This is a genomic window from Erwinia persicina NBRC 102418 (assembly GCF_001571305.1).
Classification (GTDB): Bacteria; Pseudomonadota; Gammaproteobacteria; order Enterobacterales; family Enterobacteriaceae; genus Erwinia; species Erwinia persicina.
The window spans coordinates 1-114855 of record NZ_BCTN01000017.1; the positions used below are offsets into that span (position 1 = coordinate 1).

Here is a 114855-nt window from a genome sequence, read left to right on the forward strand (position 1 = left end):
TGCGTTATCGATCTGGTCGAATGCACGAGCAGAACCGCCGTAGGTTTTAGCCAGAACGGTGGTGATAGCTGCAGTCAGGGTAGTTTTACCGTGGTCAACGTGGCCGATAGTACCTACGTTGACGTGCGGTTTGGAACGTTCAAATTTCTCTTTAGCCACGACAATATTCCTTACTTTAATGCTCTCACCCTTTGGTGAGAGCATATGATCAATATTTAAACTGTAGCTTATTTGCTACGAGCTTCAATTACGGCCTGAGCGACGTTGTTCGGCGCATCATCATACTTCAGGAACTCCATGGAGTATGAAGCACGGCCTTTAGTCAGAGAACGCAACTGAGTCGCGTATCCGAACATTTCAGACAGCGGAACTTCAGCGTGAATCTGAACGCCAGTAGCGTTAGATTCCTGTCCTTTGAGCATACCACGACGACGGCTAAGGTCACCGATAACGTCACCGGTGTTCTCTTCCGGAGTCTCTACTTCAACCTTCATGATCGGCTCAAGCAGAACTGGTGTTGCTTTCTTAAAGCCGTCTTTGAACGCAATAGAAGCAGCCAGTTTAAACGCCAACTCTGAGGAGTCAACGTCATGGTAAGAACCGAAGTGCAGACGAACACCCAGGTCAACTACCGGATAACCAGCCAGCGGGCCTGACTTCAGCTGCTCCTGGATACCTTTATCAACTGCAGGGATGTATTCACCAGGAATCACGCCGCCTTTGATGTCGTTGACGAACTCATAACCTTTAGGGTTAACGCCCGGCTCCAGTGGGTACATGTCGATAACAACATGACCGTACTGACCACGACCACCAGACTGCTTGGCGTGTTTACCTTCGATATCGGTAACTTTCGCGCGAATCGCTTCACGGTAAGCAACCTGAGGTTTACCGACGTTGGCTTCAACGTTGAATTCACGCTTCATGCGGTCAACGATGATGTCCAGGTGCAGCTCACCCATACCGGCGATGATGGTCTGGTTAGTTTCTTCATCAGTCCATACGCGGAATGATGGGTCTTCTTTCGCCAGACGACCCAGAGCCAGACCCATTTTTTCCTGGTCAGCTTTGGTTTTTGGTTCAACAGCGATCGAGATAACCGGCTCTGGGAACTCCATGCGCTCCAGAATGATAACGTTGTCCGGGTCACACAGGGTGTCACCAGTGGTCACGTCTTTCAGACCGATAGCTGCAGCGATGTCGCCTGCACGAACTTCTTTGATCTCTTCACGCTTGTTGGCGTGCATCTGTACGATACGGCCCAGACGCTCACGCGCAGATTTAACCGGGTTAAACACGGTATCGCCTGAGTTAACCACGCCAGAGTACACGCGGAAGAAGGTCAGGTTACCCACGAATGGGTCGGTAGCGATTTTGAACGCCAGAGCAGCAAATGGCTCGTTGTCGTCTGAGTGACGAACAGCCGGAGTATCTTTGCCATCATCCAGCATACCGTTGATCGCGGTAACGTCAGTCGGTGCTGGCAGGTATTCAACAACCGCATCCAGCATCGCCTGAACACCTTTGTTCTTAAAGGCAGAACCACAGGTGACCAGGATGATATCGTTGTTCAGAACGCGCTTACGCAGAGATTCTTTAATCTCTTCTTCAGTCAGCTCTTCACCGCCGAAGAATTTCTCCATCAGCTCATCAGAACCTTCAGCTGCGGCTTCAACCAGCTTCGCACGCCATTCTTCAGCCTGTTCCTGCATATCAGCTGGAATATCTTCGTATACGAAGGTAACGCCCTGATCGGCATCGTTCCAGTTGATCGCTTTCATTTTCACCAGGTCAACAACACCGGTGAATTTCTCTTCTGCGCCAATAGCCAGCTGCAATGGCACCGGGTTTGCACCCAGGCGCGCTTTCATCTGCTCTACGACTTTCAGGAAGTTAGCACCCATGCGGTCCATTTTGTTAACGAACGCGATGCGTGGAACTTTATATTTGTTAGCCTGGCGCCATACGGTCTCAGACTGTGGCTGAACGCCACCAACCGCACAGTAAACCATTACTGCGCCATCAAGCACACGCATAGAACGCTCAACTTCGATTGTGAAGTCAACGTGTCCCGGGGTGTCGATGATGTTTACGTGGTGTGGCTCGAACTGCTTAGCCATACCAGACCAGAAACAGGTGGTCGCAGCGGAAGTGATGGTAATACCACGTTCCTGTTCCTGCTCCATCCAGTCCATGGTAGCCGCGCCGTCATGTACTTCACCGATTTTGTGGTTTACACCGGTGTAGAACAGAACACGTTCGGTAGTGGTCGTCTTACCGGCGTCGATGTGTGCGCTGATACCAATGTTACGGTAGCGCTCAATGGGTGTTTTACGAGCCATTTGATTCCTCTGATTCTTAGACGTTCTAAGTTAAAAAAGCCCAGCAGGTGAGTCACTGGGACGCCCGCTGGGTTTATAACAACTACAGAGCTGTTACCAGCGGTAGTGAGCGAACGCCTTGTTGGCTTCGGCCATACGGTGAACGTCTTCACGTTTCTTCACTGCAGTGCCTTTGTTTTCTGCAGCATCAGAAAGTTCGTTCGCCAGGCGCAGAGCCATAGATTTATCACCGCGTTTACGAGCAGCTTCTACGATCCAACGCATTGCCAGAGCATTACGACGAACCGGACGGACTTCAACTGGTACCTGATAAGTAGAACCACCAACGCGACGGGATTTAACTTCCACGGTTGGGCGGACGTTGTCCAGGGCTACTTCGAATGCTTCCAGCTCGTTTTTACCAGAACGCTGAGCCAGGGTCTCCAGCGCGTTATAAACGATAGTTTCAGCAGTAGATTTTTTACCATCTACCATCAGGATATTGACAAATTTGGCCAGCAATTCTGATCCGAACTTAGGATCTGGCAGGATTTTACGCTGACCAATGACGCGACGACGTGGCATGGAAATACTCCGTTGTTAATTCAGGATTGTCCAAAACTCTACGAGTTTATTATGACATTTAAGATAAAACGTTTGGCCTTACTTAACGGAGAACCATTAAGCCTTTGGCTTCTTCACGCCGTACTTGGAGCGAGCCTGCTTACGGTCTTTAACACCTGAGCAGTCCAGCGCGCCACGAACGGTGTGGTAACGCACACCTGGCAAGTCTTTTACACGACCGCCACGGATCAGGATCACGGAGTGTTCCTGCAGGTTATGACCTTCACCGCCGATGTAGGAGGTAACTTCAAAACCGTTGGTCAAACGAACACGACATACTTTACGCAGTGCGGAGTTCGGTTTTTTAGGGGTAGTAGTGTATACACGAGTACATACACCACGTTTCTGCGGGCAGGCTTCCAGCGCAGGCACGTTGCTCTTTGCAACTTTGCGTACGCGTGGTTTGCGAACCAGCTGATTAACTGTTGCCATTAAATAGCTCCTGGGATTTAGCTTTTGCTTCGTAAACACGTAATAAATCGCCTCGCGGAATCACGAGGCCGCAGAATTTTAGGGCTCGGCTAGAAAAGAGTCAAGAAATAACCAGGATTACCGTACTTACCAGGTCATTTGTTGTGGATGACTGACTGCCAGCTCAACGAAACCAGTATAGCCTACTACGGTCACTTTGGATGAAATTTGAGCAGCCAGCCCGCGCGCATCGAGATCTTCACGCAGCGCATACACTGAGATGGGGGCATTTAGCAGCGCTTCAAGTACCAGATTCCCTTCCAGGGCAGCAATGACCCCATCCTGAAGCAGTAGCACCGCGTCACCTTCGGCTAACAGACGCAGCAGCGCAGAAATATCCGTACGAAAGGGTGAGGTCATCAGAGTATGTAGCATGGAGGCCTCAAAAAGTAATGACGCGGTCGTAATCGTTTAGTCTGGCGCGCAGGACGTCCGGTGCCAGAACCTCTGTCGCCAGAACCCTGGCGGCACCCGCTGCTATCCCTCTTTCAGCCAGCGCGGCCGCACACACATAGCAGCGCTCAACATCATAGAGTGGTAGCACGCCAAAGGTAGCGATGTAGTTCCGCGCCAGAATATGCTGTGGCTGCTGGTCTGCGGTCAGTTGCAGTACGCCGTCGCTGACAAAGAACAGCGCAATCTCATCGCTCAGTGCTGATGTGGCCAGAACGGCATCCAGCCCTTCACGACCACTGGAAGAGCCATGCGGAGCCTGGGTAAAAACAAACGCTATACGTGCCATCAGAACTGCACCAGACGATCGCAGGTCAGTGCCGCTTCGGCCAGTGAGCCCAGGCCTGACAGTTGGAATCCCTCCGCAAGGTTAGCAACGGGCAGGCCAAGCTGAGTGGCTTCCTGACGGTCGGTAATTCCCCGACGCTGCGCGGCCGCCACGCAGATATTCAACTGAACACCCTGCTGTTCATGTAGCTGCTGCCAGCCACGCGTGAGGTCGAACTCATCGCTGGCGGGTGCGTTTAACAGGCTGGCATTGAGCACGCCTTCACGGTAGAAGAAGATACTGTCCAGCGTATGTCCCTCTTCCAGCAGGGCATTGGCAAACAACCAGGCGCTACTGGCCTGCTGTGTACCATAGGCCGGCCCGGTCACCATCAGACAAAAACGCATTACTTTTCCTGCCCGTGGAAATCGCCGTTTTTAAACTGCCGGATGTAGAGATACACGGTGTGCTTAGAGATATTAAGGCGGTCAGCTACCTGATTAATCGCATCTTTAATGTCAAAAATGCCCTTCTCATACATGTTGAGAACGATCTGGCGATTCTTGGCATTGTTGGACACGTTACGATCGGCACTGACCTCTTCGATAGTGAACTCCAGCGTCTGCATAACCAGATCTTCGACCGATGAGGCAAAGTTGACCGAGGAGGCGACTTCCTGCGTTTCAGGCGGCATAAACGTCGCCATTATCTGCGAGAACGGCACGTCGAGATTCATATTGATACACAGCAGCCCAATGACCCGCTGATCACGATTGCGGATAGCGATCGTAACGGACTTCATCAGTACGCCGCTTTTAGCCCGGGTAAAATAGGCTTTGGATACATTGCTGTCCGCCCCCCTCATGTCATGCAGCATACGCAGGGCGAGATCGGTAATCGGCGAACCGATTTTACGGCCAGTATGTTCACCGTTGGCAATACGTACCGCCGAGCATTTGAGGTCTTCAAGCGAGTGCAGGACGATCTCGCAGTGCGAGCCGATCAGCATGGCAAGCCCGTCAACAACAGCTTCGTAGGATTTTAGAATTTCGAAATCACCGGGGGTAAAGGGGTGCTGCTCCAGCAGCTCCGAATCCGCAACCTCACCGGCGAAAAGTGAATTAGACATGAACGACACCACCCTTTGACAAGAGCCTGTCACACGGCGCCAGGGCAGACTCATTCTTATTAAAATGCGCGCGGGATAGTCTAGCAAATATGGGAAAGGCGTGTCCTGCCCTTTGTCGTTAAATACAACATGGCGCAAAAAAGGTGTGAATACAGTGGGCTAAGGCAAAAAAAAAGCCACCCGGAGGTGGCGTTTATCAGCTTATTTTTTGGCTTTAGCGTCGCCAGCGGCCGGGGCGGCCTGCTCGGCGTTAGTATCCGCTTTCGCCGCGGGTTTGATGTCGAGCAGCTCAACATCAAAGACCAGCGTAGAGTTAGCCGGAATACCCGGAACGCCATTTTTGCCGTAAGCCAGGTTCGGTGGGATCACCAGCTTAATCTTGCCACCTTTTTTAACGTGCTTCAGACCTTCAGTCCAGCCCGGGATAACGCCATCCAGACGGAATGACAGCGGCTCACCGCGCGTGTAAGAGTTATCGAACTCCGTACCGTCAATCAGCGTACCTTTGTAGTTCACCACCACGGTATCGCTGTCTTTCGGCGTCTCACCGGTGCCTTCTTTCTCTACCTGATACAGCAGGCCAGATTCCGTTTTCTTCACGCCTTTTTCTTTAGCGAATTTAGTCGCAAAAGCGTCACCTTTAGCGGCGTTCTCTTTCGCGTCTTTTTCCACCTTGGCCTGGGCTGCGCCCTTCACACGACCTTCAAAAGCTTGCAGGGTTTGTTCAATTTCCTGATCGGAGAGTTTGCTTTTACCCGCAAACGCATCCTGAACACCGGCGATAAGCTGGTCTTTATCCAGTGCAATACCCAGTTTTTCCTGCTCCTTCAGGGAGTTTTCCATGTAGCGACCCAAAGAGGCACCCAGCGCATATGCCGACTGCTGGTCGTCATTTTTAAATGCGGCATTTTTTGGGGCCTGCTGCTGTGCAGTCGGCTTAACCGGAACGGCATCAGCAGCCATAACCAGAGGAGCGTTCAGTGCAACAGCCATTGTGGTTGCTAACAATGTAACTTTAAACAATGATTTCATCCATTTCTCCAAAACCGAAGCATCTCACCTCGGAAATCGTTTGCAGACCTGCGGTCTGTAATGTACCTGGTGGCGCGATGACAAAAACAATCACACCGTAAAAACACGAAGTTAACTTCCGACCGCGTGATTATCCGAAAGTTTCAACACCGGTGTGGTGACAATCCAGCGCCTTTTCAACCTCTGGCGGCCAATTTACGCCATAACTCTTACTTCTGCCTGCATTTTACCGTTAGAATCAGAAAATTCACGAGCTCTGAAGCGGGGCCGGTAGTAACAAGAGGAAACAAAATGCAACAGCACGCACTGGAACAACGGCTGGAGATGATGGAAAGCAAACTGGCGTTTCAGGAGCATACCATTGATGAGCTCAACCTGACGGTGGTACAGCATGAACTGGAGATGGCTCGTCTGCGCGATCAGATGCGACTGCTGACCGATAAGTTGAAGGCGGCCGCGCCCTCCATGCTGGCGGATCAGTCCGAAGAGACACCTCCCCCTCACTATTAATATCCCTGTGCAGAAAAGCAAAAAGGCCACCCGGAGGTGACCTTTTATTGCTGATATTCCACAGTATTTCGCGTTGTAGCAAGGCGACCAGGCTTAAAAACACCCGCAGCACAGATAACTATGTGACCAGGATTCAAACGTGAAGCCAACGCCGCCACGGCGCGAAAAAAGGCAGAATATTAGTGGCTGCAGCCACAGCCGCCCGTGCCACAACCACCCTGACCGTGGTCATGGTCGTGATCGTGGTCATGATGATGGCCGTCAGCGCCGTGAACGTGGCCATGAGCCAACTCTTCTTCCGTCGCTTCGCGAATTGCGATAACTTCGACGTTGAAGCTCAGATTCTGACCCGCCAGCATGTGGTTACCATCAACCACAACGTGCTCATCTTCCACTTCGGTGATTTCTACCGGTACCGGGCCCTGGTCGGTTTCTGCCAGGAAGCGCATGCCAACCTGTAATTCGTCAACGCCCATAAATACGTCTTTTGGTACGCGCTGTACCAGATTGTCGTCGTAGGCACCGTATGCGTCGTTTGACGCGATATTCACATCAAACTTATCGCCTACCACGTGATCTTCCAGCGCTTTTTCCAGCCCGGAGATCAGGGAACCATGACCGTGCAGGTAGTCCAGCGGTGCACTCACCGGAGACTCATCAACCAACACACCGTCTTCTGTACGTACCTGGTATGCCAGGCTGACCACGAGGTCTTTTGCTACTTTCATGATTACTCCTAACCGTTGAGAGCTTGAGCCCTGATTCATTGACTGTTATTCGCAGCCTGGTGCTCTAAGTGGCGACGATTGTATCGAATTTCAACGCGGCTGTAAGGAACAACTGAAAAAAAGCTGAACGGCCGACGTTACTCAGGGTGAAATATTCCAATGACCTGCTCATGGGTTCGCACCTGTTCACGCGCCTGCTTGTCGGCTTCGCGCATCTGGTGGCCGCACTTAACGCACTCCACCACATCGATATTATTTTCCCGCCACAGAGCGAGTGTATCTTTTGCCTGACACTTAGGACAGGTTGCACCAGCGATAAAACGTTTACGCATATTAATCACCCATAAATCTGAAGGGGATGACCTTTAGTTACGGTCAGCCCGTTATGCCGCAGGGTGCAGCCAGACAGGCACCGCGCCCTGCGGGCCAACTGATGTCATCAATCGGCCTCATCCCAGCCATCAAATTGCCGTTTCTCATGCTGCATTTCGGCCTGGAAGATGTCCTCCAGTTCGCGTCGGGCTTCTTTCACCCTTGAGATCTGCTGACTGTCGCTATGATTCGGCATCAGTTCACGCAGCATGCGCATATCCAGGCGACGGAAGTGCTGCTGTGCGCGAAATGCCTGATGTGGGTGCATGCCCAGCGTCATCAGCGTCTTTCGGCCCAGCTCCAGCGCGCTGCTAAAGGTTTCACGAGAAAACTGTGAGACTCCCGCCTGCAGCAGTTCGTGTGCCTCAACGCGGCCACGGGCACGGGCCAGGATTTGCAGATGCGGGAAGTGCTGCTGACAGAGATGAACAATCTCCATCGCATCTTCCGGGCCGTTACAGGTTATCACGATCGACTGGGCCGTTTCTGCCCCTGCGGCACGCAGAAGCTCCAGTTCAGTCGCATCACCGTAATACACTTTGTAACCATATTTACGCATCAGGCTGACCGCACTGATATCGCGTTCGAGGACCGTAATGCGTTTTTCGTTGGCCATCAGCAGGCGGGCAACAACCTGCCCGAAGCGGCCGAACCCAACCACAATGACCTGCGGTTTATCATCTTCAACAAACGGTTTTTCCTGGCTGTCATCCACCTCATTGAAACGCCGTGCGAGGATCTTATCCACCCCCTGCATCAGCAGCGGTGTGGTCATCATCGACAACGTCACCGTCACCAGCAGCAGGGGCATCTGATCGCCACTGAACAGTTTTGCGGAGGCCGCCGCCGAGAACAGGACGAAAGCAAACTCCCCGCCCTGACTGAGCACCCCGGCAAACTGCAATCGTTCAGAACTACGCAGGCCGTAAATGCGCGACAGCAGATAAAGCACGCCGGTTTTCACTGCCACCAGTGTGATAACACCGATGAGGATTTCAATGATATGGGTATAGAGCACGCCAAGGTTTAACGCCATCCCCACCGAAATAAAGAACAGGCCCAACAGCAGTCCTTTAAACGGATCGATAGCGATTTCCAGCTCGTGGCGATATTCACTTTCGGCCAGCAAGATACCGGCAATGAAGGTACCGAGCGCCATCGACAGCCCCAGTGCATCCATAAACAGGGCAGAACCCAGCACCAGCAACAGAGCGGCCGCAGTGAAGACTTCACGGACGCCGGAGGCGGCGATAAAGCGGAAGATTGGCCGCAGCAGATAACGACCCCCGACCAGCATGCCACCAAAGGCCAGCACCTTCATACCGACTTTCATCCAGTCGGTATGCCCGCTGTCACCGCCGGCGAGCAGGGGCACCAGCGCCAGCGCAGGAATAACCGCCAAATCCTGAAACAACAGCACGGAGAAGCCAAGTTGCCCGGACTCATTGCGGTTCATCGCTTTGTCGCGCATGAGCTGCAAGGCCATCGCGGTCGATGACATCGCCAGGCCTATGCCACCGACGATCGCTGCCTGCCAGGAGAAATCGGTCAGCCATAGTAACCCTCCCAGCACCAGCGCGCTGAGGATCACCTGGGCAGCACCGACGCCAAATATTGACCTTCGCAGTTCCCACAGCTTGGAGGGTTTCAGCTCCAGCCCGATGATAAACATCAGGAACACCACGCCCAGCTCCGAGAAGTGCAGGATTTCATCAACGTCGCTGATAAACCCGAGCCCCCAGGGGCCGATAGCAATCCCGGCCAGTAAATAGCCTAATACCGCGCCGATACCCAGACGCGCTGCAATCGGCACGGCAATCACCGCCGCAAACAGATACACCACGCCTGCGGTCAGAAGACTTTGACCTTCCATCTACACTCCTCCGTGTGGCAACGGGTTAGACAACCAGTCGCCATAGGCGCGGGCATAATTTTTCATGACATCAGCAGACTGGCGTCGTGCCCAGTAAATCACCATGGGCGTCATCCAGTGCATACTGCACATCTGTGCCGTGAGTTCGAACGGACGCATAATGTCCGACATCGGATAACGGTTCAGCCCTTCCTGATGGTAGGCCGCTTCGGGCTCACCGGTGGTGATCACGCTGCGCCAGTATTTTCCTTCCAGCATGTTACCGCCGGGGCCGCTGGCAAAACCCCGCGACAACACGCGGTCCAGCCACTCTTTCAGCAGCGCGGGGCAGCTGTAGGTGTAAAGAGGATGTTGGAAAACGATGACGTCGTGTTCCCGCAGTAGTTGCTGCTCGCGGTGAACATCAATAAAAAAATCAGGATAGTGTGCGTACAAATCGTGCACAGTCACATGCTCCAGATGATGCGCCGGCTGTAACAAAACGCGATTAGCAATCGAATCCTGAGACTCCGGATGGGCATACAACAGCAGGACTTTAGGCGGCTGCGACATCATTCCCCTCCAAATCGTCGTCATAGCCGGAGATTTCCGCTACCATGCTCGACGCAACGGAACTCTGTGATTCCGAAAACTGATTATGATGGTGTAATTTAACATACTCTGAACTTACGGCGCTTATGATTGTATTCTCCTCGTTACAAATTCGTCGCGGTGTCCGCGTACTGCTGGACAACGCAACAGCCACGATTAATCCCGGTCAGAAAGTGGGGCTGGTGGGCAAAAACGGCTGCGGCAAATCCACGCTGCTGGCCCTGCTGAAAAACGAGATAAGCGCCGATGCTGGCAGCTTCAGCTATCCGGGGACCTGGTCACTCGCGTGGGTGAATCAGGAAACGCCGGCGCTGGACATTCCCGCCATTGAGTATGTTATCGACGGTGACCGTGAATTTCGTCAGCTGGAGTCTGAATTAGCGCAGGCCAACGAGATCAACGACGGCCACGCTATCGCCACGCTGCATGGCAAGCTGGATGCGGTTCAGGCCTGGACCATTCAGTCTCGCGCGGCCAGCCTGCTTGACGGTCTTGGTTTCACCCAGGAACAGCTGCAGCGCCCGGTCAGCGATTTCTCCGGCGGCTGGCGTATGCGTCTTAACCTTGCGCAGGCGCTGATCTGCCGTTCTGATTTGCTGCTGCTGGATGAACCGACTAACCACCTCGATCTCGATGCGGTGATCTGGCTGGAACGCTGGCTGAAAAGCTACAGCGGCACGCTGGTGCTGATCTCACACGACCGTGACTTCCTTGATCCGGTCGTTGATAAAATCCTGCATATTGAACAACAGTCGATCTTTGAATATACCGGTAACTACAGCTCCTTCGAGATCCAGCGCGCCACCCGCCTTTCTCAGCAGCAGTCGATGTTCGAACATCAACAGCAGAAAGTGGCGCACCTGCAAAGTTTTATTGACCGCTTTAAGGCGAAAGCCAGTAAAGCGAAGCAGGCACAGAGCCGCATCAAAACGCTGGAGCGTATGGAGCTTATTGCACCGGCCCACGTCGACAACCCGTTTACCTTCAGCTTCCGCGAACCGGAAAGCCTGCCTAATCCCCTGCTGAAAATGGAAAAGGTCAGCGCGGGCTACGGTGACAGGAAGATCCTCAACTCCATAAAACTGAACCTGGTGCCCGGATCGCGCATTGGCCTGCTGGGGCGTAACGGAGCGGGTAAATCGACCCTGATCAAGCTGCTGGCAGGCGAACTGGCACCGCTGCAGGGCGATATCGGCCTGGCGAAGGGTATTAAGCTTGGCTACTTCGCCCAGCACCAGCTGGAGTTTCTGCGCGCCGATGAGTCTCCCCTTCAGCATCTGGTGCGTCTGGCCCCGAAGGTGCTGGAACAGCAGCTGCGTGACTACCTCGGCGGCTTTGGTTTCCAGGGTGATAAGGTCAGCGAGGAGACACGCCGTTTCTCCGGGGGCGAAAAAGCACGCCTGGTCCTGGCTCTGGTGGTCTGGCAGCGCCCGAATCTGCTGCTGCTGGATGAACCGACAAACCACCTTGATCTCGATATGCGCCAGGCCCTGACCGAAGCGCTGATTGATTTTGAAGGCGCACTGGTTGTCGTTTCGCATGACCGCCACCTGCTGCGCTCCACCACGGATGACCTGTATCTGGTGCACGATGGCAAAGTGGAAGCCTTTGAAGGGGATCTGGAAGATTATCAGCAGTGGCTGAGTGACCAGCAACGGCAGGCCAGTACTGATGCCACCCCGAAGGCCGACAGTGCGAACAGCGCTCAGGCGCGTAAAGATCAGAAGCGCCGGGATGCTGAACTGCGCACCCAGACTCAGCCACTGCGTAAGCAGATTGAGAAACTGGAAAAGCAGATGGAAAAGCATAATGCCCAGTTGGCTGATGCCGAAAATAAGCTGTCTGACAGCGCGATTTACGAGCAGAGCCGTAAAGCCGATCTGACCGCCGCGCTGCAGCAGCAGGCAACGGCGAAATCAGCGCTGGAAGCGTGCGAAATGGAATGGCTGGAAGCCCAGGAAGAGTTAGAGTCGATCATGAATGCCTGAATGACGCCGGGACGATGGTTCATCGTCCCGGCGCGCTCTTCTAAGGTTACTCCGCCGCCAGCCGCTGGCGCAGTGCGGTCAGGTCCTCAACATTGTGCAGCTTGCCATCCAGGAAGCGGATTTTCAGCTCTCCGCCCTGCTCCTGCTGCCAGCTCTGACTGTCCAGCAGACAATATTTCCCCTCATCATCTTTCTCCACCCGCAGCAGGCCCCGCGCAGAGTTTTTCATGCCGTTGTCCGTTTTCGGCTGTTTGAAAATCTCACGGCCCACCCCGTTCACTTCGCCGTAGGTCGCCTTCATCGCGAAGCCGAAAGTATCACGGGTATTGTACTGGTAGGTGTAAGACCCCACGCCAAACACCACATTACTGCTGGCAAAACCTTTTGCCTCCAGGCGGCTGAGGATCTGATCGGCGCGTTCCAGGGTAATCGAGTCGCCGTAGATCAGCCCAACATGCGGATCCAGCACTTTGTAACCTTTGGCATTGACCGTGCCGCCAAAAATCTCCCACAGCACTTCTACCGAGCCTTTCTGTTCAGCACTGCGTGAGGGATCGCGATCCGCGTCATCACCGCTGCCGCAGAGGATCGCCACCGGGTCCCCGCTGTCCGGACGGAAGACCAGACGGCCCTCACGCGCCATAATTTCCGGCTTCAGCTCACGGCTGTATTCCGTCAGTACCTTCCAGTAGTCCCAGGTGTCCGACACCACCGAGACAAACCCGGCCGGATACAACTCCGTCAGCAGGCGACGGAAGGTGGCGATCTCTCCCTGCTCTTCCCCCATGCACATCACGCTGTGTTCAGTGGCGGGGATACTCCCGGCGATAAACGTCCCTGCCGCCGGCGTGTAGTACTGCTGCGCATAGAGGATCGACGGCAGGCTGTCAGTACCAGTAAAACTCAGCAGGTGGCCAACACCGGACTGTGCGGCATCGTGCAGCCCGGACATGCCCCGAAACGAGAAGTCATGGCACTGAAAATCAATGTGTGCCATATCGTCACAGGTGCGGTCTGCCCACCGCTGACAGATCTGGCGATAGTGGTGTGCCACCGTGGCATTGGTGGACGACTTCCACAGTTCCGCCGACATCACGCTCTCCAGATAATTGACCAGCCAGAAGAACTCATCCACGGTATTGGTGATGGTCAGCACCGGGATCTTCATCGGCACCTTACTGCCTTCATCCAGGCTTTTAATCGCCAGCGGCAGGTAGCCAAGACGATGAAGGGCACGGATGTGCTCAACGCTGACGCTATCTTTCCCGAGGTAACTGTCCATCAGTTGCTGATACTCCCCGACCACCTGCTCTTCCGGCTGGGCAAAGAATTTGTCATTAAACAGGTCGACCATAAACCACTGTAAGAACCCCTGCAGGCCGAAGAACACCAGCGAATCATCCGGCAGCGGCGACTGAAAATAGCGATTTCCACGCGGTGTGAAGTTGGAGTAGACCCGGTTCGTCCCCTGAGGATACTGCTCACGGTGCGAGGTTTTGTAACCGTCGATAGCCAGAATCGGATTAATTTGCATGTGTTGCTCCTTCACTGCGGTAAATGGTTTCAATATCAATCAGCTCAACACGCGCCGAAGTCTGGCCGGTTCCGGCCAGCGAGGTGGTGGTCCAGATGCGGTCAATACCCTGACTCAGCAGGTGATCGACACCTTTGCTGAACAGTCCGTGCGTGACGTACAGGCTAACAGAACGTGCGCCAGCCGCCCGTAACACTGTGGCGGATCCGATAAAAGTGCCTCCGGCATCACACAGGTCGTCGGCAATCAGGACATCCCTTCCCGTCACGTCGCCTTTCAGCAGTTCAAAACCGCTCAGTGCGCCGCTGGCAATATCGCGATGTTTACCGAGAATGCCGTACTCTCTGGCACTGACCTGCTGTGCCAGAGAATGAATTTTTTTCAGTGCTCCGGCGTCCGGGGCAATCAGCATCATGCCCTGCTCCAGGGCTGAGCGCAGGCTGCGGCTGTGCACCAGGCAACGATGCTGGGGAATAGCGACCAGACGGTCAACCACCCCGGCGGCCACATCGCTGTGGGGATCCAGCACCACTACACGGTCAAAGCGCAGCTGATTAAGAAAACCGGCAAAGACCTTGAGGGCAAAGCTGTCCCCGTCACGCATGGTACGATCCTGGCGGGCATATGGCAGCCACGGCAGCTCCAGCGTGGCCTGACGCAGCAGGCAGCGCTGACGTACCGCATCCAGCACCTGCGCCACCAGCATTAAATCGTCCATCGTCTGCATACCGCTGGCACGCAGCGTCAGGAGTTCAGCCCGGGGATCCAGCGGGGCAGAAACCCGTCCCCAGACCGCCCCATCAGGAAAACGCCCTGTTTCCAGCGCGACAGCCTGACCATCAAGCGTTAATTGCAGTATCATCATCACCGACCCCTTTTTCTTAATTAATGTCACAAGGACACTTATATAATTGTCCATGGGACAATAATTAACAAGCGAAAAATTACGCTGACGCGAATGAAGTTAATAACGCGTTGATTTACTGTAACATTAATTTATCCTTCGGCGTTGTTTCATTGAATCACCCCGCCAGGACTGCTATTGTGTCCGAGCGACACTTCCTGCAGGTAATACCATGTCATCAGAACACGAATATCTGGCGCACTACGACGCCTCACGCTATCCCTCCCCGATTGTCACCGTCGACAGCGTGCTGTTTACGTTATGGCAGGAGCAGCTGTGCGTGCTGCTGGTACAGCGCGCTAATCACCCGCAGCGCGGCTGGTGGGGGCTTCCCGGGGGGTTTATCGATATGCAGAAGGATGACTCCACGCGGGCAACCGCGCTACGCAAGCTGCGTGAGAAAACCACCGTCAATCCGCCGTGGCTTGAACAGCTGGCGACGTTCTCCGGGCCTGAACGTGACCCGCGCGGCTGGAGTCTGACCACCGCGTGGTATGCGCTGATCGCCGCAGAGGACTGTCAGGCAGAAAGTGATGACGTCAGCGACGCGCAGTGGCAACCGCTGGCCGGACTGGCATCGCGCAGCGATATTGCTTTCGACCACCAGCAGATCATTGCTGACGCGCTGAAACGACTGCGGCAGAAAACGCTCTACTCCCTGCTGCCGGTATACTGCCTGCCCGCCGCGTTTACCCTGACCCAACTGCAGGAGGTGACGGAGACCATCCTCGACCGCCCGGTTCAGCGTAAAAGCCTGATACGCCGCTTTGAAGCCTCAGAGATGTTTGAAGAAACCGGGGAAAGCGTAGCGACCGGCGCACGCAAGGCCAAGCTTTACCGCATGAAACCCGGCGTCAATATCCATAACTTCTCGCGTAACCTGATGAGCGATCAATAAGCAGCGGTCCGAAAATGACAATACCAGCGCCAGGGGAGATCGAATGGCGGCTGCAACGCTGTCGCAGCCTGCCACAGAAAGTTTAAAAGGGTTTATCTCCGAGAATAGTGGCGCGGTGCATAATGCGACGGGCCGGTAAATAATCCGCATTGGCATAATGCTGAGTCACGCGATTGTCCCAGATAGCCACATCACCCACCTGCCAGCGCCAGCGCACCTGGAAATCCGGTTTGGTGATGTGTGCGAACAGGAAGTTCAGCAGCGCCTCACTCTCCTTCTCTTTCAGCCCGACAATACGCGTGGTAAAGCCTTCATTCACGAACAGCGCCTTCTTGCCGCTAACAGGGTGGGTGCGGATCACCGGATGCAATACCGGTGGATTTTTCGCGACCGCCTGCAGCCAGCGCTGATGCTCCTCCTCACTCGCCCGATATTTGTACTCCTGGAACGCTTTACGGAAATCATGCTCCGCCTGTAAACCGTTCAGCAGTACTTTTAGCGGCTCAGATAATGCCTGATAAGCCGCAATACCACTGGCCCATAGCGTATCACCGCCGGTTTCCGGCAGTCGCTGTGCCGTGAGGATCGCCCCGGCGGGTGGGGTTTCAATAAAGGTGACGTCGGTATGCCAGTTATCGTTATCAGGCGGGTTATCGTCGTGAGTATCCAACACGATGATCTCTTCCACGTCCGGCGCATGAGGATAGACCGGGTGAATGTGCAGATCGCCAAAGCGTGCCGCCAGCTGACGGTGCTGCAGCGGGGTCAGCGGCTGGTTGCGCAGGAACAGAACCTGATGACGGATCAGGGCATGATACAGCTGCTCAAACTGGGCATCACTTAACGGGCGGGTCAAATCGATATCGCTGACCTGAGCACCAATATAAGGGCCAAGGGCCTGAATTTTAATACGTTCGTTCATTGTTGTACTCCATGCCAGGGGGTCAGACGGCGCTGCAGGGCGCGGAGCCCCAGCTCCAGCGCAAAGGCGATCAGGGCAATCACCGCAATCCCGGCCAGCACCACATCGGTGGCCAGAAACTCCCCGGCAGACTGCACCATAAAGCCCAGCCCCCGAGTGGCGGCGATCAGTTCAGCGGCCACCAGCGTCGACCAGCCGACGCCCAGGCCAATACGAATACCCGTCAGGATCTCCGGCAGGGCACCGGGCAGCACCACATACCACAGCACCTGCCAGCGGCTGGCCCCCAGCGAACGCGCCGCACGCAGGCGCACCTGCTGAGCACTTTTCACGCCGGCCAGGGCGGACATCGCTATCGGCGCGAAGATCGCCAGGTAGATCAGTAAAATTTTCGAGGTTTCGCCAATGCCAAACCAGATCACCATCAGCGGCAGATAGGCCAGCGGCGGCACCGGGCGGTACAGTTCAATCAGCGGGTCAAGTATCCCGCGGATCGTCTCATTGAGCCCCATCAGGATCCCGACCGGCACGCCAACCAGCGTGGCGGCCAGCAGCGCAATGACAATGCGTGTCAGGCTGGCCCCCAGATGCTGCCACAGCGTGGCATCCATAAAGCCGGCCGGGCTGGCGATGGTCAGCAACTGGTGTAAAACCTGCTGCGGCGGCGGCAGAAACAGCGGTGCAATCAGGTGTAAAGCAGTCACTGCCCACCATATCGTCAGCAGTACCAGCAGTGTGGCAACACTGAGCGTCAGCGCGCGTGACAGCGGCCAGCGCAACCGCGGGCGGCGAACCGGGCTTTTTTCATTAATCAGTGAGCTCATGCAAACACCTCGCGCTGCTGAAAGACACGACCCAGCACGTATTCACGGCGCTCAATAAAGGCCGGATCGGATTTGATCGCCCGGCAGGCTTCGCCCTCTGCGTAACGGCGGCCAAAGTCGAGTGACAGCTGTTCCACAATGCGCCCCGGCCCGGGCGACAGCAGGATCAGCTCGCTGGCGAGAAAGACCGCCTCTTCGATATCGTGAGTAATCAACAGGATCTGCTTGCCGCTGTCCCGCCATAATGTCAGCAGCAGCTCCTGCATCTGCTCACGGGTGAACGCATCAAGCGCACCGAAAGGCTCGTCCAGCAGCAGCAGGCGCGGATTGGCGGCCAGCGCTCGGGCAATCCCTACCCGCTGGCGCATCCCGCCGGACAGCTGCCAGATGAAACGCTTCTCCGCGCCCTCCAGCCCGACTTTTTTCAGCATCTGCGCGGCCACCCTGCGGCGGGCATCTTTTTCAATCCCCGCCAGCTGCAGCCCAAAGGCCACGTTATCCAGTACATTGCGCCACGGCAGCAGCCCTTCATGCTGAAACACCACGCCGCGGTCTGCCCCCGGCCCGGTTACCGGCTGCCCGTCCAGCGTGATGCTGCCGCCATCTGCCGGAATAAACCCGGCAATCAGGTTCAGCAGCGTCGTCTTGCCACAGCCTGACGGCCCCAGAACCACCACCAGCTCTCCGTTGCCGATCGACAGGTTGATATCCTTTAAGACCGGCTGTCCTGCATAGCTGGCGCGAAGATGAGAGACTGACAGCATGGCGGCGACTCCGGTTATTGGGCGAGCGGTTTGACAAAACGGTCGGTCACGTAGCTGCTGTAGTCCGTCGCGACCGACGGTACTTTGCCCTGTGCTTTGAGGAACTGTGCCGTATCCACAATCGCCTTATTAACCGGGCCGTTAAGCTGCGCGACCTGTTCTTTGGCCGTGAGGTAGGTATTGCCTTCCACCAGCCCCGGCACGTCGGCAACCGGTACGCCGCTGAAACGCGACAACTTGCTAAGGTTTTCTTCCTGTTTCAGCCACTGCTGCGGGTCAGCGAGGTAGGCTTTCTGGGCGTCCAGCGCGCTGCGGGCAAAGGCGGTTACCACCTCCGGATGCTGTTGGGCGAAGTCTTTACGTACCACCCAGACATCCAGCGTGGGCGAACCCCATTTCCCTACCTGAGCGGAGTCTGTCAGCACCTTACCGTCTTTCTCCAGTTGATTGACTGCCGGAGCCCAGACGTAAGCGCCATCAATATCCCCGCGCTGCCAGGCCGCCAGAATCGCCGGGGGCTGCAAGTTAATGATCTGCACCTGCCCGGGTTTGATACCCCAGTGTTTCAGTGACGCCAGCAGGCTGTAATGCGTGGTAGAGATAAACGGCACGGCGATACGCTTCCCGATCAAATCCTTCGGGTCTTTAATCTCTTTTTTCACCACCAGCGCTTCGGAGTTACCAAGCTGAGAAGCCAGCAGAAATACTTCGATCGGCAGCTGCTGACTGGCGGCAACGGCCAGCGGACTGGAGCCGATATTGCCGATTTGCACATCACCCGACGCCAGCGCACGGATCACGCTGGAACCGCTATCAAATTTACGCCAGTCCACTTTCGCCCCGCTCGCTTTGGCAAAGGTGTCATCGGCCTGGGCCACTTTTGCTGGCTCTGCTGAGGTCTGATAAGCAACAGTCACCTCTACCGCCTGAACGCTGAGTGCTGTCAGTGACAGTGCCGCTGCCAAAATTGAAAGTGTGAATTTACCTGCCATAGCCCGCTCCAGAGATGATTATTGTCGGTGAACACCTCCTTTGTAACCGGGCGCGAGCATCGTAATAAAGTAATTAAAAATTCTTTTTTATATCAAAATTTGCTTAGGAGAAATGGTGGATTGGTTAGCTGAAAAGTGGGTTTATCCACAGCGGGCGCAATGATAGCCAGGGATGAGGCCAGCCTGAGGTAAAGCCGACGTCACTCGCCAGCGATGGCGTGTAACGAAGTCAGCAGGGTGACTTCTTAAGTCGGACCGACGTGCTCAGACTGGCCTCAGACCTGCCGCCGGAGGTTTAACGATAAAAAGGGGTGGAGATACCCCAGGATCAGTGCCAGATCAGCAGCACGCACGCCGCCGTCAGCAGCCCCATAAACACGTTAAAAAGGGTCCAGGCTCGACGGCTGCGCAGGATGCGGCCAATCAGCGTGCCGAAACCTAACCAAATCACCCCGGACACCAGGTTGACCAGCGCCATACCGATACTGATGGCGATCACTGAGGCCCGATACGCTTCGCCCGCCAGACTGAAGCTGGCCACCGCGCCGAGCGCCATCAGCCAGGCTTTTGGGTTGATCAACTGCAATAGCCCTCCCTGCCAGAACGGCATCGGCGCGGCAGGCGCATTCTCGGTTTCCAGTTTTTCATACTCGGCGCTGCCGATCTTCCATGCCAGCCAAAGCAGATAAGCGCTGCCGGCAATTTTCAAAAACAGATGCAGCGAAGGGTAAAGCAGGATTAAACCGCCCACGCCAAAGGCCACCATCAGCAGCATCACCTGCATGCCGATCATAATGCCAATCAGCAGCATCAGTGAACGTAGAAAACCAAAATTAGCACCGGAGGCGGTGAGTAACATATTATTAGGACCTGGCGTGATGGCAGCGACCCAGAGAAAGCCTAACATTGATAAAAACAGACTCAGTTCCATAGAACGGGTGCTCCTCACCCCCTGAAAAATAAACAACCCGACGAAGCTAACAGCGAGCCATGGATCCTACAAGCTCTGAACACATGAATTTTAATCACCTGAACCCTGACGTTTTTCGTCCCCTGACCGGTGCCAGTAATCCCCATCTGCAAACCCTTTTGCCGCGTCTGCTGCGCCGTCGGGTGACGCTGCAACCGCACTGGCAGCGGCTGACCTTACCGGACAGTGATTTTGTCGATCTGGCGTGGAGCGAAGATCCGACGGGTGCACGTGACAAACCGCGCGTGGTGCTGTTCCATGGCCTGGAAGGGAGTTTTCACAGCCCGTATGCACATGGACTGCTCCAGGCGTGCAAAAATCGCGGCTGGCTTGGCGTCGTGATGCATTTTCGGGGCTGCAGCGGCGTGCCTAACCGGCTGAATCGAATTTACCACTCCGGTGAAACAGAGGATGCCAGCTACTTTCTGCAATGGTTGCGGGAGGAATGGGGCACCGTCCCGACGGCTGGGGTGGGCATTTCACTGGGCGGCAATATGCTCGCCTGCCTGATGGGTAAACAGGGCAAGGCATGCCTGCTGGACGCTGGCGTGGTGGTTTCCGCCCCGCTGATGCTGGAACCCTGTAGTCAGCGCCTGGAACAGGGTTTTTCGCGCGTTTATCAGCGTTACCTGCTGGGTCTGCTGAAGCAGAATGCTGAACGCAAACTTATTGCCTGGCCCGGTACTCTCCCTGTCGATCTGACGCAGCTTAAGGCGCTGCGCCTGCTCCGTGATTTTGATGATGCGATCACGGCCCGCGCGCACGGTTTTGTCGATGCCACTGACTACTATCATCGTTGCAGTGCAATGCCGCTGCTGCCCGACGTGCGCAAACCGCTGCTGGTGATCCATGCGAAAGATGACCCCTTTATGACCCCGGATGTGATCCCCGATGTCGCTTTGCTGCCTCCCAGCATCGAGTATCAGCTAACGCAGCACGGCGGGCACGTGGGTTTTGTAGGCGGAACGCTGCGTAAGCCACAAATGTGGCTGGAACAGCGTATTCCGCAATGGCTAACTACCTGGCTGGACAACTGATGATTATTCCCTGGAAAGAACTGGATACCGAGACGCTTGATAACCTCATTGAATCTTTTGTGCTGCGTGAAGGCACTGACTATGGCGAACAGGAACGATCGTTAAAACAGAAAGTGGAGGATGTCCGCCGTCAGCTTAACAGCGGCGACGTGGTGCTGGTGTGGTCTGAGCTGCATGAATCCATCAACATCATGCCGCGCGGCCAGTTTCGCGATGAGCAGAGATGACTTTAGCGGGCGAAACATGTTAACAATGATCCGTCCGTCCGACCTATCGAAGGGAGTTGTTCGTCATGTCAGCCAAACATCCGGTTATCGCCGTCACCGGCTCCAGCGGGGCGGGAACCACCACCACCAGCCTGGCCTTCAGGAAGATTTTTCAGCAGCTTAATCTGCGTGCCGCCGAGGTCGAAGGGGACAGTTTTCACCGTTTCACCCGCCCGGAGATGGATATGGCGATCCGTAAGGCGCGCGATATGGGGAAACACATCAGTTATTTTGGCCCGGAGGCCAATGACTTCGGCCTGCTGGAAGAAACCTTCAGCGAATATGGCCGCAGCGGAAAAGGCCAGTCGCGCAAGTATTTGCACACCTATGATGAAGCCGTACCGTGGAACCAGGTGCCGGGTACCTTTACCCCCTGGCAGCCGCTTCCGGAGCCCACTGATGTTCTTTTTTATGAAGGGCTGCACGGTGGCGTGATGACTCCACAGCATAATGTCGCCGAGAAAGTCGACCTGCTGGTTGGCGTCGTACCAATTGTTAACCTGGAGTGGATTCAGAAGCTGGTCAGGGATACCGGCGAGCGGGGGCATTCCCGTGAGGCAGTCATGGATTCGGTCGTACGTTCCATGGAGGACTACATCAATTTCATTACCCCGCAGTTCTCACGCACCCATATCAACTTTCAGCGCGTGCCGACGGTAGATACTTCAAACCCGTTTGCCGCACGTGGCATCCCGTCACTGGACGAAAGCTTTGTGGTGATCCACTTCCAGGGGCTGGAGAACATCGACTTTCCCTATCTGCTGTCGATGATACAGGGGTCGTTTATCTCCCATATTAAAACCCTGGTGGTGCCGGGCGGTAAAATGGGGCTGGCCATGGAGCTGATTATGGGGCCGCTGGTCCGGAACCTTATCGAAGGCAAAAAGATCGGCTGACCCCCTGGGGACGGCGTTACGCTTTCATCAGCAGACGGTGAATAAAGCCGACGTGCAGGCTGACGCCGATACTCAACACATCTTCATCAAGGCGAAAATGGGGATTATGTAATCCCCAGCAGGTGCCTTTCTCCTGATCCCCCGATCCCACCCACAGGAAGCAGCCCGGTATCACCTGTTGATAGGCAGAAAAATCCTCGCAGCCAAACATCGGGGTCGTCATCACCTGCAATGCCTTCTCTCCCTGGGTGGCGATAACGGTCTCTCGCGCGATACGGCAGGCATCCGGATGATTCACGCCGGTGGTGTACCCGGGCGTCCATTTAAGCACATAGCTGGCCCCCACCCCCTGCGTCATCCCGTCCAGCAGCTGTGACATCATGCGCGGGATCGTACTGCGGTTGTGGGGGCTGAGCGTGCGTAACGTACCGCGCAGATGGGCTTTGTCAGGGATAACGTTGTAACTGTCCCCGCACTGGAAGCTGGCCACCGTCAGTACCGCGCCATCGTTCGCGTCCAGCCGGCGTGATACGATTTGCTGCAACGCCCCGACCACACTCGCGCCCAACACCAGCGGGTCCGTACTCTGCTGCGGCATCGCCGCATGCGCCCCCTTTCCCTGTAACACCAGGTCAAAATTGTCACAGGCGGCACTGAAGACGCCCTCTTTCACCGCCACCGTCCCCGTTGGCAGGGTGGGAAACACGTGTAAACCATAAATCTGTGATACTCCGTCCAGCACGCCGAGCTTTACCAGCTCACTGGCCCCCCCCGGTGGCACTTCTTCCGCATGCTGAAAGATGAATCGCACCTTCCCTGCGATCTGCGCCTGCTGCTGGCATAACACCCAGGCAGCCCCCATCAGCATCGCCGTATGCGCATCGTGCCCGCAGGCATGCATCACGCCGCGATGACGCGAGGTAAACGGCTCCTGATTCAGCTCTTCAATGGGCAGGGCATCCATATCGGCCCGCAGAGCAATGCATTCCCCGCTGTGTGGGCCTGAAAGTTCAGCCAGCACACTGTTGGGGGTGGGCCGGCTGATAGCCAGAGGACCAAACTTTTCCAGTTCAGCAGCGACATAGTCGGCCGTGCCCTGTTCATGAAAAGAGAGTTCCGGGTGGGCGTGGATATGACGCCGCCAATGCAACACTTTTGCGGTGACATCCTGAATTAACGTCTTGGTATTCATCATCACTCCGTGATTAGTTGAAACGATAGAACGACAGGCCGGAGTATTCAGACCTTCGGTCACTGCGCCGGTAAATCAGCGTGAAGGACAGTAAACAGGATGAAATATACTGCGCTCACCTCACCAGACTGTGGCGTGAAATGCGCGTGATGACGTGCTCAGCATGATGTGCCGCTGGCGAAGATGGCGGGAGGAAAAGAGTGACGCGAGGGAACTGTACGCCCCTCGCGCAGACATCAGTCACATGCTGTCAGGCGAGGTCAATGACCTCGTAGCTGTGACTCATTTTGACACCCTGCCCCAACATAATGGCCACCGAACAGTATTTCTCTGCGGAAAGGTCGACGGCGCGTGAGACGGCTTTATCACCCAGCGCTTTGCCGCTGACAATAAAATGCAGATTAATGTGCGTGAAGATTCGCGGAGCATCTTCACGGCGCTCCGACGTGAGCTTCACTTCGCAATCAGCCACGTCATGACGGCCTTTTTGTAAAATAGAAACCACATCAATGGCGCTACAGCCTCCGGCGGCCATCAGCACCATCTCCATCGGGCTGGGTGCTTTATCCCCGGAGTTACCGTCCATCAACACCTGATGACCCGATGAGGATTCTCCCAAAAATGTCAGCCCTTCAACCCATTTAACACGTGCCTGCATAACAAAATCCTCGATTTCATTCAGTTACCGCAGAGTACGCTGTGTCAATAAAAACGGCAACGCTGCCTTTTTCCAACTATGCTGAAGCGAGACAACAGAAGACAGCCTTGTAAAGCTGTGCTACAAACAAAGCTGCAATTATTTACTGGCAAGACAATGCACAGTAAAACGGGACGACAGCACGAGCCATGCTCTTAACAGAGGCCCGTATAATTCCTATGGGAACGCTTGAATATTTCAACGCCTGACAGGGACTCATCCCCTGATATCCTAAAATATTTCGCGCGGCAGGTTAGCGGTAACGCACTTCTCCCCCGCAGAATAGAGGGTATATTTAGGCACGATTACAAACAGAGGATAACAGCGAATGGTTCTCGGCAAACCGCAAACAGACCCTACACTCGAATGGTTCCTGTCACATTGCCATATTCACAAATATCCATCCAAAAGCACGCTGATACATCAGGGTGAAAAGGCGGAAACCCTCTATTACATCGTTAAAGGTTCTGTAGCGGTGTTAATCAAGGATGAAGAAGGCAAAGAGATGATCCTCTCTTACCTCAACCAGGGCGACTTTATTGGCGAACTGGGCCTCTTTGAAGAAGGTCAGGAACGCAGTGCATGGGTACGTGCGAAAACAGCCTGTGAAGTGGCTGAAATCTCTTACAAAAAATTCCGTCAGCTGATTCAGGTGAATCCTGACATTCTGATGCGTCTCTCTTCACAGATGGCGAGTCGACTGCAGGTTACGTCAGAGAAAGTGGGTAATTTAGCTTTCCTGGATGTCACCGGACGCATTGCCCAGACGTTACTGAATCTGGCCAAACAGCCCGATGCCATGACGCACCCGGACGGCATGCAAATTAAAATCACCCGTCAGGAGATCGGCCAGATTGTCGGCTGCTCCCGTGAAACCGTAGGCCGTATTCTGAAAATGCTGGAAGATCAGAACCTGATCTCGGCACATGGTAAAACCATCGTTGTATACGGCACACGTTAACCGGCTCTGAACCCACGGCGCGACGCCCTGTCGCGCCGTTTTTATTTGGTGTGGCTCATGTGGCGGAGAATTATCTATCACCCGGAAGTTAACTATGCGCTCAGACAAACGCTGGTGCTGTGTTTACCCGTGGCGATCGGCTGGATGCTGGGCAACCTGCAAAACGGACTGCTTTTCTCCTTAGTGCCCGCCTGCTGTAATAACGCCGGTCTGGATACCCCCCACAAACGCTTCTTTAAACGCCTCATCGTCGGCGGGTGTCTGTTCGCCTCCAGCAGCTTCCTGATCCAGTACGCCGGGTTAGAGGGCGTGCCGTTGCCGGTTATTCTGCTGATCATGGCCTTAGTGCTGGGCGTCACGGGTGAGATTAGCCCCCTTCATGGCCGCCTGCTGCCGGCTTCGTTAATAGCCGCCATCTTCACGCTCAGCCTGGCGGGGCGGATGCCGTTGTGGCAACCGCCGCTGTTATATATTTTGGGGACCGTCTGGTACGGGGCATTTAACTGGTTCTGGTTCTGGCTGTGGAAAGAGCAGCCGATGCGTGAAACCCTCAGCCTGCTGTATCGCGAACTGGCTGACTACTGTGAAGCTAAATACACTCTGCTGACCCGGCTTACCGATCCACAGACTGCCCTGCCCCCACTGCTGGCGCGCCAGCAGAAAGCCGTCGATCTGATTAACACCTGCTATCAGCAGATGCATATGTTGTCCGCCAATCGGGACAGCCACTACCAGCGTCTGACACGTGCATTCCAGGTGGCGCTTGATCTGCAGGAACATATTGCGGTCAGCCTGCATCAGCCGGAAGAAGTGCAAAAGCTGGTGGAAAAAAGCCATGCCGAAGCGGTGATCCGCTGGAACGCACAGACCATTGCCGCCAGACTGCGGGTACTGGCCGATGATATTCTTTATCATCGTTATCCTGAGCGCTTTACAATGGATAAGCCTCTTCAGGCACTGGAAAAGATCGCTCGTCAGCACCCGGACAACCCCGTCGGCCACTTTTGTTATTACCACTTCAGCCGCATCGCACGTGTGCTGCGCACTCAGCGTCCGCTGTACCGCCGTGACCTGATGGCCGACCGCCAGCGTCGCCTTCCTCTGCTTCCGGCGCTGAAGAGCTACCTGTCGCTGAAATCCTCAGCCCTGCGCACCGCTGCACGCTATGCGGTCATGCTCACCTTTGCCAGTTCCCTGGCGCTGTTCTTCAACCTGCCGAAGCCTTACTGGATCCTGATGACGGTAATGTTTGTCAGCCTTAATGGTTACAGCGCCACCCGGGTGCGTATTCAGCACAGAGCACTGGGAACGCTGGCCGGGCTGATCATCGCTGCCGCCACGCTGGGTCTTCATGCACCAGAGTCCTGGGTGCTACTGGTCATGCTGATCATTACGCTGGTGAGCTATCTGTTTATCCGCAAATTCTATGGCTGGGCCACGGTGGGCTTCACCGTCACCGCGGTTTACTCGTTACAGCTGCTCGCTCTGAATGGCGCGCAGTTCCTGCTGCCAAGGCTGCTGGACACACTGATGGGCTGCCTGATCGCCTTTGGCGGCATGATCTGGTTATGGCCACAGTGGCAAAGTGGGTTGATGCGGCAGAATGCGCACGATGCGCTGGAGACCTATCAGGAGGCATTACAGATGCTGCTGGGAAACGAACAGGATGCCGTGAAACTGGCTTACCAGCGAATGCGGGTCAATCAGGCGCACAATGCGCTGTTTAACTCCCTGCATCAGGCGATGCAGGAGCCCGGCTTTAACTCCAGTTACCTGTCCGATATGCAGCTGTGGGTCACGCACAGCCAGTTTATTGTGGAGCACATTAACGCCATGACCATTCTGGCGCGTGAACACACCATGCTGACGCCCACGCTGGCAGAGCGCTATCTGCAGTCCTGTGAAATTGCCCTGCAGCGCTGCCAGCAGCGTCTGGAATACGACGGACCCGATTCAGGCAGTAATGTCCTGGATGCGCCGGAGGATTTCCACCAGGGCCCGGTAACCATCATGGAGCGACATGTTAGACGCATCCTTGGCCATCTCAGCGTGATGCATACCATCTCATCACTCACCTGGAGCCAGCGCCCACATCATGGCCGCTGGCTGTCACGCCATCTGCGTAAATCGAAGACGTGAGTGCCGCTGTTTTTTCCGCCTCATCCCCAACCTCCCCGGGCTTTATCAGCACGGGACGACCGGAAAAAAGCGTTCCCTATAACACGTTTTCGACGGCCGTCGCGAATCGGGCCATGCCTTCAACAATGTCGGTCGGTTCAATCACCAGCGACGGCGCAAAGCGCATCACATCGGTTCCGGCCACCAGCACCATCACACCCGCCTCTGCCGCGGCATTCAGCAGGTCACGTGCTTTACCTGCGTGCTGCGGTTTCAGTGCCGCGCCAATCAGCAGGCCTTTGCCACGGATATCGCTGAACAGATCGAAGCGGGCATCCAGCGACGCCAGCGCATCAACAAACAGCTGACGACGCTCTTCCACACCGTTGAGCACTGCCGGCGTATTGATGATATCCAGTGCCGCTTCAGCCACGGCACAGGCCAGCGGGTTGCCACCGTAGGTGGTGCCATGAACGCCCGGCGCCATGACAGAGGCAATCTCGTTGGTCGTCAGCATCGCGCTGACCGGGAAACCGCCGCCCAGTGCTTTGGCCGTGGTCAGAATATCTGGCTGAACACCATAATGCTCATGGGCGAACAGCCTGCCGCTGCGGCCCATACCACTCTGTACTTCATCCAGCACCAGCAGCGCATGATGCTCATCACACAGCTGACGCAGACCCTGCATAAATTCCTGCGTCGCCGGCATCACGCCGCCTTCGCCCTGAATCGGCTCCACCACAATAGCGCAAGTGTGATCGTCGATAACCGCTTTCACGGCAGCCAGGTCGTTAAACGGCACGTGGACGATATCCGCAGGTTTGGGCCCGAAGCCATCTGAGTATTTCGGCTGGCCGCCAACGGAAACCGTAAACAGCGTGCGGCCGTGAAAGGCATTATGGAAAGCAATAATCTTGCTTTTAAACGGACTGTGGCGTTTGGTGGCATAGTAACGCGCCAGCTTAAACGCGGCTTCGTTAGCTTCAGCACCGGAGTTCGCGAAAAAGACACGCTCGGCAAAAGTGGCCTGTATCAGCTTGCTCGCCAGGCGCAGTGCTGGCTCATTGGTGAAGACATTACTGGTATGCCACAGGGTTTCTCCCTGGGTTTTTAACGCCTCCACCAACGCCGGATGGCAGTGCCCCAGCGCCGTCACCGCAATGCCGCCGGAGAAATCAATGTACTCTTTGCCCTGCTGATCCCACACGCGGCTGCCTTTGCCTTTCACCGGCACAAACTGTGCTGGTGCATAAACAGGCAAAATCACCTCGTCAAACGTCGCGCGTGTTACCGCCATTTTTTCCGCCGTCATTCACTACCTCGCCATTTATGCTTTTTCGCACCATGAAAATATAGTCATAAAATATGCATAAAAAATCAAATAAAGGCAACCGATAATCAACGTTTGAGGAAATTAGCCAGCAGTTGATGTCCCTGTTCACTCAGGATGCTTTCCGGATGGAACTGTACCCCTTCCAGCGGCAGTGTGCGGTGCCTGAACCCCATGATCTCATCGGGCTGGCCGCGATCATCCATCGTCCACGCGGTGACTTCACATTCTTCAGGCAGGCTGCCGGCTTCAACAATCAGCGAGTGATAGCGGGTCACCGTCAGCGGATGATTCAGCCCGGCAAACACGCCCTCATCGCGGTGTTCAATCAGCGACGTCTTACCGTGCATCACTTTACGCGCGCGCACCACCCGCCCGCCGAGAACCTGTGCAATGGCCTGATGCCCGAGGCAAACCCCCAGAAGGGGAATGTGACCGGCGAAATGACGGATGACGTCCAGCGAGATGCCGGCGTCATCAGGAGTGCAGGGCCCGGGCGAGATCACCAGATGCTGAGGGGCCAGCGCGGCGATCTCATCAAGGGTAATCTCATCATTACGGTGAACGCATACCTCGGCCCCCAGCTCAGAAAAATACTGGTAGAGGTTCCAGGTGAAGGAGTCGTAGTTGTCGATCAGAAGCAGCATGGGAGGTCCTGATACCAGGACCGCCTGCGGGCGATCCTGACAGAGTGGCCAGTGAGAGAATTATGGCAGCACTTTCGCAGAGAGGATCACCACCGGGGTCACCGGAACATTCTGGTAAGGCCCGACATCTTTGGTCTGTACCTGGCCAATCTTATCGGCAACGTCCATGCCTTTAACGACTTTACCGAAAACGGCATAGCCAAAGTCACGCTGACCGTGATCGAGGAAGGCATTATCTGCCACGTTGATAAAGAACTGGCTGGTGGCACTGTCCTTATCAGCAGTACGCGCCATTGAAATGGTACCGCGTTTATTCAGCAGGCCATTATCCGCTTCATTTTTAATCGGCGGTTTAGGCTGCTTCTGCTGCATATCAGCGGTAAAACCGCCACCCTGCAACATAAAGCCTGGGATCACGCGATGAAAAATCGTGTTGTTGTAAAAACCACTGTTCACGTAATCCACAAAATTATTCACCGACACCGGTGCTTTCTGGTTGTTCAGTTCCAGTTCAATATTACCCGCAGAAGTGGTCAGCAGCACATGCGTATCCCCCTTCGCAGCCATGGCGGAGGCAGAGATCGAAGACAGTGCCAGAACGGTCGCCACCGCGGTTAACGTACGTTTCAACATGAAAGATTCCTTACTGAGTGCGACAAACCATATAACCAACGGTGATTGTAAAGAGGCACTTACCAGCGCGCCAGCGTTTTACCTTTATTTACGCGGCAACGTTATGAAAGCAAACGTTACTGAGCGTCGAAAAATAGTGACTATGATCACGATATGAATGAAATATGAAAATATTAGTTTCAGTAAAGATTTATGCAGATCACGAATATCGTTAAACTCCTCCTGTCTGGCACGGGCATTCCGCCCGGTGAACATCTCTTTCAAACAGGTTTCCACTATGACAAATCGCGATCGAATCGGGCTTACCTGGATCAGCTTCTTCTCCTATGCGCTGACCGGTGCAGTGGTTATCGTTACCGGTATGGTTCTGGAGAATATTGCGGCCTACTTCCAGCTGCCCGTCGCTCAGATGAGCAATACCTTTACCTTCCTGAATGCCGGCATCCTGCTGGCGGTGTTTCTTAACGCCTGGCTGATGGAAATCGTCCCCCTCAAACGCCAGCTGATCTTCGGCTTCGTGCTGATGGTGCTGGCCGTTCTGGGGCTGATGAACAGCCACAGCCTGACCGTCTTCTCTCTGTGTATGTTTGTCCTCGGGGTGGTGAGCGGTATCACCATGTCCATTGGTACGTTCCTGATCACCCATCTGTATGAAGGCCGTCAGCGTGGCTCGCGCCTGCTGTTTACTGACTCCTTTTTCAGCATGGCCGGTACCATTTTCCCGATTATTGCTGCCGCTATCCTTGCGCGCGCTCTGCCGTGGTATTGGGTCTATGCCTGCATCGGTGTGATTTACGTGGCGATCTTTATTCTGGCCCTGTGCTTTGAGTTCCCGGTGCTGGGTAAAAAAGCCACCAGCGGCGAGCCGGTCATCAAAGAGAAATGGGGGATCGGCGTGGGCCTGCTGTCGGTGGCTGCACTGTGTTATATCCTCGGCCAGCTCGGTTTTATCGGTTGGGTGCCGCTTTACGCGACCAAAACGATGGGCATGGATATCGGTCAGGCCGGTAGCCTGGTCGGTAACTTCTGGACAGCCTATATGATTGGCATGTGGGCCTTCAGCGCCATCCTGCGCTTCTTCGATCCTCAGCGTATCCTCACCGTGCTGGCGCTGGCAGCCACTGCGCTGATGTACTGGTTTATCACGTCCAGTGATGCATCGATGCTGAAATGGATCATGATGAGTCTGGGCTTCTTCTCCAGTGCCATCTATACCACCATCATCACCCTGGGGTCGCTGCAGACCAAAGTGGCTTCACCCAAACTGGTGAACTTTATCCTGACCTGCGGCACCGTAGGCACCATGCTGACCTTCGTGGTGACCGGCCCTATCGTCGAGAAAGGCGGCGCTCACGCGGCGCTGGCCACGGCAAACGGCCTCTACGCCGTCGTGTTTGTGATGTGTCTGCTGCTCGGCTTTGTCAGCAAGCACAAGCTGCACGGCCATATGGGTTCTCACTAAAAACCAGGTTGAGGCAGACCGTGTTTCGCGGCCTGCCTCAATGTCTGCGCACATCAGCAACACGTGACCGTCAGACAGGAAGATCGCCCCGCCATCGTTTAACGTTTGAAATCCACCTTTTCGCTTGCGTCCAGATGAACCGTGCTGGTGGCGGGTACCGTTTCGGCAATTACCCGGCCATGACGGATGGAATACTGCACAGGTACCTGACGACGTAACGCATCGAAGCCGCTTTCTGCCGGCAGGATCACCAGATTAGCGCTGTTGCCCCTTTCAATGCCGTAGTCCTTCAGCTGCAGCGTTCTGGCACTGTGTGTGGTAATCAGATTGATGCCGGCATCCAGCTGCTCGTAGCCCATCAGCTGGCAGACGTGCATCCCCATATGCAGCACCTGCAACATGCTGGCCGTACCCAGTGGATACCAGGGATCGAACACATCATCGTGACCAAAGCAGACGTTAATATTCGCTTCCAGCATCTCTTTAACCCGGGTAATGCCCCGACGTTTAGGATAGGTGTCAAATCGCCCCTGCAGATGAATATTCACCAGCGGGTTGGCAACAAAATTAATCCCTGAGAGCTTCAGCAAGCGGAACAGACGGGAGGTATAAGCCCCGTTATAGGAGTGCATCGCCGTCGTGTGGCTGGCCGTCACCCGCTCCCCCATTTTTTCACGCAGCGCCAGTGCTGCCACCGTCTCCACAAAGCGCGACTGCTCATCGTCAATTTCATCGCAGTGAACGTCGACCATTCGCTGATATTTTTGCGCCAGGGCGAAGGTGCGGTGCAGCGATTCCACGCCATACTCACGGGTGAATTCAAAATGCGGTATCGCCCCGACTACGTCCGCACCCAGCTGTATGGCCTGCTCCAGCAACGCTTCACCATCAGGATACGAAAGGATCCCCTCCTGGGGGAAAGCCACCAGCTGGATATCCACCCAGGGTGCCATCTCCTGCTTCACTTCCAGCATCGCTTTCAGCGCCGTCAGCGAGGGATCGGAGACATCAATATGAGTACGCACATGTTGAATGCCATTCGCCATCTGCCACTTCAGCGTCTGACGCGCCCGCTGCTTCACATCATCGTGTGTCAGCAGCGCCTTACGTTCTGCCCACCGCTCAATGCCCTCAAACAGCGTCCCTGACTGGTTCCATGCCGGTTCTCCGGCCGTTTGGGTGGTATCCAGATGAATATGCGGTTCAATAAACGGGGGAAGGGCCAGCCCGCCTTCCGCATCCAGCGCTTCCCCGGCGGCGCAGGCCGCAGGCTGCGGTACGATGCCTGCGATCCTGCCCTGCAGGATCTCAATCTGCCACAGCCCTTCTTGCTGCGGCAGGCGAACATGGTTAATCCACTGTAATTCCGGACGCATACATTCCCCTCCTCAATAACATCCTCTGTTTACCCTATCACGGTTTAGCCGCCCCAACGGATGTACTGCGTTAACGTATGTGAAATCAGCAGCCTGTAAGTGCCATTCGCCTCTATACTTCAACGACCTGACTGCAAGGAGATAACAATGAAATATCTGATAATGGCCTGCCTGCTGATCAGCCCACCGCTGCTGGCGGCGACGGCAGATTACACCATGCTGGAAGGCAGCTGGCGGGTAGATGCGGTACATGTCGACAGTAGCGGAGTTCAGGCTGTGGTGGATAATGATCCGCAGTATATGGGGGCAGTCGTCACGTTTTCCGCTGATCATATCCTGTGGGAGAAGGGGACGTCGCAGCGGCCCATCGATCCGGCCACGGACAACTGTCTGAAAAGCCCCACGCTGACGCCGGCTGGTGAAAACGACCCAGAACAGGGTTATCAGGTGGCCGGGGGGTTTAACGTGATATGCGGAAATGAGCCCTGGGGGCCGGGTGCGGTGGTAACGGTGCCGGTCAACGATACGCTGACGCTTTACTGGTATGACGGGGCCATTCTGTCGCTGAAAAAACGTTCCTGACAGCGATGATGCTTAAGCGGGGCGTCCGCTTTGCACGAACGCCCCGCAGCCTGATGCATTATGGCTGGGCAACAAAGCCTATCGCTTCGTAGACCTTTTTCAGCGTGTCCTGCGCCTGCATACGGGCTTTCGCCGCACCGTCACGCATCACCTGCTCAAGGAATGCCTCATCGTTGCGGTAACGGTGATAACGCTCCTGCAGCTCGCTTAACATCCCGGACACGGCGTCGGCGACGGCACCTTTCAGGTGGCCGTACATCTGGCCGGCAAACTCCGCTTCCAGTTCAGCAACCGGCTTCCCGGTGACGCCAGACAGGATGTCCAGCAGGTTCGACACCCCGGGCTTCTCTTTCACATCATAACGCACCACCGGTGGCTCATCGCCGTCGGTCATCGCACGCTTAATCTTCTTCACCACCGATTTAGGATCTTCCAGCAGGCCGATAACGTTATTGCGGTTATCGTCAGACTTGGACATCTTCCTGGTCGGCTCCAGCAGCGACATCACACGTGCGCCTGATTTAGGAATGAACGGCTCAGGCACTTTGAAGATCTCACCGTACAGCGCATTGAAGCGCGAAGCGACATCGCGGCTCAGCTCCAGATGCTGTTTCTGGTCTTCACCCACCGGTACCTGAGTCGTCTGGTACAGCAGGATATCGGCCGCCATCAGCACCGGATAGTCAAACAGGCCGGCGTTAATGTTCTCTTCGTAACGTGCTGATTTATCCTTGAACTGCGTCATACGGCTCAGCTCACCGAAATAGGTATAGCAGTTAAGGATCCAGCCAAGCTGCGTATGTTCAGGCACGTGTGACTGAACAAAAATGGTGCTTTTCTGCGGGTCGATACCGCAGGCGAGATAAAGCGCCAGGGTATCCAGCGTCGCCTTGCGCAGCGCAACCGGGTCCTGACGAACCGTAATGGCATGCAGATCGACGATGCAGTAGATACAGTGATAATCATCCTGCATCTGTACCCACTGACGCAGCGCACCCAAATAGTTACCGATGGTGAGTTCACCAGAAGGCTGTGCGCCGCTAAATACGATGGGTTTGCTCATGTTTCCGTCCTGAATAATGACAGCCCGAGTGCGGGCAATAAATCGTTAAAATGATCAAGCGTGACGTCGGGATGGCTGGTGGCAATCGGCTCACCGTAGTTATAGCCATAGGTCAGGCCAATGCAGGGACATCCTGCCGCCTGCGCGGCCATAATATCATTGCGGGAATCACCGACAAACAGTAACTCACCCGGCAGCAGGCCAAATGTCCCCAGTACCAGAAACAGCGGTGCCGGATGGGGTTTTTTCACCACCACGTCATCGCCGCCGATAATCAGTGAGAAGTATTCAGCAATCCCCAGAGAAGCCAGCAGTGGTGCAACAAACGGCGTGGGTTTGTTAGTGACCAGCGCCATCGGCAGCCCGTGCGTGGACAGGGCCGCCAGCGTCTCTTTCACACCGGGGTAAAGCTGACTGCCGCCGTCAACGCTGTGGGCATAATGTCTGTCCATCAGCGCGCGCGCCTCACGCAGCAGATCCGCCTGCGGCGTATGGCCCAGCGCCCAGGTCAGGGCGCGTTCCATAAGAATATCCGCCCCGTTACCAATCCAGGTGGAGACAAGCCCAAGACCGGCAGGGGCCAGTTTCAGCTCAGTCAGCGCACTATCCACCGCACTGGCCAGACCGGGTGCACTGTCGGTCAGCGTACCATCCAGATCAAAAGCCAGAGCCCGGATGTCAGTGAAAGGCGCCATGACGGGACTTCTCCAGCTCGGTGCGCATGTCATCAATCACTTTCTTATAGTCAGGGTGACCAAAAATAGCGGATCCGGCGACAAACATATCGGCGCCTGCTGCCGCAATCTCACCGATGTTGTCGACTTTCACGCCCCCGTCCACTTCCAGACGGATGTCATAGCCACTCTGGTCGATCAGCTTGCGGACCTGACGCAGTTTATTCAACGTGCCGGGAATAAATGACTGGCCGCCAAAGCCAGGATTGACCGACATCAGCAGGATCACATCCAGCTTATCCATCACATAATCGAGAATACTGAGCGGTGTCGCCGGGTTAAGCACCAGGCCCGCTTTACAGCCATGCTCTTTGATCAGCTGCAGCGTACGGTCAACATGCTCAGACGCTTCGGGATGAAAGGTGATATAGCTGGCACCGGCTTTGGCGAAGTCAGGTACCAGACGGTCGACCGGTTTGACCATCAGATGCACGTCAATCGGGGCAGTGACGCCATAATCGCGCAGGGCTTTCAGTACCATTGGCCCCATCGTGAGGTTTGGCACATAGTGATTATCCATCACATCGAAATGCACTACATCACCGCCAGCAGCCAGAGCTTTCGCTGTGTCTTCGCCCAGGCGGGCAAAATCTGCGGAAAGAATTGATGGGGCAATTAAAAACTGTTTCATCCGTTTCTCCCTGGTTGTGCCTGATGTCAGGCTGTCATCACCGGCCAGTATACAGCGCCAGCAATTCATTGACCTTACTGCGCGTATTGCCGCTGCGGCTGATGGAACGACGCACTTTGATTTCGTGCAATACGGCATCCTGATACCACTGACGCGTCAGCGGCGTATCGTGATTGGAGATTAGCACGGTAATGCTGTTCTCATGCGCCAGCGCCGAGGCCAGTTCGGCCAGATGCTGCTGCTCGCGCATACTAAAACTGTTGGTATGGTACGCCGTAAAATTAGCCGTGGTCGATAACGGCGCATAAGGGGGATCGCAGTACACCACGGCACCCTGTTGCACTTTACCCAGCGTAACATCATAGGATTCGCAGACAAAGGTCGCCTGCTGCGCACGTTCAGCAAACCAGTAGAGCTCATCCTGAGGGAAATAGGGTTTGCGGTAGCGGCCAAACGGGACGTTGAATTCACCGCTCAGGTTATACCGGCAGAGACCGTTATAGCAGTGCCTGTTGAGGTATAAAAAAAGCACGGCGCGGCGATAACCATCACGGCACAGATTGAACTCTTTTCGGTAGGCATAATAGACCACTGAATCATTCGCTTCCGGCACGAACAGCTCGCGGACGTCCGCGACGAATTCGTCGGTGCGATCTTTGACGATGTTATAAAGATTAATCAGATCGCTGTTAATATCAGCAAGGATATATCGGGAATATTGCGTGTTGAGGAATACCGAACCTGCCCCAACGAACGGTTCGATCAGACAATCCCCTTCCGGGAGATGGCGTCGGATATCATCGAGCAACGGGTACTTGCCACCTGCCCACTTCAAAAAAGCGCGATTTTTTTTCATGCCGTCGTTAATTAATTTACTCATCAGGCTGTGGTTACACCGACAGCATATCTGCGCTTTGAATGCTCTGCGTGCCAGCGGCACGCACACACTACGGAAAAGCCGGGTCGCCCCGGCAGGGTGTTACTTGCCCGCTTCTTTCTTCACCTGACTGACCGGCTTAACCCAGGGATTTTGCGCACGGACTTCAGCAGGTAGCGAGGCAACTGCGCGTTTGGCCTCAGAAGAGGTCGCGTAAGAACCGCTGACCAGCACGTACCAGGGTTGCCCGTTACGAGTGGTCTGATAAACGTGATAGCCGCTAAGATTCTGTTTTTTCGCCCAGGCATTCAGCGTATCTGAACGCGAAGCACTGCTCAGTTGCAGGGTAAAATTACCGCCAGGCGTTGAGCCGCTGCGGCTTGCCGTGGTAGCAGGCTTACTCTGCTTCACCGCCGGTTTACTGGCTGCAGGGGTGTGGGCCGCTGGTTTGTTATGCTGCGTGGCAGCAGGGCGGGTGGTGGTTGCAGGCTTGCTGGCAACAGGACGTGGCGTCTCCGCTGCGCCTGGTGCAACCGTGGCAGCACCGGTAGGCAGTGACGACTCGCCCTGACCTGCCTGTGCAGCAGCATCAACCTGCCCCTGCTGATTGCTCAATGCATTGTTCAGATCGCCTGGCAGCTCAACACGCTGCTGATTGGCCGGCGTTTGCACGGGCTGTGCTTCTGTCGGTGTGGGGGAGATCGGGGGAACACCCACGTTCTGCGATGATGCGGCAGGCTCATTAGCAGCCGGCACAGTGCCTTCCGGAGCCGCAGGCTGACCAGACTGGCCGCTCATTGATGAGGAGCCCGACAGGTCTATATTTTTCTCGCTGCCGCCGCTGTTCGCCGTGTTCGCGTTACCCGCAGGCGTCTGAGCCTGCTGCGCACTGCCACTGTCCGGCGATTTCAGCGCAGAACCAATGCCCAGTACCAGTAACAGCAGCACGAGGATACCAATCCCCATCATCATATGCTGACGAGAAACAGGGACTTTGGGTGCAGAAGACGTTTTACGGGGCCGCGTGGGACGGCGGTCGCTGGTGTCAGGTTTTAACTCGTCTTCCGGTTTAAACTCGTCCATTTAACCTCCTCCCATAGAGCGGCGATGCCCTTCGCATTGTGCGCCAGGCAAAAACGTGAAAAATAGCAGCCAGAATCGTCTGGCGGCTGATAATCGTTACGGCTTCTGACAATCCTGAATGGATGCCAGAACCATATCATGCGGCACTCCGCTGCGCACTTCGGCTTTGCCGATAGCCAACGGGAGAACCAGCCGCAGCTTGCCGGCTAACACTTTTTTGTCACGCAGCATATGTGGCAGGTAATCGGAAGCCGCCATACTTTCTGGCCCGTGAACCGGTAATCCTGCACGCTGTAAGAGCGTGATAATACGTTCAGTATCCTGAGAGCGGAACTGTCCAAGACGTTCGGCATTGCGTGCCGCCATCACCATCCCGGCAGCCACAGCCTCTCCGTGCAGCCAGTTGCCATAACCCATATGGGCCTCAATGGCATGGCCATACGTGTGACCCAGGTTCAGCAGCGCACGCTGACCGTGCTCGTGCTCATCTGCCGCCACCACTTCGGCTTTCAGCTCACAGCAGCGGCGAATACAGTACGCCATCGCGGTAGGTTCCAGCGCCAGAAGGGCCTCCAGATTATGCTCAAGCCAGGTAAAGAATTCGCCGTCGAGGATGATGCCATATTTGATCACTTCAGCCAGCCCGGAGGCAAGCTCTCGCGCAGGCAGGGTGTTCAGGCAGTCAAGATCGACAACGACCGAGGCAGGTTGATAGAAGGCCCCGATCATATTCTTGCCCAACGGATGATTCACCCCGGTTTTTCCACCCACGGAGGAATCTACCTGAGACAGCAGCGTTGTTGGCACCTGGATAAAGCGTACGCCACGCTGATAGCTGGCGGCAGCAAATCCGGTTAAATCACCAATGACACCGCCCCCCAGAGCAACAAGGGTGGTATCACGGCCATGAGGCCTGGACAAAAGCGCGGTAAAGACCTGGTCCATGACGGTCAGTGTTTTAAACTGTTCACCATCAGGCAGGATCACCTGATCGACCACCACGCCCGCGCCTTCAAGGCGGGAACGTAGCGTGTCAAGATAGAGAGGAGCCAGCGTCTGGTTGGTTACCAGCATAACCTGATCGCCCGCTTTAAGCGGCCAAAAAGAAGCCGGATCTGCAAACAACCCGGCGGCGATGGTAATGGGGTAACTGCGCTCCCCAAGAGTAACGTTAATCCTCTCCATGACGCTGTATCACCTTTTTTGCTGTGCCCACGAGTGGGCCTTCAGAGCAAAACTTAGCTCTTTTCCAACATATTGATAATCTGATTAGCCACGACCTTCGCGCTTTGATCGTCAGTGCGAATGGTTACGTCAGCAATCTCTTCATACATCGGATTGCGTTCATCGGCTAATGCTTCCAGCACTTCACGCGGTGGAGAATCCACCTGCAACAAAGGACGTTTCTTGTCGCGCTGCGTTCGTGCCAGTTGCTTTTCGATAGTCGTTTCAAGATAAACCACTACGCCACGGGCGGAGAGACGATTGCGCGTTTCACGCGACTTGACGGAACCGCCACCAGTCGCCAGCACAATGCCCTGCTTTTCAGTGAGTTCATTGATGATTTTTTCTTCGCGATCGCGGAAGCCTTCTTCGCCTTCGACGTCAAAAACCCAGCCCACATCCGCTCCGGTACGTCGCTCAATTTCTTGATCGGAATCGAAAAATTCCATATTGAGTTGTTGAGCTAACTGACGCCCAATAGTGCTTTTGCCGGCACCCATAGGCCCAACCAGAAAGATATTGCGTTTCTCTGCCATTTTTTCGGTATTACTAAGACAATTCGTTAATGATACCCCGCCTTAAACCAGGCAGGACATGAACTGAAACCTCATGAGCGATAAGTGCGAGAGTCAGACTAAAAATTATCTCAACACTGAAGGTGTTTTGGCAACCGATTAAATTTACCTTGCCCATTGCACGCAATATTTTGGCGCGTTTCAGTCCGCTTCATTTATCAGCCGGATGTGGTTGCATCGGCTACGCCGGTTGCGCACGATAAAAAACGGTTAAAAAGCATTCGCTGCTAAGGGCACCTGGCCCGTAATTCAAAATCGCTAAACCTTGTAAGCTAATTCCGCCCTTGCGTCAAACGCAACTGTCAGCAATTTCGGAAAAAACATGCCGCATCTCCAGTTTGCATCAAAAATCGCATTAATCGCTGGCAATCAACTTTGGTGTGATAAAGATCACCAATTCTCGCCTTTTTTGCTCACGAACGTCATGACGGAACAGACCGCCTAGTAGCGGAAGATCGCCGAGTAATGGCACCTTAGTTCGCCCTGTAGCGCTCTGTTGTTGAAAAATGCCCCCCAACGCCAGTGTCTGACCATCCTTCAGGATGACCTGCGTATCAATCTCCTGCTTATCGATTGTCAGTACCTCATTTTCACCACTTCGCATGTTTCGTCCGGGCATATTTTGTGAAATATGCAATTTCAGCAAAATCCGACCATTCGCCTGCACCACGGGCGTGACCTCCATGCCCAGCATCGCTTCTTTGAATTCCATCGTCGTTGAACCACTGTTACCGGTGGCAACCTCGTACGGAATTTCTGTGCCCTGCTTAATGCTGGCGGTCTGCTGATGAGAGGTAAACAGCCGGGGACTGGCAATAATATCGGCCTGATGCTCACTTTGCAGGGCGCTTAATTCCAGATCCAGCAAGCGGCCATCCAGTTTTGCCAGTGTCAGCCCTGCGACACCTGCCGGCCGGCCGACGCCCAGATCCACACGCAGCTGACTGGTGCGCAACGCCTCTGACACCTGATCCGCCCCACTCAACCCCCAGTTAACCCCTATTTCACGCAAATTTTCTTCACTGATGGTGACAATTTGCGCGGCCAGCTCTACCTGAGCCAGCGGCACATCCAGCTGACGCACCCAGCGTTCAGCCTGCGCCAGTGCGCGGTCGGTATCACGCAGTAAAATCGTGTTGGTACGGCTGTCCAGAGAAATACTGCCCCGTGGGGTCATCAAACGAGCGCGTTCGTTTTGCAGGCTGTCATTCACCGCCGTCGCATCCGCATGGTGCAGGGTCACCGTTCGGGTATGCAGCGGCAATGACTGCTCACTGGCTTCCCGGCGGGCAGCCTGAAGACGTTGCTCCTCCTGCTGCCAGCCTGCCGGAAAAACCTGCAGAATGTTCCCTTGCTGCTCTGAGTTTAAACGGCCCATTTTCAGTACCATCTGCAACGCCTGTTGCCAGGGAACCGCCTTCAGGCGCAGTGAGAGCACGCCTTCAACCCCGGGAGCCACCATCAGATTGAGCTGCTGATAATCGGCCAGGGCCTGCAAAACCTGCTCCACCGGGGCAGAATCAAATGCCAGTGAGATTCGTGCCTCGCTGGCCATCACGGGGCTAATCAGTATCAGCCACAGCCAAAATGTTTTCAGCATCCTGTCGTCCTTTTAGTGCCAGCCGCAGACGCGGCTGACAGTCCAGTGATGAGGCCAGAGTGATGGCCTCCTCTTCAACGCTGGCGATTCGCCATGCGGTGTCGGGGAGCATCTCGCCCGTCGTCGCCCGCACAAGTTTCCCCTGCGGGGAGAGCAGCCAGCCGTGATAACGGCCTTCCCGGCCGATGATTCCCAGCAGACGCCAGGGCACTCCGGCATCCTCCGCGGGGCGGCAGCGGTGAAGATCGGCAACAAAAAAAGGATCGCGCGCCCGACAGACGGATGTCATTAACAACAGCAACAGGCAGAAAGCCAGCTTAGTGGTCATGGGTGATCTCCATAAGCAGCCGCAGCTGCTGCCCTTCACGCTGCAGGCGAAAGCGGGGAATATCCGGCGCAGGACACAGACTGGAAAGATAATGCAGCAGCGCCATAAATCCTGACCATTGCAGCTGCATGGCCAGTTCCCCACCTCCTGCGGCCGGGTGCCAGTACTCCAGCGTGCCGCCGCTGAGGTGAAGCAGCTCGGGCAACGACAGTGCCTCTGCGTGAGCGGAAAGTTGAACCCGCCCCTCTTCCACCTGCTGCTGCAATGTAACCAGTGAGGGGATGGCGGGAAGTGCTTGCAGCAACTGACGGTAATGCTGGCGTTGCTGTTGGAGCTGTTGTGCAAGTTGCTGTTGTTCACGTTGTAGCGGATACCACCAGGTGAACCACAGCAAAAGTAGCAGTAACAGCGTAGCCGCGGTGAAGCTGACCAGTCGCCATCCGGCGCCCATTTGCAGCCAGCCGGTGATTTGGCGATGTATCATCGGCGTCTCACACCGGTTGCGACCAGTTCAGTCTGCATATTGAACGTGATTTCCCCTGTGCGGGTGCGCTTAAGAGGGCCGAGCACCACCGGGGTCAGCGAGGGTATCTCCGCCAGGCGCTGGCGCAACTCGTACAACGGCTGAATGCGCTTACCTACGCCCGCCATCTCCAGACTTTGCGGGGTTTTGTTCAGTGACGTCAGCCAGACATCCGACGGAAAAAGGGCCCCCAGCATGCGCGAGAAAGTCACCCAAAGCGTTAACTGCTGCTGGCGTAGCAAGTGACGTTCCACCAGCTTCTGCTGCTCTTCTGATACCCTTTTTACAGCCAGCCAGCGTTCATTTAACGCCGCCGCTTCATGTTGCGCACTCACCCACTGTGCCAGCGTAATGGCTTGTTGCTGATTGAGCCGTCGCAACCACTGTCCGTTGAGGGCTAAGGTACACAGCAAAAGCATGACCAGTACCCCCATTAACCGCCAGAAGCGCCAGCGCCTCAGGTGCTCTGTCTGTCGCCAGGGCAGTAAATTCACCCATACCATCAGCAGTCCTCCGGACGCAATGCCAGACCGGTCGCCAGCGCAAAAACCCCGTCACAGGCAGGCAGCGGAGGCTGGTAGCATTGCACTGCTGCCAGCGGCAACAGGGCCTGCGTTCCTTCCGGCGGTGCTTCCGACAGCGCCGAGCTGTACCACACCGCATCACTGTCCGGCAGATAGCGGTGCCGTAAGGCGGCAAAGTCCGGTGACTCGTCAAGGGAACACCAGCCCCACGGCTGTTCAGCAGAATGTGGAGCACACCACAGCCAGTGGTCATTGAGACGGTGAACCAGTGCCGAAGAGGGCGAAATTGTCAGCGTACGGGCCAGCGCATACAGCGCGCCCGGCGTCAGTTCCAGCACATCAGGCTCAAGCGAAGCCTGCTGTAAACAGCCCAGCCAGTTTTGCACTGCGTCACGACGGGCGGCCGTCAGATAAACAGGCTCTCCCGGGCGGCTGCCACTGCGGTAATCGAGCGTCAGGGCTTCGGGTGCGATGGGGAAAAATCGTCTCGCAGCCGCGACAATGTAGCGGTGACGATCGGGCTCACGTAATTGCAGAGCAGGGGGAGCGAGTGGGTGCTGCATGACCAGCTGTGGCGGGAAGCCGACCCGCAGTGATATACGGGCAGGAAGCTGCTTACGCCACTGTTGCAGTAATGCCACGACGACGTCCGGGCGTTGCACCAGACCATTTCTTAACGTATCTTGCGGCAACGTATGCTGCCACCAGTGACGCAGTTGCCAGCCGTTTCGACGGCGCTGGATGCCCAGGGCGCAGATCTGCCCGTTTTGAATGTCCAGCCCGACTTGCCATGTCTGAAAAGCCATTGACGCGATCTCCTTATCGTCTGTTAAAAAGGACGTATCCAAGGTACAGGCTTGCCTTTATACTACCGCGCGATTGTTTATAAACTGCCCAACCGACTTTAAATGGGAAATATCAGGTGAAGTTCGTAAAGTATTTATTGATCCTTGCAGTGTGTTGCATCTTGCTGGGAGCCGGCTCGATCTATGGTTTATACAAATACATAGAGCCTCAGCTCCCGGATGTCGCCACGCTGAAAGATGTGCGTCTGCAGACGCCGATGCAGGTTTTCAGTGCCGATAACGAGCTTATCGCCCAGTATGGTGAAAAACGCCGTATTCCACTCACCCTGCAACAAATCCCACCGCTGATGGTGAAGGCATTTATCGCGACGGAAGACAGCCGGTTCTATGAGCACCACGGCGTTGACCCGATTGGTATTTTCCGTGCGGCCAGCGTTGCCCTGGTGTCTGGCCATGCCTCACAAGGTGCCAGTACCATCACGCAGCAGCTGGCACGTAACTTCTTCCTCAGCCCCGAGCGCACGCTAATCCGTAAGGTGAAGGAGGCTTTCCTCGCCATTCGTATTGAGCAGATGATGAGTAAAGATGAGATCCTTGAACTCTATCTGAACAAAATCTACCTCGGCTACCGTGCTTACGGCGTGGGGGCGGCTGCGCAGGTTTACTTTGGCAAGCGTGTGGATGAGCTGTCGCTAAGCGAAATTGCGATGATTGCCGGCCTGCCTAAAGCGCCGTCAACGTTTAACCCGCTCTATTCCCACGATCGTGCTGTGCAGCGTCGTAATACCGTACTGGCGCGTATGCTCGATCAGAACTACATCACTCAGGCCCAGTACAATGAGGCACGGAATACGCCTCTGGTCGCTAACTATCACGTTCCTAAAATCGCTTTTTCTGCACCGTATCTGACCGAGATGGTGCGCCAGGAGATGATCAAGCGGTACGGTGAGAATGCCTACAACGATGGTTACAAGGTGTACACCACAGTGACCCGGAAGCTTCAGTTGGCGGCACAGAAATCGGTGCAGGACAACGTGATTGCCTATGATATGCGTCACGGCTACCGTGGCCCTGCCAATGTGTTGTGGAAAGTCGGTGAGCAGGCCTGGGGGCACAGCGAGATTATGAAAACGCTGAAGTCGCTGCCGGTTTACGGCCCTCTCTTCCCGGCAGTTGTCACCACCAGCACCACCGGGGAAGCCACCGCCACCATGCGTGATGGCAGCACCGTTGCACTGGATCTGGACAGCGTTCGCTGGGCCCGGCCATTCAAATCGGACACGTTACAGGGTGCCACTCCGCGTTCGGTCAGCCAGGTGTTACAGGCGGGGCAGCAAATCTGGGTGCGTAAAGTCGATAACGGCTGGCAGCTGGCACAGGTGCCGGATGTTAACTCCTCACTGGTGTCACTGGATCCACATGATGGTGCAGTACGTGCGCTGGTCGGCGGCTTCGATTTCAATCTGAGCAAGTTTAACCGTGCCACCCAGGCGCTACGTCAGGTCGGTTCCAATATTAAACCCTTCCTGTATACCGCCGCGATGGATCGGGGTCTGACGCTGGCCTCCATCCTGAATGACGTACCGATTTCCCGCTGGGATGCCGGGGCCGGCGCAGACTGGCGTCCGAAAAATTCACCGAACACCTATGCCGGCCCTATTCGCCTGCGTCAGGGGCTTGGAGAGTCGAAAAACGTGGTAATGGTGCGCGCCATGCGCGCGATGGGCGTCGATTATGCGGCAGAATATTTGCAGCGTTTCGGCTTCCCGGCAGAGAACATCGTGCATACCGAATCGCTGGCGTTAGGCTCGGCCTCCTTCACTCCGCTGCAGATGGTTCGCGGCTACTCGGTGATGGCGAACGGCGGCTTCCTCGTTGACCCGTACTTCATTACGCGCATTGATGATGAGCAGGGCAATCATGTGTTCGAAGTTAAGCCTAAAGTGGCCTGCCCGGAATGCAACCTGCCGGTTATTTATGGTGAAACCAAGAAAGCGGTAGCCCTGAGCGAAGACAGCGTGGAAAACGTAGCCGTCTCTTCAGAGGGAACGAACGTTGCTGTACCGCAGCCGCAGCTGGAACAGGTCACACGGCAGCAGGTTCGCCAGGATGAAGAACCGCAGTATGCACCGCATGTGATTAACACGCCGCTGGCGTTCCTGATCAAGAGTGCCATGAACTCGAATATCTTCGGGGAGCCGGGCTGGATGGGAACCGGCTGGCGCGCCGGCCGCGATCTGAAGCGTAATGATATTGGCGGCAAAACAGGGACCACTAACAGCTCGAAAGACGCGTGGTTCTCAGGCTACGGGCCTGGCGTGGTGACGTCCGTCTGGATTGGCTTTGATGATCACCGCCGCGACCTGGGGCGTACGACGGCCTCTGGGGCGATTAAAGATCAGATCTCTGGCTACGAGGGCGGGGCTAAAAGTGCACAACCCGCATGGGATGATTACATGAAAGCCGCCCTGGATGGCGTGCCGGTACAGCCGCTGACGCCGCCTGAGGGTGTGGTAACGGTGAACATCGACCGCAGCACCGGCAAACTGGCCAACGGAGGGGGCAACACCCGTGCAGAGTACTTTATCAACGGCACACAGCCGACTGAGTATTCTGTCCACGACGTTGGCACCACGTTGATGGATAACGGCGAAAGCCACGAGTTATTCTGACAACCAATAAAAAAGGCCGGGCAATTGCCCGGCCTTTTTAATCAGTGCACCCCAGGAAAACCCCTGTTCCGCCACTCAGTAACTCAACCTGCCCTGCTTTACCAGCCACTCTCTGACCAGAAACAGCGCACTGACGTTTCGCGCTTCGCAAAAATCAGCTTCATCCAGCAGCGCCAGCAGGTTATTCAGGGGCCAGCGTAGCTGCGGCAAGGGCTCAGGCTCATCACCTTCCAACTGCTCCGGATAGAGGCCTTCAGCCACCACGATATTCATCTTGCTGGAAAAATAAGAGGGAGCCAGAGTTAATTTACCCAGCGTTTCCAACTGATGCGCACCAAAACCGGCTTCCTCTTTAAGTTCACGGTTGGCCGCCTCAAAAGGCGTTTCACCAGGGTCAATCAGTCCCTTAGGGAAACCCAGTTCATAACTTTCAAGCCCGACGGCATACTCCTGAATCAGGATCAGATGGTCATCAATGATCGGAACGATCATCACCGCTTCACGGCCCGAAGAGCGCATGCGCTCATAGATGCGGCGCACGCCGTTACTAAACTCAAGATCAACCGATTCAACGGTAAACAGTCTGGAGCGCGCAATTGCCTCAACACTGAGGATGGTAGGTTTCTGTAATTGTCTGGTCATACTGGCCCCAGCGGAAAAGCCGAAAAGGTAAACGTCACGCCCCTACGAAAGTAGGCACAGACCGTGTTATGGTTCATTGTGCGTTAGCCGCTACAGGAATCCAATCATCGCATAGAATATTTTACCTATTTATAACAAATCGTTGTAAACATGAGAGAAATATTTTATAGAATGTCAATTATCCTGCTAATAATTAGGAATATACCGATACCACCGGCGATAAATGCCTGGTACCATCAGCTTTGGCCATGCTATACAATTATTCTAATTTTATGATTTTTAGCACTATTTTTAATCACACAGTGGACTGCCAGCACTGTCATAGCTCGCCACATTCGGGTTAATATGATCAGCATCTCAAGCGGGATCAACGACAGGGGCATCGTGGCAGGAATGAGGGGAGCATGAGCACAATAGTCATCATATTGGCTGTAATGCTGGCCTGTTCGGTGACGGCAGGTTGTTTCTTTTGGTACGCTATGCGGCATCGCCCGCCGTTGGCGAAACCACTGCCATTCATCAGTCCCCCCTACCGGAAACTGAGCGACGAAGAGCGCACAGCGGTAGAGCGTTACGTCTCGATACTGGCGAAAAATCGCCGTGACACACTGCCCACCGGTGCCAGCAATACCCCCGAGCAACTGGTTCTCACGTCGCAAAGCAATAATGTTTACCCCGTTACCCGATCTATTACCCGCTATGGCCTCTCTACCGATGAACCCCATAAATGGCGCTACTATCTGGATTCAGTAGAAGTTCATCTGCCACCGTTGTGGGAGCAGTACATTGCGGAAGAGAACTATGTTGAGCTGATTAAAACGCAAACCATTCCGCTGGTCATTTCCCTGAATGGGCACTCCCTTACCCAGTACAGCTGGGAATCGCCTGCACTGGCACCCATGGTACGTGCCGCCGGGCAGAATGCCTCAATACGCAAAGAAGAGGGGGAGAACATTGAACTCCTTAAAGTGCGTAAAGAGAGCAAGGAAGAGTATGCCCTAAGCCGTCCGGATGGCACGCGCGAAGCTGTCCTTATCGTCACGGCCATGCTGTTGTTCTTCATCAGCCTGGTGGGGCCGCTGGTCCTGATGCCGTGGCTGGTGCTGGCAGGTGCCGTAATGGTCCTGTTCAGCCTCTGGATGCTGTATCGCCGTCCGACGGATAAAGACCTGCGTGAAATTCACTGCCTGCGCGGCGCCCCTAAGCGCTGGGGTCTGTTTGGTGAGTCCAATCAGGGTCAGATCAGCAATATCTCCCTTGGCATCATTGATTTAATTTACCCTGCGCACTGGCAGAACTATGTCAGCCAGGATCTGGGGCAGACCACTGAAGTTGATATTTACCTCAACCGTCAGGTGGTTCGCCAGGGGCGTTTTCTCTCCCTTGAGGATGAAGTGCGTAATTTCCCGCTGCAGCGCTGGCGTAAAAACGTCGTGCTGGCTGCCGGGTCACTCTTTGTTCTGGTGTTGCTGACGGTCTGGATCCCGCTGAGTATGCCGCTGAAGTTAAGCATTGCGTGGATTAAAGGCACGGAAAGTCTGCAATTTACTCATGTCAGCGAATTAGAAAAATCTCCGCTGCATGTGGGTGACAGCCTCAAAGTCAAAGGCACCGGGATGTGTTCGATCCCGGCCACCTATCAGGGCAATCGCAGCTATGCCTTTATGCCTTTCGACTGTTCGGCTATGTACTGGAATAACGCCGAGCCGTTGCCCCTGCCGCAGTCCGACATTATTGATAAAGCCACGGCGCTGCTGGATACCACGAATCTGCAACTCCATCCGCAAAACAGCACCGACCCCAAGCTGAACCCGCAGCTGGCCACGGCCATTCAGAAATCCGGCATGATCCTGCTGGATGACTTTTCAGATATCGTACAAAGAACGCAGGAACTGTGTAACCAGGAGCAGGATTGCGTACGTCTTAAAAATGCGCTGGTCAATCTGGGGAATGCCAAAGACTGGCAAACACTGGTTCACCGCGCCAACTCGGGCGCACTCAATGGCATGAATGTGCTGCTGCGTCCGGTCAGTGCACAGGCGCTGGAAAATCTGGTTAATACCGCGACGTCCTCCTTCTTCTATCGCGAAACACGTCGTGCTGCTGAGGCGTTAAACAGTCCACCTCCGGGTGGATTCCTGATCTTCAGCGATGAGGGGCGCCAGCTGGTAAACCAGCCGGCTCCGGCCGCCTCGTTGTTTGATTATAATGCGCCGGAACAGTGGCCAGAATTACAGCGGCTGGCGGGTATGCTGCTGCATACTCCATTTGAAGCCAGCGGTATTATTACCAGCATTACCACAGACGCCAATGGCACACGCCATATTGCCCTGCACAGCGAGCCGGACACCATTACGCTGATGCACTACGTGGCCACCAGTCTGCTGCTGCTGATACTCGCCGTGTGCGTGGTCGTCAACACCCTGCTGGCACTCCGCCGTATTCACCGCAATCGCCTGCGTACGCAGGAGATCCATCAGTATTATGAAAAATGCTTTAACCACTCGTTAAGCGACATCCAGACCGTGCGGCCCATTTTCTGAGCCGACGGATCTGTACTATTTTTAACAGTGGTACTCTTCTTACCCGAAATAATCCCGGGCCCCTCCCTCCGATGACTTGAAAGCGTTTGGGAAGGCCCTTATATAGGGTTATCCCCATAAGGAGCAGCGATGAAAGAGAAACCCTCAGAAGGGGTCCGGCTCGATAAATGGCTCTGGGCCGCACGCTTCTATAAAACCCGCGCTGATGCCCGTGAAATGGTGGAAGGGGGTAAAGTCCACTATAACGGCCAACGCAGTAAACCCAGCAAACAGGTCGAAGTGGCCGCCGAGCTGACGCTTCGCCAGGGTAACGATCAGCGCACCATAGTCATTGAAGCAATAAGCGACAAGCGTGGCCCGGCCACAGTTGCACAACAGCTCTATCGTGAAACGGCTGAAAGCATTGAGAAGCGGGAAAAGGTCGCCCTGGCGCGCAAAATGAACGCGCTTACCATGCCGCACCCTGACCGGCGCCCTGATAAAAAGGAACGCCGTGACCTGATGAAATTTAAACATTCTGGCGATGAGTAACGCCAAATTTGAGAGAAATACTATGACCCAGCAAGACCAGATGCACCGTTACCTGTTTGAAAATCATGCTGTGCGTGGCGAACTGGTCACTGTCTCGCAAACCTGGCAGGAAATGATTAATGGCCATGACTACCCGCAGCCTGTGCAACAGGTGCTCGGTGAACTGCTGGTCGCTACCAGCCTGCTGACCGCTACGCTGAAATTTGAGGGTGACATCACCGTTCAACTACAGGGTGACGGCCCGCTGAATATGGCGGTCATCAACGGCAATAATCATCAGGAAATGCGTGGCGTGGCGCGAATGCAGGGCGAGATTGCTGACGGCAGCAGCCTGAAAGAGATGGTCGGTAATGGCTATCTTGTGATCACCATTTCACCGAAAGAAGGTGAGCGTTATCAGGGTGTGGTCGGACTGGAGGGCGACACACTTGCCGCCTGTCTGGAAGATTATTTTATGCGTTCAGAGCAGCTGCCAACCCGCCTGTTCATCCGAACTGGTACCAGCGAGTCACAGATGGGGGCCGCCGGGATCCTGCTACAGGTACTGCCCGCCCAGGACGCCAGCCTGGATGAGTTTAATCATCTTGCTACGCTGACCGACACGATCAAAACGGAAGAGCTGTTGGGTCTGCCCGCCAATGACGTACTGTGGCGCCTCTACCACCAGGAAGAAGTGACGCTCTTTGATCCGCAGAATGTGGTGTTCAAATGCACCTGCTCCCGTGAACGCTGTGGCGAGGTTCTTCGCACGCTGCCGGAAGAAGAAGTGGATCAGATCCTGCAGGAAGATGGCAACATCGATATGCACTGTGATTATTGTGGCAATCATTATGTTTATGATGCAGTGGATATCGCAGCAATACGCAATGATTCTTCCGAGGGTGACAAACAGGTTCATTAATTTCACCGGGCCGGATACTATCCGGCCTTTTTTGAAGAATCATCCCCATGCCCGTCGTTTTACCCGCCTTCCCCCTGAAAAACAATGCGATACTCCTGTCGCAAAATGCCGAGTTTTTCACCGCTCAAACCCTGCCAGGATAATATATATCACTACCAAAACGCACCGAACCAGCACTATGAATGCAACAGGTGCAGGTACATTTCACTGAACCAAGCGCCGCTTCTCATTTTTCCTTTCTCACCCTTTCGCTACCTGCTGACAGGTGTAAACTGCGCGCGATCGTGGCATCCCCCGGCCCTGATACGGACGTTGCGGGGAATCACGGCAGTCCCAATGACATCCCCCTAAAATTTGATGTAGTACAAAAACCGACAAAGGAGCAGTAACATGCGCACTAACGACCTGACCCCGCAGGACCTTGTCGCTTATGGCATCACTGATACGGTTGAAGTGGTTCATAACCCTGGCTATGAAGCTCTTTTCAGGGAAGAAACCCAGCCCGGTTTAAGCGGATTTGAACGCGGTATCGTCACTCAGTCTGGCGCAGTGGCGGTGGATACCGGGATTTTCACCGGCCGTTCTCCGAAAGATAAATATCTGGTACGTGATGAAACAACTCGCGACACATTGTGGTGGAACGACCAGGGCAAAGGAAAAAATGATAACCAGCCCCTCTCACAGGACACCTGGCAGTCACTAAAATCCCTTGTCACAAAGCAATTATCAGGCAAACGTCTGTTTGTCGTGGATGCCTGGTGCGGGGCCAACCCGGACTCTCGCCTGAGCGTCCGTTTTATTACAGAAGTCGCCTGGCAGGCACACTTCGTAAAAAATATGTTTATTCGCCCGGATGAAGAGAGCCTGAAAAATTTCGTTCCTGATTTCGTAGTGATGAACGGCGCCAAATGCACTAACCCCGACTGGCAAAAGCAGGGGCTGCACTCCGAAAATTTCGTCGCCTTTAACCTGACGGAAAATATGCAGCTTATCGGGGGGACCTGGTACGGTGGCGAGATGAAAAAAGGGCTGTTCTCGGTAATGAACTACCTGCTGCCGCTGAAGGGTATCGCCTCTATGCATTGCTCAGCTAACGTAGGGGAAAAAGGCGATGTGGCCGTCTTCTTTGGTCTGTCTGGCACCGGAAAAACCACGCTATCCACCGATCCTCAACGCCAGTTGATTGGTGATGATGAGCACGGCTGGGATGATGATGGCGTATTTAACTTCGAAGGGGGGTGCTACGCGAAAACCATTAAGCTGTCGGAAAAAGCGGAACCGGAGATCTATCATGCTATCCGCCCGGATGCCCTGCTGGAAAACGTGGTGGTACGCAGTGACGGATCCGTTGACTTTGATGACGGTAGCAAAACAGAGAATACCCGTGTCTCTTACCCGATTTACCATATCGATAACATCGTTAAGCCGATCTCTAAAGCCGGGCATGCGAAAAAGGTCATTTTCCTGACGGCTGATGCCTTCGGCGTACTGCCACCGGTATCGCACCTGACGGCCGATCAGACCCAGTATCATTTCCTGTCAGGTTTTACCGCCAAGCTGGCGGGTACCGAGCGTGGTGTAACAGAACCGACCCCGACCTTCTCCGCCTGCTTTGGCGCAGCATTCCTGATGCTGCATCCTACACAGTACGCCGAAGTCCTCGTTAAACGGATGAAAGCTGCCGGTGCAGAAGCCTGGCTGGTCAATACCGGCTGGAACGGCAGCGGTAAGCGTATTTCCCTGAAAGACACGCGGGCCATTATCAACGCGATTCTCAGCGGCGACATTGGCCATGCTGAAACGATAACCCTGCCGATCTTTAATCTGGAAATTCCGTTGAGCCTGCCGGGTGTCGACAGCGCACTGCTTGACCCACGAAATACCTATGTGAATGAAGCCGCATGGGAAGTTAAAGCGCGGGATCTGGCGCAGCGTTTTATCACCAACTTTGATAAGTTTACCGACACCGAAGCGGGTGCTGCACTGGTGAAAGCCGGGCCTGAACTGTAACGCGAGTGAGGGGTGACCAGGAACGAGGGTCGCCCCCACACCAGCATCCTTGTCGGGACGACACTGATGATGTGTCGCCCCTGATGATTTCGATCAACCCTTATTTTTGTGACTGACCAACAGGCCCTGTCGGAAGGCTGGCTGCAGGCAGGGGCAGCCACGCACGGATCAGCAGCCCACCCTTCTCGCTTTTCCCAATCTCCAGCGCGCCCTGATGAGCGTCAATAATCCGCTGCACTATCGCCAGTCCAAGACCGGTTCCACTGGTGCTGCGCGCGCTGTCGCCACGTACAAACGGCTGGAAAAGGTGTTTAAGCTGGTCAGGTTCGATACCAGGCCCATCATCCTCCACCTGGAACCAGGCCCGGTTAAGTTCATGCCCCGAGCTGACTTTAATCCAGCCGTTGCCATAGCGTGCAGCATTGACCACCATATTGGCCAGTGCGCGTTTAATGGCCAACGGGTTTATCTCCAGCATCAGCTCGGCCGACATGACGTCATTCTCGATTTCACGCTCATATCCGCTTTCAGCAGCGACCACCTCACCCAGCACACTGTTCAGGTCGGCGCGTTCAAACTGCATCTCCTGACCGGTACGCAGATAGTCAATAAACTGCTCGATGATCGCATTACACTCTTCAATGTCTTTATTAATTGATTCTGCCAGATAGCCGTCCTGCTCTGACATCATTTCCGTCGCCAGTCGAATGCGCGTCAGAGGGGTTCTTAAATCGTGGCTGACCCCGGCCATCAGCAGCGTACGGTCATCGGCCAGCTGTTTGACACCCGAAGCCATCTGATTAAATGCCCGCGTGACGGAGCGCACTTCTGAAGCACCGTATTCACGCAGCGGGGGGGGGATGATACCTTTGCCCACCTGTAACGCCGCATGCTCCAGCTCAACCAGCGGGCGATTCTGAATACGGATAAACAGCCAGGCACCTCCGATAGCGAGTAGCATAATCGCCAGGGTGTAGCGGAACAGCGGGGAGAAGTCGCCCTGATGGATCTCTGTCAGCGGCACCCGCACCCAGATATCCGGGGATAGCCACGTTTTCAGCCACACCACCGGCGAATTCTTATTCACTTCGACGCGAACATCGGTTGGCCCGCCCAGCTGCTGCGCCATCTGCTGGCTGAGGAACTGGTAGTGCTGCGCCCAGCGTAATCCGTTCTCTTCCGCCGCTGCATTGGTATACAGCGAGATGCCCAGTTCACGGTAAATTTCACGACGGAAAGCGGGTGGCACTTCCAGTTGCGTACCATCTTCCAGCTGTAACCGGTCGGTCATCAACATGCGCACTTCATAGGCCAGCACTTTATTAAACTGTTGAAGGCTGGGCAAAATAGCAAAATTCAGCACCACCAGATAGGTCGTTACCAGGCTGACGAACAGCAGGGTAACGATCAACAGTAACGTACGGGCAAATGAACTGCGGGGAGAGAAGCGGAATCGCCTCATGCTTTACTGCCGTCCGGCACAAAGACGTAGCCCAGGCCCCAGACGGTCTGGATGTAACGTGGGTGAGCGGGATCCTCTTCAACCATGCGGCGCAGGCGGGAGATCTGAACGTCAATAGAACGCTCCATCGCGCTGTACTCACGGCCACGGGCCAGATTCATCAGCTTATCGCGGGACAGCGGCTCACGAGGGTGGCTCACCAGCGCTTTCAGGACAGCGAACTCACCGCTGGTCAACGGCATTGGCTCGTCTTCACGGAACATTTCACGCGTCCCCAGGTTCAGTTTGAACTTACCAAATGCAATAACCGCTTCTTCCTGAGAAGGTGCGCCCGGCAGCTCATTCGCCTGACGGCGCAGCACCGCACGGATACGGGCCAGCAGTTCACGCGGATTAAACGGTTTTGGAATATAGTCATCCGCACCAATTTCCAGACCCACGATGCGATCCACTTCTTCACCCTTTGCAGTGACCATGATAATTGGCATCGGGTTGCTCTGGCTGCGCAGACGGCGGCAAATAGACAGGCCATCTTCCCCCGGTAACATCAGATCAAGCACCATCAGATGGAAGGATTCACGCGTTAGCAGTCGGTCCATCTGCTCGGCGTTGGCCACGCTGCGCACCTGGAAACCCTGCTCAGTCAGATATCGCTCCAGCAGGGCACGCAAACGCATATCATCATCTACTACCAGGATTTTGTAATTCTCTTGCATTTCGACACTCCCAAAGGCGCAATTGCCTGAGCCTGTATTTTCAAAAAAGATGCCTGAATGTAACAGTCAATAATGGTTTATATTGTAGCCGAAATTGTTACAAAGCATATTAAACAGCAGCTTATCTTTAATTTGCCTCATCAAAACACGCTAAACACCGCCCATTAGTATCGGTATTTATCATGGCAAACAAGCAGTAACGTCATGGAATAATTCGGAACAACGGATTTGCATCCTGCAACGTAGCACAACAAAATAGTCTCCATATCTCGACGAAGAATGGCGCAACAATGAAAACCAAACTGATCACTCGCGAAGGCTACAACCGGCTCAAGCAAGAGCTGGACTTTCTCTGGCGTGAAGAGCGCCCCGAAGTGACGAAAAAAGTGACCTGGGCAGCCAGCCTGGGTGACCGCAGCGAAAACGCCGACTATCAGTACAATAAAAAGCGTCTGCGTGAAATCGATCGTCGCGTGCGCTACCTCACCAAGTGCCTGGAACAGCTACGCATCGTCGACTATTCCCCTCAGCAGGATGGCAAAGTTTTTTTCGGTGCATGGGTGGAAGTAGAAAACGACGATGGCGATGTGAAACGTTTTCGCATCGTCGGCTACGACGAAATTTTTGGGCGTAACGACTATATCTCGATTGACTCGCCGATGGCGCGTGCCCTGCTGAAAAAAGAAACAGGCGATGCCGCGATTGTGCAGACCCCGGCAGGCGAGGCGCTGTGGTACGTCAACGAGATCAGCTATGTAAAAGAATCCTAATCACGCCGTTGCCGTGCCGCAGACCGTCCGACAACTGGCATTCTCCGGCGGCAATCCGTATAACTGTTGCCAATTTATTCCGCTAAAAAGTATCCTAACCATGATGAATGATTCACTGAGCCAACTGATTGCAAGTGAGCTGCAGGCCAGAGCAGAACAGGTTGAAGCCGCTGTTCGCCTGCTGGATGAAGGAAACACCGTGCCGTTTATCGCACGTTATCGAAAGGAAGTGACCGGTGGACTGGATGATACCCAGCTGCGTCAGCTTGAAACACGCCTGGGTTACCTGCGTGAGCTTGCCGACCGCCGCCAGTCCATTCTGAAATCCATTACCGATCAGGGAAAACTGACCGACGAACTGGCTGCTGCCATCAACGCCACGTTGAGTAAAACAGAGCTAGAAGACCTCTATCTGCCCTACAAGCAGAAACGCCGCACGCGTGGGCAGATCGCAATTGAAGCCGGTCTGCAACCGCTGGCAGAAACGCTGTGGCAGGAACCTTCTCACGACCCTGAACAGCTGGCAGCCGGCTATATTGATGCCGATAAAGGCGTTGCGGATACCAAAGCCGCGCTGGACGGTGCCCGCTATATCCTGATGGAGCGTTTTGCCGAAGATGCCGGTCTGCTGGCCAAAGTCCGCGACTACCTGTGGAAAAATGCGCATCTCGTCGCCCGGGTTATTGAGGGCAAAGAGGAAGAAGGTGCAAAATTCCGTGACTATTTTGATCATCACGAAGCATTAGCTACGGTGCCTTCCCACCGCGCGCTGGCCATGTTCCGGGGCCGCAACGAAGGCATATTACAGCTTGCGCTGAATGCCGACCCGCAGTTTGACGAACCGCCGCGCGAAAGCCACGGTGAGCAGATCATCACCGAGCACCTCAATCTGCGCCTGAACAATGCCCCGGCAGATACGTGGCGTAAGGCCGTAGTCAGCTGGACCTGGCGTATCAAAGTGTTACTGCACCTCGAAACCGAGCTGATGGGCACGGTACGCGAGCGCGCCGAAGATGAGGCGATCAACGTCTTCGCCCGTAATCTGCACGACCTGCTGATGGCCGCCCCGGCGGGCATGCGTGCCACTATGGGCCTCGATCCCGGCCTGCGTACCGGGGTGAAAGTCGCGGTCGTTGATGCGACCGGCAAGCTGGTCGCTACCGACACGATCTATCCCCATACCGGACAGACAGCAAAAGCCGCCGCCGCTGTCGCTGCGCTCTGTACCCGACATCAGGTTGAGCTGGTCGCTATCGGTAACGGCACCGCTTCACGCGAAACTGAGCGTTTCTATCTGGAAGTGCAGAAACAGTTCCCGCAGGTGCAGGGCCAGAAAGTCATCGTCAGCGAAGCCGGAGCCTCGGTCTATTCCGCCTCCGAGCTGGCAGCGCTGGAGTTCCCGGGGCTGGATGTCTCCCTGCGCGGCGCAGTGTCAATCGCCCGTCGCCTGCAGGATCCGCTTTCCGAGCTGGTGAAGATCGACCCGAAATCCATCGGCGTGGGCCAGTACCAGCATGACGTCAGCCAGAGCCAACTGGCGAAAAAGCTGGATGCCGTGGTGGAAGACTGCGTTAACGGCGTCGGTGTGGATCTCAATACCGCGTCCGTACCGCTGCTGACGCGCGTGGCGGGTCTGAGCAAGATGATCGCCCAGAATATTGTTGCCTGGCGTGACGAAAATGGCCGCTTCCAGAACCGCCAGCAACTGCTGAAAGTCGGTCGCCTGGGGCCAAAGGCGTTTGAACAGTGTGCCGGGTTCCTGCGTATCACTCAGGGGGATAATCCGCTGGATGCCTCCACGGTGCACCCGGAAGCCTATCCGGTGGTAGAGCGTATCCTCGCGGCCACCGAACAGGCGCTTAACGACCTGATGGGGAACCCGACGGAATTACGCAGCCTGAGAGCCGTTGATTTTACCGACGAACGCTTTGGCGTTCCGACAGTCAGCGATATCATCAAAGAGCTGGAAAAACCGGGCCGCGACCCGCGTCCGGAGTTTAAAACGGCGCAGTTTGCTGAGGGTGTCGACACCATGAATGATCTGCTGCCAGGCATGGTGCTGGAAGGCTCCGTGACCAATGTGACAAACTTTGGTGCCTTCGTTGATATCGGCGTTCATCAGGACGGCCTGGTGCATATCTCGTCGCTGTCCGATAAGTTTGTCGACGATCCGCACAAAGTGGTGAAAGCCGGTGATGTGGTGAAAGTGAAGGTGATGGAAGTGGATTTACCGCGTAAACGTATTGCGCTGACCATGCGCCTTGACGAACAGCCGGGTGAAACCAGCGCACGCCGCGGCGGTGGCAATCATGCCGCCAGCGGTCGCGACAACGCCCGACCGGCAAAAACCAGCCCCAAACGCCCTGCTGCCCAGCCAGCGGGTAACAGTGCGATGGGCGATGCCCTCGCCGCTGCATTTGGCAAAAAAAGCTGATGCTGACAGCGGGCCTGCGGGCCCGCCCTTTTTCCTCAATCTTGTCCCTCTCCCTGCGCTATAAGTTGCTCCATATCAATGTGAGCAATAATCACTCTCATTAAAATTCTCAGTGTCTTTTTCTTCACGCAGCATACAGGCACCTACCATGCAACTGATCCCACAGCAGTTCTACCGTATCGCCGGCTTTTCACCCGCTATCAATCCGGCATTTCGTCAGAAGTTAATGGCGCTGGGTCTGTTACCCGGCTCCACTTTTCAGCTGATCCGCGTGGCGCCACTGGGCGATCCTTTGCATATCGAAACGCGCCGCATCAGTCTGATGTTGCGTAAAAAAGACCTCTCCCTGCTGCAGCTGGAAGCGGTTAACCCGGTGGGAGATCTCGCATGAAAACCTGCACTATTGCACTGACGGGCAATCCGAACGTGGGGAAAACCACCCTGTTTAATCAGCTGACCGGCTCACGTCAGCGGGTGGGTAACTGGGCCGGAGTGACCGTCGAACGCAAAGAGGGGCAGTTCAGCACGGCAGAACATCAGGTGCGACTGGTGGATCTTCCCGGTTGCTACTCCCTCACCACCCTGTCTGCGCAGGCCTCGCTGGATGAACAGATTGCCTGTCAGTATCTGCTGGAGGGCGAAGCCGACCTGGTGATTAACGTCGTGGATGCCAGTAATCTTGAGCGTAACCTCTACCTGACCCTGCAACTACTGGAGATGGGGCAATCCTGTATTATCGTGCTGAATATGCTGGATATTATTGAAAGCCAGCAGACCAGGATGGATCTCAGCATTCTGGAGCAGGCACTGGGCTGCCCGGTGGTGCCGATGGTCTCTACACGCGGGCGCGGCATTGATCGCCTGAAGAATACTATCGATCGTGAGATGCCTGAGCACACCCCGCTGGCCGTGCCTTATCCGCCATCGCTGCAACCCGTGATGGATGCATTGATAGCCGCGATGCCAGCCTCCACGACACCGCAGAAGAAACGCTGGCTGGCTCTGCAGATGCTGGAAGGCGATATCGCCAGCCAGCAGCAGATGCCCGCAGCCGCCGCGTTGCTGCCGGCACTGAAGTCAACGCTGGAGGAGGACGCCGCGCAGACTATCGTCAGCAGCCGCTATCAGTTCATCGAATCACTGTGCCACCGGGTGATCCATGAGGCAGGCATCCGGGCGGTACTCAGTCAGCGCCTGGATCAGCTAACTCTGAACCGCTGGCTCGGCCTGCCGGTCTTTCTGCTGGTGATGTATCTGATGTTCTTTCTTGCTATCAACCTGGGGGGGGCGCTGCAGCCTTTGTTCGACCTCGGCTCTGCGGCCCTCTTTATTCAGGGCACGCAGTGGCTGGGCGTAACCTTGCATATGCCGGTGTGGCTGACGCTGTTTCTGGCTCAGGGCATAGGCGGAGGGATCAATACCGTCATGCCGCTGGTGCCGCAGATTGGCATGATGTATCTGTTTCTCTCCCTGCTGGAAGACTCTGGTTATATGGCTCGCGCCGCCTTTGTGATGGATCGGTTGATGCAGGCACTGGGGCTGCCGGGTAAATCCTTTGTGCCGCTGATCGTCGGCTTCGGCTGTAACGTGCCGTCAGTCATGGGCGCACGCACGCTGGATGCCCCGCGTGAACGCCTTATCACGGTGCTGATGGCCCCGTTTATCTCCTGCGGGGCCCGGCTGGCAATCTTTGCTGTCTTCGCGGCGGCCTTCTTCGGCCAGGGCGGGGCGCTGGTGGTGTTCAGTCTCTATCTGCTGGGCATCTGCGCGGCCATTGCCACCGGTCTGTTACTCAAACATACGCTGATGCGCGGGGAGGCCAGCCCGTTTGTGATGGAACTGCCGCTGTGGCATATGCCGCACGCGAAAAGTCTGCTGCTGCAGACCTGGCAGCGTCTGCGCGGCTTTGTGCTGCGCGCCGGGAAAGTAATCGTGATGGTTAGTATGCTGATCGGCGCGCTGAACAGCTTTTCTTTTAGCGGTCAGGCGGTCAGTCACCTGAATGATTCCGCTCTGGCCAGCGTCAGCCGAACACTGACCCCGCTGCTGGCCCCCATTGGCGTGCACAATGATAACTGGCAGGCCACCGTTGGCCTGCTGACCGGAGCGATGGCCAAAGAGGTGGTGGTAGGTACGCTTAACACCCTGTACACCGCTGAAGCGCTGCAGCAGCAGCCCTTTGACGCCAGCCAGTTCAGCCTGAGCGGACAGCTGTATGACGCTGTAGCGGAAACCTGGCAGGGCATTAAAGCCACCTTCAGCCTCAGCGTTCTCGCCAATCCGATCGAGGCCAGTAAAGGCGACGCCGAAATGGCCAGCGGAGCCATGGGGACAATGCACAGTAAGTTCGTCAGTGACGCCGCCGCCTACAGCTATCTGATTTTTGTGCTGCTGTACGTGCCCTGCGTTTCGGTGATGGGGGCCATTGCCCGTGAAAGCAGCAGCCGCTGGATGATGTTCTCCATTCTGTGGGGGCTGGATCTGGCGTATTCCCTGGCAGCCCTGTTTTATCAGGTTTCCAGCTTCCGACAGCATCCGGGCAGCAGCAGCCTGATTATTGCCATCGTGCTGCTGTTCAACGCGCTGCTGCTGGCCGCCCTGCGCCGCGTGAAAATGCCACCAGCACTGATCCCGGTGAAAAATATTTCCCACGGCTGCACATCCTGTGAAAAAAATGGCCGCTGTCACTGATGCGCTTACGCACGAAGGCGAAACGTCGCGCGAGGAGTTGTGTTTTTTTGATCAGCGTCTACAGTGAAAAATAACGCCTGAATTTTCACTCGCGGTGGCCAGAAAAATAATAATGGATATTATCAATAACTTAATAGATAAAATCTACGACTACTCTTTCCCGCCATCGTGCCTGCAGCGGCTGCATACGCTGATTGCCGATGCACGCGGGGCAGTTTGTCATCCGCGTAAACCGCACTGGGACGAAAAAGACGTGGTGCTGATCACCTATGCCGATCAGTTTCATGCTGAAAATACGCCAACCCTGACGACCTTCTCCCGCTTCTGGCAGCAACACCTCGCATCCAGCTTCAACCTGGTGCATCTGCTGCCTTTCTTCCCGTACTCTTCCGATGATGGCTTCTCGGTGATTGATTATCACCAGGTTAATCCCGTGTGCGGAGGCTGGCAGGAGATTGCCGATTTGCGCCAGCTTACGCGGCTGATGTTCGATTTTGTCTGTAACCACATGTCAGCCGAAAGCGCCTGGTTCAGGCACTATCTGGCGCAGGATCCGGGCTGGGATGATTTCTTTATCAGTATGCCCCCCACCACCGATCTGAGTGCGGTGACCCGGCCCCGGACATCGCCGTTGCTGACGCCGTTCGACATGGCCAGTGGTGAAACCCGTTTTATCTGGAGCACCTTTAGCGCCGATCAGATTGACCTTAATTTCGCTAATCCGGAGGTGCTCATCGCCATGGTGAACGTCCTGCTGGATTACCTGAAAAAGGGGGCGGATTACATCCGTCTGGATGCCGTGGGCTATATGTGGAAAACCCCCGGCACCCCCTGTATCCATCTGGAAAAGACGCATCAGTTGGTCAAGCTGTTTCGCGCTATTGCCAATGAGGTGGCGCCAGGGACCGTGGTGCTGACTGAAACGAATGTGCCGCATAAAGATAACATCAGCTACTTTGGCAACGGGCGTGATGAAGCCCAGATGGTTTATCAGTTTTCGCTGCCCCCGCTGGTGCTGCACGCTATTCACTACGGCTCATCGCGCGCATTGCGCCAGTGGGCCTCCTCGCTCGACGGCGGCAGCGGATCCACCACCTTCTTTAACTTCCTGGCTTCTCATGACGGAATTGGTCTCAATCCACTGCGCGGGATCCTGCCGGAAACCGAGATCGTCTCGCTGGTGCGAGACCTGGCGATGGAGGGCGCACTGGTTTCCTATAAAAACAACCCGGATGGCAGCACCAGTCCGTATGAAATTAACGTCACCTATATGGATGCGCTGAATCAGAAGGTCGATGATGATGAGACCCGCCTGCGTCGTTTCCTGCTGGCCCATGCGCTGCTGCTGGCCTTTCCAGGCGTTCCGGCGGTCTATATTCAAAGTATCCTGGGTTCACGTAATGATATGGACGGCGTCAAAGCCGCCGGACACAATCGTGCGATTAACCGGCAGAAATATGCTGTCAGCGAGATTGAAGCGGCACTGGCGGAAAAAGATTCACTGCGGCAGCGGGTCTATTTCGCCCTCAGTCAACTCATCCAGCTGCGTACCCGCCAGCCCGCCTTCCATCCGGATAATCCGATGAAGATCATCGACAGCGATAATTCGCTGCTGGTGCTGAAACGTCAGGCCAGGGAGGAACAGGAGTCATTGTGGTGTGTGTTTAATCTGAGCAGTAAAGCGGTCAGCATGATGCTGCCGGAGCCGCGCTGGTACCGTGATATAGCCAGTGGCGATCGTATTGATGGTACGCAGTCACTGCGGCTGGAACCCTGGGCTTTTCACTGGCTGAAAATCTGAACCTGCCCACCCGCGGGGTGAGCAGGTAACCCTCTTACTTATACACTTCAGCCAGCGCGTGATCGCGATTACCCTGTTGGGCTGCGACGATCACGTAGTATTTCCCCCCCTTCTCATCGGCCTTTTTCGATAAGCGGGCGTTAGCATCCATGGGGTCGTTTGTGGAGTTTGTCGTTACCGTTCCGATTTTCTCCAGCTTCATCTCCTGCGCTTTTTCACGCGTAATTTGCTCGGCTGCGCCAGCGGTAAACACGGCAAAAGTGGTTAACAGCAGGGCAGAGACAGTGATTAGCTTTTTCATACAATTTCCTCTCCTTAGGGCAATATTTCCAGTTGATGCAGGCCGTAAAAATACGACCACTGTTATTATTGTCCCGGCGGGAAAAAGCGGCAACGTGGTGAATTGTTGCAAAAAGTAATCTGAAATGGCATGACGCATGCCCCGGCACGCTGGCCTTATTTCAGGGCCACACCTCAGCGCTAAAATCAATAATTCGCTGAGAGAACGCCTCCGGGTGAGAGATAAACGGCGCATGGGCCGCCTTGTCGATAACATGACTGTGGCTGTCCGGCCAACTGGCATCCAGCAGCGGGACAATGCGGCGCGGCACCAGTCCGTCCAGCGCACCATATAGCCGCAGGAAGGGCATCGCCAGCGCGGCCATATCCTGACGAAGATCGGCGGTCTTCAGTATTTCCAGCCCCCCGTTCAGCACGTCCACTGTCGGAACCGGACGTTCAAATACCACGCTCTTCAGCGCGCGGGCATCCTGCCTGGCGCTGTCAGTCCCCAGGGTTTGCAGCGCCAGGAAACGTTCCACCGTACGCTGGAAATCCTCACTCAGTTGCTGCTGAAAATTGGCCAGCGTATCGGGTTTGATGCCCGGCCAGTCCTCCGTTGCGCTGAAGCGCGGCGAGGATGCAACGCTAATCAGCCCTTTCACCTGCTGCGGGAAGTCCAGCGCCACCTGGCTGGCCACCAGACCTCCGAGCGACCAGCCAAGCCAGACAGCGTCGGCCGGTACCCGGGTGGCCACCTCCGCCGCCATCGCCTTCAGCGTCATCGGCGCAAAGCCCTGGCTGTGACCGTAGCCGGGCAGATCCACCAGGTGCAGGCAAAAATGCGCGCTGAGTCGACGGCTGATGCAATGCCAGACCCCGGCGTTCAGACCCCATCCGTGCAGCAGCACAAGATGGCGATCGCCGTGGCCAATAGTCTCCCGGTGAAGCGTACTCATGGGTTATGGTCCTGTTTTTTATTGTGAGGTCGCCATGCTACCAATGCCAGCGGGCTGTTGGCTATGCCTGATGCCACTCCGTTACTCACAGCACGGCCTGTGCAGCGTCTGTCTGCGCCAGCTTCTGACGCAGCCAGCCTGTTGCCCGCGCTGTGGATTACCCAGCCAGATGAAGAAAACGGTCTGTGGTCGCTGCCTGCGCCGCCCGCCACCGTGGCAGCACCTGGTGCGCGTTACCCCCTGGCAGCCTCCGCTGGACCGGCTGGTGAACCAGCTGAAGTTTTATCGCGCCACCGCACATGCGGTAATGCTGGCGCGGCTGATGCTGCTATGCTGGTTAATGCAGCGGCGTGAAACCGGGCTGCGCCGACCGGACCTGCTGTTAACGGTGCCACTGCATCACCGCCGTGCCTGGCAGCGGGGCTATAATCAACTGGAGGACATGGCGCACTGGCTGGCCCGTCGGGTGCCATGTCAGTATCTGCCCCGCGCCGTCACGCGCATCCGGGCCGGACATATCCAACACACCCTGGGCGCGGTGGCGCGGCGCAAAAATTTGCGTGGTGCCTTCCGCCTTGAAAGGGAAGTGCGCGGTCTGCATATCAGTCTGCTGGATGATGTGGTGACCACTGGCAGCACCGCCGCCGAGATCAGCCGCCTTCTGCTGGCCCACGGCGCCGCCAGCGTACAGATCTGGTGCCTGTGCCGAACCTTGTAGAGCGTCGGTGATGGGCGTATTATAACCAACGAAATTAGTCAACTATTGAGCAATCGCCATGATCCTAATTACCGACTCTGCACAAGAGCACTTCGCAAAACTGCTGTCAAAGCAGGAAGATGGCACCCAAATTCGTGTATTCGTGATTAACCCGGGTACGCCAACCGCCGAGTGCGGTGTTTCTTACTGTCCGCCTGACGCTGTTGAAGCGACCGATACGGAACTGAAGTTCCCTCTTCTCTCGGCTTACGTTGACGCCCTGAGCGCCCCGTATCTTGAAGATGCTGAAATCGACTTTGTTACCGACAATCTGGGTTCGCAGCTGACGCTGAAAGCGCCGAATGCCAAAATGCGTAAAGTTAACGACGATGCCCCATTAATGGAGCGCGTTGAGTACCTGTTACAGGCACAGATCAACCCACAGCTGGCCAGCCACGGCGGTAAAGTTTCCCTGATGGAAATTACCGATGAAGGCTTTGCTATCCTGCAATTTGGTGGCGGCTGTAACGGCTGTTCCATGGTTGATGTGACCCTGAAAGAAGGCATCGAGAAAGAGATGCTGGCCGCTTTCCCAGAGCTGAAAGGCGTGCGTGACCTGACCGAGCATCAGCGCGGTGAGCACTCGTTCTACTGATTCACCAGGCCGGTTATCCGGCCTTTTTTATTCCTCCCCTCTGTGACATCGCCTGCCTTCACCTTTAACCCTTTCTGCCGAACGTTTATCACGGCATGATTGACGCTGGATCTTTCAGCTTACACGTGTACACTGAAACCTGTTTTCTCAACTTACAGGTCATCATGTTGAACAATACGGGCAGAAGAGTCGTGATCACGGGTATGGGCTTAGTCAGTCCATTAGCAAATGGCGTTGAAGCCAGCTGGCAGCGGCTGATTGCCGGTCAGTCCGGTATTCGTCACCTTCCAGAGGAGGCCTATGGCGACACGGCAATCCGTGTCGGGGGGCAGGTGCCTTCCATCGAGCAGGATCCGCAGCATGGGTTTGACATCGCGGCGCTTATTCCGGTGAAAGAGCAGCGAAAAGCCGATCGCTTTATCCATCTGGCGCTGGCTGCCGCGGAAGAGGCCATGACTCAGGCCGGTTTGCATCATCTGACCGAGGCCGCAAAACTACGTACTGCCACGATCGTCGCTACCGGCATCGGAGGGTTTCATGCCATCAGCAATGCGGTTAAAACCGTGGCAGAAAAAGGCAGCCGCAAGCTGTCGCCCTTCACCATCCCGTCGTTTATCGCCAATCTTGCCGCTTCACACGTGGCGATAAAATATGGCTTTAAAGGGATGCTGGGTACGCCGGTTTCTGCCTGCGCGGCCAGTATTCAAAGCATCGGGGATGGCTTTCGCGCTATTCGTTTTGACGAGGCCGATATCGCCATGGTCGGCGGCTGTGAATCCTGTATTAATCCGGTGTCACTCGGTGGATTCCAGGCGGCTCGCGCCCTTTCAACGGCATTTAACGACCATCCGGAGCAGGCCTCACGGCCGTTTGACCAGTCCCGGGAGGGATTTGTGATGGGAGAAGGTGCCGGTATGCTGGTGCTGGAAGAGCTGACCCGGGCCCAGGCACGCGGTGCCACCATCCTCGGGGAAGTCGTCGGTTATGGCACGACTTCGGATGCCTATCACATTACCGCCGGACCGGAAGACGGTGAGGGAGCCGTCCGCGCCATGACGATTGCCCTGCAGCAGGCAGGGATGACAGGGTGCGATATCGATTACATCAACGCACACTCTACCTCGACACCGGTCGGTGACCTGGCCGAAATCAATGCGCTGCAGCGGGTGCTGGGAGAGAAAGCTCATGCGGCAATCTCTTCAACCAAATCTGCCACCGGGCATCTGCTGGGGGCGGCGGGTGCCGTGGGAGCCATATTCTCACTGATGGCCATGCGTGAGCAGATTGCCCCACCGTCGCTGAATATTGACCGGCTGGACGAGGCGGCAGAGGGGCTGAACATCGTGAAAAACACCGCGCAACCGGTGACCATCCGCAATGCGCTGGTTAATGGCTTTGGATTTGGTGGTGTGAACGGCTCGATTATTTTTAAAGCCTTTACGGCGTAATGGCGGCCGGTGACCTCAGCAGGGGCGGACCAAAAAAGTCCGCCCCGACAGATAACGCCATCGTCACACGCGGAGAAAAACCGGAGGCACGGCCCGCAGCAGATGACCTTTTTCCCTGTCGTCCCGCCTGTCGCAGGTTTGCCTTTATCGTCAGCGTTTACGCCGCTTATTCAAATCGTTAAACAGCAGGTTTACCCCTCTGTCAGCAAACATCGCCTCCAGCGTCATGCTCAGTTTACGTCGCCAGTTAGGATACTCATCGGTGGTCCCCGGCACATTCACCGGATCGGCCATATCCAGCCAGTCCTCCGGCTGCAGCCCCAGCAGCGCACTGTTACTGTCGGCGATAAATCGCTGTAAGCCACGGTTAAGCACCGCCGTCATCTCCATCTTATCAGCCTGCTTACCGCAGCGTTTTGGCACGCATCCGTACCGGTGTAGGGCATCCAGCAGCGCCTGCTTTTGCCGGACCCGCTGGTCATACAGCCCGCGAAGTATCACCTTATCCGGATAGAGCCCCAGCGTTTCACCAAGCGTGAGATCGCCGGCGCTCCAGAACCCGCGCAGGGTCGGCAGATCGTGGGTGGTTGCGCTGGCCATCGACTGACGCGGCCAGGCGGATGGCGCACGATAACGATCCTCACTCTCCTGCTCGAAGTAGAGCACCTTCCAGGAATAGATCCCGCAGTCGCGCAGCTTGCCGACGATCTCCTCCGGCACCGTCCCCAGATCCTCACCGATCACCATGCACTGATGACGCTGGCTTTCCAGCGCCAGGATCGCCATCAGGTTGTCCACCGGATAATGAACATACGCACCAAAGTTTGCCGTTTCACCGTAGGGGATCCACCACAAACGCAGCAGCGACATGACATGGTCGATGCGCAGCGCACCGCAGCTCGCCATATTGGCGCGTAGCAGGTCGATAAACGGCTGGTAGCCGCGTGCCGTCATGATGTGCGGATCCATCGGCGGCAGGCCCCAGTTTTGCCCCTGCGGCCCGAGGATATCCGGCGGCGCGCCCACCGAAGCGTTCAGTCGGTAAAGCTCACGATCGCACCAGGTGTCTGCTCCCCCTTCGGCCACGCCTACGGCCAGATCCCGATAGAGCCCCACCGCCATCTGATGCGCCTGGCAACACTGCCAGCATTCATCAAACTGACGGTTCGCCAGCCACTGCAGCCACTGCCAGAAACGCACCTCATCCTGCTGCTCACGGCAAAACTGCTGTACCGCCTCACTGTTACCGTGCTGAAAGTGTTCCGGCCATGCCGGCCAGCCCCAGCGCGCGGGATCCTCCTTCAGCAGGGCGCAGTGCAGTGCATCATAGGCGGCCTGGTTTAACAGGCTCTCGCCTCCCTGTTCAATAAAGCCCGCAAAGTCCACCACGCTGGCATCCTGCGCGTCACGTCCGGCAAAGTGCTGCCAGGCAAAGCGCAGCCCTTCAATTTTCAGCGCCCCCACGCGGGCATAGTCAACCCGGCCGGCGTCACGTGCAGTCTGGATGGCGGTCTGCGTACTCTTTTTCTGCCACCAGCGCTGAGCGGCAGGACTGTGCTGAAAATCCGCGACGGCAGCCACATCGATATACATCACATTCAGCCAGCGCCGCGAAGAGGGGCTGTACGGGCTGGCATTTTCAGGCTGAGAGGGGTAAAGCGCATGAATGGGATTCAGCCCGATAAATGCGCCGCCGCGCGTGGCGATATCACTCACCATACGCTTCAGATCACCAAAGTCACCGATGCCCCAGTTATGCGCCGACCGCAGCGTATAAAGCTGAACGCAGGCCCCCCACAGTCTCTCCCCGCGCTGCAGCGCTGCCGGTTCATAGCAGCGTTTTGGTGCGATAACAATCCGACAGGGCCACTGCTTTTTTCCCTGCGTCAGCAGCAGCTGATGGTAACCCTCCGGCAGATTCACCGGCAGGTTAATACTCTCTCCGGCGGATACGGTGCCCTGCCAGGTTTTGCCCTGCTCGCTGTCAAACTGCCAGTGGTATTCCCCCTTCCCGCCGGTCAGCAGTCGCTGTACCCGTTTTTTTATCAGCACCTGGCAGGGTGGCAGGGGCGCACTGCCTGCACGGGGCCGGGGTGCCATCGCGGCCAGAAGTTTGTCACGCGTCCCGGAGCTGACCTCTTCCGGCTGTCCGCGGGCATTAATATAGCGAGCTGCAATACCGGCGGCTTCAGCGGCCTGTTCACGCTTTTTGTCGTCCATCACCCCTCCCCAAGCCGTTTTGCCTGCCAGATACGCTGCTGATAATCCCGGACGGAGCGATCGGCGCTGAACATCCCGGTACGGGCGGTGTTCAGGATCGCTGCGGTAGTCCAGGCTTCCTGGTCACGGTACAGTGCCTCCACTCTGAGCTGTGCTTCGCAGTAGCTGGCAAAATCGGCCAGCACCAGCCAGGGGTCCCCTCCTTTGCCCAGGCTGTAGAGCATCAGCTCAAAAGCGTGTTTATCTCCGTCGCTAAAGCATCCCTTTTCCAGCTCTTTCAGCAGGCTATCCAGATGTTTGTCTTTTTTACGTAGCTTAAGCGGATCGTAGCCGCCAGCTTTCAGTGCCTTAACCTGATCGGTCGTATGGCCAAAGATAAAGATGTTCTCCGGGCCGACCTGTTCAGCGATCTCCACATTGGCACCGTCCAGCGTACCGATGGTCAGAGCGCCGTTCAGCGCCAGTTTCATATTCCCGGTGCCAGAGGCCTCATACCCGGCAGTGGAAATTTGCTCTGACAGATCGGCCGCCGGGATCATCAGCTCCGCAGCGGTAATCCGGTAGTCCGGAATGAACACCACCTTCAGCCTGTCGCCAATCAGCGGATCATGGTTAATTTTCTCCGCCACTTTATTGATGGCATAAATAATATTTTTTGCCAGGTAGTAGCCCGGCGCGGCTTTGGCACCGAAGAGGAACACGCGCGGGACGATGTCCAGAGCGGGATTATCACGCAACCGCCGGTACAGAGACAGGATATGCAGCAGACCCAGATGCTGGCGCTTGTACTCATGCAGGCGCTTAATCTGCACGTCGAACAGCGCCTCCGGGTTAACCACAATGCCGGTTTGCTGTGCAATATACTCCGCCAGCCGCAGCTTATTGGCGCGCTTAATCTGGCGATACTGTTGGCGGAAAGCCTTATCGCCGGCGAAAGTTTCCAGCCCCTTCAGCGCATCCAGGTTGTTCGCCCACTCCACTTTCAGCCTGTCATCAATCAGCCCGGCCAGCGCCGGATTACACTGCTTCAGCCAGCGGCGTGGGGTGATGCCATTGGTCACGTTATGGAACTTCTCCGGCCACAGCTGGTGATATTCCGGGAACAGATCTTTTACTACCAGCTCAGAGTGCAGTGCAGCAACGCCATTGACAGCAAAGCCACTGACCACGCAGAGGTTCGCCATCCGCACCTGCTTATCATGCACTACCGCCAGTTTCGCCCAGATCTTTTCATCACCTGGCCACTGCTTCTCTACGATCTTCTTAAAGCGCCTGTTGATCTCTTTAATCAGGATGAAATGGCGCGGCAACAGGCTGCGAACCAGGCGCTCGTCCCAGCGCTCCAGCGCTTCAGGCATCAACGTATGGTTGGTATAGGCAAAGGTCTGGCTGGTGATGGCCCAGGCCTCCTCCCAGTTGAGCTGGTGCTCATCCAGCAGCACGCGCAGCATTTCAGGAATAGCAATTGTGGGGTGGGTGTCATTGAGTTGAATCACCTCATAGTCCGGCAGCGTGTGGATGCTGCGCCCGGCCCGGTGATGACGGCGCAGAATGTCGGCCACGGAACAGGCGCACTGAAAATACTGCTGCATCAGGCGCAGGCGTTTACCCTCCTGATGGTTATCATTGGGATACAGGACTTTCGTCAGCTTCGCGGCATCAATGCCCTGTTGTTCGGCCGCAAGGAATTTTCCGTCGTTAAACAGGGTCAGGTCAAACGGATGGGTATGGCTGGCCTGCCACAGCCGCAGCGGCTGCACCACACCGTTGCGATAGCCTGTCACCGGCAGATCCCAGGCTTCGCCGCGCAGGGTAAAGGCCGGGCGCCATGACAGGCGACCCTCTGCGCTTTTGATGACGGTGCCGCCAATGCCCACGCTGACGTCCAGCGCCGCATTGTGCCGAAACCAGGGGTAACGATCGCGCTGCCAGTCATCCGGGGCTTCAATCTGGTGCCCGTCGTCAAATGACTGACGAAACAGCCCGTACTGATAGTTGAGGCCGTAGCCGGTGGCTGACTGCCCGACGGTGGCCATGGAATCGAGATAACAGGCTGCCAGCCGTCCCAGCCCGCCGTTACCCAGCGCCGGATCGGTTTCTTCTTCCAGCAGCGTACTCAGGTCGCACTGGTGTTCCGCCAGCACTGCTTTGACGTCGTCATACCAGCCCAGATTGAGCAGGTTATTGCCGGTCAGACGGCCAATGAGAAACTCCATGGAAATATAGTTAACATGGCGCTGTTTTTTCCCTGCCTTTGCCTCCGGCTGCGCGGCCAGCAGCTCAGCCAGTGCGCCGCTGACGGCGTGCCACCACTGATGTGCCGTCATCTCTGCGGCACTGGCATAGCCAAGGTGCTGCCACTGACGTGTCAGGGCCGCATCAAAGCGTGCCCGGTTGAATTTCTGTTGCGTCATAGAGTCCCTCTTAAAATGGGCGGACGAAAATGTGACCAGGCACCTTACAGTTAAGACGGAAAAATGAAAAAAAGCTACGATACCGAATCACGAACAGACTCACATAATATCAGCGGATATTATTATATTTGCAATCATCCCCCCAAGCGGAAAAAACCCGATAAAAAAATAAATTACATTTTAAAAACCCCACTTCCATTACTCATTGTAATCTAATGTTAACACTTGATTTTAACGTACTCCTCACCACGCTTACCCTCCATTCGCAGCTTATTGCTGGCCGGGGGTCGCAAGATATTACGGGTATAACTATCGCGGGTCACGTGGTCGGGATGTTCTGAATCAATTATCATAAAAATTCTAATTTTTAATTAATTATCAAAACACAAACATTGTTATATAATTACGGAGCCATAGTTGTACTACTTTTCTGAAGGAAATCGGAATGTTTGTCTTATTTAAAAAGGAAAAATCAAACAGAATCACCATACGTTTGATGATTTATGCCATATCACTAACTGGTTTCATTAGTTTTCACGCATGGGGGGAATTTTATCCTGTTATCGTTTCCATAAAAACTAGAATAGAATCTGCTACAACAGCCACTTATTTTTTTCAACAAGGCGTTGCGAATATTGGTCCAATCAGTGAACAAATCATGCTTCCTGAAGGCTGGTATATCGCCCTGGCACACCGGCACGATGGTTTCCCTGGAGGGGAAGACATCGTGGTACCAGCAGTTTATATGCAAGGCAAAAAGCGTTCTATCGGGGAGGCCGCCAGAGATCTCTACAATCAACAAGGAAGTGGAATCACTAAAATTTATCATTCCGGCAAGGGGAATGGCGGCGAATGTATTGGATACGTCGGAGTAGAAAACATAAGCACACCACATAAATGGATGGAAGCAATCTCCCCTGTAGGTACGTGTATGTACGTTCCTTCCGGGGATGAATGGTGTAAAATAGAAACGCCCGAATTGGTATTCGATCACGGTGTTATATCGTTAAGGGAGAGCGAGGGGCATAAAGCGACGAAAAGACTTGCCATCAACTGCACTGCCGGAACAACTCTTAGATTGTATATCCCTGGAGGTATAAACTCTCTGTTGTTCGCCGGGAAAGGAACCTCTACTTTTTCAACCTCACAAGGGCAGCTCGGAAAGCCAATGCAATTACCGGCCGGCAGATCCAATATTGATATCACCTCCGAACTGCATGGCGTGGGGATCGGCAAATGGTCAACTAGCGGAGTGATGATAGTCGAACCCGTATAATCAAAGGGAATAGTTGCTGTTAATTTATTCGCTAATGAAGTTGTATTCATTAGCTTTTTATATGTAGAGAGAGCGACTCTTTTTTCGGTCGCTCTTTGCCTGGATTAGCAAAGCTCCAGATGGACTTCGTGCTGTTCGATGGTTTTCATCACGCTCGGAGGGGGGGCTTCGTCGGTAAACAGATAATCGATTAACCCCATATTGCCGAGGTTAACCATTGCGTTACGGCCGAACTTTGAATGGTCAGCCACCAGCATCACGCAGCGGGAGTTCTCGATAATCGCCCGTTTGGTGCGGACTTCGTGGTAGTCGAAATCCAGCAGAGAGCCGTCCATATCGATGCCACTGATCCCCAGAATGCCGTAATCAAGGCGGAACTGAGAGATATAGTCGAGAGTGGCTTCGCCCATAATGCCGCCGTCACGGGTGCGCACTTCGCCCCCCGCCAGGATCAGACGAAAATCCGGCTTCGCCATCAGCAGCACCGCAACATTCAAATTATTGGTGACAATGCGCAGATTACTGTGGTTCATCAGCGCGTGGGCAACCGCTTCCGGCGTGGTGCCGATATCAATAAACAGAGAAGCCCCGTCTGGGATCTGACTGGCAACACGCTGCGCGATGCGGGCTTTCTCCGCCGACCACATCATTTTACGATCCTGCCAGGCCGTATTTTCTGAACTGGAAGGCAGCGCCGCGCCGCCGTGGTGACGCTGAATTTTGTTTTGTTCGGCCAGATCGTTTAAGTCACGACGGATGGTCTGCGGACTGACGTCGAAGTGTTCCACCAGCTCTTCAGTACTGACATATCCCTGACGACGCACCAAATCGATGATGGCGTCATGTCGTTGTGTCTGCTTCAAGATCTTCCCCTCTTACCGTTTTATCTGACGCGTATCGACAAAGGCCATCACCAGTCCGACCAGCAGCCCGGTGACATGGGCCGCATTGGCAATCGACAGGCCGAACCAGCCGAAATAACCGACCAGCAGCCAGAGCACGGCAAAAACCATCAGCCCGCGCTGCAGGAAGATGCCGCGTTCCGGCGCACGCTCACCGCATAACCACGAATACCCCATCAGGGCATACACCACGCCGGAAAGCCCGCCGAACAGAACGCCGCTGAACTTGGCCTGCATCCAGCCGCTCAGCAGCGAGGAAATGACCATAATGACGAACAGCTTACCGCTGCCGAGCCGCTTTTCCAGCGTGCCGCCCAGGAACCAAAACCACATCAGATTGAACAAAATGTGCAGCAATGAAAAATGCAGTAGTGCGTGGCTGAACCAGCGCCACAGCTCAAAGTGCTGGTCAGCATCGGGCCAGGAAAGCAGGCTCATCACCGCCCGATCCCCAAAGACCTGCATCAGAATAAATACCAGAATACAGGCGGCCATCACCAGCAGGGTTAATGGCCCGGCGCGATCGCGCACGTTTGCCATCAGGGAGGTGTGCTGATAGTGGATGCCACTGTCGGTACTGCCCGACTGCCAGCTGGCGGCCTGATAGCGAACGTGATTGGGGTCGCGGATAAACTGGTTAAGTTCGTTTTCGACCACCGTGAGCTGCGTTTCATCATCAAGCCACAGGGTATAACCATTGTCGTGCTCAATGCGCAGTGTCACACCGCGCGTGGCCATGTAGTCGACGAACGCCTGAGCCGGGCGCAGATGGGTAAAATGGGTGATGCGCATAATTGAAACGGCTTCCTTTCAATCTAACCAGACAAAGCGGGCAGTATAGCGTCTTCCCCTTACCAATAGCAGGGGAAAGCGCCAGCTAAACACAAGGCAGACGTTACAGTGAGTTAATCTGCTGCGGGAAGGCGTTACGCCAGGCGTCAAAACCGCCATCGATGCTATAGGCCTGGGTAAACCCCTGATTCAACAAATACTGCGCGGCACCTTTACTGCTGTTGCCGTGATAGCACATCACCAGTACCGGGGTGGTCAGCGCCGCCTGGGCAATAAATGCAGGCAGGGAATCATTGGTCAGGTGGAAGGCACCGCTGGCATGGGCCATGGCAAAACTCTGCGGATCGCGAATATCAACCAGTAACGCATTCTCTTCGGCGAGTTTCTGCTGTGCCTGTTCGACGTTAATGCACTCGAATTGTTCCATGGTGGGTTCTCATTAAAAGCTAAATAGTGACCAAATTGCCCCTATTGTAGCCTGAAGCCGCCGCACAATAACCCGGCAGTTTGCAGGGAGATGCGTTTTTTCTTGCAGCAAATATGTTACCTGCATCACGCATAAATGTTTTTATTAGGTTAACGCTGGCATCAATGTTGGTTTACGATTAGTATAATGCTCGAAAACGAACATTATTGAAAGATTCCGAACATCGGAGGAGATGACGTGGAAACCAAAGACCTGATCGTAATCGGCGGCGGTATTAACGGTGCGGGCATCGCGGCAGACGCTGCCGGGCGCGGCCTGTCAGTGCTGATGCTGGAGGCGCAAGATCTCGCCTGCGCCACCTCTTCTGCCAGTTCTAAATTAATCCACGGTGGCCTGCGCTACCTGGAACACTACGAATTCCGTCTGGTGAGTGAAGCGCTGGCCGAGCGCGAAGTGCTGCTGAAAATGGCCCCGCACATTGCGTTCCCGATGCGTTTCCGCCTGCCACACCGTCCGCATCTGCGCCCGGCATGGATGATCCGCGTCGGTCTGTTTATGTACGACCATCTGGGAAAACGCACCAGTCTGCCGGGCAGTAAAGGGTTGCGTTTTGGCTCAGATTCAGTGCTTAAGCCTGAAATTGTGCGCGGTTTCGAATATTCCGACTGCTGGGTGGATGATGCCCGCCTCGTGGTACTGAATGCCCAGGAAGTGGAAAAACGCGGTGGTGAAGTACGTACCCGCACGCGAGTGACGCGTGCCTGGCGTGAAAACGGGCTGTGGACCGTGGAAGCGGAAGACGTCGACAGCGGAAAAACCTTTACGTGGCAGGCTAAAGGGCTGGTCAATGCCGCCGGCCCATGGGTGAAACAGCTGTTTGATGACAGTCTGAAGCTGAAGTCGCCTTACGGTATCCGCCTGATCAAAGGCAGCCATATTGTGGTTCCGCGCGTTCACACCCAGAAGCAGGCCTATATTCTGCAGAACGAAGACAACCGTATTGTGTTCGTGATTCCGTGGATGGATGAGTTCTCGATTATCGGCACCACCGATGTTGAGTACAAAGGCGATCCGCACAATGTCAAAATTGACGATAACGAAATCGACTATCTGCTGAAGGTGTTTAACGCGCACTTCAGGAAAGATCTGGCCCGTGACGATATTGTCTGGACTTACTCCGGCGTGCGTCCACTGTGCGATGACGAGTCTGATTCTCCACAGGCCATCACCCGTGACTACACGCTGGACGTGCACGATGACGCCGGCCAGACGCCGCTGTTGTCGGTCTTTGGTGGCAAGCTGACGACCTATCGTAAGCTGGCAGAGCATGCGATGGAGAAACTGAGCAAGTACTATCCGAACATCGGCGCGGCCTGGACGAAAAACTGCGTGCTGCCGGGCGGCAGCTTTGCCGGAACACGTGAAGACTATGCTGCCACACTCCGTCGTCGCTTCCCGTTCATTACTGAAGAGATGGCGCGCCACTATGCGCGTACCTACGGCAGTAATACGGAACTGCTGCTGAAAGACGCCACCCGTCTTGAAGATTTGGGCGAGCTGTTTGGTCACCACTTCTACGAAGCGGAGCTGCGTTACCTGGTTGAGAATGAGTGGGTACGCGTGACCGACGATGCCATCTGGCGCCGGACGAAAGAAGGGATGTGGCTGAACGATGAACAGCAGGCCCGCATCACGGCATGGCTGGCAGAACACGGTAAAAAACCAGCAGCACTGTCGCTGGCATCATAAAAAAGGGGCGACCACAAAGATGGTCGCCCCCGATAGCGATGCTTCGAAAGGGTCGACCTGTTTTTGCGGTCGACCCTTTTCTTCGTTACAACCTGATGGGTTTTATTCCCCAGATCTCATCCGCATATTCCTGAATGGTACGATCTGAGGAGAAATACCCCATATTGGCAATGTTGTGCACCGCACAGCGCGTCCACTCTTCCTGATTACGATACAGCTTATCGACCTTGTCTTGCGTATCCACATAGCTACGGTAGTCGGCCAGCAGTTGATAGTGGTCGCCCAGACTGACCAGGGAATCAAAGATATTGCGGTAGCGTCCAGGCTCCTGCGGGCTGAATAAACCGGTGGCAATTTGCGTCAGGGCCAGGTGAAGTTCGGCATCTTTTTCATAAAAGTCACGCCCGTTATAACCATTGTTGCGTAACTGCTCCACCTGCGGAGTGGTGTTGCCGAAGATAAAGATATTCTCTTCCCCGACGTGCTCCTGCATCTCCACGTTCGCACCGTCCAGCGTACCAATGGTCAGCGCGCCGTTCAGAGCGAACTTCATATTACTGGTGCCAGAAGCTTCCGTCCCCGCCAGCGAGATCTGCTCAGAGAGGTCTGCCGCCGGGATAATGATCTGCGCCAGGCTGACACCGTAGTTAGGAATAAACACCACTTTCAGCTTATTTTTCACCTGTGGATCGTTATTGATCACCTGCGCCACATCGTTAATCAAATGAATAATATGCTTCGCCATAAAGTAGGCTGACGCGGCTTTCCCGGCGAAAATATTCACACGAGGCACCCAGTCGGCGGTTGGATCGGCTTTGATACGGTTGTAACGGGTGATCACGTGCAGCACATTCAGGAGCTGACGTTTGTATTCATGAATACGCTTGATCTGCACGTCAAACATGGCGCGCGGATCGATGACGATATCCATTTTCTGGCTTACCCAGGCAGCCAGGCGCTTTTTATTCACCAGCTTGGCACTGCTGACCTGCTTGATAAACTCCGGGTAATCAATATGCTGCTCAAGTTCGCCCAGCTGACTCAGTTCGGTACGCCAGTTACGGCCAATCGCTTCATCGAGTACGTCGGACAGCGCCGGATTCGCCAGTGCCAGCCAGCGACGTGGCGTGACGCCGTTGGTTTTATTGCAGAAACGGCCAGGGAACAGTTTGGCAAAATCAGCAAACAGCGACTGCACCATCAGGTTGGAGTGAAGCTCTGATACGCCATTCACCTTGTGACTGACCACCACCGCCAGCCAGGCCATACGAATACGGCGGCCATTGTTCTCATCAATAATTGAGATACGCGACAGCAGCTCCCAGTCATCAGGATAGTATTCCTGGATCGTTTTCAGGAAGTAGTCGTTGATATCAAAAATGATTTGCAGATGTCGCGGCAGAATTTTGCCGATCATGTCCACCGGCCAGGTTTCCAGCGCTTCCTGCATCAGCGTGTGGTTAGTGTAGGAGAACACCTGGCAGGTAATTTCAAAGGCATCGTCCCAGGTAAACTTGTTCTCGTCGATCAACACACGCATCAGCTCAGGGATCGCCAGTACCGGGTGCGTATCGTTAAGATGCAGCGCAATTTTATCGGCCAGGTTATCGAAGGTCTGATGCATGGCCCAGTGGCGATGGAGAATATCCTGAACCGTCGCCGACACAAGGAAATACTCCTGTCGCAGGCGTAACTCCCGCCCGGAGTAGGTTGAATCATCGGGATAAAGCACCCGCGACACGTTTTCAGAGTGGTTTTTATCTTCGACCGCGGCAAAATAGTCGCCCTGGTTAAATTTCCCCAGATTGATCTCATTACTCGCCTGCGCCCCCCACAGTCTCAGGGTGTTGGTGGCATCCGTATCGTAGCCGGGAATAATCTGGTCATAGGCGGTGGCCAGCACCTCTTCGGTTTCTACCCAGCGGGCGCGGCTGCCCTCCTGCTGGATGCGGCCGCCGAAGCGTACTTTATAACGGGTATTAAAACGCTGAAACTCCCACGGATTACCGTATTCCAGCCAGTAGTCCGGTGACTCGGCCTGACGCCCGTCAACGATATTCTGCTTAAACATCCCGTATTCGTAGCGGATACCGTAGCCGCGACCGGGCAGGCCGAGCGTGGCGAGTGAATCCAGGAAACAGGCGGCCAGACGACCGAGGCCGCCATTCCCTAATCCCGGGTCGCTCTCCTCTTCGATCAGCTCTTCGAGATCAAACCCCATCTCTTCCAGGGCCGAGCGGGCGTCGTCATAGATCCCCATCGCCAGCAGCGCATTAGAGAGCGTGCGGCCCACCAGAAACTCCATCGACAGGTAATAGACCTGACGTACATCCTGTGAAAGCTGCGCGCGGTTTGAGCGCAGCCAGCGCTCGACCATACGGTCACGAACGGCCAGCAGGGTGGCGTTCAGCCATTCATGCTTATTGGCAATTGACGGGTCTTTACCAATGGTGAACATCAGCTTATAGGCGATCGAGTGCTTGAGTGCGTCGACACTGAGCGTCGGTGAGGCATAGGAGAACGGTGCGTTCATATCAATTTCCCATTTTCTGGTTACAACAAACGTTGATAGAGATCGCGGTAGGCCACTGCAGCCACCTGCCAGCTAAAATCCATCCCCATTGCCTGACGCTGAACATAACGCCACAACGAAGGACGGGACCAGAGAACAAAAGCACGTCGTATAGCACGCAATAACGACCAGGCATTGCTGTCTTCAAAAGCAAACCCACTGGCGATACCGTCGGCCAGGTTTTCCAGCGAGCTGTCATTTACCGTATCCGCCAGTCCTCCCGTACGCCGCACTAAGGGCAGCGTGCCGTATTTCAATCCATAGAGCTGCGTCAGCCCGCACGGCTCAAACCGGCTCGGCACCATAATCACATCAGCACCGCCGATAATGCGGTGCGAGAACGCTTCGTGATAGCCAATCTGCACCCCAACCTGACCCGGATACTCTGCCGCTGCGGCCAGGAACCCCTGCTGCAGCTCGGCATCCCCTGCCCCCAGTAGAACCAGCTGACCGCCCTGCTCCAGTAAGCCCGGCAGGGCTTCCAGCACCAGATCCAGCCCCTTCTGTTTCGTTAAGCGGCTAACCACGGCAAAGACCGGCGCTTTATCGTCAACGTTCAGCCCCATGGTGATCTGCAACTGCCTTTTGTTCTCCAGCTTGGCATCCAGCACATCACGGTTGTAACGTGCATTCAGCAGCAGATCGTGCTCGGGATCCCAGATCGCCGGATCGACACCGTTGAGAACCCCGGTCAGCCTTCCCTCCAGCTGGCGCTGTTTAAGCAGATCCTCCATGCCATAGCCATACTCCGGCAGGGTGATCTCACGCGCGTATGTTGGGCTGACCGCGGTGATATGATCGGCATAAAACAGTCCGGCCTTAAGGAATGAAATCTGACCGTAGAATTCCAGACCGTGCATGCTGAAAAATGACGATGGGATCTGCAGCAAATCCAGATGCCTGGCATCAAACAGCCCCTGATAGGCCAGGTTATGCACCGTAAACACCGATTTCGCCGGACGCCCACGCGCGGCCAGGTAGGCGCAGGCAAGGCCCGCGTGCCAGTCATGCGCGTGAACAATATCCGGTCGCCACCAGTCATCCAGCCCACAGGCCAGCTCACAGGCGACCCACCCCAGCAGGGCAAATCGTATATGGTTATCGGGATAAGCATACTGCGATTCATCGTGATACGGGCTGCCGGGACGATTGTACAGACCCGGCGCATCGATCAAATAAATCCCAACACCACCAAAATGACCAAAATGTAACTCGACATCGCCAGCAAAGGTTTGCAGCTTCGCCACCACCTGAATATCAGTGATGGCTTTAGTCAGCGCCGGGAATCCGGGCAGTAACACCCGGGTATCCGTCCCTTCTGCAATTTGCGCCGCCGGTAATGCCCCAATAACATCAGCAAGTCCGCCGGTTTTTAGCAGCGGGAAAATTTCTGAACAGACGTGTAGCACCTGCATTATCGGCTCCTTTTCATATACCCTGAGCAACTCAAACTGCATCAGTCTTAGCTGCATCGCTCGGGTACAGTCATATTGACGTGTTATTGCGTCTGATTAACGCCAGCCAAGCTTCGCCAGCATTGTCCTTGTGACAAGAACGATCCCTTCTTCCGATCGGTGGAAGCGCCGGGCATCGTCATCCGGGTTTTCACCAATTACCGTTCCTTCTGGCAGTACGCAGGCACGATCTATCACACAACGTCTCAGGCGGCAGGAACGACCCACCTCAACGTCTGGCAGTAAAACCGATGACTCAATATTGCAGAAGGAGTTAATTCGAACCCGGGAGAACAGCACCGAGTTCACCACCACGGAACCAGAGATAATGCAGCCCCCTGACACCAGTGAATTCATTGTCATACCATGGCTACCCGAGCGATCCTGCACAAACTTAGCGGGCGGCAGCGGTTCCATATGGGTGCGGATTGGCCAGGTACTGTCATACATGTCCAGTTCCGGCATCACCGAGGCGAGATCCAGGTTGGCTTTCCAGTATGCTTCCAGCGTCCCGACATCCCGCCAGTAAGGCTCCGCCGTCTCATCATGCTGCACGCAGGAGAGGCTGAACGAGTGGGCCAGTGCTTCGCCACTGGCCACGATTTTGGGCAACAGATCTTTGCCAAAGTCATGGCTCGACTGCGGCAGTTCCTGATCCTCTTCCAGCAGGCCAAAAAGATATTCGGCATCAAAAACATAAATACCCATGCTGGCTAACGCACGGCTACTGTCACCGGGCATCGCGGGCGGTTGCTCCGGTTTCTCAAGGAACTCCACCACCTTGTTGTCCTCATCCACCTTCATCACGCCGAAGGCGCTGGCTTCCTCCAGCGGCACAGGCAGGCAGGCAATCGTACAGCGTGCGCCATTCTCCACGTGGTCAATCAGCATGCGCGAATAGTCCATCTTGTAGATGTGATCACCGGCCAGGATCACGATGTACTGCGCGCGATAGCGACGAATAATATCGAGGTTCTGCGTAACGGCATCCGCGGTGCCGCGATACCAGTGATCGGTGGAGAGGCGCTGCTGGGCGGGTAGCAGATCGACAAATTCGTTCATCTCTTCGTTGAGGAATGACCAGCCTCGCTGAATATGTTGTACCAGCGTATGTGACTGGTATTGCGTGATGACCGCAATCCGCCGGATACCGGAATTCAGACAGTTCGACAGCGCAAAGTCGATAATGCGAAACTTCCCACCAAAATGGACGGCAGGTTTGGCGCGCTTGGCGGTGAGATCTTTCAGACGCGTACCGCGGCCACCCGCGAGGATCAACGCCACCGTTTGAGTCGGTAATTGCCTTGCCAGCATTACAGGATCGTTCTTATCTAATTTGGCCATGTCTGATTCCTATTATGATTGTTCCTGGAACACACACACTCCGTGTGCTGCCCCATGCCAGACAGTTGACAGGATCGGGTTATCATCCCCGGCGAAGGGAGGTATGGCGTGCCATTGCCCTTCAGGTAATACCAGGTCATACACGTCTTCGGTGGCGTTGATCGTTATCAGCCAGTGCTGTGAAAGCCTGACCTGTAACCGATGTGCCCCCTGTTCCCACTGCGCAGTCGTCAGCGGCTGTCCCTGGTCGTTCAGCCACTCAACATTGCCATCCCCCTCCTGCCACCAGCGATCGCTCTGCAGCGCCGGAATACGGCGACGCAGATGGATCAGGGCGGCGGTGAAAGCAAACAGCCCGCGATCGTGCTGCTGCCAGTCGAACCATGTCAGCGGGTTATCCTGGCAGTACGCATTATTATTTCCGTGCTGGCTGTGACCGTGTTCATCCCCGGCCAGCAGCATCGGCGTGCCCTGCGACAACAGCAGTGTGGTCAGCAGGGCATGAACGCTGCGGCGGCGGTGTTCCACCACCAGCAGCGGCGCATTTAGTCCTTCCACACCGTGGTTATGGCTGAAGTTGTTGCTGCTGCCATCACGGTTATCTTCGCCGTTGGCCTCATTGTGTTTACGCTCAAAACTCACCACATCGCGAAGCGTGAAACCGTCGTGAGCGGTCACTAAATTGATACTGCCTGAAGGCAGGCGACCGTTGCGGTCGAACACATCGCTCGAACCGGCGAAGCGCCGCGCAAAGTCACCGTTGGTCATCTCACCGTGCAGCCAGTAGCGCCGCGCGGTATCGCGGAAATGGTCATTCCACTCGGCAAACGGAGGCGGAAAGTTGCCCACCTGATAGCCGCCGGGGCCGATATCCCAGGGCTCGGCAATCAGCTTGCAGGCAGACAGTAGCGGATCCGCAGCAATGGCCTGAAACAACGGCGCGTTCTGCTGATAGTCCGGCGTGCGCCCCAGTACGGTGGCCAGGTCAAAGCGAAAACCATCAACATGGCACTCCTCGACCCAGTAACGCAGGCAGTCGAGCATCCACGCCATGACCTGCGGATGGCTGAGATTTTGCGTATTGCCGCAGCCCGTCCAGTTTTGATAGCCACCCTGGCCGTCCAGCCAGTAGTAGCTCTGGTTGTCGATGCCCCGCATGGACAGCGTGGGGCCGTCCTCTTCCAGTTCGGCCGTGTGGTTAAACACCACATCGAGGATCACCTCAATCCCCGCCTGATGCAGTGCCTTCACCGCCTGCTGGAACTCCTGACGCGGGTTCTCCTCACAGGACGCATAACGCCCCTCCAGCGCATAGCAGGCCAGCGGGTTATACCCCCAGTAATTACTCAGGCCCATCCTTAGCAGCCGGGGTTCACTGGCGAAGCAGGCGACGGGCAGCAACTCCAGGCTGGTGATCCCCAGACGCTGGAAGTAGTCGATCATCACCGGATGCCCGAGTGCCGCATAGGTACCACGCAGGGCTTCCGGAATGTCCGGATGCTGTTTGGTCAGGCCGCGCACGTGGGCCTCATAAATCACGGTGCTGCCCCAGGGCACGCGGGGGGCAACATCGTCTCCCCAGTCAAAATCATCGGCCCGCACCACCCCTTTCGGCGCCCGTGGCCCACTGTCAGTCGCGTCGGGCTGCTCCCCGCCAGACTGGAAGCACGGGTCGTCGGTCACTTCGCCCTCCACGTCATGTGCGCAGGGGTCGAGCAGCAGTTTGGCCGGATTAAAACGCTGGCCCTGCCGGGGCTGCCACGGGCCGTGGACGCGGTAGCCATACCGCTGCCCGGGTTTACAGGCGGGAAGATAGCCGTGCCAGATATCACCACTTCGTGCGGGAAGATCCACGCGTGTTTCCACACCGCTGGCATCAAACAGGCACAGCTCGACGCGTTCCGCATGCTGGGAGAACAGCGTAAAGTTCACGCCTTTGCCGTCATAGCTGGCACCGCGTGGTGCTGGAAGCCCCTCCCGTAACGGTGTCATTCCGCCTCCCGCACCAGCCACAACGTAGACAGAGCGGGCAGCGTCAGACTCAGTGAGTGGCTACGGTTATGGCTGCTCCAGTCGTCGGTACTGACCGTGCCGAGGTTACCGTTGTTGCCGCCGTGATAGTGACCTGAATCCGTGTTCAGCACTTCGCGCCAGCGTCCGGCACCGGACACGCCAAAGCGGTAGTCATAGCGGGGCACCGGCGTAAAGTTACTGGCGACAATCAGCTCATTACCGTCGCGGTCACGGCGGACAAAGACAAACACCGAGTTATCGAAATCATCCACGACCAGCCACTCAAATCCTGCCGGATCGAAGTCCTGCTGGTAGAGCGGCGTATGCGCCCGGTAAGTGTGGTTCAGATCCCGCACCAGACGCTGTACGCCGTTGTGCCAGTTGTCTTCCCCTTCCAGCAGATGCCAGTCGAGGCTGGTATCGTGGTTCCACTCTTTGCCCTGGGCAAACTCATTACCCATAAACAACAGCTTCTTCCCGGGGAATCCAAACATCCAGCCGTAGTAAGCGCGCAGGTTGGCAAACTTCTGCCAGGCATCACCCGGCATCCGGTCAAGAATCGAACGTTTTCCGTGTACGACTTCATCGTGCGACAGCGGCAGGACGAAGTTTTCGGTGTAGTTGTAAAGCATGCCGAAGGTCATCAGATTGTGGTGATGACGGCGGTGAATCGGATCCAGCTTCATGTAATCAAGCGTGTCATGCATCCAGCCGAGGTTCCATTTGAACCAGAAGCCCAGCCCGCCCATTTCCGGCGGCCGCGATACGCCATCAAAGTCAGTCGACTCTTCGGCCACGGTGATGGAACCCGGTGCGGCATGGCCGAGGGTCCGGTTGGTGTAACGCAGGAAGGAGATCGCCTCCAGATTCTCGCGTCCCCCCAAATGGTTAGGCACCCACTCGCCTTCGGCACGGCTGTAGTCACGGTAGATCATCGAGGCAACCGCATCCACCCGCAGCCCGTCAATGCCAAAACGCTCAATCCAGTACAGGGCATTGCCAGCGAGATAGTTACTCACCTCACGACGGCCAAAGTTATAAATCAGCGTGTTCCAGTCCTGATGGAAGCCCTCGCGCGGATCCCCATGTTCGTACAGCTCCGTGCCGTCAAATTTCGCCAGACCAAAGTCATCAGAAGGGAAATGACCGGGAACCCAGTCCAGCAGCACATTAAGCCCGGCATTATGGGCAGCGGTGATAAAGGCGCGGAAATCGTCGCGGGTACCGAAACGCCGCGTCGGGGCATACATCCCCAGCGGCTGATAGCCCCAACTGCCGTCAAAGGGGTGCTCATTGATCGGCAGCAACTCCAGATGGGTAAAGCCCATCTCTTTGGCGTAAGGCACCAGTTGCTCTGCCAGCTCTTTATAACTCAGCCAGAAGTGGTTATCCGTGTGACGACGCCAGGATCCCAGGTGAACCTCATAAATGGAGATCGGCGCATCAAAGCCATTGGCACGCTGGCGCTCCGGTGACAGGGTGGTCTTTTCCGGGATACCACAAATCATTGACGCCGTCTGCGGACGCATCTGCGCCTCAAAGGCGTAAGGGTCAGCTTTTAATCTCAGCTGACCATCTTTATCGATAATTTCGAATTTATACAGCTGACCGGGGCGGGCCGCCGGGATAAACAGCTCCCATACGCCGATTTCACGACGCAGGCGCATGGGATGCCGGCGGCCATCCCAGTAGTTAAATTCTCCGACCACAGACACGCGCTGCGCGTTTGGCGCCCAGACGGCAAAGCGCGTGCCGATAACCCCATCAATAACGTCTGCGTGGGCGCCCATGGTTTCATAGGGGCGCAGATGAGTCCCCTCGGCCAGCAGCCAGCTGTCCATTTCCGGCAACAACGGGCCAAAGCGGTACGCATCATCAATGAGATTTTGCTGGCCGTGCCAGGTGACAGCCAGTTGATAGCGAAACGGGTTCTTACGTTTTGGGATCACCCCATGAAAAAAACCCCTGGCGTCCAGGGACTCCAGCTGCACACATTTATTCCCCGTGCTGGTTTCGATCACCCAGACTTCGCTGGCATCAGGTAGCAGGGCGCGCACCTCTAAACCCTTATCAGTCTTATGCATACCCAGGAGTGAAAAGGGGTCAGCAAAATGACCAGAGACTAACGCGTTAATTGCATGACGATCCATAAGCTCTGACATGACTTTCTTCCCGTGATGAGTGGCAGGCGACTGGCGGCCTCCATTGAAGGGTCATGGCCAGTGCACTGCTCTTCATTGAGCTCAACGCACGCTGACCGGCAGGAAACCCTCCACTGGAAAAAAACCACCGCAGCGTGCAAGAAATAGCGTATCGAAAACTCAAAATGTTTTAGGGGCAGATACGTTTTAAGCATAGCCAGGGGAAAACAATAGCCATGGACGAAAGCGTAAATATATTTCGTTTAGATCAAAGTTTACTGCTGTAAAGGCATGAGGCAGGAGCATCAGAACCTTCTTAGACCCGCTCGCAGCCAGGCCGCAGGGGTTAAGAGGTGCTGAAATCTGGCGGGAAGGATCGCCAGTTAAAAAAAAGGGCAGGTACGGCTAATAATCGTGAAAAATGGCGATGCACACAGAAACAGGCTGACATGTCCCCCGCCCCTGGCGGGGGAACAGGAAGGATATTATGCCACCAGAAGGCGCAACATCCGGCGCAGCGGTTCTGCAGCCCCCCACAGCAGCTGATCGCCCACGGTAAAGGCAGAAAGGTAGTCCGGCCCCATATTGAGCTTGCGCAGACGCCCAACCGGCGTGTTCAGTGTGCCGGTCACGGCAGCCGGGGTCAGTTCACGCATGGAAATCTCGCGGTCGTTTGGCACCACGTTTACCCATTCATTGTGCGCGGCCAGCATCTGCTCAATGTCGGTGAGCGGTACGTCTTTTTTCAGCTTCAGTGTAAAGGCCTGGCTGTGACAGCGCAGCGCGCCGACACGGACGCAGAGACCGTCAACCGGGATCACGCTGCTGGTGCGCAGGATTTTGTTGGTTTCGGCCTGACCTTTCCACTCTTCGCGCGTCTGGCCGTTATCCAGCTGCTTGTCGATCCACGGGATCAGACTGCCCGCCAGCGGAACGCCAAAGTTATCGGTTGGCAGCACGCCTGCACGGCTCAACTCCGTCACTTTACGCTCGATGTCGAGGATGGCCGAGGCCGGATCCTGCAGCTCCTTCGCCACATGATTATGCAACATGCCCATCTGGGTCAGCAGCTCACGCATATGACGTGCGCCGCCGCCGGAAGCCGCCTGATACGTGGCCACCGACGCCCACTCCACCAGGTTGTTTTCAAACAGGCCGCCCAGCGACATCAGCATCAGGCTGACGGTACAGTTACCGCCGACAAACGTTTTGATACCGTTGTTCAGACCGTCATGGATCACCTTGTGGTTAACCGGGTCAAGGATGATGATGGCGTCATCTTTCATACGCAGCGTTGAGGCAGCATCAATCCAGTAACCGTTCCAGCCCGCCGCACGCAGCTTAGGGTAAATGTCGCTGGTGTAGTCCCCGCCCTGGCAGGTAATGATAATATCCAGCGCTTTCAGCGCGTCGATATCAAAGGCATCCTGCAGCGTGCCAGCCGACTGGCCCGCGAAGGCCGGGGCCGCCTGACCGTGCTGAGACGTTGAGAAGAATACCGGACGGATCACATCAAAATCGCGCTCTTCACTCATGCGTTGCATCAGTACCGAGCCCACCATCCCACGCCAACCTACTAATCCAACCGTCTTCATCTTTACCTTTATCCCGGCTCCCCGTACCGGCCATTTCCACCCCCGGCAGTGCCCGTCATCCTCACGTACAACTGTACGCTCCGGCTGCGGTGTGCTGGCAGTAAGCAAACTGGCTACGACAGTGACGCCTGACCTGTTAGAGTTAAAACAATATGATTGCTAAACCTTACAAGGTGCAGCAAAAGTGGCAAGTGAATTAAATCGATTAGATGGTTTTTTTTAGCAGCGCTGCTTATAACGTAGCGACATTGATTAATAACGAGAACAACAACGATGACTGAAATGATCTCCGCGACGATATTATTGTTGCTGATTATGGATCCGCTGGGCAATTTGCCGATTTTTATGTCGGTTTTAAAACATCTGGAGCCGAAACGTCGTCGGGTGGTGCTGATGCGCGAAATGCTGATCGCGCTGTTCATCATGCTGCTGTTTCTGTTCGCCGGGGAAAAAATTCTCGCCTTCCTCAATCTGCGGACGGAAACCGTGTCGATCTCGGGCGGCATCATCCTGTTCCTGATCGCCATTAAGATGATTTTCCCTTCACAGGAGAGCAGCAGTACCGGGCTTTCTGCGGGAGAAGAACCCTTTCTGGTACCGCTGGCCATCCCGCTGGTCGCCGGACCTTCACTTCTTGCCACACTGATGCTGCTGTCGCATCAGTACCCAAGCAATATGGGCCATCTGGTTGGGGCGCTGCTGATCGCCTGGGGGCTGACCGTAGTGATCCTGTTGCTGTCGGGACTGTTCTTAAGACTGCTGGGGGACAAAGGGGTGAATGCGCTGGAACGGCTGATGGGGCTGATTCTGATTATGCTGGCGACGCAGATGTTTCTGGATGGGATACGGACGTATTTGAAACTCTGAGGGTGGCGGGTGGACCTCAAAAGACGGTCCGCCCGCAGTATCCCCTACGACAACAGTTCGAAGGCGATCATTCCGATAATCGCGCCGACGGTGCCGAGGATCGTTTCCATCAGCGTCCAGGTCTTCAGCGTCTGCGCTTCGGTTGCCCCGGTAAAACGGCCAAACAACCAGAAACCAGCGTCGTTAACGTGGCTGCAGATAATGGAGCCCCCGGCAATGCAGATCGACAGCGCGGCCATCTGCGCGCCGGAATAGTGCAGCGGCTCGATCACCGGCATAATCAGCCCGACGGCGGTCAGACAGGCGACGGTAGCCGAGCCCTGAATAATACGCACCGCGCCCGCCAGTACAAAGCAGGCCAGCGCCACCGGTAAACCGGCACCCGTTAACGCATTACCCAGTGCCGGGCCAACGCCGGAATCCACCAGCACCTGCTTGAACACGCCTCCGGCCCCAATGACCAGCAGAATAATCCCCGCCGGCTGGAGCGCTGCGCCGCAGATCTCCATGACGCGTTCTTTGTCCATGCCCTGTCGGTAGGCCAGGCCATAAATGGCGACCAGGCAGGCCAGCAGGATCGCGGTAAACGGATGGCCGATAAACTCCAGCCACTCGTACAGCGTCGAGCCCGGTGCGGTAAATCGCGCACCGATGGTTTTCAGGCCCACCAGCAGCAGCGGGAACAGGATCAGCGACAGACTGAAACCAAAGGAGGGCAGCTTGCTCTCATCGAATTCGGGATGATCGCCCTCTGCCGGAACGCCAAAGGTCACGTGCTGGCTGATAAAACGGCCAAACAGCGGCCCGGCAATCAACATCCCCGGGATCGCCGCGCAGAGGCCCAGCAGGATCATCCAGCCAAAATCAGCATGCATCTGGGACGCCAGCAGCATCGGTGCAGGCCCAGGCAGCAGGAAGGCCGCTGCCGCCGCAACGCCGGCGAACAGCGGGATCACCAGCTTCACCAGGTTATCGCCGGTACGGCGTGCTACCGCAAAGGCAATGCTGATCAGTAGCACCACCGCCACTTCGAAAAACAGCGGCAGCGCACAAATCAGCCCGGCGATCCCCATTGCATAATGCGCGCGGCTTTCGCCAAAGGTCTTCAGCATGCGGATGGCAATCTGGTCGACCGCGCCGGTTTCATGCAGGATCTTGCCGAACATCGCCCCCAGCGCCACCACAATCGCCAGGAATCCGAGCGTGCCGCCCATGCCCTTTTCCATCGTTGTGGCAATTTTATCCAGCGGCATCCCGGAAAACAGGCCCGCCCCGATAGAGACTAACATCAGCGCCACAAAGGCGTGCATCCTTGCCTTCATCACTAAAAAAAGCAGCAGCAGAACCGATCCGGCTGCTGTTAACACCAGTGTTGCAGTACTCATGACACCCTACTTATTTTTTACTGGCCGCACCGTCAATGGTGGTCAGGGTTGCTGCGACAACCTTTTCAAGCGACTGATTAATATCGACAACCAGTACATCGTGCTCATCACTGCCCGGCTCTTCCAGCGTGGCAAACTGAGTCACCAGCATTTGCGGCTTAAAGAAGTGCCCTTTGCGCGCGCGCAGACGCGACTCAATGGTATCGAAGTCACCTTTCAGATAAACGAATGAGAGGTTGTTATTACCCTTACGCAAAATATCGCGATAACTTTTTTTCAGCGCCGAACAGACGATCAGTGAAACATCGTTAGTGCGCTGCATGGCGAACGCGGCATCGTTGATCGACTCCAGCCACGGACGGCGGTCATCATCATTCAGCGGATGGCCGGCCGACATTTTTTCGATGTTGGCACGCGGGTGCAGGAAGTCGCCATCGAGGAAAGCAGCGTTAAGCTGATGCGCAACGGCATTGGCAACGGCAGACTTGCCGCTTCCGGATACACCCATCAGTACAAAGACGTGATTAGGCGTTGAATGAGTGGTCATTATTGTGGCTCCGGCAGAGAGGTAGCAGATGAGTCAGTTAATTTGTTATCGGTAACATTGTCTGGATGTGTATGGATTATGGCAACAGCCACGGCGGAAAAAGCTGGTAAATGTGAGGTGCTTCAAAAAAACAGCAGATTCAGACAGGCGGTGGCACAAAGGGACAAGTCAGGAGCGGGCAACGGTGTGCCCGCCGCGTATCAGATACTGCCGCCAGGCAGGATGGTAAAGCCGACGTCCACCGGGGACGGGCCCGCGACGTCACCGCGAATGCGTGCCAGCAGCAGCGTGGCAGACGCCTGCCCCATCTGCTCACGCGGCGTCTGCACTGTGGCCAGCGGCGGATTGACCACATGGGCAATATCATGACCGTGAAAGCCGGCAATGGCCATCTGCTGCGGCACCTGTAATCCCTGGCGCTGACACTCAAACATCGCGCCAACGGCCAGATCATCGTTGGTGCAGAACAGGCTGTCGGTGAGAGGGTAGCGTTTCTGCGCCTCACACATCAGCATCGCTCCGGCAGAGAATGATGATGCTGCCTCCATCATCACGCTCCGGGGTTCCAGGCCGGCTTCGATCATCGCCAGACGATAACCCTGCTCTTTCTGCAGCGTTCGCTCATCAAGTCGCGCCCCCAGATAGACGGTATGGCGGTGCCCTCTTTGCAGAATGGCGTGGGTCATCTGCCGGGCCGCCTCAACATTATCAAAGCCGACCGCCATATCCAGACAGGGGGAGACAGAGTCCATCATCTCTATCACCGGGATCCCGGCCGTTTCGATCATTCGCAGGCTGGCCGCCGTGTGGGTGCGTTCGGTGAGGATCAGCCCGTCGATATTCCAGCCCAGCAGCGATCGCAGCTGTAGCTCTTCTTTTTCGGCGCTGTAGCCGAAGTGCCCTACCAGCGTCTGATAACCCGCCGCATCGGTGACCGCTTCAATCCCACGCAGCACATCAGCAAATACCTGATTGGTCAGGGAAGGCAGCAGCACGCCAATCGCCCGACTGGTGGCGTTGGAGAGCATGTCAGGTGCGCGATTAGGGATATAACCCAGCTCATCCAGCGCGGCCGCAATCTTGCCCTGCAGCGCGGCAGAGACCTGATCGGGATGACGCAGATAGCGGCTGACGGTCATTTTGGTGATACCGATGCGATCGGCAACATCCTGTAGTACCGGTCTTTTTTTCTTCATCAGACTTCAGCTAGTGGGGACAGAATTATGCTGAGTGTAACAAAAATAAGGGGAAAAACGACAAAGGGGCGATTGTCTCGCCCCTTAAAGTGTGACACGGGTTGTCATTAAACCGGTGGCAGGTCGAACAGCAGGATTTCAGCATCGCTGCTGGCGTTGATATTTATGGACTTTTCATCCCAGACAGCAAAAGCGTCAGAGGTGGTCGCCGCCTCGCCGTTCACGGTAACATCCCCTTTTACTACCTGGATCCAGATGCGACGCCCCTCTTCCACATCTACGCTACCCTGCTCACCGGCTGTCAGCGCCCAGCGCGACAGCGTCATATCCTGGAACACCTTCAGTGAACCGTCGCGGGCATCCGGTGACAGCACCAGTTGGCGGCCCTGCACATCGTCAAAACGACGCTGTGCGTAACGCGGTTCAATGCCGGTTTTTTCCGGGATAATCCAGATCTGGTACAGATGCAGCGGCACGTCTTTACTGGCGTTGTACTCAGAGTGACGCACGCCGGTTCCGGCGCTCATAATCTGGAACTCACCCGCCGGGATCTGCTCTTTATTGCCCATGCTGTCCTGATGCTCAACAGTACCGGACAGGACATAGGTCAGAATTTCCATATCCTTGTGGGGGTGCGTACCAAACCCCTGACCACCATCGATAACATCTTCGTTAATCACCCGCAGTGCCGAGAACCCCATAAAATTGGCATCGTAATAATCGGCAAAAGAAAAGGTGTGGTAGCTGTCCAGCCAGCCATGATTAGCATGACCGCGATCTTGTGCTTTGCGTAAGTAAATCATATTCAATTCTCCTCAACGTTTTGACACAGTCTGGACCTCTGACGCTGTGGATGATAGCGGAGAAAATTGTCTTCTCTGTTCAAAAAATTCGATTTAAAAACGAGGAAATAAACAGGGGCATTGCGGAAGCGGGTAGGTTGCAGGCAAAAAAAAGCCAGCACCCGAGCTGGCTAAGAAATACTGAAGCAATGTGAGCAATGTCGTGCTTTCCCAGTCGGTACCGGAGGTACTCCTGAAAACGCATGACAATAATAATCATTATCATTCGCACTTGTAAAGCCATTTTCTGATTATTTTTTGCTTGATTTGCCGCTGAAAAACCCTGATTTTAAAAGGGAATTCAACCCTAAGGGAGAGTGACTATGAGTGAGATTATCGTACGACATGTGGTACCCGACGATGCGCTGGCCCTCCATCAGCTTTACAGCCAGCCGGAAACCTATGCCGATACGCTACAGCTTCCTCATCCTTCCCTGAAAAAGTGGCAGGAACGTCTCGCTTCGGTCCCGGACGGCATGCAGATGCTGGTCGCCTGTATCGACAACGTGGTCGCAGGCCAGGTCACGCTGGAAGTGAACTCCCGCGTCCGCCGCCGGCATACCGCGACTTTTGGCCTGGGCGTGGACGTCCGCTATCGTGGCCGGGGCGTGGCCAAAGCCATGATGAGCACCCTGATCGATTTGTGTGATAACTGGTTAAACGTTGAACGCATTGAGCTGACGGTCTTTGCCGACAATCAGGCAGCCATCGGACTTTATCAACGCTGTGGTTTTGAAACGGAAGGCCGCGCCCGCCGTTATGCGTTACGTCAGGGTGAGCTGGTCGATGCCCTCTTTATGGCGCGCTTCCGGCCGTAACCCGCGGGGGAGCGCTTCTGCCCTCCCCGCTTCACGTCAGATGTGGATGGTTTTGACTTTACCGCGGCGCTCAATTTTCAGCGTGAGCTGCCCTGCCGGCGTATCAGCCAGCGTGTGGCGGAGCGCATGAATCTCTTCAGGCCTGACCGGGCGGGCGTTAACTCTGAGCAGCGCATCCCCATTTTGCAGGCCAAAGGGGAGTAACGCGTCGGCAGGATTGGAATACAATTCAACCCGTTTGCCGTAAAAGCGCACGGCAAGCACCCGCAGCGGAGCGGGCTCATCCCGGGTAAAATGCTGCTCACGGTAGCAAAACAGCATCTTATCGGGCAGAAACAGGTAACGATCGAAACGCACCAGAAAGTTCATCCCCAGTCCCAGCGCCCCCTGTTTATTCTCGCGCACCAGCATGTTACCCAGCGGTAACTGGTTAAATTGCAGGCCGCCCAGGAGGTAGCCATCGCTCACGCTTTCGCCGCCTAATCCCAGCGCAGGCTGGTTGATACCGGTCAGAACAGCACTCTCCGGGCGTTCACGACTGGCGTTTATCAGTTCCGTGCCGATGTAGCTGTAGTCGCTACCGGTATTGAGCGTCATATGCACCGGACGTTGATGGTAGTCCAGTACCAGTTGTGGCCCGGCGGCATCCCCGTCGCGATAGGGCACACAGGCGGGATAATCCAGGTCACCCGGCTCCTGCTGCCAGACGGTAAGCTCCCGCGTCAGGTTATCCATCTGCCAGGTAAACTGACGAAACACGTCCATGCCGACAATCCCGTCTATATTAACCCCGTTCGCCTGTGTCAACGCACTGAGATCCGCTCCCAGCCAGGGGGTGGTAGCAGGTAGCACCGCATCGCCAATGCCAATCGCCAGCGGGCGCCAGACCTGAAGCCCTTGCTGGTGAAGAATGCCGCTCGCGCTACGAATGCTGGCAGCCAGCGTTTGCTGGTACAGCAGCGGGATCTGGTCAGCGGGTTCTTTCTGCGTCAGCTCATTCGCCAGCAGATTATCCACAACCAGCGTATTCATGCCAGTATCCAGAAGAAAGTGATACAGCCTGCCACGGATCGTCACCGGAATGATTAACGCATCCGGGCGAACGGAGGCCGTTAACAGCGGCACCGATGGCGGCACAGGCGCACGAAGAGGGTCAGCCAGAGCCGGAAATGCCGCAATATACAACGCCGCGACAGCGGTAAAGACCCACACAGAGTACTTCATAACACTCCTTGTAATACGACTTCCTCAGTTTCCATGGCGCAGGCGACATGGCGTATTGTGCCGCCACAATGTAGGGGAAACAGAAGAAAAAGTGAGGGATAAACGTGCTGATAAGCACCACTGGCAGCGAAATGAGGCAAAAATACAATTTTATGGCTTCAGACTTAAGCAAGCAGTCGCAGGCAGCATGAGATGATTTTGAGGTTTTTTTGAGGTTCCTGGCGCGTATTGTTAATGAAATGTTGGTGATAAGGTGTTCCTGCTCCTGTTCGGGCTTATCGCATCGGCAAAAATTAACAATAAAGGAATAACAATCATGAGCTTAAACTTAGAGAAACAGTTTCACGGTCAGGTTTATGTGGTCACCGGCAGTACGCAGGGGCTGGGTGCTGCCGTCAGCCGTTTACTGGCAGAACGTGGAGCGCGCGGACTGGTTCTCTGTGGCCGCAATCAGCAGGCCGGGATGGCCCAGGCACAATCCCTCCGGGCACTTGGCTGTGAAGCCCGGTTTGTCACTGCCGATATCAGCGAGCCCGAGGCCTGCGAACGGGTCATTGCAGAAGCCGCCACGCACTTCGGGACACTGCATGGCCTGGTTAACTGCGCGGGCATGTCCGACCGCGGCACCATTATCGACACCTCCCCGGCGCTGTTCGACGCTATCTTCGCCGTCAACGTCCGGGCCCCTTTCTTCCTGATGCAGGCAGCAATCAAACTGATGATTGCCAGCGATGTTGAAGGCAGCATCGTTAATATCATTACCATGACCTCCCATGGCGGACAGAGTTTCCTCACGCCTTATGCGGCCTCGAAAGGGGCACTGGTGACCCTGACCAAAAATGTCGCTTTCAGCGCGATGCGCAATCGCATCCGCGTCAACGGGCTGAACATCGGCTGGATGGATACGCCGCATGAGGATGATATTCAGAAACAGTACCATCAGGCCGGTGATGACTGGCTGGAAAAAGCAGAGCGTGCGCAGCCGTTTGGTCGCCTGCTGAAACCCCGGGAAGTGGCGCGCGGCGTGGCATTTTTACTCTCTGAAGAGTCAGGGATGATGACCGGTGCGATCATCGACTTCGATCAAAACGTGGTGGGCTGTGGTGATGACGGCGCGCTGCAACCTCAGCATAAACTGGCCCTGTAAGGAGCGGAAAATGAACACACTTTACCTGACTGAAAAACAGCTGTCGGTGGATGAGTTTGCCACCGTCTGTGAGCAGACCACGCAGCTGAGAGACTTCCCGCTGGCGTATAAAGCCGAGCTGGACGTGCTGATTTACCAGCATAAGGAGCTGGCAAACGCTGCCGCCAGCGATCGCCAGTCGGTTCTCAGCGAACTGCACCGGGCGCTCTCCTCCGGCCCCGGCGTCTTCGTGGTTAAAGGGCTGTTCAGCGATATCGCGGCGGTAGATCGCAGCAGCATGTTGTTTGAACAGATCCTGCTGAGTGAATCGGAAAACAGTACCGGCGGCGACCATTTTGCCGCTGCGGGCCATAACGGGCGCATCTGGAATGCGCTACAGAAGGTGGCGGAGCGCGATGCCGATGCGTTTATTGATTACTACTGTAACCCGCTGCTGGCGCTGATCTGCGAAAGCTGGGTCGGCCCGGGTTATACCCTTACCGCACAGGTCAATCAGGTCCGCCCCGGTGGTAAAGCGCAGCAGCCGCACCGGGATTATCACCTTGGTTTTCAGAGCAATGAACAGGTGGCGCGTTTCCCACTGCCGCTGCAGATCCTGTCACAGTATCTGACGCTGCAGGGGGCTGTAGCGCACAGCGATATGCCGGTGGAGTCCGGCCCGACCCAGCTGCTGCCCTGGTCGCATCAGTATCAGGGGGGATATCTGGCATGGCGTGATGAAACGTTTATCGAATACTTCCGGCGTAACGCCATCCAGCTCCCGCTGGAAAAAGGGGATGGGTTGTTCTTTAATCCGGCACTGTTCCATGCGGCTGGCAGTAACCATACCCATGACCATATCCGCACTGCCAACCTGTTACAGGTGTCGTCCGCGTTCGGTAAAACGATGGAAAAGGTTAATCATATTAAGGTACTGCAGCATCTCTACCCGGCGCTGCGCCTGCGCAGAATGTCAGAGGAAAAAATCAGCGCGGTGATCGCGGCAGCGGCGGAAGGCTACTCCTTTCCAACCAATCTGGATACCGACCCGCCGGTTGGCGGCCTGGTGCCCCAGACCCAGCAGTCGCTGCTGGCGCAGGCGCTGCAGGAAAGCTGGACACCAACGCAGTTTAATCAGCGGCTTGAAGCACATCAACAGAAACGACAGGCATGAGAGAGGTAACGGGGCGACCGGATAAAAGGGTCGCCCTCATCGCATCAATACCCTGCGGTTAAATCATCAATGGTGCGCGGATCGGACGCACCGTAAAGCATCCCGTCCGGCCCCAGCATAATGCTCTGGGTGCTGCCCATCGCCGACATCACTTTCACATTCTGCCCTTTCTCACTCAGCAGTTTGAGCGTGTCCGGGCTGAAGCCTTTCTCTACACGCAGTTGATCCGGCAGCCACTGATGGTGGAAGCGCGGTGCACTGGTCGCTTCGGCAACGTTCATTCCGAAATCGATGCTGTTGACCACCATCTGCAGCACGGTGGTGATTATACGGCTGCCGCCCGGGCTGCCAGTCACCAGCCAGGTTTTCCCGTCTTTAGCGATAATCGTGGGAGACATGGAAGAGAGTGGACGCTTGTACGGCTGTACCGCATTCGCTTCGCCGCCCACCAACCCGTAAACATTTGGTGTGCCCGGTTTGGCTGAGAAATCGTCCATTTCGTTGTTCAGCAGGATACCGCTGTTTCCCGCGACAATACCGCTGCCGAAGTTGGTGTTCAGCGTGTAAGTCACCGCCACTGCATTCCCGTCTTTATCCACCACCGAGAAATGTGTGGTCTGGTTGCTTTCATAGGGTGCCAGCTTGCCGGGTTTGATCTCTGCGGAAGGCCGCGCTTTCGCCAGATCGATCTGCTTTGCCAGAGAAGAGGCATAGGCTTTGCTGGTCAGGGCCTGCCACGGCACCTTAACAAACGCCGGGTCACCGAGATATTCGGAGCGATCGGCATAGGCATATTTTTCTGCTTCTGCCATCACCTGCATGGCATCGGCACTGCCAGAGCCCATTTTCGCCAGGTCAAAGTTTTCCAGAATATTAAGGATCTGCACAATATGGATCCCGCCGGAAGACGGTGGCGGCATTGAGAAGACCTGATAACCACGATAGGTTCCACTGATCGGCTTACGTTCGATCGCCTGATAATTTGCCAGGTCAGCCTTGCTGATCAGGCCGCCGTGCTGCTGCATCTCCCCCGCGATCTCATCGGCAATTTTTCCCTTGTAAAAAGCATCCGGCCCCTGCTGCGCAATCAGTTCAAGGCTACGCGCCAGGTTGCGCTGTACCAGTTTCTCTCCTTTCCGGTACGGCGTACCGTCGGCTTTAAAGAAGATCGCTTTGCTGTTCGGGTGTGCCAGCAGCACCTCTTTGCCATACACATTCAGGTCATCGGCCAGCGATTCATTCACCACAATGCCCTTGCGCGCCAGCGTCAGCGCCGGCTGGATCAGGGTACTGAGCGGCAGGGTGCCGTATTTCTGGCTCGCCAGTGAAAAGCCCGCGACGGTCCCCGGCACGCCGGAGGCCAGATGAGAGGTCAGGGATTTTTTGCTGTCCGCATTCCCCGCATTGTCCAGGAACATGTCGCGGCTGGCCCGCACCGGGGCCATTTCACGGAAATCAATGGACGTGGTGTTACCGGAGGCGGTGCGCAACAGCATAAAGCCACCGCCGCCGAGGTTACCCGCCTGCGGGTGCGTGACCGCCAGCGCATAGCCGACGGCAATGGCCGCATCAACCGCGTTACCGCCCTGCTGAAGGATTTTCACCCCCACTTCCGTCGCAGTGGCATCTACCGAGGCCACCATGCCGTGCTGTGCCTTCACCGGATGGAAAGTATCTGCCCCGACGCCGTAGGAAACGGGTGGCACCGCAGGCGCGGCTCCCGCCCCCTGCCACACCAGTAAACCGGCGAACAGCGACCACGACAGGCGTTTCCGCATAGCTTGTGTCATCATTGTTACATCCTTTAATTATATTTACGTTATGTTTGCCATTGATAAATAGACACAAAAATGGATGAATTGCTAACGCTAACGCAAATCAGGAGCACTCCTGGAGTGGAGGGCGTAGAGCTGACTTACACTTAAGGGAGTAACACGGAGGACGTAAAATGAAAATGAAATGGTTAGTGATTATGGTCGCAGCATTGCCGTTAACCGGCATGGCCAACATGTTGAATAACAACAGCAACACGAACAATGACCCCCAGCAACAGGGGTATAATCCGAGCACTCAGCGTCTGAAGCAGGATATGCAGAATCAGCAATCGCAGCAGAAGCTCAAGCTGCAGCAGGATCAGCAGCGGCAGCAGCAGGATTTGCAGCGTAAAATGCAGGAGCAGCGCGACAGCGCCGCCCAGCGCACCAGCAATGGACAAGTGAAGCCATTGCAGCAGAATTGATTCTGACAGAGTCACCACAGGGGCAGCGGGAAAAAAAGCCGTCCTCTGAGGACCACCGGAATAGCCTCTCTCCCGGGGCGGGCCGAAGCGCTGGCCCGCCCTTTTCGTTAACGAAAATCCGGCCCGATGATATCAATACGATCGGTGCAGATGGCGTCCACGCCCCACTGCAACAGTTCACGCGCCCGCGCGGGCCTGTTCACGGTATAAACCAGAATCCGCAACCCGGCCTGTTTCAGCACGGCGACGCGCGCCTCATCCAGCAGTTTATGATTGAGATGGATCGACGTACAGTCCAGCGCCTGCGTCATCGCCAGCCAGTTCTCGTCCCAGCTGTCGAGCAGTAAGCCACGCGGCAGCTCGGGTGCCGCCTGCTGCGCGGCCTCCAGCGCCCGGTATGAAAAAGAAGAGAGCAGCGGGGCCACCTGGTTTTGCCACATCACGCGGGCGGCCTGCGCCACCCGCCGGCCGGTGTCCACGTCCAGCCCTGGGGTCGGTTTAATTTCGATATTCGCCATCATCTGATGCTGCCTGCAGCGCGCGGCCACGTCCGCCAGCAGCGGCAGGCGTTCGTCACTGAACGCATGGCTGAACCAGCCGCCGGCATCAAGCTGCACCAGCTTATCCCATGGCTGTTCGCCCGCCAGACCCCAGCCGTTACTGGTGCGGTCGAGGGTATCGTCATGCAGCAGGAAGATTGCGTCGTCCTGCGACAGTTTGACATCAAACTCAATCATCCGATGCCCCAGCTGCGCACCGATATCGATGGCCGCCAGCGTATTTTCCGGCGCCAGTTTCCCGCCGCCGCGATGGGCGACAATCGCCGGGTATGGCCAGGTTTTATTCATTATTCGATCCGTTGTCCATGATGATCAAAGAAGTGTAACGCCTGCGGGGGAACCTGTAACCACAGCGTGCTGCCCCTCTCAGGGCGCACTGAGTGCGGCAGGCGTACCACCATTTTATTCTTACCCCAGCGGCCGTGGGCAAGGTTATCCGCGCCCAGCATCTCCAGCAATTCCACCACCAGCGGAATGCCGCCGTCCTGTTGTGTAGAGAGTTCAATATGCTCCGGACGGATCCCCATCGTCAACGGGCGGTCCGCCCATTTTGCTTTCGGCACTGTCAGCGGCAGCGCCATGCTGTCACTGAGCGTAAAGCGTGTACCGTCAGCATTCATCTGCCCTTCCAGCAGATTCATCGCCGGGGAACCGATAAAACTGGCAACGAAGCGCGTGGCCGGACGCTCATAAATTTCCACCGGTGTTCCCAGCTGCTCCAGTACGCCCTTATTCATCACCATCACGCGCTGTGCCAGGGTCATCGCCTCCACCTGGTCGTGGGTGACGTAAAGACTGGTGGTGTTCAGGCGGCGGTGCAGTTGCTGTAACTCAAGACGCATCTGCACGCGCAGGCGCGCATCAAGGTTCGACAGCGGCTCATCAAACAGAAACACCGCTGGCTCCCGCACGATAGCGCGTCCCATTGCCACGCGCTGGCGCTGGCCGCCGGAGAGCTCACGCGGGCGGCGCTTCAGCAGCGCTTCCAGCTCCAGGCTACGCGCCGCTTCCAGCACGCGCTGGCGGATCTGTTCTTTACCCATCCCGCGAATTTTCAGGCCCCAGGCCATATTCTCTTCCACGCTCATATGCGGATAAAGCGCGTAATTCTGGAACACCATAGCGATACCGCGATCTTTTGGCTCCTCTTCGGTCACCCGCCGCGTGTCGATGTAGATATCGCCGCTGGTGACGCGCTCCAGCCCGGCGACCATACGCAGCAGCGTGGATTTCCCACAGCCGCTGGGCCCGACCATCACCATAAACTCACCGTCGCGGATCGAGACATCGAGCGGCTGGATAATCGGCGTGACGCCATCGTAGGATTTGGTTACTGCCTGAAGTCTTACACCTGCCATCGTTATTTCTCACTCTCAACCAGACCGCGAACAAAGGCGCGCTGCATCACTAAAACAATCACTACCGGTGGGATCAGCGTGAGGATCATTGCTGCCATTACCAGGTTCCATTGGGTTGCCGCATCGCCGGAGGCGATCATGCTGCGGATGCCCGCGACGGCCGTGCCCAGTTTGCTGTCGCTGACAATCAGCAGCGGCCACATGTACTGGTTCCAGCCATAGATAAAGGTGATCACGAACAGCGCCGCCAGATTGGTTTTTGACAGCGGCAGCACAATGTCCCAGAAGAAGCGCATCGGGCTGGCACCATCAATACGCGCCGCCTCCATCAGTTCATCCGGCAGCGTCATAAAGAACTGGCGAAACAGGAACGTCGCGGTTGCAGACGCCATCAGCGGCAGGGTCAATCCACTGTAGCTGTCGAGCATATTGAGGTCGGCAATCACATCCACCGTCGGAAAGATACGCACTTCAACCGGCAGCATCAGCGTGATAAAGATCATCCAGAAGAACAGGTTGCGCAGGGGGAAGCGGAACCATACCAGCGCAAATGCTGACAGCATGGAAACGGTGATTTTGCCGGTGGTGATCGCCAGCGCCATAAACAGGCTGTTCATCAGCAGCGTGCTGAAAGGCGCACTGTTTTGCCCGACACCGTGGGTCCAGATGCTGGCAATGTTCTCCCACAGATGGGTACCCGGGATCAGCGGCATCGGCACCTGAAACACCTGCTCCGTGCTGAGGGTAGCGGCAATAAACGCCACATACAGCGGGAACAGCACGGTGAGGATACCGAGGCCCAGCAGGGTATGGCTGAAAATATCCAGCCCGCGTCGGTTTTCGATCATTGGTAGCGCACCTTTTTCTCGACATAGCGGAACTGGATCACCGTCAGAATAATCACCAGCACCATCAGTACCACGGACTGCGCCGATGACGAGGAGAGATCCAGACCGGCAAAGCCTTCGCGGTAAATTTTATAAATCAGCGTGGTGGTGGCCTGCACCGGCCCGCCGCCCGTGGCGGCATCGATCACCGGGAAGGTATCGAAGAAGGCATACACCAGGTTAACCACCACCAGGAAGAAGCCGACGGGAGCGATCAGCGGCAGCGACAGGCTGAAGAAACGACGCACCGGCCCTGCCCCGTCAATGGCTGCGGCTTCGACCAGGGATTTGGGGATCGACTGCAAGGCGGCAAAGAAGAACAGGAAGTTGTAGCTCATCTGCTGCCAGATGGACGCCAGCACCACCAGAAACATCGCCTGGCCGCTGTTTTGCGCGTGGTTCCAGCTGTACCCCATCAGCCCCAGGAAATGGGTGATCAGACCGAGGCCCGGACTGAACAGAAACATCCACAGCACCGCCGCTACCGCGGGAGCCACCGCATAAGGCAGCAGCATCAGCGTCTGGTAAAAGCGTTTAAGGCGCAGCACATAGTCGACCATCGCGGCAAACAACAGGGAGACCACCAGCCCAATCACGGTAACCAGGCTACTGAAAACGATGGTGGTCCAGAACGAGTCCAGGTAATAAGCATCGCTGAACAGGCGGGTAAAATTTTCCAGGCCAACAAAGGTGCTGGAAATGCCAAACGGATCGACATTCTGTACCGAGTACCACAGTGCTTCCCCGGCGGGCCAGAGGAAAAAAACGATGGTGATGATCAGCTGAGGCAGTACCAGCAGGTAGGGCAGCGCTTTCGCGCGAAAGACGGGACGGGGTTGGGACATAGCGGTTTATCTCGTGCGAAAAACGTTGCAGGGGCCAGCCGTTGTTCTGGCCGGCCCTGGCGGGCGGGTCAACGACCCGCCCGACACATCCTATCGGGTTTGCTGTTCAAAACGGCGCAGCAGCAGATTGCCACGCTCAACGGCGCTGTCCAGAGCCGCCTGCGGGGTTTTCTTGCCGGTCCAGACGCTTTCCAGTTCCTCATCCACTACGGTACGGATTTGAGGCATATTGCCCAGACGCATTCCCTTAGTGAAAGGCAGTGGATCTTTATTCAGCATCTGACGGGTGGCAATGTCAGCGCCGGGGTTCTTGTCGTAGAAGCCCTGCTGTTTGGTCAGCTCATACGCGGCGGTGGTAATCGGCAGATAGCCGGTTTTCTGGTGCCATTCCGCGGCAATTTCTGGTTTGGCCAGGAACTGCATGAATTTAGCCACGCCTTTATAAGTGTCGGCATCTTTGTTCTTCATGACCCACAGGCTGGCACCGCCGATAATGGCGTTCTGCGGGGCATTCGGCACGGTGGCATCGTACGGCATCATACCAACACCGTAGTTAAATTTGGCATGGCTACGGATATCGGCCAGTGAGCCGGAAGACGCCGTGGTGATGCCGCAGTCGCCGTTATAAAACTTGGCGGTGGACTCGTCTTTACGACCAAAGTAAGTGAAATCACCCTTCTTATTCATCTCTTCCAGCAGGGCAATGTGGCGTACCTGCACCGGCTTGTTGAATTCCAGCACCGCATCAGTGCCGTCGAAGCCGTTGTTTTTCGTGGCGACCGGCAGACCGTGCCAGGCGCTGAAGTTTTCAATCTGGATCCAGCCCTGCCAGCCGCTGGCGTAACCGCAGGTCATGCCCGCTTTACGCAGGGCAGCGGAGTATTTCGCCAGATCCTGCCAGGTTTTTGGCGGCTGCTCAGGATCAAGACCGGCTTTTTTGAAGGCGTCTTTGTTGTAGTACAGCACCGGGGTGGAGCTGTTGAACGGCTGGGAGATCAGCTGACCGTTGGCGTCACTGTAGTAGCCTGCCACTGCCGGGACAAACTGCTTAGGATCCATGGGGATCCCCGCGTTTTTAAACACTTCGTTGACCGGGACAATCGCCTTCGAGGACATCATGGTCGCCGTCCCCACTTCGTACACCTGTAAAATCGCCGGTGCTTTACCCGAGCGGATCGCCGCAATACCGGCAGACATGCTCTGCTCGTAGTTACCTTTATAGGTCGGGACGATTTTATAGTCCGGGTTTTCAGCATTAAAGCGGGTGGCCAGCGAGTTAACTTCCTCGCCCAGCGCGCCTTCCATTGAGTGCCAGAACGGGATCTCAGTGGCGGCCAGTGCGCTGGCGCTGAAGGTCAGACCCAGTACCACGCTAATTGCGGTGTGACGAAATGCGAATGATGACATGTCGGTTTCCTGTACCCGGTATTGTAAAGCGCGATATCGCGCATTCTGTTATTCGGGAGGTAACATGACACGGGAAAATGACAGAAAAATAACGGGTTTATGACAGAAGAGTGACAGCAAGGTGACGGCAGAGGGGGTGAGATCGTGGCAGGCGCTGATATAAGACTGGCTAAAAACTAACCAGAGTGAAGGGCCAGCCAGAAAACAGGACGGCCCCGGGTCAGGTTGTTGCAGGGGCGGCCCCTCTTTTGCGGGCCGCCCAAACGATTAACCGCCTAAATACGCGCTGCGCACCGCTTCATTGGCTAACAGCGCGGCACCGGTATCCTCCAGCACCACATGACCGTTTTCGAGCACGTAGCCCCGGTCAGCCAGCTTCAGCGCCTGGTTGGCATTCTGCTCGACGAGGAAAATCGTCATGCCTTCCTGACGCAGCTGCTCAATGGTGTCGAAGATCTGCTGGATAATGATCGGTGCCAGCCCCAGCGACGGCTCGTCCAGCAGCAGCAGGCGCGGCTGGCTCATCAGCGCACGGCCAATGGCCAGCATCTGCTGCTCACCGCCCGACATCGTGCCTGCACGCTGCACCCGGCGCTCATAGAGACGCGGGAACAGCTCGTAAACACGTTTGATACGCTGCTGGTACTGCTGGCGTTCGGCAAAAAAGCCGCCCATCGCCAGATTCTCATCCACCGTCATACGTGAGAAGACGCGGCGACCTTCCGGCACAATTGCTATCGCCTCGCGCATAATGCGCGCCGTCTGCCAGTCGGTGATGTCTTTACCGTCGAAGGTAATCGACCCCTCCGTGGCACGCGGCTCCCCGCACAGGGTGCCGAGAATAGTGGTTTTACCCGCGCCGTTTGCCCCGATCAGGGTCACAATTTCCCCCTGATTGATATGCAGACTGACGTTGTGCAGCGCCTGGATTTTGCCGTAGTGCGCGCTGATATTATTCAGGGAAAGCATTGCCTGACTCATATTATGCTTCTCCCAGGTAAGCGCGGATCACGTCCGGATTGTTACGGATTTCGTCTGGCGTGCCGTTAGCCAGCGGCGTTCCCTGGTTAACCACGTAAATACGATCGGAAATGCCCATGACCAGTTTCATATCATGTTCAATCAGCAGGACCGAGACGTTGTGCTGGTTGCGCAGTTCGGCAATCAGTTCATCCAGCTCGTGCGTTTCTTTCGGGTTCAGGCCCGCCGCCGGTTCATCCAGCATCAGGATCTCCGGCCGCGTCACCATACAGCGGGCGATCTCCAGGCGACGCTGCTGACCGTAGGCGAGGTTACCGGCCTGACGGTTGGCCAGCGCCAGCAGCCCGACGCGATCCAGCCAGGTGGCAGCCCTGTCCAGCGCTTCGCTTTCTGCCTTACGGAAAGCCGGGGTTTTCAGCAGACCGGAAAACACGCCGCTTTTCAGATGCTGATGCTGGGCGACCAGCAGATTTTCAATGACCGTCATTTCACGGAACAGGCGCACGTGCTGAAAGGTTCGCACAATGCCCATGCGGGCAATTTTCTGTCCCGGCAGCCCCGCCAGCTGCTTATCACCCAACTGAATGGAACCGCCAGTCGGGCGATAGAACCCCGTCAGGCAGTTAAATACCGTGGTCTTTCCGGCCCCGTTAGGGCCGATAAGCGAAACAATTTCCTGCGGGTGCAGTTCCAGTTCCACGTTGTTGACGGCCAGCAGGCCGCCAAAACGCATCATCAGGCCATTGACGGCTAACAAAGGCTGACTCATGCCTGCTCTCCTTTTTCCGCACTTTTCAACTTCAGATGCGGGCGTTTCATCGGCAGCAGACCCTGCGGACGCCAGATCATCATCAATACCATCAGACCGCCAAGAACCAGCATGCTGTATTCGTTAAGATCGCGCATCAGCTCGCGCGACACCACCAGCAGGATAGCCGCGAGGATCACCGCGAACTGCGATCCCATCCCGCCCAGCACGACGATCGCCAGCACAAAGGCTGATTCGGCAAAGGTGAAGGATTCCGGGCTGACAAAGCCCTGGCGCGCAGCGAACAGGCAACCGGCGAAACCGGCGAAGGCGGCACTGATGGTAAACGCCGTCAGCTTGATGCGCGTCGGGCTGAGTCCCAGCGAACGGCAGGCGATCTCATCCTCGCGCAGCGCTTCCCAGGCCCGGCCCAGCGGCATCCGCAACAGCCGGTTAATCACAAACAGCGTAATCACCACCAGCAGCAGCGCCACCAGATACAGGAAGATAATGCGGTCGCTGGGATCGTACTTGAGGCCAAAGAAGTTATGGAAGGTATCCCAGCCGCCATCGCGCGCGCTGCGGTTAAATTCCAGACCAAAGAGGGAAGGTTTCGGGATCTGGCTGATACCGTTCGGGCCACCGGTGATCTCGGTGTTATTGAGCAGCAGGATACGCACGATCTCACCGAAGCCGAGGGTCACAATCGCCAGGTAGTCACCGCGCAGGCGCAGCACCGGGAAGCCCAGCAGCAGACCAAACGCGGCCGCCACCATGCCGGCGAGCGGCAGGCTCTGCCAGAAACCGAGGCCGTAGTAGTGATTCAGCAGGGCAAAAGTATAAGCGCCGATGGCATAAAAACCGCCGTAGCCCAGTACCAGCAGGCCGGACAGGCCGACCACCACGTTCAGGCCCAGGCCCAGCATTACGTAGATCAAGGTCAGGGTGGCGATATCCACCGTGCCGCGGGATACCAGAAACGGCCAAACCGCCGCCGCCACAATCAGCGCCAGCAGGAACAGCTTCTGTTTCGGTGTCGAGCCGTCAATCCCCGGCAGAACCAGCGACGGGCCGGAGACTTTTTTCAGGCTGCTCTGCACCAGCGGGCGCAGCAGCTGGAACAGAAATACCACGCCGCATCCCAGCGCAATCCAGTTCCAGCGCACTTCTCCGGCATTGTTCACCACCAGTTTTGTGCCGTCGAGATCCAGACGCATGCCCATAAAGAACGCGGCCAGGATCAGCAGCATCAGCGACGAGATCACCGCATTCAGCAGGTTGAGCTTTTTCATACTTTCTCAACCTCCGGACGACCGAGAATACCGGTAGGCATCACCAGCAGCACCACAATCAGCAGGGCAAATGACACCACATCTTTGTATTCCGTACTGAGGTAGGCAGAGGTCAGGGCCTCGGCAATCCCGAGAATCAAACCGCCAATCATCGCGCCAGGGATACTGCCAATCCCCCCCAGCACCGCGGCGGTAAAGGCTTTCATCCCGGCCATAAAGCCAATATAAGGGCTGATCACGCCGTAGAACTGGCCGAGCAGCACACCGGCCACCGCCGCCATCGCCGCACCGATTACAAAGGTCAGGGAGATCACCCGGTCAGTGTTAATACCCAACAGGCTGGCCATCTTTAAATCTTCCGCACAGGCACGACAGGCGCGGCCCATACGTGAATAGCGGATAAATATCGTCAGTGCAAGCATGGCAAGGAAGGTCACGCCCCAGATCACCATCTGCATGGTGGAAATGGTGGCAGCGAAGCCGTTGCTTTCACCCAGCGTCCACTGCCCGGTCACCAGGCTTGGCAGCGCAAGGTCGCGCGAGCCCTGGGTCAGGCTGACGTAGTTTTGCAGGAAAATTGACATCCCGATCGCGGAGATCAGGGCAATCAGACGCTTGGAAGAGCGTACCGGCCGGTAGGCCACACGTTCAATGCTCCAGCCGTAGCAGGAAGCAATCACCACAGCAACCACAAAGCCGCTGCCGATCAACAGCCAGCTGGCATCAATCCCCATCATCATCAGCGCAGCAATCACGATAAACGAGACATAGCTGCCGATCATATACACTTCGCCGTGGGCGAAGTTAATCATACCGATAATGCCGTAGACCATGGTGTAACCAATGGCGATCAGCGCATAGGTGCTGCCCAACGTCACACCGTTGAACATTTGCTGCAGAAAATAGAGAAACTGCTCGGACATACCTGAATACCTTACGAATACACCCACACTGAAAACATCAACGCCTGGCAAAGATCACCAGGCGTTAATGTCCAAAACTCGCCTGGTTTATTTAACAGCAGTGGAAGAACCGTCTGCGTGCCATTTAAATACGCCAAACTCGAAGCCTTTCAGATCGCCCTTCTGATCCCAGCTCAGGTCGCCCATCACGGTTGGCACTGCTGCGCCTTCCTTCAGGTTTTTCACAATCTCTTCCGGTTCTGCACTTTTGCTGCGCTCCATCCCGGTCGCCAGCGACTGCAGGGCGGCGTAGGTGGTCCAGACAAACGGGCCGGTCGCATCTTCCTTTTTGGCTTTCAGCGCATCAACGATGGCTTTGTTGGCCGGAACCTGGTCATAGCGTTTTGGCAGAGTAACCAGCATCCCTTCGGAGGCGGCACCGGCGATATTAGACAGAGAAGCGTTACCCACGCCTTCCGGCCCCATAAACTGCGTTTTCAGACCGGCCGCCCGCGCCTGACGCAGGATCTGCCCCATTTCCGGGTGATAGCCGCCAAAATAGACGAAGTCGACGTTATCTTTCTTCAGACGCGCCACCAGCGTGGAGAAGTCTTTATCGCCGGCGGTGACGCCTTCAAACAGCACAACGTTGCCGCCGCTTTTTTTCAGGCTCTCCTGAACGGAGCGTGCCAGACCTTCGCCGTACTGCTGCTTATCATGAACCACGGCAATACGCTGCGGTTTCACTTCATTAAGAATATATTTTGCCGCCGTCGGGCCCTGGTCAGAGTCCAGGCCGGTGGTGCGCATAATCAGCTTGTAGCCGCGTGATGTCAGATCGGGTGCGGTAGCGGCCGGGGTGATCATCAGCACGCCTTCATCTTCATAGATATCTGAAGCGGGCTGGGTTGAAGAGGAGCACAGATGGCCGATGACATAACGGATGCCGTCATTAATCACTTTGTTGGCAACGGCAACGGCCTGTTTCGGATCGCAGACATCGTCATATTTCACCGCGACCAGTTTGTCGCCGTTGACGCCGCCTTTAGCATTGATATCAGCAATCGCCTGCTGCGCGCCGGTCCACTGCATGTCGCCATACTGCGCCACCGGACCCGACATGGCCCCTACGATTGCCACTTTAATATCTTTTGCCATTGCTGCATGGCTCATTGCCAGGGCCACACAGCCCGCCAGAAACGCACTTCCTTTACTCATTTTCATCCGAACTACCCCATCTGTTGTGGTTGCTACTTATTATTTGCCGTGGAATCAGCGATAAACGCTTAACTAAGAACGAGTTAGAGTGATTACCGGCATTTTTTTTGAATAAGGCTTTAAATTTCAGGTTATTAAACAGGAATATTCTGCTGTAAATCAACTGACATATTCAGTAAATAGCGGGGCAGACAGGACAATCAACTAACATGAATGATGCCAAAATAGCCAGTTTTCCAGGAGTTTGTGCTGGATTAATGATGCATCGACTATGGTTTACTCGGCATACCGTTCACAAGCCCCACACATCGCCTCGTTTTTTCACAGAAAAACTAACACGTCATAGTATGGTCAACTTCGCTACAATATGCCTTTCTCATGACCGGGTTATTCCGATGAAACTGACTATCATCCGTCTGCAACAGTTGTCACAGCAGGATCGCAGCGATATAAAAAAAATCTGGCCGCAGGTTGATATTGATGTTCTCGAAACGAAGCTGGATGAACATGACCGGCTCTATGCGGCACGTTTTAACGAGAGACTCCTGGCGGCGGTCAGAGTGAATATCACCGATCAGAAGGGGCGGTTATCGCAGCTGGAAGTCCGTGAAGTGACGCGCAGGCGCGGGGTGGGTCTGTATCTGCTGGAAGAGACGCTGGCACAAAACCCGGAGGTCGCACAGTGGTCGATGGATAATGACGGCAGTGCACAACCGGAGGTGATCGCCGCATTTATGCAATCGGCAGGATTCATCCGGCAGAAAGGCGAATGGCGAAAATAAAACAGGGCCCTGAAAGGGCCCAAAGCACATCAACACCAGGGAAATACAAGGGTTTATTCCCGGTCAGGCGTTTCCGCCTGTTTTTCAGACACCCACTCTTTATCTGCTGACGCCTGCGGCGGGTGCAGTTCAGCAAATCGGCGAAGTTCCTCCGCGGCCATTTCTGCCCAGAGGCAGATGGAAAAACAGAGGTATCAACGCCCAGCGCACCCACTCAGCGCTAAAGCACAGGGAGAGTTCTGGCGGGCAGGATAAGCCAGGTGTCGCGCAGATTTTCCGCAGGAACAGGCTGAGTTAAATTCCTTTTTTTTGGTTTCATTTAGCGATCCAGCAAAATAAGTAAAAGACTGTCATACACAGCAAAACCGACAGCACCATTTGTCGAACAAAAAACGCAATAACAACGCCCGCGACAGCCCCATATAAATAAGGATTCGCGGTCAATTCACGTAACTCATCATGATCCAGCAGAATAATGGGCCCGCATAGTGCTGTGAGCAGGCAGGGAGCAGAATATTTTAATGCCTCACGGATCAACGAGGGCAAGCAGACCGGAACAGCTGGCTCAAGAAAGAGATAGCGATTAAAAAACACCACGGCAGCCAGCGTCAGTAACAGTATCCAGGACATCAGGCTGCCCTCGTTAAGCGGGAAACGACCACGGATAAAAACATCCCGCTCAGTCCGGCAATGACCGTTGCCCCCTCGATGTGGAACAGACTGAGTACCATCGACAGCAGCAGGGAAGCCACAACACCGCACAACACGCTGAGGTTTTTAATCATCGGCACCACAATGGTGATAAAGGTGGCCACGATTGAAAAGTCCAGATGACAGGACTGCAAATCAGGCACCGCAGAGGCCATAAAAATGCCCATCAGGCTGAAGAGATTCCAACTGAGATAAAAGGTCAGCCCGGCACCGATTAAGTATCCTGGCGTGGCCGCCCTCTTCTCCTTGTTCGCGCTACTCAGCGCAAACAGCTCGTCAGTCAATAAAAAGCCAATGGGCAGACGATAGCGAGCCTGTAACACGGAGACGGTTTCGCGCAGCGTCAGACCATAAAGGAAGTGCTGGGAGGTAATAAAGAATACGGAAATGATAATTGCAGGAATGCTGGCTCCCGACAGCAGTAAACCCAGCGTGACCAGCTGCGCTGCACCAGCAAAGAGAATGGCCGACATCCCGATACTTTGCGGTAGGGTCAGTCCCGCCTGCACCGCCATCGATCCCGCCAGTATTCCCCAGGGAACGACGGAAAGGCACAGCGGTAGCATGCGACGCCGGTAAAAAAACCCATCCCGGACTGTGCATTCGCCTCAGCAAATGGCACGCCTGTCGACTTCTCCATATTCTGCACTCAGCCCCCTGCAAACCTGTGCAGGCAGAATAGGGGCCGTCTGAGTAGAAATATTGCACAAAATTGCTGGGGGGATCCCGCTCACATCAGCAGGCGGAACGTAATGAACGGATAAATTCGCCGGGCGTGACCCCCATCGAATTTTTGAAATGACGCGTGAAGTGACTCTGATCGGAAAAGCCGCAGCGGGCAGCAACAGCGGTGATTGTCACACCCTGCAGCAACATTTCGCGGGCCTTTCGCAGCCTGGCCTGCACCAGCCAGGCGTGCGGTGTCATCCCCACCGTCTGTTTAAACTGACGTAGAAAATGCCACGGACTGAGCTGTACCACATCAGAAAGCTGTTTCAGCGACCAGTTTTTTTCCGGGTAGCTCATCATCAGGTCCCTGACCTGAAGGATCATCGACCCCGGGCAGGGCAGCACGGCGGGCGTAATGGGCGTGCGGCTATAGCGTATGATCAGCCAGGAGATAGCCGTGAGTAAGAGGGACTCTTTTAGCAGGCTGTTGCCCTCAACGGGCAACATGTTAAACACCAGCTGTAGCTGAGCGGACAAACCGGGATCGTGAACCACCGCCTGGGGAAACCACGGGATGATGCCATTCTCATGCTTCAGGTCGCGGGTCAGCTGGCGCAGCAGTTCGGGGTCGGGATAAATGGCCCGGTATGCCCAGCCATTCTCAACGTCGGCACATCCCGTATGCACTTCATCGGCATTCACCAGAATAATATCGCCCGCAGGCGCGACGTGTTCCCCGCCGCTGCGCCAGAACCGTTGTGCGCCCTCTTCGATGACACCAATGCAAAAGGTTTCATGCACATGCCGGGGAAAACGCTGACGGTAATATCGGGCTTCAAGCATATCCAGACCGTCAAATTCATCCAGATGGTGCATGGTCGCCTGCTCTTTTGGCATTTTCTCGCCGGCCATACGCGCCTACTCCCTTAACGCCGGAACCATATCCCTCAGCCAGCCTGGAACAAAATTGCTGACAGATGAAAATTATTTATGTTTTTTTATTCTACGTAGCGCCGTTATATAAAGCCAGCATGACGGGAGAGGGCACAAATAAAAACACCGCCCGGAGGGGCGGTGTTTTTAACATTCTGCACGGGTTAGTGCAGAGAAGGGGCGGTTCAGGCTTCGATAGCCAGACGCAGTTTTTTCATCGCGTTCTTTTCAAGCTGGCGCACACGCTCTGCGGACACGCCATACTGATCGGCCAGTTCCTGCAGGGTGGTTTTGTTGTCATCATCCAGCCAGCGGGCACGAATAATATGCTGGCTACGCTCGTCAAGACCCTGCATCGCATCACTCAGCTTATCGGCAGCGTGATCGTCCCAGTTATCTTCCTCAATGCCGTTAGCAAAGTCAGAAGATTTATCCTGCAGATAAAGCATAGGAGCCATGGAACGGCCTTCGCCTTCATCGTCTGGCGTCGGATCGAAGGTCATGTCCTGCGCGGCCATACGCGATTCCATTTCAAGCACGTCTTTACTGCTGACACCCAACTCACGCGCCACCATCTCGACTTCGTCCTGGTTGAACCAGCCTAAACGCTGCTTGGCTTTGCGCAGGTTAAAGAACAGCTTACGCTGGGCTTTCGTGGTCGCGACTTTCACAATACGCCAGTTACGCAGGACGTATTCATGAATTTCGGCTTTGATCCAGTGCACAGCAAAGGACACCAGACGCACGCCCACTTCCGGATTAAACCGACGCACGGCTTTCATCAGGCCGATGTTACCTTCCTGGATCAGGTCTGCCTGTGGCAGGCCATAACCGGAATAGTTACGAGCGACATGAACGACAAAGCGCAGGTGAGACAGGATCAGCGTTTTAGCTGCTTCCAGATCGCCCTGGTAATGCAGCTGTTCAGCCAACGCTTTTTCCTCTTCTGCCGTCAGCATAGGCCAGGCATTAGCTGCCCGGATGTACGCATCCAGGTTGCCTAAAGGAGCAATAGCTAAAGTTTGCATTTCTTTGGTCATTCAAACCCTCTCTGTTTAATCATCGTGACAGCGCCAGTCCATGACGCGCCGACTACACTACGCGAATTGCCCGCGAAAATCGAAAGCAATCTGTGCGAAGCAATTAGCCTGTCTCTGCCAGCTCAGACAATAAAGTTATCCACAAGTTCAACGATTATAGTGGATATTTTGCACACAGCGTGCGTGACAGGAACCAGCGTCGCAGGGGGAAGTGACAGAATGATGAACTTCCTCTGCGGCAAACTTTCACGCAGCAGAGGAAGATTATATCAAAAAAACGTGTAAAGGGGTTACTGAGGCGTAAAACGACGTAAATGTTGAACGGTTGCCAGCCAGGCGGCAATCCAGCCAATCATCGCAGCAATCAGCAGCAGCAACAGGCTTTCGTCCCATGCCAGACCATGAAGCCCAAAGGTGGTACCAAACACCGATGCCACTTGCGTGACCACTGACTCCAGCCGCATGACCAGCACTTCTGACAACACCAGCGACAGCAGCGCGCCGCTAAAGCCTAACAGCGCCCCGCCGTATAAAAACGGCCGCAGAATAAAACCATCGGTCGCGCCAATCAGCTTCTGCACATTGATGGTGTCACGACGCGCGAAGATGCTCAGGCGCACGCTGTTACCAATCACCAGGAACACGGCCACTATCATCAGAACGCCGATCATCGCCGCCACCTGACCAACCAGCCCGGTCAGTGCAGCCAGGCGGGCAAACCAACTGTCGTCCATCTTCACTTCATCAATTCCCTCCACTTTGGATACGCGATCGCGCAGGCTGTCCATGGTGCCAGAGTTCTGGAAATTGAGCTTAGGTGTGATAATCGCCACAGCGGGTAGCGGGTTCTGCTCCAGCATATCCATTGCGCCGCCGAAGCCAGACCAGTTACGGAACTCGCCCAGCGCCTCTTCACGCGTCAGATAGTTAACTTTCTCGACGCCCTCTTCTTTTTTCAGCTGAGCCACGACATTTTCAGCCGCATCATCGTCCAGTGTTTTACTGAGGTAGACGGTCAACTGCGGAGCCGGATACCACTGATCTGCCGCCTGGCTGACGTTTTTCCACACCATATAACATACGCTGGGCAGCGTCAGAGAGATGGCAATCACCATCACCGTCAGCAGCGTCGCCAGCGGCTGACGCCACATCTCAGACAGAGAGCCATGCATGGCATAACGCCACTGCTCCTGCCAGCCGCCCTTTAGCGCTTTACGCTTCGAGGGCTGCTTCTGTTTCACCGATTTAGCCGCGGCCGGGCGTGTATTGCGTTTATTGACCACGATGACCTCCGTGCAAACGTCCCTGGCTCAGCGTCATCAGTCGGTAATTGCGACTGCCGATCAGCCCCATATCGTGCGTTGCCATCAGTACGGTCACCCCGACGCGGTTGAACTCTTCAAACAGACGCAAAATGTCCGCTGACAGCGCCTCGTCGAGGTTCCCGGTGGGTTCATCTGCCAGCAGCACTGCCGGTTTATTGACCACGGCACGGGCAATCCCCACGCGCTGCTGTTCGCCACCAGAAAGTTGGATAGGAAAATTTTTCGCTTTGTCGAGCAGGCCAACCTTATCCAGGGCCGCCGACACGCGACGGCGGATATCTTCCCCGCTGGCTCCGGCGATGATCAGCGGGATCGCCACATTGTCATACACCGTGC

Annotated in this window: 107 protein-coding genes (1 of these 107 only partly in view); 31 read left to right on the forward strand and 76 right to left on the reverse strand. The window is 55.7% G+C overall.

Annotated features, from left to right (window positions below; translation table 11 throughout):
- The 9 genes from EPE01S_RS22985 to fkpA all read right to left on the reverse strand — a co-directional run.
- A partial coding sequence (locus tag EPE01S_RS22985) for a GTP-binding protein (protein ID WP_255210154.1) occupies positions 1 to 159 on the reverse strand: 159 nt, incomplete at its 3' end.
- Between the two features lie 68 nt (positions 160 to 227).
- A complete protein-coding gene (gene fusA, locus EPE01S_RS17095; protein ID WP_062747531.1) occupies positions 228 to 2342 on the reverse strand; it encodes an elongation factor G in 2115 nt (704 codons plus the stop codon).
- A gap of 93 nt (positions 2343 to 2435) precedes the next feature.
- Complete coding sequence (gene rpsG, locus EPE01S_RS17100) at positions 2436 to 2906, reverse strand: 30S ribosomal protein S7 (protein ID WP_004160604.1); 471 nt, start codon at positions 2904 to 2906, stop codon at positions 2436 to 2438.
- A gap of 96 nt (positions 2907 to 3002) precedes the next feature.
- The gene (gene rpsL / locus EPE01S_RS17105; protein WP_003852912.1) at positions 3003 to 3377 is read right to left on the reverse strand and encodes a 30S ribosomal protein S12; all 375 of its coding nucleotides are present in this window, start codon (positions 3375 to 3377) and stop codon (positions 3003 to 3005) included.
- Between the two features lie 126 nt (positions 3378 to 3503).
- A complete protein-coding gene (gene tusB / locus EPE01S_RS17110; protein ID WP_062747533.1) occupies positions 3504 to 3791 on the reverse strand; it encodes a sulfurtransferase complex subunit TusB in 288 nt (95 codons plus the stop codon).
- Positions 3792 to 3798: 7 nt separating this feature from the next.
- Positions 3799 to 4158 (reverse strand): sulfurtransferase complex subunit TusC, encoded by a 360-nt coding sequence (gene tusC / locus EPE01S_RS17115; RefSeq protein ID WP_062747536.1) that lies wholly within the window; start codon positions 4156 to 4158, stop codon positions 3799 to 3801.
- The gene (gene tusD / locus EPE01S_RS17120) at positions 4158 to 4544 is read right to left on the reverse strand and encodes a sulfurtransferase complex subunit TusD (protein ID WP_062747539.1); all 387 of its coding nucleotides are present in this window, start codon (positions 4542 to 4544) and stop codon (positions 4158 to 4160) included. The genes tusC and tusD overlap by 1 nt, the downstream gene beginning before the upstream one ends.
- Entirely contained in the window at positions 4544 to 5266 is a 723-nt protein-coding gene (locus tag EPE01S_RS17125) for a helix-turn-helix transcriptional regulator (protein WP_062747541.1), read from the reverse strand. The genes tusD and EPE01S_RS17125 overlap by 1 nt, the downstream gene beginning before the upstream one ends.
- Before the next feature lie 201 nt (positions 5267 to 5467).
- Complete coding sequence (gene fkpA / locus EPE01S_RS17130; protein WP_062747543.1) at positions 5468 to 6298, reverse strand: FKBP-type peptidyl-prolyl cis-trans isomerase; 831 nt, start codon at positions 6296 to 6298, stop codon at positions 5468 to 5470.
- A gap of 291 nt (positions 6299 to 6589) precedes the next feature.
- Between fkpA and EPE01S_RS17135 the strand changes: the two genes are divergently transcribed.
- On the forward strand, positions 6590 to 6808 hold the full coding sequence (locus tag EPE01S_RS17135) for a protein SlyX (protein ID WP_062747545.1): 219 nt from the start codon (positions 6590 to 6592) through the stop codon (positions 6806 to 6808).
- A gap of 179 nt (positions 6809 to 6987) precedes the next feature.
- Here the strand turns inward: EPE01S_RS17135 and slyD are convergent, their stop codons facing one another.
- The 4 genes from slyD to kefG form a co-directional block, all read right to left on the reverse strand.
- Positions 6988 to 7536 carry a peptidylprolyl isomerase gene (gene slyD, locus EPE01S_RS17140; protein WP_062747547.1) on the reverse strand — a complete coding sequence of 183 codons (549 nt, stop codon included), beginning with the start codon at positions 7534 to 7536 and terminating at the stop codon, positions 6988 to 6990.
- 137 nt (positions 7537 to 7673) lie between these two features.
- Positions 7674 to 7874, reverse strand: coding sequence for a YheV family putative zinc ribbon protein (locus EPE01S_RS17145; RefSeq protein ID WP_162901020.1), 201 nt, complete (start codon positions 7872 to 7874; stop codon positions 7674 to 7676).
- 101 nt (positions 7875 to 7975) lie between these two features.
- Positions 7976 to 9781 carry a glutathione-regulated potassium-efflux system protein KefB gene (gene kefB / locus EPE01S_RS17150; protein ID WP_062747551.1) on the reverse strand — a complete coding sequence of 602 codons (1806 nt, stop codon included), beginning with the start codon at positions 9779 to 9781 and terminating at the stop codon, positions 7976 to 7978.
- A complete protein-coding gene (gene kefG, locus EPE01S_RS17155; protein ID WP_062747553.1) occupies positions 9782 to 10333 on the reverse strand; it encodes a glutathione-regulated potassium-efflux system ancillary protein KefG in 552 nt (183 codons plus the stop codon).
- Between the two features lie 125 nt (positions 10334 to 10458).
- Between kefG and EPE01S_RS17160 the strand changes: the two genes are divergently transcribed.
- Positions 10459 to 12360 carry an ABC transporter ATP-binding protein gene (locus EPE01S_RS17160; RefSeq protein ID WP_062747555.1) on the forward strand — a complete coding sequence of 634 codons (1902 nt, stop codon included), beginning with the start codon at positions 10459 to 10461 and terminating at the stop codon, positions 12358 to 12360.
- 46 nt (positions 12361 to 12406) lie between these two features.
- On the opposite strand, the gene EPE01S_RS17165 is transcribed toward EPE01S_RS17160, so the two are convergent.
- On the reverse strand, positions 12407 to 13894 hold the full coding sequence (locus EPE01S_RS17165) for a nicotinate phosphoribosyltransferase (protein WP_062747558.1): 1488 nt from the start codon (positions 13892 to 13894) through the stop codon (positions 12407 to 12409).
- Entirely contained in the window at positions 13884 to 14759 is an 876-nt protein-coding gene (gene prs, locus EPE01S_RS17170; protein WP_062747560.1) for a ribose-phosphate diphosphokinase, read from the reverse strand. Before prs ends, EPE01S_RS17165 begins: the two co-directional genes overlap by 11 nt.
- Positions 14760 to 14970: 211 nt before the next feature.
- Here prs and EPE01S_RS17175 point away from each other — a divergent pair, with 211 nt between their 5' ends.
- Positions 14971 to 15696 carry an NUDIX hydrolase gene (locus tag EPE01S_RS17175; RefSeq protein WP_062747562.1) on the forward strand — a complete coding sequence of 242 codons (726 nt, stop codon included), beginning with the start codon at positions 14971 to 14973 and terminating at the stop codon, positions 15694 to 15696.
- A gap of 82 nt (positions 15697 to 15778) precedes the next feature.
- On the opposite strand, the gene tauD is transcribed toward EPE01S_RS17175, so the two are convergent.
- The 5 genes from tauD to EPE01S_RS17200 form a co-directional block, all read right to left on the reverse strand.
- A complete protein-coding gene (tauD, locus tag EPE01S_RS17180) occupies positions 15779 to 16618 on the reverse strand; it encodes a taurine dioxygenase (RefSeq protein ID WP_062747564.1) in 840 nt (279 codons plus the stop codon).
- The gene (gene tauC, locus EPE01S_RS17185; RefSeq protein ID WP_062747566.1) at positions 16615 to 17442 is read right to left on the reverse strand and encodes a taurine ABC transporter permease TauC; all 828 of its coding nucleotides are present in this window, start codon (positions 17440 to 17442) and stop codon (positions 16615 to 16617) included. Before tauC ends, tauD begins: the two co-directional genes overlap by 4 nt.
- Positions 17439 to 18206 carry a taurine ABC transporter ATP-binding subunit gene (gene tauB / locus EPE01S_RS17190; RefSeq protein ID WP_062747568.1) on the reverse strand — a complete coding sequence of 256 codons (768 nt, stop codon included), beginning with the start codon at positions 18204 to 18206 and terminating at the stop codon, positions 17439 to 17441. The genes tauC and tauB overlap by 4 nt, the downstream gene beginning before the upstream one ends.
- Before the next feature lie 14 nt (positions 18207 to 18220).
- Positions 18221 to 19198 (reverse strand): taurine ABC transporter substrate-binding protein, encoded by a 978-nt coding sequence (gene tauA / locus EPE01S_RS17195; RefSeq protein ID WP_062747570.1) that lies wholly within the window; start codon positions 19196 to 19198, stop codon positions 18221 to 18223.
- 328 nt (positions 19199 to 19526) lie between these two features.
- Positions 19527 to 20129: a LysE family translocator gene (locus EPE01S_RS17200; RefSeq protein WP_062747572.1), complete on the reverse strand. Its 603-nt coding sequence runs from the start codon at positions 20127 to 20129 to the stop codon at positions 19527 to 19529.
- 59 nt (positions 20130 to 20188) lie between these two features.
- On the opposite strand from EPE01S_RS17200, the gene EPE01S_RS17205 reads away from it, so the two are divergent.
- The 3 genes from EPE01S_RS17205 (at position 20189) to EPE01S_RS17215 (ending at position 22367) form a co-directional block, all read left to right on the forward strand.
- The gene (locus EPE01S_RS17205) at positions 20189 to 21205 is read left to right on the forward strand and encodes a hydrolase (RefSeq protein ID WP_062747574.1); all 1017 of its coding nucleotides are present in this window, start codon (positions 20189 to 20191) and stop codon (positions 21203 to 21205) included.
- Entirely contained in the window at positions 21205 to 21432 is a 228-nt protein-coding gene (locus EPE01S_RS17210; RefSeq protein ID WP_062747576.1) for a YheU family protein, read from the forward strand. Before EPE01S_RS17205 ends, EPE01S_RS17210 begins: the two co-directional genes overlap by 1 nt.
- 65 nt (positions 21433 to 21497) lie before the next feature.
- Positions 21498 to 22367, forward strand: a complete 870-nt coding sequence (locus EPE01S_RS17215) for a phosphoribulokinase (RefSeq protein ID WP_062747579.1) — start codon at positions 21498 to 21500, stop codon at positions 22365 to 22367.
- A gap of 16 nt (positions 22368 to 22383) precedes the next feature.
- Here the strand turns inward: EPE01S_RS17215 and EPE01S_RS17220 are convergent, their stop codons facing one another.
- Complete coding sequence (locus EPE01S_RS17220) at positions 22384 to 23559, reverse strand: amidohydrolase (protein WP_306304612.1); 1176 nt, start codon at positions 23557 to 23559, stop codon at positions 22384 to 22386.
- A gap of 250 nt (positions 23560 to 23809) precedes the next feature.
- Positions 23810 to 24217, reverse strand: a complete 408-nt coding sequence (locus tag EPE01S_RS17225) for an OsmC family protein (protein ID WP_062747583.1) — start codon at positions 24215 to 24217, stop codon at positions 23810 to 23812.
- A 367-nt stretch (positions 24218 to 24584) separates the two neighbouring features.
- Here EPE01S_RS17225 and crp point away from each other — a divergent pair, with 367 nt between their 5' ends.
- Both crp and EPE01S_RS17235 read left to right on the forward strand, forming a co-directional pair.
- Positions 24585 to 25217 carry a cAMP-activated global transcriptional regulator CRP gene (crp, locus tag EPE01S_RS17230; protein ID WP_011412109.1) on the forward strand — a complete coding sequence of 211 codons (633 nt, stop codon included), beginning with the start codon at positions 24585 to 24587 and terminating at the stop codon, positions 25215 to 25217.
- A gap of 57 nt (positions 25218 to 25274) precedes the next feature.
- Positions 25275 to 27356 carry a YccS/YhfK family putative transporter gene (locus EPE01S_RS17235; protein ID WP_062747585.1) on the forward strand — a complete coding sequence of 694 codons (2082 nt, stop codon included), beginning with the start codon at positions 25275 to 25277 and terminating at the stop codon, positions 27354 to 27356.
- A gap of 76 nt (positions 27357 to 27432) precedes the next feature.
- On the opposite strand, the gene argD is transcribed toward EPE01S_RS17235, so the two are convergent.
- The 3 genes from argD to ppiA all read right to left on the reverse strand — a co-directional run bounded on the left by argD (position 27433) and on the right by ppiA (position 29945).
- On the reverse strand, positions 27433 to 28647 hold the full coding sequence (gene argD / locus EPE01S_RS17240; RefSeq protein ID WP_062747587.1) for a bifunctional acetylornithine/succinyldiaminopimelate transaminase: 1215 nt from the start codon (positions 28645 to 28647) through the stop codon (positions 27433 to 27435).
- 86 nt (positions 28648 to 28733) lie between these two features.
- A complete protein-coding gene (locus EPE01S_RS17245; protein WP_062747590.1) occupies positions 28734 to 29312 on the reverse strand; it encodes an aminodeoxychorismate synthase component II in 579 nt (192 codons plus the stop codon).
- A gap of 60 nt (positions 29313 to 29372) precedes the next feature.
- Positions 29373 to 29945, reverse strand: a complete 573-nt coding sequence (gene ppiA, locus EPE01S_RS17250; RefSeq protein WP_062747592.1) for a peptidylprolyl isomerase A — start codon at positions 29943 to 29945, stop codon at positions 29373 to 29375.
- 277 nt (positions 29946 to 30222) lie between these two features.
- Between ppiA and tsgA the strand changes: the two genes are divergently transcribed.
- Complete coding sequence (gene tsgA / locus EPE01S_RS17255; protein WP_062747593.1) at positions 30223 to 31407, forward strand: MFS transporter TsgA; 1185 nt, start codon at positions 30223 to 30225, stop codon at positions 31405 to 31407.
- A gap of 98 nt (positions 31408 to 31505) precedes the next feature.
- Here the strand turns inward: tsgA and EPE01S_RS17260 are convergent, their stop codons facing one another.
- The gene (locus EPE01S_RS17260) at positions 31506 to 32783 is read right to left on the reverse strand and encodes a cytosine deaminase (RefSeq protein ID WP_062747595.1); all 1278 of its coding nucleotides are present in this window, start codon (positions 32781 to 32783) and stop codon (positions 31506 to 31508) included.
- 147 nt (positions 32784 to 32930) lie between these two features.
- Here EPE01S_RS17260 and EPE01S_RS17265 point away from each other — a divergent pair, with 147 nt between their 5' ends.
- Entirely contained in the window at positions 32931 to 33365 is a 435-nt protein-coding gene (locus EPE01S_RS17265; RefSeq protein WP_062747597.1) for a hypothetical protein, read from the forward strand.
- Positions 33366 to 33423: 58 nt separating this feature from the next.
- On the opposite strand, the gene trpS is transcribed toward EPE01S_RS17265, so the two are convergent.
- The 12 genes from trpS to pilM all read right to left on the reverse strand — a co-directional run bounded on the left by trpS (position 33424) and on the right by pilM (position 43333).
- Positions 33424 to 34428: a tryptophan--tRNA ligase gene (gene trpS / locus EPE01S_RS17270; protein WP_062747600.1), complete on the reverse strand. Its 1005-nt coding sequence runs from the start codon at positions 34426 to 34428 to the stop codon at positions 33424 to 33426.
- Complete coding sequence (locus EPE01S_RS17275; protein ID WP_062747602.1) at positions 34425 to 35123, reverse strand: phosphoglycolate phosphatase; 699 nt, start codon at positions 35121 to 35123, stop codon at positions 34425 to 34427. Before EPE01S_RS17275 ends, trpS begins: the two co-directional genes overlap by 4 nt.
- Positions 35107 to 35793, reverse strand: coding sequence for a ribulose-phosphate 3-epimerase (gene rpe / locus EPE01S_RS17280; protein WP_062747604.1), 687 nt, complete (start codon positions 35791 to 35793; stop codon positions 35107 to 35109). Before rpe ends, EPE01S_RS17275 begins: the two co-directional genes overlap by 17 nt.
- Positions 35794 to 35830: 37 nt before the next feature.
- Entirely contained in the window at positions 35831 to 36649 is an 819-nt protein-coding gene (dam, locus tag EPE01S_RS17285) for an adenine-specific DNA-methyltransferase (RefSeq protein ID WP_062747736.1), read from the reverse strand.
- 123 nt (positions 36650 to 36772) lie between these two features.
- A complete protein-coding gene (locus EPE01S_RS17290; protein ID WP_062747606.1) occupies positions 36773 to 37753 on the reverse strand; it encodes an SPOR domain-containing protein in 981 nt (326 codons plus the stop codon).
- 96 nt (positions 37754 to 37849) lie between these two features.
- Positions 37850 to 38938: a 3-dehydroquinate synthase gene (aroB, locus tag EPE01S_RS17295; protein ID WP_062747608.1), complete on the reverse strand. Its 1089-nt coding sequence runs from the start codon at positions 38936 to 38938 to the stop codon at positions 37850 to 37852.
- A 53-nt stretch (positions 38939 to 38991) separates the two neighbouring features.
- The gene (aroK, locus tag EPE01S_RS17300) at positions 38992 to 39513 is read right to left on the reverse strand and encodes a shikimate kinase AroK (RefSeq protein WP_048917675.1); all 522 of its coding nucleotides are present in this window, start codon (positions 39511 to 39513) and stop codon (positions 38992 to 38994) included.
- Between the two features lie 394 nt (positions 39514 to 39907).
- Positions 39908 to 41152, reverse strand: coding sequence for a DNA uptake porin HofQ (gene hofQ, locus EPE01S_RS17305; RefSeq protein ID WP_072277475.1), 1245 nt, complete (start codon positions 41150 to 41152; stop codon positions 39908 to 39910).
- Complete coding sequence (locus EPE01S_RS17310; RefSeq protein ID WP_062747610.1) at positions 41115 to 41480, reverse strand: HofP DNA utilization family protein; 366 nt, start codon at positions 41478 to 41480, stop codon at positions 41115 to 41117. Before EPE01S_RS17310 ends, hofQ begins: the two co-directional genes overlap by 38 nt.
- Positions 41470 to 41964 carry a HofO family protein gene (locus tag EPE01S_RS17315; protein ID WP_062747612.1) on the reverse strand — a complete coding sequence of 165 codons (495 nt, stop codon included), beginning with the start codon at positions 41962 to 41964 and terminating at the stop codon, positions 41470 to 41472. The genes EPE01S_RS17310 and EPE01S_RS17315 overlap by 11 nt, the downstream gene beginning before the upstream one ends.
- Positions 41961 to 42506, reverse strand: coding sequence for a PilN domain-containing protein (locus EPE01S_RS17320; protein ID WP_062747615.1), 546 nt, complete (start codon positions 42504 to 42506; stop codon positions 41961 to 41963). The genes EPE01S_RS17315 and EPE01S_RS17320 overlap by 4 nt, the downstream gene beginning before the upstream one ends.
- A complete protein-coding gene (gene pilM, locus EPE01S_RS17325; protein ID WP_062747617.1) occupies positions 42506 to 43333 on the reverse strand; it encodes a type IV pilus biogenesis protein PilM in 828 nt (275 codons plus the stop codon). The genes EPE01S_RS17320 and pilM overlap by 1 nt, the downstream gene beginning before the upstream one ends.
- Positions 43334 to 43449: 116 nt before the next feature.
- On the opposite strand from pilM, the gene mrcA reads away from it, so the two are divergent.
- Positions 43450 to 46005 (forward strand): peptidoglycan glycosyltransferase/peptidoglycan DD-transpeptidase MrcA, encoded by a 2556-nt coding sequence (gene mrcA, locus EPE01S_RS17330; RefSeq protein ID WP_062747619.1) that lies wholly within the window; start codon positions 43450 to 43452, stop codon positions 46003 to 46005.
- Between the two features lie 75 nt (positions 46006 to 46080).
- Here mrcA and nudE read toward each other — a convergent pair whose 3' ends face one another.
- The gene (gene nudE, locus EPE01S_RS17335) at positions 46081 to 46647 is read right to left on the reverse strand and encodes an ADP compounds hydrolase NudE (protein WP_062747621.1); all 567 of its coding nucleotides are present in this window, start codon (positions 46645 to 46647) and stop codon (positions 46081 to 46083) included.
- A 404-nt stretch (positions 46648 to 47051) separates the two neighbouring features.
- On the opposite strand from nudE, the gene EPE01S_RS17340 reads away from it, so the two are divergent.
- From EPE01S_RS17340 to pckA, 4 genes are all read left to right on the forward strand, one after another.
- On the forward strand, positions 47052 to 49190 hold the full coding sequence (locus tag EPE01S_RS17340) for an intracellular growth attenuator family protein (protein WP_062747623.1): 2139 nt from the start codon (positions 47052 to 47054) through the stop codon (positions 49188 to 49190).
- Between the two features lie 129 nt (positions 49191 to 49319).
- Entirely contained in the window at positions 49320 to 49721 is a 402-nt protein-coding gene (gene hslR, locus EPE01S_RS17345; protein WP_062747625.1) for a ribosome-associated heat shock protein Hsp15, read from the forward strand.
- Positions 49722 to 49743: 22 nt separating this feature from the next.
- On the forward strand, positions 49744 to 50622 hold the full coding sequence (gene hslO, locus EPE01S_RS17350; protein ID WP_062747740.1) for an Hsp33 family molecular chaperone HslO: 879 nt from the start codon (positions 49744 to 49746) through the stop codon (positions 50620 to 50622).
- 390 nt (positions 50623 to 51012) lie between these two features.
- Positions 51013 to 52632 (forward strand): phosphoenolpyruvate carboxykinase (ATP), encoded by a 1620-nt coding sequence (gene pckA, locus EPE01S_RS17355; RefSeq protein ID WP_062747628.1) that lies wholly within the window; start codon positions 51013 to 51015, stop codon positions 52630 to 52632.
- 100 nt (positions 52633 to 52732) lie between these two features.
- Here the strand turns inward: pckA and envZ are convergent, their stop codons facing one another.
- Positions 52733 to 54094, reverse strand: coding sequence for a two-component system sensor histidine kinase EnvZ (envZ, locus tag EPE01S_RS17360; RefSeq protein WP_062747630.1), 1362 nt, complete (start codon positions 54092 to 54094; stop codon positions 52733 to 52735).
- On the reverse strand, positions 54091 to 54810 hold the full coding sequence (gene ompR, locus EPE01S_RS17365; protein ID WP_001157751.1) for an osmolarity response regulator transcription factor OmpR: 720 nt from the start codon (positions 54808 to 54810) through the stop codon (positions 54091 to 54093). The genes envZ and ompR overlap by 4 nt, the downstream gene beginning before the upstream one ends.
- A gap of 290 nt (positions 54811 to 55100) precedes the next feature.
- Between ompR and greB the strand changes: the two genes are divergently transcribed.
- The 5 genes from greB to EPE01S_RS17390 all read left to right on the forward strand — a co-directional run bounded on the left by greB (position 55101) and on the right by EPE01S_RS17390 (position 62506).
- On the forward strand, positions 55101 to 55580 hold the full coding sequence (gene greB / locus EPE01S_RS17370; protein WP_062747632.1) for a transcription elongation factor GreB: 480 nt from the start codon (positions 55101 to 55103) through the stop codon (positions 55578 to 55580).
- A 100-nt stretch (positions 55581 to 55680) separates the two neighbouring features.
- Entirely contained in the window at positions 55681 to 58014 is a 2334-nt protein-coding gene (locus EPE01S_RS17375) for a Tex family protein (RefSeq protein WP_062747634.1), read from the forward strand.
- Positions 58015 to 58162: 148 nt separating this feature from the next.
- Positions 58163 to 58405: a ferrous iron transporter A gene (feoA, locus tag EPE01S_RS17380; RefSeq protein ID WP_062747636.1), complete on the forward strand. Its 243-nt coding sequence runs from the start codon at positions 58163 to 58165 to the stop codon at positions 58403 to 58405.
- Positions 58402 to 60705, forward strand: a complete 2304-nt coding sequence (gene feoB, locus EPE01S_RS17385; protein WP_062747638.1) for a Fe(2+) transporter permease subunit FeoB — start codon at positions 58402 to 58404, stop codon at positions 60703 to 60705. Before feoA ends, feoB begins: the two co-directional genes overlap by 4 nt.
- A 112-nt stretch (positions 60706 to 60817) precedes the next feature.
- Positions 60818 to 62506 (forward strand): alpha-amylase family glycosyl hydrolase, encoded by a 1689-nt coding sequence (locus EPE01S_RS17390; protein WP_062747640.1) that lies wholly within the window; start codon positions 60818 to 60820, stop codon positions 62504 to 62506.
- A gap of 34 nt (positions 62507 to 62540) precedes the next feature.
- Here the strand turns inward: EPE01S_RS17390 and EPE01S_RS17395 are convergent, their stop codons facing one another.
- Together EPE01S_RS17395 and bioH are read right to left on the reverse strand one after the other, a co-directional pair.
- Complete coding sequence (locus tag EPE01S_RS17395; protein ID WP_062747642.1) at positions 62541 to 62807, reverse strand: YdgH/BhsA/McbA family protein; 267 nt, start codon at positions 62805 to 62807, stop codon at positions 62541 to 62543.
- A 160-nt stretch (positions 62808 to 62967) separates the two neighbouring features.
- The gene (gene bioH, locus EPE01S_RS17400; RefSeq protein ID WP_062747644.1) at positions 62968 to 63744 is read right to left on the reverse strand and encodes a pimeloyl-ACP methyl ester esterase BioH; all 777 of its coding nucleotides are present in this window, start codon (positions 63742 to 63744) and stop codon (positions 62968 to 62970) included.
- Positions 63745 to 63778: 34 nt separating this feature from the next.
- Between bioH and gntX the strand changes: the two genes are divergently transcribed.
- The 3 genes from gntX (at position 63779) to fabF (ending at position 66544) form a co-directional block, all read left to right on the forward strand.
- On the forward strand, positions 63779 to 64462 hold the full coding sequence (gene gntX, locus EPE01S_RS17405; RefSeq protein ID WP_062747742.1) for a DNA utilization protein GntX: 684 nt from the start codon (positions 63779 to 63781) through the stop codon (positions 64460 to 64462).
- Positions 64463 to 64520: 58 nt separating this feature from the next.
- On the forward strand, positions 64521 to 65096 hold the full coding sequence (nfuA, locus tag EPE01S_RS17410; protein WP_062747646.1) for a Fe-S biogenesis protein NfuA: 576 nt from the start codon (positions 64521 to 64523) through the stop codon (positions 65094 to 65096).
- A 164-nt stretch (positions 65097 to 65260) separates the two neighbouring features.
- Positions 65261 to 66544: a beta-ketoacyl-ACP synthase II gene (gene fabF, locus EPE01S_RS17415; protein WP_062747744.1), complete on the forward strand. Its 1284-nt coding sequence runs from the start codon at positions 65261 to 65263 to the stop codon at positions 66542 to 66544.
- 150 nt (positions 66545 to 66694) lie between these two features.
- Here the strand turns inward: fabF and malQ are convergent, their stop codons facing one another.
- Positions 66695 to 68764, reverse strand: a complete 2070-nt coding sequence (gene malQ / locus EPE01S_RS17420) for a 4-alpha-glucanotransferase (RefSeq protein ID WP_062747648.1) — start codon at positions 68762 to 68764, stop codon at positions 66695 to 66697.
- Positions 68764 to 71178 (reverse strand): maltodextrin phosphorylase, encoded by a 2415-nt coding sequence (gene malP, locus EPE01S_RS17425; protein WP_062747650.1) that lies wholly within the window; start codon positions 71176 to 71178, stop codon positions 68764 to 68766. Before malP ends, malQ begins: the two co-directional genes overlap by 1 nt.
- A gap of 445 nt (positions 71179 to 71623) precedes the next feature.
- On the opposite strand from malP, the gene EPE01S_RS17430 reads away from it, so the two are divergent.
- Positions 71624 to 72454: an MrpH family fimbial adhesin gene (locus EPE01S_RS17430; RefSeq protein ID WP_062747652.1), complete on the forward strand. Its 831-nt coding sequence runs from the start codon at positions 71624 to 71626 to the stop codon at positions 72452 to 72454.
- 104 nt (positions 72455 to 72558) lie between these two features.
- On the opposite strand, the gene EPE01S_RS17435 is transcribed toward EPE01S_RS17430, so the two are convergent.
- From EPE01S_RS17435 to glpE, 3 genes are all read right to left on the reverse strand, one after another.
- Positions 72559 to 73317, reverse strand: coding sequence for a DeoR/GlpR family transcriptional regulator (locus EPE01S_RS17435; protein ID WP_062747653.1), 759 nt, complete (start codon positions 73315 to 73317; stop codon positions 72559 to 72561).
- A gap of 12 nt (positions 73318 to 73329) precedes the next feature.
- Positions 73330 to 74148 (reverse strand): rhomboid family intramembrane serine protease GlpG, encoded by an 819-nt coding sequence (gene glpG / locus EPE01S_RS17440; RefSeq protein WP_062747654.1) that lies wholly within the window; start codon positions 74146 to 74148, stop codon positions 73330 to 73332.
- A gap of 103 nt (positions 74149 to 74251) precedes the next feature.
- Complete coding sequence (glpE, locus tag EPE01S_RS17445) at positions 74252 to 74575, reverse strand: thiosulfate sulfurtransferase GlpE (protein ID WP_062747656.1); 324 nt, start codon at positions 74573 to 74575, stop codon at positions 74252 to 74254.
- A gap of 237 nt (positions 74576 to 74812) precedes the next feature.
- Between glpE and glpD the strand changes: the two genes are divergently transcribed.
- Entirely contained in the window at positions 74813 to 76324 is a 1512-nt protein-coding gene (gene glpD, locus EPE01S_RS17450; protein ID WP_062747659.1) for a glycerol-3-phosphate dehydrogenase, read from the forward strand.
- Between the two features lie 85 nt (positions 76325 to 76409).
- On the opposite strand, the gene glgP is transcribed toward glpD, so the two are convergent.
- From glgP to asd, 6 genes are all read right to left on the reverse strand, one after another.
- Positions 76410 to 78857 carry a glycogen phosphorylase gene (gene glgP / locus EPE01S_RS17455; protein ID WP_062747661.1) on the reverse strand — a complete coding sequence of 816 codons (2448 nt, stop codon included), beginning with the start codon at positions 78855 to 78857 and terminating at the stop codon, positions 76410 to 76412.
- Positions 78858 to 78877: 20 nt separating this feature from the next.
- On the reverse strand, positions 78878 to 80311 hold the full coding sequence (glgA, locus tag EPE01S_RS17460; RefSeq protein ID WP_062747663.1) for a glycogen synthase GlgA: 1434 nt from the start codon (positions 80309 to 80311) through the stop codon (positions 78878 to 78880).
- 96 nt (positions 80312 to 80407) lie between these two features.
- Entirely contained in the window at positions 80408 to 81694 is a 1287-nt protein-coding gene (gene glgC / locus EPE01S_RS17465) for a glucose-1-phosphate adenylyltransferase (RefSeq protein WP_062747665.1), read from the reverse strand.
- A gap of 12 nt (positions 81695 to 81706) precedes the next feature.
- Positions 81707 to 83686 (reverse strand): glycogen debranching protein GlgX, encoded by a 1980-nt coding sequence (glgX, locus tag EPE01S_RS17470; RefSeq protein ID WP_062747667.1) that lies wholly within the window; start codon positions 83684 to 83686, stop codon positions 81707 to 81709.
- Positions 83683 to 85869 carry a 1,4-alpha-glucan branching enzyme gene (gene glgB / locus EPE01S_RS17475; RefSeq protein ID WP_062747669.1) on the reverse strand — a complete coding sequence of 729 codons (2187 nt, stop codon included), beginning with the start codon at positions 85867 to 85869 and terminating at the stop codon, positions 83683 to 83685. The genes glgX and glgB overlap by 4 nt, the downstream gene beginning before the upstream one ends.
- A gap of 464 nt (positions 85870 to 86333) precedes the next feature.
- Positions 86334 to 87443: an aspartate-semialdehyde dehydrogenase gene (asd, locus tag EPE01S_RS17480; protein WP_062747671.1), complete on the reverse strand. Its 1110-nt coding sequence runs from the start codon at positions 87441 to 87443 to the stop codon at positions 86334 to 86336.
- Between the two features lie 273 nt (positions 87444 to 87716).
- Between asd and EPE01S_RS17485 the strand changes: the two genes are divergently transcribed.
- The gene (locus EPE01S_RS17485; protein WP_062747673.1) at positions 87717 to 88310 is read left to right on the forward strand and encodes a YhgN family NAAT transporter; all 594 of its coding nucleotides are present in this window, start codon (positions 87717 to 87719) and stop codon (positions 88308 to 88310) included.
- A gap of 44 nt (positions 88311 to 88354) precedes the next feature.
- Here the strand turns inward: EPE01S_RS17485 and gntU are convergent, their stop codons facing one another.
- The 4 genes from gntU to EPE01S_RS17505 all read right to left on the reverse strand — a co-directional run bounded on the left by gntU (position 88355) and on the right by EPE01S_RS17505 (position 92241).
- On the reverse strand, positions 88355 to 89695 hold the full coding sequence (gntU, locus tag EPE01S_RS17490) for a gluconate transporter (protein WP_062747675.1): 1341 nt from the start codon (positions 89693 to 89695) through the stop codon (positions 88355 to 88357).
- A 10-nt stretch (positions 89696 to 89705) separates the two neighbouring features.
- Entirely contained in the window at positions 89706 to 90242 is a 537-nt protein-coding gene (gntK, locus tag EPE01S_RS17495; RefSeq protein ID WP_062747678.1) for a gluconokinase, read from the reverse strand.
- Between the two features lie 200 nt (positions 90243 to 90442).
- Positions 90443 to 91438 carry a gluconate operon transcriptional repressor GntR gene (gene gntR, locus EPE01S_RS17500; protein ID WP_062747681.1) on the reverse strand — a complete coding sequence of 332 codons (996 nt, stop codon included), beginning with the start codon at positions 91436 to 91438 and terminating at the stop codon, positions 90443 to 90445.
- A 107-nt stretch (positions 91439 to 91545) separates the two neighbouring features.
- Positions 91546 to 92241 (reverse strand): pirin family protein, encoded by a 696-nt coding sequence (locus tag EPE01S_RS17505; RefSeq protein WP_062747683.1) that lies wholly within the window; start codon positions 92239 to 92241, stop codon positions 91546 to 91548.
- A 362-nt stretch (positions 92242 to 92603) separates the two neighbouring features.
- Here EPE01S_RS17505 and EPE01S_RS17510 point away from each other — a divergent pair, with 362 nt between their 5' ends.
- A complete protein-coding gene (locus EPE01S_RS17510) occupies positions 92604 to 93098 on the forward strand; it encodes a GNAT family N-acetyltransferase (protein ID WP_062747685.1) in 495 nt (164 codons plus the stop codon).
- 36 nt (positions 93099 to 93134) lie between these two features.
- Here EPE01S_RS17510 and EPE01S_RS17515 read toward each other — a convergent pair whose 3' ends face one another.
- Positions 93135 to 94322 (reverse strand): aspartyl protease family protein, encoded by a 1188-nt coding sequence (locus EPE01S_RS17515; protein WP_062747687.1) that lies wholly within the window; start codon positions 94320 to 94322, stop codon positions 93135 to 93137.
- 316 nt (positions 94323 to 94638) lie between these two features.
- Between EPE01S_RS17515 and EPE01S_RS17520 the strand changes: the two genes are divergently transcribed.
- Positions 94639 to 95469, forward strand: a complete 831-nt coding sequence (locus tag EPE01S_RS17520; protein ID WP_062747689.1) for an SDR family oxidoreductase — start codon at positions 94639 to 94641, stop codon at positions 95467 to 95469.
- 10 nt (positions 95470 to 95479) lie between these two features.
- Positions 95480 to 96622: a phytanoyl-CoA dioxygenase family protein gene (locus tag EPE01S_RS17525; RefSeq protein WP_062747691.1), complete on the forward strand. Its 1143-nt coding sequence runs from the start codon at positions 95480 to 95482 to the stop codon at positions 96620 to 96622.
- A 44-nt stretch (positions 96623 to 96666) separates the two neighbouring features.
- Here EPE01S_RS17525 and ggt read toward each other — a convergent pair whose 3' ends face one another.
- Positions 96667 to 98415 carry a gamma-glutamyltransferase gene (gene ggt, locus EPE01S_RS17530; RefSeq protein ID WP_062747693.1) on the reverse strand — a complete coding sequence of 583 codons (1749 nt, stop codon included), beginning with the start codon at positions 98413 to 98415 and terminating at the stop codon, positions 96667 to 96669.
- 155 nt (positions 98416 to 98570) lie between these two features.
- Between ggt and EPE01S_RS17535 the strand changes: the two genes are divergently transcribed.
- Positions 98571 to 98861, forward strand: coding sequence for a DUF2756 domain-containing protein (locus tag EPE01S_RS17535; protein ID WP_062747695.1), 291 nt, complete (start codon positions 98571 to 98573; stop codon positions 98859 to 98861).
- Between the two features lie 107 nt (positions 98862 to 98968).
- On the opposite strand, the gene ugpQ is transcribed toward EPE01S_RS17535, so the two are convergent.
- From ugpQ to EPE01S_RS17585, 10 genes are all read right to left on the reverse strand, one after another.
- A complete protein-coding gene (gene ugpQ / locus EPE01S_RS17540; protein ID WP_062747698.1) occupies positions 98969 to 99709 on the reverse strand; it encodes a glycerophosphodiester phosphodiesterase in 741 nt (246 codons plus the stop codon).
- Entirely contained in the window at positions 99709 to 100779 is a 1071-nt protein-coding gene (locus EPE01S_RS17545) for a sn-glycerol-3-phosphate import ATP-binding protein UgpC (RefSeq protein WP_062747700.1), read from the reverse strand. Before EPE01S_RS17545 ends, ugpQ begins: the two co-directional genes overlap by 1 nt.
- 2 nt (positions 100780 to 100781) lie before the next feature.
- Positions 100782 to 101627, reverse strand: coding sequence for a sn-glycerol-3-phosphate ABC transporter permease UgpE (ugpE, locus tag EPE01S_RS17550; protein WP_062747702.1), 846 nt, complete (start codon positions 101625 to 101627; stop codon positions 100782 to 100784).
- Complete coding sequence (gene ugpA, locus EPE01S_RS17555) at positions 101624 to 102511, reverse strand: sn-glycerol-3-phosphate ABC transporter permease UgpA (protein WP_062747704.1); 888 nt, start codon at positions 102509 to 102511, stop codon at positions 101624 to 101626. Before ugpA ends, ugpE begins: the two co-directional genes overlap by 4 nt.
- 90 nt (positions 102512 to 102601) lie before the next feature.
- Positions 102602 to 103918 carry a sn-glycerol-3-phosphate ABC transporter substrate-binding protein UgpB gene (ugpB, locus tag EPE01S_RS17560; RefSeq protein ID WP_062747706.1) on the reverse strand — a complete coding sequence of 439 codons (1317 nt, stop codon included), beginning with the start codon at positions 103916 to 103918 and terminating at the stop codon, positions 102602 to 102604.
- Positions 103919 to 104185: 267 nt separating this feature from the next.
- Positions 104186 to 104899: a high-affinity branched-chain amino acid ABC transporter ATP-binding protein LivF gene (gene livF, locus EPE01S_RS17565; protein WP_062747708.1), complete on the reverse strand. Its 714-nt coding sequence runs from the start codon at positions 104897 to 104899 to the stop codon at positions 104186 to 104188.
- A 1-nt stretch (position 104900) separates the two neighbouring features.
- Entirely contained in the window at positions 104901 to 105668 is a 768-nt protein-coding gene (gene livG, locus EPE01S_RS17570; RefSeq protein ID WP_062747710.1) for a high-affinity branched-chain amino acid ABC transporter ATP-binding protein LivG, read from the reverse strand.
- Positions 105665 to 106939: a high-affinity branched-chain amino acid ABC transporter permease LivM gene (locus EPE01S_RS17575; protein ID WP_062747712.1), complete on the reverse strand. Its 1275-nt coding sequence runs from the start codon at positions 106937 to 106939 to the stop codon at positions 105665 to 105667. The genes livG and EPE01S_RS17575 overlap by 4 nt, the downstream gene beginning before the upstream one ends.
- Positions 106936 to 107862 (reverse strand): high-affinity branched-chain amino acid ABC transporter permease LivH, encoded by a 927-nt coding sequence (gene livH / locus EPE01S_RS17580; RefSeq protein WP_062747714.1) that lies wholly within the window; start codon positions 107860 to 107862, stop codon positions 106936 to 106938. The genes EPE01S_RS17575 and livH overlap by 4 nt, the downstream gene beginning before the upstream one ends.
- Positions 107863 to 107949: 87 nt before the next feature.
- On the reverse strand, positions 107950 to 109065 hold the full coding sequence (locus EPE01S_RS17585; RefSeq protein ID WP_062747716.1) for a branched-chain amino acid ABC transporter substrate-binding protein: 1116 nt from the start codon (positions 109063 to 109065) through the stop codon (positions 107950 to 107952).
- Positions 109066 to 109454: 389 nt separating this feature from the next.
- On the opposite strand from EPE01S_RS17585, the gene panM reads away from it, so the two are divergent.
- Positions 109455 to 109841 (forward strand): aspartate 1-decarboxylase autocleavage activator PanM, encoded by a 387-nt coding sequence (gene panM, locus EPE01S_RS17590; protein WP_062747719.1) that lies wholly within the window; start codon positions 109455 to 109457, stop codon positions 109839 to 109841.
- 315 nt (positions 109842 to 110156) lie between these two features.
- On the opposite strand, the gene EPE01S_RS17595 is transcribed toward panM, so the two are convergent.
- The 6 genes from EPE01S_RS17595 to ftsE all read right to left on the reverse strand — a co-directional run.
- Positions 110157 to 110471 carry an AzlD domain-containing protein gene (locus EPE01S_RS17595; RefSeq protein ID WP_062747721.1) on the reverse strand — a complete coding sequence of 105 codons (315 nt, stop codon included), beginning with the start codon at positions 110469 to 110471 and terminating at the stop codon, positions 110157 to 110159.
- The gene (locus tag EPE01S_RS17600; RefSeq protein ID WP_062747723.1) at positions 110471 to 111118 is read right to left on the reverse strand and encodes an AzlC family ABC transporter permease; all 648 of its coding nucleotides are present in this window, start codon (positions 111116 to 111118) and stop codon (positions 110471 to 110473) included. The genes EPE01S_RS17595 and EPE01S_RS17600 overlap by 1 nt, the downstream gene beginning before the upstream one ends.
- Positions 111119 to 111287: 169 nt before the next feature.
- A complete protein-coding gene (locus EPE01S_RS17605; protein ID WP_062747725.1) occupies positions 111288 to 112133 on the reverse strand; it encodes an AraC family transcriptional regulator in 846 nt (281 codons plus the stop codon).
- A gap of 206 nt (positions 112134 to 112339) precedes the next feature.
- Positions 112340 to 113194 (reverse strand): RNA polymerase sigma factor RpoH, encoded by an 855-nt coding sequence (gene rpoH / locus EPE01S_RS17610; protein WP_062747727.1) that lies wholly within the window; start codon positions 113192 to 113194, stop codon positions 112340 to 112342.
- 290 nt (positions 113195 to 113484) lie between these two features.
- Positions 113485 to 114477, reverse strand: a complete 993-nt coding sequence (gene ftsX / locus EPE01S_RS17615; RefSeq protein ID WP_062747729.1) for a permease-like cell division protein FtsX — start codon at positions 114475 to 114477, stop codon at positions 113485 to 113487.
- Positions 114467 to 114855 carry the 3' portion of a cell division ATP-binding protein FtsE gene (gene ftsE, locus EPE01S_RS17620; protein WP_062747732.1) on the reverse strand. The gene runs 280 nt beyond the window's last position, so the window shows 389 of its 669 coding nt (coding positions 281-669); the start codon falls outside the window, past its right edge — the gene reads right to left on this strand; the stop codon is at positions 114467 to 114469. Before ftsE ends, ftsX begins: the two co-directional genes overlap by 11 nt.

What these genes read in the sequence shown, in the direction of transcription:
- EPE01S_RS17375 (WP_062747634.1), top strand. Translation starts at nt 55,681, where the DNA reads ATGATGAATGATTCACTGAGCCAACTGATTGCAAGTGAGCTGCAGGCC.
- ugpA (WP_062747704.1), bottom strand. Translation starts at nt 102,511, where the DNA reads ATGTCCCAACCCCGTCCCGTCTTTCGCGCGAAAGCGCTGCCCTACCTG.
- EPE01S_RS17395 (WP_062747642.1), bottom strand. Translation starts at nt 62,807, where the DNA reads ATGAAAAAGCTAATCACTGTCTCTGCCCTGCTGTTAACCACTTTTGCC.
- EPE01S_RS17135 (WP_062747545.1), top strand. Translation starts at nt 6,590, where the DNA reads ATGCAACAGCACGCACTGGAACAACGGCTGGAGATGATGGAAAGCAAA.
- crp (WP_011412109.1), top strand. Translation starts at nt 24,585, where the DNA reads ATGGTTCTCGGCAAACCGCAAACAGACCCTACACTCGAATGGTTCCTG.
- kefG (WP_062747553.1), bottom strand. Translation starts at nt 10,333, where the DNA reads ATGTCGCAGCCGCCTAAAGTCCTGCTGTTGTATGCCCATCCGGAGTCT.
- EPE01S_RS17320 (WP_062747615.1), bottom strand. Translation starts at nt 42,506, where the DNA reads ATGGTATGGGTGAATTTACTGCCCTGGCGACAGACAGAGCACCTGAGG.
- feoB (WP_062747638.1), top strand. Translation starts at nt 58,402, where the DNA reads ATGAAAACCTGCACTATTGCACTGACGGGCAATCCGAACGTGGGGAAA.
- aroK (WP_048917675.1), bottom strand. Translation starts at nt 39,513, where the DNA reads ATGGCAGAGAAACGCAATATCTTTCTGGTTGGGCCTATGGGTGCCGGC.
- livF (WP_062747708.1), bottom strand. Translation starts at nt 104,899, where the DNA reads ATGAGTCAGGCAATGCTTTCCCTGAATAATATCAGCGCGCACTACGGC.
- EPE01S_RS17310 (WP_062747610.1), bottom strand. Translation starts at nt 41,480, where the DNA reads ATGACCACTAAGCTGGCTTTCTGCCTGTTGCTGTTGTTAATGACATCC.
- pilM (WP_062747617.1), bottom strand. Translation starts at nt 43,333, where the DNA reads ATGGCTTTTCAGACATGGCAAGTCGGGCTGGACATTCAAAACGGGCAG.
- pckA (WP_062747628.1), top strand. Translation starts at nt 51,013, where the DNA reads ATGCGCACTAACGACCTGACCCCGCAGGACCTTGTCGCTTATGGCATC.
- ugpQ (WP_062747698.1), bottom strand. Translation starts at nt 99,709, where the DNA reads ATGAATAAAACCTGGCCATACCCGGCGATTGTCGCCCATCGCGGCGGC.
- EPE01S_RS17165 (WP_062747558.1), bottom strand. Translation starts at nt 13,894, where the DNA reads ATGCAAATTAATCCGATTCTGGCTATCGACGGTTACAAAACCTCGCAC.
- EPE01S_RS17510 (WP_062747685.1), top strand. Translation starts at nt 92,604, where the DNA reads ATGAGTGAGATTATCGTACGACATGTGGTACCCGACGATGCGCTGGCC.
- prs (WP_062747560.1), bottom strand. Translation starts at nt 14,759, where the DNA reads ATGATGATACTGCAATTAACGCTTGATGGTCAGGCTGTCGCGCTGGAA.
- gntU (WP_062747675.1), bottom strand. Translation starts at nt 89,695, where the DNA reads ATGAGTACTGCAACACTGGTGTTAACAGCAGCCGGATCGGTTCTGCTG.
- hofQ (WP_072277475.1), bottom strand. Translation starts at nt 41,152, where the DNA reads ATGCTGAAAACATTTTGGCTGTGGCTGATACTGATTAGCCCCGTGATG.
- EPE01S_RS17595 (WP_062747721.1), bottom strand. Translation starts at nt 110,471, where the DNA reads ATGTCCTGGATACTGTTACTGACGCTGGCTGCCGTGGTGTTTTTTAAT.
- panM (WP_062747719.1), top strand. Translation starts at nt 109,455, where the DNA reads ATGAAACTGACTATCATCCGTCTGCAACAGTTGTCACAGCAGGATCGC.
- glgC (WP_062747665.1), bottom strand. Translation starts at nt 81,694, where the DNA reads ATGGCCAAATTAGATAAGAACGATCCTGTAATGCTGGCAAGGCAATTA.
- EPE01S_RS17515 (WP_062747687.1), bottom strand. Translation starts at nt 94,322, where the DNA reads ATGAAGTACTCTGTGTGGGTCTTTACCGCTGTCGCGGCGTTGTATATT.
- tauD (WP_062747564.1), bottom strand. Translation starts at nt 16,618, where the DNA reads ATGAACGAACGTATTAAAATTCAGGCCCTTGGCCCTTATATTGGTGCT.
- glgB (WP_062747669.1), bottom strand. Translation starts at nt 85,869, where the DNA reads ATGTCAGAGCTTATGGATCGTCATGCAATTAACGCGTTAGTCTCTGGT.
- feoA (WP_062747636.1), top strand. Translation starts at nt 58,163, where the DNA reads ATGCAACTGATCCCACAGCAGTTCTACCGTATCGCCGGCTTTTCACCC.
- EPE01S_RS17265 (WP_062747597.1), top strand. Translation starts at nt 32,931, where the DNA reads ATGAAATATCTGATAATGGCCTGCCTGCTGATCAGCCCACCGCTGCTG.
- glgA (WP_062747663.1), bottom strand. Translation starts at nt 80,311, where the DNA reads ATGCAGGTGCTACACGTCTGTTCAGAAATTTTCCCGCTGCTAAAAACC.
- livG (WP_062747710.1), bottom strand. Translation starts at nt 105,668, where the DNA reads ATGAGTCAGCCTTTGTTAGCCGTCAATGGCCTGATGATGCGTTTTGGC.
- malP (WP_062747650.1), bottom strand. Translation starts at nt 71,178, where the DNA reads ATGACGCAACAGAAATTCAACCGGGCACGCTTTGATGCGGCCCTGACA.
- fabF (WP_062747744.1), top strand. Translation starts at nt 65,261, where the DNA reads ATGTTGAACAATACGGGCAGAAGAGTCGTGATCACGGGTATGGGCTTA.
- bioH (WP_062747644.1), bottom strand. Translation starts at nt 63,744, where the DNA reads ATGAGTACGCTTCACCGGGAGACTATTGGCCACGGCGATCGCCATCTT.
- EPE01S_RS17205 (WP_062747574.1), top strand. Translation starts at nt 20,189, where the DNA reads ATGGATCCTACAAGCTCTGAACACATGAATTTTAATCACCTGAACCCT.
- slyD (WP_062747547.1), bottom strand. Translation starts at nt 7,536, where the DNA reads ATGAAAGTAGCAAAAGACCTCGTGGTCAGCCTGGCATACCAGGTACGT.
- tauC (WP_062747566.1), bottom strand. Translation starts at nt 17,442, where the DNA reads ATGAGCTCACTGATTAATGAAAAAAGCCCGGTTCGCCGCCCGCGGTTG.
- EPE01S_RS17245 (WP_062747590.1), bottom strand. Translation starts at nt 29,312, where the DNA reads ATGCTGCTTCTGATCGACAACTACGACTCCTTCACCTGGAACCTCTAC.
- tsgA (WP_062747593.1), top strand. Translation starts at nt 30,223, where the DNA reads ATGACAAATCGCGATCGAATCGGGCTTACCTGGATCAGCTTCTTCTCC.
- malQ (WP_062747648.1), bottom strand. Translation starts at nt 68,764, where the DNA reads ATGGACGACAAAAAGCGTGAACAGGCCGCTGAAGCCGCCGGTATTGCA.
- tusC (WP_062747536.1), bottom strand. Translation starts at nt 4,158, where the DNA reads ATGGCACGTATAGCGTTTGTTTTTACCCAGGCTCCGCATGGCTCTTCC.
- EPE01S_RS17505 (WP_062747683.1), bottom strand. Translation starts at nt 92,241, where the DNA reads ATGATTTACTTACGCAAAGCACAAGATCGCGGTCATGCTAATCATGGC.
- nfuA (WP_062747646.1), top strand. Translation starts at nt 64,521, where the DNA reads ATGATCCTAATTACCGACTCTGCACAAGAGCACTTCGCAAAACTGCTG.
- tusB (WP_062747533.1), bottom strand. Translation starts at nt 3,791, where the DNA reads ATGCTACATACTCTGATGACCTCACCCTTTCGTACGGATATTTCTGCG.
- tauA (WP_062747570.1), bottom strand. Translation starts at nt 19,198, where the DNA reads ATGGCAGGTAAATTCACACTTTCAATTTTGGCAGCGGCACTGTCACTG.
- EPE01S_RS17585 (WP_062747716.1), bottom strand. Translation starts at nt 109,065, where the DNA reads ATGAAAATGAGTAAAGGAAGTGCGTTTCTGGCGGGCTGTGTGGCCCTG.
- EPE01S_RS17535 (WP_062747695.1), top strand. Translation starts at nt 98,571, where the DNA reads ATGAAAATGAAATGGTTAGTGATTATGGTCGCAGCATTGCCGTTAACC.
- gntR (WP_062747681.1), bottom strand. Translation starts at nt 91,438, where the DNA reads ATGAAGAAAAAAAGACCGGTACTACAGGATGTTGCCGATCGCATCGGT.
- rpoH (WP_062747727.1), bottom strand. Translation starts at nt 113,194, where the DNA reads ATGACCAAAGAAATGCAAACTTTAGCTATTGCTCCTTTAGGCAACCTG.
- rpsG (WP_004160604.1), bottom strand. Translation starts at nt 2,906, where the DNA reads ATGCCACGTCGTCGCGTCATTGGTCAGCGTAAAATCCTGCCAGATCCT.
- trpS (WP_062747600.1), bottom strand. Translation starts at nt 34,428, where the DNA reads ATGAGCAAACCCATCGTATTTAGCGGCGCACAGCCTTCTGGTGAACTC.
- glpE (WP_062747656.1), bottom strand. Translation starts at nt 74,575, where the DNA reads ATGGAACAATTCGAGTGCATTAACGTCGAACAGGCACAGCAGAAACTC.
- ggt (WP_062747693.1), bottom strand. Translation starts at nt 98,415, where the DNA reads ATGATGACACAAGCTATGCGGAAACGCCTGTCGTGGTCGCTGTTCGCC.
- envZ (WP_062747630.1), bottom strand. Translation starts at nt 54,094, where the DNA reads ATGAGGCGATTCCGCTTCTCTCCCCGCAGTTCATTTGCCCGTACGTTA.
- argD (WP_062747587.1), bottom strand. Translation starts at nt 28,647, where the DNA reads ATGACGGCGGAAAAAATGGCGGTAACACGCGCGACGTTTGACGAGGTG.
- EPE01S_RS17275 (WP_062747602.1), bottom strand. Translation starts at nt 35,123, where the DNA reads ATGGCGCCTTTCACTGACATCCGGGCTCTGGCTTTTGATCTGGATGGT.
- ppiA (WP_062747592.1), bottom strand. Translation starts at nt 29,945, where the DNA reads ATGTTGAAACGTACGTTAACCGCGGTGGCGACCGTTCTGGCACTGTCT.
- glgP (WP_062747661.1), bottom strand. Translation starts at nt 78,857, where the DNA reads ATGAACGCACCGTTCTCCTATGCCTCACCGACGCTCAGTGTCGACGCA.
- EPE01S_RS17215 (WP_062747579.1), top strand. Translation starts at nt 21,498, where the DNA reads ATGTCAGCCAAACATCCGGTTATCGCCGTCACCGGCTCCAGCGGGGCG.
- tauB (WP_062747568.1), bottom strand. Translation starts at nt 18,206, where the DNA reads ATGCTGTCAGTCTCTCATCTTCGCGCCAGCTATGCAGGACAGCCGGTC.
- EPE01S_RS17340 (WP_062747623.1), top strand. Translation starts at nt 47,052, where the DNA reads ATGAGCACAATAGTCATCATATTGGCTGTAATGCTGGCCTGTTCGGTG.
- rpe (WP_062747604.1), bottom strand. Translation starts at nt 35,793, where the DNA reads ATGAAACAGTTTTTAATTGCCCCATCAATTCTTTCCGCAGATTTTGCC.
- EPE01S_RS17575 (WP_062747712.1), bottom strand. Translation starts at nt 106,939, where the DNA reads ATGAAAAAGCTCAACCTGCTGAATGCGGTGATCTCGTCGCTGATGCTG.
- ugpB (WP_062747706.1), bottom strand. Translation starts at nt 103,918, where the DNA reads ATGTCATCATTCGCATTTCGTCACACCGCAATTAGCGTGGTACTGGGT.
- hslR (WP_062747625.1), top strand. Translation starts at nt 49,320, where the DNA reads ATGAAAGAGAAACCCTCAGAAGGGGTCCGGCTCGATAAATGGCTCTGG.
- greB (WP_062747632.1), top strand. Translation starts at nt 55,101, where the DNA reads ATGAAAACCAAACTGATCACTCGCGAAGGCTACAACCGGCTCAAGCAA.
- EPE01S_RS17210 (WP_062747576.1), top strand. Translation starts at nt 21,205, where the DNA reads ATGATTATTCCCTGGAAAGAACTGGATACCGAGACGCTTGATAACCTC.
- ugpE (WP_062747702.1), bottom strand. Translation starts at nt 101,627, where the DNA reads ATGATCGAAAACCGACGCGGGCTGGATATTTTCAGCCATACCCTGCTG.
- EPE01S_RS17520 (WP_062747689.1), top strand. Translation starts at nt 94,639, where the DNA reads ATGAGCTTAAACTTAGAGAAACAGTTTCACGGTCAGGTTTATGTGGTC.
- EPE01S_RS17600 (WP_062747723.1), bottom strand. Translation starts at nt 111,118, where the DNA reads ATGCTACCGCTGTGCCTTTCCGTCGTTCCCTGGGGAATACTGGCGGGA.
- EPE01S_RS17525 (WP_062747691.1), top strand. Translation starts at nt 95,480, where the DNA reads ATGAACACACTTTACCTGACTGAAAAACAGCTGTCGGTGGATGAGTTT.
- EPE01S_RS17175 (WP_062747562.1), top strand. Translation starts at nt 14,971, where the DNA reads ATGTCATCAGAACACGAATATCTGGCGCACTACGACGCCTCACGCTAT.
- EPE01S_RS17260 (WP_062747595.1), bottom strand. Translation starts at nt 32,783, where the DNA reads ATGCGTCCGGAATTACAGTGGATTAACCATGTTCGCCTGCCGCAGCAA.
- EPE01S_RS17315 (WP_062747612.1), bottom strand. Translation starts at nt 41,964, where the DNA reads ATGATACATCGCCAAATCACCGGCTGGCTGCAAATGGGCGCCGGATGG.
- dam (WP_062747736.1), bottom strand. Translation starts at nt 36,649, where the DNA reads ATGAAAAAAAATCGCGCTTTTTTGAAGTGGGCAGGTGGCAAGTACCCG.
- aroB (WP_062747608.1), bottom strand. Translation starts at nt 38,938, where the DNA reads ATGGAGAGGATTAACGTTACTCTTGGGGAGCGCAGTTACCCCATTACC.
- rpsL (WP_003852912.1), bottom strand. Translation starts at nt 3,377, where the DNA reads ATGGCAACAGTTAATCAGCTGGTTCGCAAACCACGCGTACGCAAAGTT.
- hslO (WP_062747740.1), top strand. Translation starts at nt 49,744, where the DNA reads ATGACCCAGCAAGACCAGATGCACCGTTACCTGTTTGAAAATCATGCT.
- EPE01S_RS17545 (WP_062747700.1), bottom strand. Translation starts at nt 100,779, where the DNA reads ATGGCAGGTGTAAGACTTCAGGCAGTAACCAAATCCTACGATGGCGTC.
- EPE01S_RS17125 (WP_062747541.1), bottom strand. Translation starts at nt 5,266, where the DNA reads ATGTCTAATTCACTTTTCGCCGGTGAGGTTGCGGATTCGGAGCTGCTG.
- tusD (WP_062747539.1), bottom strand. Translation starts at nt 4,544, where the DNA reads ATGCGTTTTTGTCTGATGGTGACCGGGCCGGCCTATGGTACACAGCAG.
- asd (WP_062747671.1), bottom strand. Translation starts at nt 87,443, where the DNA reads ATGAAGACGGTTGGATTAGTAGGTTGGCGTGGGATGGTGGGCTCGGTA.
- EPE01S_RS17235 (WP_062747585.1), top strand. Translation starts at nt 25,275, where the DNA reads ATGTGGCGGAGAATTATCTATCACCCGGAAGTTAACTATGCGCTCAGA.
- fusA (WP_062747531.1), bottom strand. Translation starts at nt 2,342, where the DNA reads ATGGCTCGTAAAACACCCATTGAGCGCTACCGTAACATTGGTATCAGC.
- EPE01S_RS17390 (WP_062747640.1), top strand. Translation starts at nt 60,818, where the DNA reads ATGGATATTATCAATAACTTAATAGATAAAATCTACGACTACTCTTTC.
- nudE (WP_062747621.1), bottom strand. Translation starts at nt 46,647, where the DNA reads ATGACCAGACAATTACAGAAACCTACCATCCTCAGTGTTGAGGCAATT.
- gntK (WP_062747678.1), bottom strand. Translation starts at nt 90,242, where the DNA reads ATGACCACTCATTCAACGCCTAATCACGTCTTTGTACTGATGGGTGTA.
- EPE01S_RS17605 (WP_062747725.1), bottom strand. Translation starts at nt 112,133, where the DNA reads ATGGCCGGCGAGAAAATGCCAAAAGAGCAGGCGACCATGCACCATCTG.
- EPE01S_RS17225 (WP_062747583.1), bottom strand. Translation starts at nt 24,217, where the DNA reads ATGCAGGCACGTGTTAAATGGGTTGAAGGGCTGACATTTTTGGGAGAA.
- glpG (WP_062747654.1), bottom strand. Translation starts at nt 74,148, where the DNA reads ATGCGCATCACCCATTTTACCCATCTGCGCCCGGCTCAGGCGTTCGTC.
- livH (WP_062747714.1), bottom strand. Translation starts at nt 107,862, where the DNA reads ATGTCCGAGCAGTTTCTCTATTTTCTGCAGCAAATGTTCAACGGTGTG.
- EPE01S_RS17200 (WP_062747572.1), bottom strand. Translation starts at nt 20,129, where the DNA reads ATGGAACTGAGTCTGTTTTTATCAATGTTAGGCTTTCTCTGGGTCGCT.
- EPE01S_RS17220 (WP_306304612.1), bottom strand. Translation starts at nt 23,559, where the DNA reads ATGAATACCAAGACGTTAATTCAGGATGTCACCGCAAAAGTGTTGCAT.
- EPE01S_RS17430 (WP_062747652.1), top strand. Translation starts at nt 71,624, where the DNA reads ATGTTTGTCTTATTTAAAAAGGAAAAATCAAACAGAATCACCATACGT.
- EPE01S_RS17290 (WP_062747606.1), bottom strand. Translation starts at nt 37,753, where the DNA reads ATGGACGAGTTTAAACCGGAAGACGAGTTAAAACCTGACACCAGCGAC.
- ompR (WP_001157751.1), bottom strand. Translation starts at nt 54,810, where the DNA reads ATGCAAGAGAATTACAAAATCCTGGTAGTAGATGATGATATGCGTTTG.
- kefB (WP_062747551.1), bottom strand. Translation starts at nt 9,781, where the DNA reads ATGGAAGGTCAAAGTCTTCTGACCGCAGGCGTGGTGTATCTGTTTGCG.
- gntX (WP_062747742.1), top strand. Translation starts at nt 63,779, where the DNA reads ATGCTACCAATGCCAGCGGGCTGTTGGCTATGCCTGATGCCACTCCGT.
- EPE01S_RS17160 (WP_062747555.1), top strand. Translation starts at nt 10,459, where the DNA reads ATGATTGTATTCTCCTCGTTACAAATTCGTCGCGGTGTCCGCGTACTG.
- glgX (WP_062747667.1), bottom strand. Translation starts at nt 83,686, where the DNA reads ATGACACCGTTACGGGAGGGGCTTCCAGCACCACGCGGTGCCAGCTAT.
- EPE01S_RS17485 (WP_062747673.1), top strand. Translation starts at nt 87,717, where the DNA reads ATGACTGAAATGATCTCCGCGACGATATTATTGTTGCTGATTATGGAT.
- fkpA (WP_062747543.1), bottom strand. Translation starts at nt 6,298, where the DNA reads ATGAAATCATTGTTTAAAGTTACATTGTTAGCAACCACAATGGCTGTT.